General features: G+C 44.6%; 124 protein-coding genes, 1 pseudogene and 3 riboswitches (2 of these 128 running past the window's edge). Of the genes and pseudogenes, 40 read left to right on the top strand and 85 right to left on the bottom strand.

Annotated features, from left to right (window positions below; genetic code table 11):
- The 4 genes from QMA01_RS10095 to QMA01_RS10080 all read left to right on the top strand — a co-directional run.
- On the top strand, positions 1-573 hold the 3' end of the coding sequence (locus QMA01_RS10095) for a YfhO family protein (RefSeq protein ID WP_290214901.1). Its footprint begins 2,007 nt before the window's first position; only the last 573 of its 2,580 coding nucleotides appear in the window; its start codon lies off the left edge, out of view; it ends in the stop codon at positions 571-573.
- A 99-nt stretch (positions 574-672) separates the two neighbouring features.
- Positions 673-1,335 carry a superoxide dismutase family protein gene (locus tag QMA01_RS10090; RefSeq protein WP_290183891.1) on the top strand — a complete coding sequence of 221 codons (663 nt, stop codon included), beginning with the start codon at positions 673-675 and terminating at the stop codon, positions 1,333-1,335.
- 188 nt (positions 1,336-1,523) lie between these two features.
- The gene (locus QMA01_RS10085; RefSeq protein ID WP_191714975.1) at positions 1,524-2,399 is read left to right on the top strand and encodes an SDR family oxidoreductase; all 876 of its coding nucleotides are present in this window, start codon (positions 1,524-1,526) and stop codon (positions 2,397-2,399) included.
- Positions 2,400-2,521: 122 nt separating this feature from the next.
- A complete protein-coding gene (locus QMA01_RS10080) occupies positions 2,522-2,914 on the top strand; it encodes a DUF2512 family protein (protein WP_191714974.1) in 393 nt (130 codons plus the stop codon).
- Positions 2,915-2,998: 84 nt separating this feature from the next.
- On the opposite strand, the gene QMA01_RS10075 is transcribed toward QMA01_RS10080, so the two are convergent.
- The 5 genes from QMA01_RS10075 to ytvA form a co-directional block, all read right to left on the bottom strand.
- On the bottom strand, positions 2,999-3,691 hold the full coding sequence (locus QMA01_RS10075) for a YqjF family protein (RefSeq protein ID WP_290214900.1): 693 nt from the start codon (positions 3,689-3,691) through the stop codon (positions 2,999-3,001).
- Positions 3,692-3,783: 92 nt separating this feature from the next.
- Positions 3,784-4,602 carry a manganese catalase gene (locus tag QMA01_RS10070; protein ID WP_191714972.1) on the bottom strand — a complete coding sequence of 273 codons (819 nt, stop codon included), beginning with the start codon at positions 4,600-4,602 and terminating at the stop codon, positions 3,784-3,786.
- A gap of 22 nt (positions 4,603-4,624) precedes the next feature.
- Positions 4,625-4,909, bottom strand: a complete 285-nt coding sequence (locus QMA01_RS10065; protein WP_290183888.1) for a hypothetical protein — start codon at positions 4,907-4,909, stop codon at positions 4,625-4,627.
- 157 nt (positions 4,910-5,066) lie between these two features.
- Positions 5,067-5,486, bottom strand: a complete 420-nt coding sequence (locus tag QMA01_RS10060; protein WP_191714970.1) for an organic hydroperoxide resistance protein — start codon at positions 5,484-5,486, stop codon at positions 5,067-5,069.
- 67 nt (positions 5,487-5,553) lie between these two features.
- On the bottom strand, positions 5,554-6,396 hold the full coding sequence (ytvA, locus tag QMA01_RS10055) for a YtvA family blue-light photoreceptor (protein WP_290183887.1): 843 nt from the start codon (positions 6,394-6,396) through the stop codon (positions 5,554-5,556).
- A 104-nt stretch (positions 6,397-6,500) separates the two neighbouring features.
- On the opposite strand from ytvA, the gene QMA01_RS10050 reads away from it, so the two are divergent.
- Together QMA01_RS10050 and QMA01_RS10045 are read left to right on the top strand one after the other, a co-directional pair.
- Positions 6,501-7,205, top strand: coding sequence for a type 1 glutamine amidotransferase domain-containing protein (locus tag QMA01_RS10050; protein WP_191714968.1), 705 nt, complete (start codon positions 6,501-6,503; stop codon positions 7,203-7,205).
- A gap of 54 nt (positions 7,206-7,259) precedes the next feature.
- Positions 7,260-7,463: a hypothetical protein gene (locus QMA01_RS10045; RefSeq protein ID WP_191714967.1), complete on the top strand. Its 204-nt coding sequence runs from the start codon at positions 7,260-7,262 to the stop codon at positions 7,461-7,463.
- Between the two features lie 125 nt (positions 7,464-7,588).
- Here QMA01_RS10045 and QMA01_RS10040 read toward each other — a convergent pair whose 3' ends face one another.
- From QMA01_RS10040 to QMA01_RS10015, 6 genes are all read right to left on the bottom strand, one after another.
- Complete coding sequence (locus QMA01_RS10040) at positions 7,589-8,782, bottom strand: S1C family serine protease (protein WP_290214996.1); 1,194 nt, start codon at positions 8,780-8,782, stop codon at positions 7,589-7,591.
- Positions 8,783-8,794: 12 nt separating this feature from the next.
- Complete coding sequence (locus QMA01_RS10035; protein ID WP_290214899.1) at positions 8,795-9,661, bottom strand: peptidylprolyl isomerase; 867 nt, start codon at positions 9,659-9,661, stop codon at positions 8,795-8,797.
- Positions 9,662-9,787: 126 nt separating this feature from the next.
- Positions 9,788-11,191, bottom strand: a complete 1,404-nt coding sequence (locus QMA01_RS10030) for a sensor histidine kinase (protein ID WP_290214898.1) — start codon at positions 11,189-11,191, stop codon at positions 9,788-9,790.
- On the bottom strand, positions 11,172-11,852 hold the full coding sequence (locus QMA01_RS10025) for a response regulator transcription factor (protein ID WP_290183883.1): 681 nt from the start codon (positions 11,850-11,852) through the stop codon (positions 11,172-11,174). The genes QMA01_RS10030 and QMA01_RS10025 overlap by 20 nt, the downstream gene beginning before the upstream one ends.
- 105 nt (positions 11,853-11,957) lie before the next feature.
- Positions 11,958-12,971 carry a YcjF family protein gene (locus tag QMA01_RS10020; protein ID WP_191714963.1) on the bottom strand — a complete coding sequence of 338 codons (1,014 nt, stop codon included), beginning with the start codon at positions 12,969-12,971 and terminating at the stop codon, positions 11,958-11,960.
- Between the two features lie 65 nt (positions 12,972-13,036).
- Complete coding sequence (locus QMA01_RS10015; RefSeq protein ID WP_290214897.1) at positions 13,037-14,857, bottom strand: LTA synthase family protein; 1,821 nt, start codon at positions 14,855-14,857, stop codon at positions 13,037-13,039.
- A 111-nt stretch (positions 14,858-14,968) separates the two neighbouring features.
- Between QMA01_RS10015 and QMA01_RS10010 the strand changes: the two genes are divergently transcribed.
- Complete coding sequence (locus tag QMA01_RS10010; RefSeq protein WP_290214896.1) at positions 14,969-15,592, top strand: flavodoxin family protein; 624 nt, start codon at positions 14,969-14,971, stop codon at positions 15,590-15,592.
- Positions 15,593-15,643: 51 nt separating this feature from the next.
- On the opposite strand, the gene QMA01_RS10005 is transcribed toward QMA01_RS10010, so the two are convergent.
- The 6 genes and pseudogenes from QMA01_RS10005 to QMA01_RS09980 form a co-directional block, all read right to left on the bottom strand.
- Positions 15,644-16,174 carry a histidine phosphatase family protein gene (locus QMA01_RS10005; protein ID WP_290214895.1) on the bottom strand — a complete coding sequence of 177 codons (531 nt, stop codon included), beginning with the start codon at positions 16,172-16,174 and terminating at the stop codon, positions 15,644-15,646.
- Positions 16,175-16,253: 79 nt separating this feature from the next.
- Positions 16,254-16,808: a DUF421 domain-containing protein gene (locus tag QMA01_RS10000; protein WP_290214894.1), complete on the bottom strand. Its 555-nt coding sequence runs from the start codon at positions 16,806-16,808 to the stop codon at positions 16,254-16,256.
- Positions 16,809-16,994: 186 nt separating this feature from the next.
- Complete coding sequence (ribH, locus tag QMA01_RS09995) at positions 16,995-17,459, bottom strand: 6,7-dimethyl-8-ribityllumazine synthase (RefSeq protein ID WP_191714958.1); 465 nt, start codon at positions 17,457-17,459, stop codon at positions 16,995-16,997.
- Positions 17,460-17,498: 39 nt separating this feature from the next.
- A pseudogene (gene ribB, locus QMA01_RS09990) lies at positions 17,499-18,101 on the bottom strand (3,4-dihydroxy-2-butanone-4-phosphate synthase); the annotation flags it as partial.
- A 17-nt stretch (positions 18,102-18,118) separates the two neighbouring features.
- Positions 18,119-18,748, bottom strand: a complete 630-nt coding sequence (ribE, locus tag QMA01_RS09985; protein ID WP_290214893.1) for a riboflavin synthase — start codon at positions 18,746-18,748, stop codon at positions 18,119-18,121.
- The gene (locus QMA01_RS09980) at positions 18,749-19,021 is read right to left on the bottom strand and encodes a hypothetical protein (protein WP_290214892.1); all 273 of its coding nucleotides are present in this window, start codon (positions 19,019-19,021) and stop codon (positions 18,749-18,751) included. It abuts the gene before it with no gap.
- 62 nt (positions 19,022-19,083) lie between these two features.
- A riboswitch (FMN riboswitch) is annotated at positions 19,084-19,254 on the bottom strand.
- 211 nt (positions 19,255-19,465) lie between these two features.
- Here QMA01_RS09980 and QMA01_RS09975 point away from each other — a divergent pair.
- Positions 19,466-19,789, top strand: a complete 324-nt coding sequence (locus QMA01_RS09975; protein WP_191714955.1) for a CHY zinc finger protein — start codon at positions 19,466-19,468, stop codon at positions 19,787-19,789.
- Between the two features lie 58 nt (positions 19,790-19,847).
- On the opposite strand, the gene QMA01_RS09970 is transcribed toward QMA01_RS09975, so the two are convergent.
- From QMA01_RS09970 to msrA, 7 genes are all read right to left on the bottom strand, one after another.
- Positions 19,848-20,336: a GNAT family N-acetyltransferase gene (locus tag QMA01_RS09970; RefSeq protein WP_191714954.1), complete on the bottom strand. Its 489-nt coding sequence runs from the start codon at positions 20,334-20,336 to the stop codon at positions 19,848-19,850.
- An 89-nt stretch (positions 20,337-20,425) separates the two neighbouring features.
- The gene (locus QMA01_RS09965; protein ID WP_191714953.1) at positions 20,426-21,256 is read right to left on the bottom strand and encodes a metallophosphoesterase; all 831 of its coding nucleotides are present in this window, start codon (positions 21,254-21,256) and stop codon (positions 20,426-20,428) included.
- Between the two features lie 279 nt (positions 21,257-21,535).
- Positions 21,536-22,321 (bottom strand): ABC transporter permease subunit, encoded by a 786-nt coding sequence (locus tag QMA01_RS09960; protein ID WP_290214891.1) that lies wholly within the window; start codon positions 22,319-22,321, stop codon positions 21,536-21,538.
- Complete coding sequence (locus tag QMA01_RS09955; RefSeq protein WP_290214890.1) at positions 22,318-23,199, bottom strand: ABC transporter ATP-binding protein; 882 nt, start codon at positions 23,197-23,199, stop codon at positions 22,318-22,320. Before QMA01_RS09955 ends, QMA01_RS09960 begins: the two co-directional genes overlap by 4 nt.
- Positions 23,196-23,390 (bottom strand): PLDc N-terminal domain-containing protein, encoded by a 195-nt coding sequence (locus QMA01_RS09950; RefSeq protein WP_290214889.1) that lies wholly within the window; start codon positions 23,388-23,390, stop codon positions 23,196-23,198. Before QMA01_RS09950 ends, QMA01_RS09955 begins: the two co-directional genes overlap by 4 nt.
- 126 nt (positions 23,391-23,516) lie before the next feature.
- Positions 23,517-24,215: an MgtC/SapB family protein gene (locus tag QMA01_RS09945; protein WP_290214888.1), complete on the bottom strand. Its 699-nt coding sequence runs from the start codon at positions 24,213-24,215 to the stop codon at positions 23,517-23,519.
- Between the two features lie 50 nt (positions 24,216-24,265).
- Positions 24,266-24,931 carry a peptide-methionine (S)-S-oxide reductase MsrA gene (msrA, locus tag QMA01_RS09940; RefSeq protein ID WP_290214887.1) on the bottom strand — a complete coding sequence of 222 codons (666 nt, stop codon included), beginning with the start codon at positions 24,929-24,931 and terminating at the stop codon, positions 24,266-24,268.
- 173 nt (positions 24,932-25,104) lie between these two features.
- Here msrA and QMA01_RS09935 point away from each other — a divergent pair, with 173 nt between their 5' ends.
- A complete protein-coding gene (locus QMA01_RS09935) occupies positions 25,105-25,689 on the top strand; it encodes a protein-L-isoaspartate(D-aspartate) O-methyltransferase (RefSeq protein WP_290214886.1) in 585 nt (194 codons plus the stop codon).
- A gap of 69 nt (positions 25,690-25,758) precedes the next feature.
- On the opposite strand, the gene QMA01_RS09930 is transcribed toward QMA01_RS09935, so the two are convergent.
- A complete protein-coding gene (locus QMA01_RS09930) occupies positions 25,759-26,268 on the bottom strand; it encodes a DUF2243 domain-containing protein (protein ID WP_290214885.1) in 510 nt (169 codons plus the stop codon).
- Between the two features lie 303 nt (positions 26,269-26,571).
- Here QMA01_RS09930 and QMA01_RS09925 point away from each other — a divergent pair, with 303 nt between their 5' ends.
- On the top strand, positions 26,572-27,267 hold the full coding sequence (locus QMA01_RS09925; protein ID WP_290214884.1) for a Na-translocating system protein MpsC family protein: 696 nt from the start codon (positions 26,572-26,574) through the stop codon (positions 27,265-27,267).
- A gap of 128 nt (positions 27,268-27,395) precedes the next feature.
- Here QMA01_RS09925 and QMA01_RS09920 read toward each other — a convergent pair whose 3' ends face one another.
- The 3 genes from QMA01_RS09920 to QMA01_RS09910 all read right to left on the bottom strand — a co-directional run bounded on the left by QMA01_RS09920 (position 27,396) and on the right by QMA01_RS09910 (position 31,296).
- Positions 27,396-27,590: a hypothetical protein gene (locus tag QMA01_RS09920; RefSeq protein WP_290214883.1), complete on the bottom strand. Its 195-nt coding sequence runs from the start codon at positions 27,588-27,590 to the stop codon at positions 27,396-27,398.
- 275 nt (positions 27,591-27,865) lie between these two features.
- Positions 27,866-29,071, bottom strand: coding sequence for a MalY/PatB family protein (locus tag QMA01_RS09915; RefSeq protein ID WP_290214882.1), 1,206 nt, complete (start codon positions 29,069-29,071; stop codon positions 27,866-27,868).
- Between the two features lie 116 nt (positions 29,072-29,187).
- A complete protein-coding gene (locus QMA01_RS09910; protein WP_290183867.1) occupies positions 29,188-31,296 on the bottom strand; it encodes a type IA DNA topoisomerase in 2,109 nt (702 codons plus the stop codon).
- A gap of 137 nt (positions 31,297-31,433) precedes the next feature.
- Here QMA01_RS09910 and QMA01_RS09905 point away from each other — a divergent pair, with 137 nt between their 5' ends.
- On the top strand, positions 31,434-32,108 hold the full coding sequence (locus QMA01_RS09905) for an NAD(P)H-binding protein (RefSeq protein WP_290214881.1): 675 nt from the start codon (positions 31,434-31,436) through the stop codon (positions 32,106-32,108).
- A gap of 44 nt (positions 32,109-32,152) precedes the next feature.
- Here the strand turns inward: QMA01_RS09905 and QMA01_RS09900 are convergent, their stop codons facing one another.
- From QMA01_RS09900 to QMA01_RS09850, 11 genes are all read right to left on the bottom strand, one after another.
- The gene (locus QMA01_RS09900; protein ID WP_191714940.1) at positions 32,153-32,929 is read right to left on the bottom strand and encodes a sulfite exporter TauE/SafE family protein; all 777 of its coding nucleotides are present in this window, start codon (positions 32,927-32,929) and stop codon (positions 32,153-32,155) included.
- Positions 32,930-32,988: 59 nt separating this feature from the next.
- A complete protein-coding gene (locus QMA01_RS09895) occupies positions 32,989-33,216 on the bottom strand; it encodes a sulfurtransferase TusA family protein (protein WP_203338855.1) in 228 nt (75 codons plus the stop codon).
- 150 nt (positions 33,217-33,366) lie between these two features.
- A complete protein-coding gene (locus QMA01_RS09890; protein WP_290214880.1) occupies positions 33,367-34,494 on the bottom strand; it encodes an MBL fold metallo-hydrolase in 1,128 nt (375 codons plus the stop codon).
- Between the two features lie 41 nt (positions 34,495-34,535).
- On the bottom strand, positions 34,536-35,093 hold the full coding sequence (locus QMA01_RS09885; protein WP_290214879.1) for a sulfurtransferase TusA family protein: 558 nt from the start codon (positions 35,091-35,093) through the stop codon (positions 34,536-34,538).
- Between the two features lie 42 nt (positions 35,094-35,135).
- A complete protein-coding gene (locus tag QMA01_RS09880; protein WP_203338852.1) occupies positions 35,136-35,432 on the bottom strand; it encodes a rhodanese-like domain-containing protein in 297 nt (98 codons plus the stop codon).
- A 13-nt stretch (positions 35,433-35,445) separates the two neighbouring features.
- Positions 35,446-35,811, bottom strand: a complete 366-nt coding sequence (locus QMA01_RS09875; RefSeq protein ID WP_203338851.1) for a rhodanese-like domain-containing protein — start codon at positions 35,809-35,811, stop codon at positions 35,446-35,448.
- A 31-nt stretch (positions 35,812-35,842) separates the two neighbouring features.
- Entirely contained in the window at positions 35,843-36,325 is a 483-nt protein-coding gene (locus QMA01_RS09870; protein ID WP_290214878.1) for a DsrE/DsrF/DrsH-like family protein, read from the bottom strand.
- 141 nt (positions 36,326-36,466) lie between these two features.
- Positions 36,467-36,727 (bottom strand): metal-sensitive transcriptional regulator, encoded by a 261-nt coding sequence (locus QMA01_RS09865; RefSeq protein ID WP_191714934.1) that lies wholly within the window; start codon positions 36,725-36,727, stop codon positions 36,467-36,469.
- Between the two features lie 134 nt (positions 36,728-36,861).
- Positions 36,862-37,245 (bottom strand): DUF302 domain-containing protein, encoded by a 384-nt coding sequence (locus tag QMA01_RS09860; RefSeq protein ID WP_203338850.1) that lies wholly within the window; start codon positions 37,243-37,245, stop codon positions 36,862-36,864.
- Between the two features lie 128 nt (positions 37,246-37,373).
- Positions 37,374-37,823, bottom strand: coding sequence for an OsmC family protein (locus QMA01_RS09855; RefSeq protein ID WP_290183865.1), 450 nt, complete (start codon positions 37,821-37,823; stop codon positions 37,374-37,376).
- A complete protein-coding gene (locus tag QMA01_RS09850) occupies positions 37,820-38,779 on the bottom strand; it encodes a carbohydrate kinase family protein (protein WP_290183864.1) in 960 nt (319 codons plus the stop codon). The genes QMA01_RS09855 and QMA01_RS09850 overlap by 4 nt, the downstream gene beginning before the upstream one ends.
- Positions 38,780-38,856: 77 nt before the next feature.
- Between QMA01_RS09850 and QMA01_RS09845 the strand changes: the two genes are divergently transcribed.
- Positions 38,857-39,420: a GNAT family N-acetyltransferase gene (locus QMA01_RS09845; RefSeq protein WP_191714931.1), complete on the top strand. Its 564-nt coding sequence runs from the start codon at positions 38,857-38,859 to the stop codon at positions 39,418-39,420.
- Between the two features lie 65 nt (positions 39,421-39,485).
- On the opposite strand, the gene QMA01_RS09840 is transcribed toward QMA01_RS09845, so the two are convergent.
- The 4 genes from QMA01_RS09840 to QMA01_RS09825 all read right to left on the bottom strand — a co-directional run bounded on the left by QMA01_RS09840 (position 39,486) and on the right by QMA01_RS09825 (position 43,013).
- The gene (locus QMA01_RS09840; protein WP_203340061.1) at positions 39,486-40,316 is read right to left on the bottom strand and encodes a MetQ/NlpA family ABC transporter substrate-binding protein; all 831 of its coding nucleotides are present in this window, start codon (positions 40,314-40,316) and stop codon (positions 39,486-39,488) included.
- Positions 40,317-40,328: 12 nt separating this feature from the next.
- Positions 40,329-41,000 carry a methionine ABC transporter permease gene (locus tag QMA01_RS09835; protein WP_191714929.1) on the bottom strand — a complete coding sequence of 224 codons (672 nt, stop codon included), beginning with the start codon at positions 40,998-41,000 and terminating at the stop codon, positions 40,329-40,331.
- A complete protein-coding gene (locus QMA01_RS09830; protein WP_290183863.1) occupies positions 40,990-42,003 on the bottom strand; it encodes a methionine ABC transporter ATP-binding protein in 1,014 nt (337 codons plus the stop codon). The genes QMA01_RS09835 and QMA01_RS09830 overlap by 11 nt, the downstream gene beginning before the upstream one ends.
- A gap of 68 nt (positions 42,004-42,071) precedes the next feature.
- Positions 42,072-42,173: riboswitch (SAM riboswitch) on the bottom strand.
- 51 nt (positions 42,174-42,224) lie between these two features.
- Positions 42,225-43,013, bottom strand: coding sequence for a carbon-nitrogen family hydrolase (locus QMA01_RS09825; RefSeq protein WP_191714927.1), 789 nt, complete (start codon positions 43,011-43,013; stop codon positions 42,225-42,227).
- Positions 43,014-43,099: 86 nt separating this feature from the next.
- On the opposite strand from QMA01_RS09825, the gene QMA01_RS09820 reads away from it, so the two are divergent.
- Positions 43,100-44,263: a pyridoxal phosphate-dependent aminotransferase gene (locus QMA01_RS09820; protein WP_191714926.1), complete on the top strand. Its 1,164-nt coding sequence runs from the start codon at positions 43,100-43,102 to the stop codon at positions 44,261-44,263.
- Between the two features lie 73 nt (positions 44,264-44,336).
- On the opposite strand, the gene lepB is transcribed toward QMA01_RS09820, so the two are convergent.
- Entirely contained in the window at positions 44,337-44,870 is a 534-nt protein-coding gene (lepB, locus tag QMA01_RS09815) for a signal peptidase I (protein ID WP_191714925.1), read from the bottom strand.
- Positions 44,871-45,135: 265 nt separating this feature from the next.
- Between lepB and QMA01_RS09810 the strand changes: the two genes are divergently transcribed.
- Positions 45,136-46,155 carry an SEC-C domain-containing protein gene (locus QMA01_RS09810; RefSeq protein ID WP_191714924.1) on the top strand — a complete coding sequence of 340 codons (1,020 nt, stop codon included), beginning with the start codon at positions 45,136-45,138 and terminating at the stop codon, positions 46,153-46,155.
- A 65-nt stretch (positions 46,156-46,220) separates the two neighbouring features.
- On the opposite strand, the gene QMA01_RS09805 is transcribed toward QMA01_RS09810, so the two are convergent.
- Complete coding sequence (locus QMA01_RS09805) at positions 46,221-46,442, bottom strand: hypothetical protein (RefSeq protein WP_290183861.1); 222 nt, start codon at positions 46,440-46,442, stop codon at positions 46,221-46,223.
- A gap of 310 nt (positions 46,443-46,752) precedes the next feature.
- On the opposite strand from QMA01_RS09805, the gene QMA01_RS09800 reads away from it, so the two are divergent.
- Positions 46,753-47,268, top strand: coding sequence for a DUF421 domain-containing protein (locus QMA01_RS09800; RefSeq protein WP_290214877.1), 516 nt, complete (start codon positions 46,753-46,755; stop codon positions 47,266-47,268).
- A 36-nt stretch (positions 47,269-47,304) separates the two neighbouring features.
- Here the strand turns inward: QMA01_RS09800 and QMA01_RS09795 are convergent, their stop codons facing one another.
- Positions 47,305-47,781 carry an acyl-CoA thioesterase gene (locus tag QMA01_RS09795; protein ID WP_191714921.1) on the bottom strand — a complete coding sequence of 159 codons (477 nt, stop codon included), beginning with the start codon at positions 47,779-47,781 and terminating at the stop codon, positions 47,305-47,307.
- Between the two features lie 93 nt (positions 47,782-47,874).
- Here QMA01_RS09795 and QMA01_RS09790 point away from each other — a divergent pair, with 93 nt between their 5' ends.
- Positions 47,875-48,687, top strand: a complete 813-nt coding sequence (locus QMA01_RS09790; protein ID WP_191714920.1) for an AAC(3) family N-acetyltransferase — start codon at positions 47,875-47,877, stop codon at positions 48,685-48,687.
- A gap of 31 nt (positions 48,688-48,718) precedes the next feature.
- On the opposite strand, the gene QMA01_RS09785 is transcribed toward QMA01_RS09790, so the two are convergent.
- The 4 genes from QMA01_RS09785 to adh all read right to left on the bottom strand — a co-directional run bounded on the left by QMA01_RS09785 (position 48,719) and on the right by adh (position 51,574).
- The gene (locus QMA01_RS09785) at positions 48,719-49,309 is read right to left on the bottom strand and encodes a Fic/DOC family protein (protein WP_191714919.1); all 591 of its coding nucleotides are present in this window, start codon (positions 49,307-49,309) and stop codon (positions 48,719-48,721) included.
- Positions 49,302-49,490: a hypothetical protein gene (locus QMA01_RS09780; RefSeq protein WP_142826824.1), complete on the bottom strand. Its 189-nt coding sequence runs from the start codon at positions 49,488-49,490 to the stop codon at positions 49,302-49,304. The genes QMA01_RS09785 and QMA01_RS09780 overlap by 8 nt, the downstream gene beginning before the upstream one ends.
- A gap of 142 nt (positions 49,491-49,632) precedes the next feature.
- The gene (locus QMA01_RS09775) at positions 49,633-49,995 is read right to left on the bottom strand and encodes a DUF779 domain-containing protein (protein WP_191714918.1); all 363 of its coding nucleotides are present in this window, start codon (positions 49,993-49,995) and stop codon (positions 49,633-49,635) included.
- Between the two features lie 58 nt (positions 49,996-50,053).
- On the bottom strand, positions 50,054-51,574 hold the full coding sequence (gene adh, locus QMA01_RS09770; protein ID WP_290214876.1) for an aldehyde dehydrogenase: 1,521 nt from the start codon (positions 51,572-51,574) through the stop codon (positions 50,054-50,056).
- A gap of 205 nt (positions 51,575-51,779) precedes the next feature.
- Here adh and rluF point away from each other — a divergent pair, with 205 nt between their 5' ends.
- The gene (rluF, locus tag QMA01_RS09765) at positions 51,780-52,487 is read left to right on the top strand and encodes a 23S rRNA pseudouridine(2604) synthase RluF (protein ID WP_290183858.1); all 708 of its coding nucleotides are present in this window, start codon (positions 51,780-51,782) and stop codon (positions 52,485-52,487) included.
- A gap of 13 nt (positions 52,488-52,500) precedes the next feature.
- Positions 52,501-53,217, top strand: a complete 717-nt coding sequence (locus tag QMA01_RS09760; RefSeq protein WP_290183857.1) for a DUF6904 family protein — start codon at positions 52,501-52,503, stop codon at positions 53,215-53,217.
- Positions 53,218-53,404: 187 nt separating this feature from the next.
- Here the strand turns inward: QMA01_RS09760 and QMA01_RS09755 are convergent, their stop codons facing one another.
- Positions 53,405-53,704 carry a cupin domain-containing protein gene (locus QMA01_RS09755; protein WP_191714914.1) on the bottom strand — a complete coding sequence of 100 codons (300 nt, stop codon included), beginning with the start codon at positions 53,702-53,704 and terminating at the stop codon, positions 53,405-53,407.
- A 139-nt stretch (positions 53,705-53,843) separates the two neighbouring features.
- Between QMA01_RS09755 and QMA01_RS09750 the strand changes: the two genes are divergently transcribed.
- The gene (locus QMA01_RS09750; RefSeq protein WP_290214875.1) at positions 53,844-54,257 is read left to right on the top strand and encodes a hypothetical protein; all 414 of its coding nucleotides are present in this window, start codon (positions 53,844-53,846) and stop codon (positions 54,255-54,257) included.
- Positions 54,258-54,305: 48 nt separating this feature from the next.
- Here the strand turns inward: QMA01_RS09750 and QMA01_RS09745 are convergent, their stop codons facing one another.
- The 5 genes from QMA01_RS09745 to QMA01_RS09725 all read right to left on the bottom strand — a co-directional run bounded on the left by QMA01_RS09745 (position 54,306) and on the right by QMA01_RS09725 (position 58,061).
- Entirely contained in the window at positions 54,306-54,722 is a 417-nt protein-coding gene (locus QMA01_RS09745; protein WP_191714912.1) for a CBS domain-containing protein, read from the bottom strand.
- A gap of 150 nt (positions 54,723-54,872) precedes the next feature.
- The gene (locus QMA01_RS09740) at positions 54,873-55,595 is read right to left on the bottom strand and encodes an amino acid ABC transporter ATP-binding protein (protein WP_191714911.1); all 723 of its coding nucleotides are present in this window, start codon (positions 55,593-55,595) and stop codon (positions 54,873-54,875) included.
- A 12-nt stretch (positions 55,596-55,607) separates the two neighbouring features.
- Complete coding sequence (locus QMA01_RS09735) at positions 55,608-56,276, bottom strand: amino acid ABC transporter permease (RefSeq protein ID WP_191714910.1); 669 nt, start codon at positions 56,274-56,276, stop codon at positions 55,608-55,610.
- A 28-nt stretch (positions 56,277-56,304) separates the two neighbouring features.
- Positions 56,305-57,144: a transporter substrate-binding domain-containing protein gene (locus QMA01_RS09730; RefSeq protein WP_191714909.1), complete on the bottom strand. Its 840-nt coding sequence runs from the start codon at positions 57,142-57,144 to the stop codon at positions 56,305-56,307.
- A 74-nt stretch (positions 57,145-57,218) separates the two neighbouring features.
- The gene (locus QMA01_RS09725) at positions 57,219-58,061 is read right to left on the bottom strand and encodes a MurR/RpiR family transcriptional regulator (RefSeq protein ID WP_191714908.1); all 843 of its coding nucleotides are present in this window, start codon (positions 58,059-58,061) and stop codon (positions 57,219-57,221) included.
- Positions 58,062-58,496: 435 nt separating this feature from the next.
- Here QMA01_RS09725 and QMA01_RS09720 point away from each other — a divergent pair, with 435 nt between their 5' ends.
- Genes QMA01_RS09720 through QMA01_RS09705 form a run of 4 tightly spaced genes read left to right on the top strand, consistent with a single transcriptional unit; the run spans position 58,497 to position 62,510 of the window.
- Entirely contained in the window at positions 58,497-59,246 is a 750-nt protein-coding gene (locus tag QMA01_RS09720; protein ID WP_191714907.1) for a carotenoid biosynthesis protein, read from the top strand.
- Positions 59,243-59,917, top strand: coding sequence for a lysophospholipid acyltransferase family protein (locus QMA01_RS09715; protein WP_290183853.1), 675 nt, complete (start codon positions 59,243-59,245; stop codon positions 59,915-59,917). The genes QMA01_RS09720 and QMA01_RS09715 overlap by 4 nt, the downstream gene beginning before the upstream one ends.
- A gap of 2 nt (positions 59,918-59,919) precedes the next feature.
- Positions 59,920-61,020 carry a glycosyltransferase family 2 protein gene (locus QMA01_RS09710; protein WP_191714905.1) on the top strand — a complete coding sequence of 367 codons (1,101 nt, stop codon included), beginning with the start codon at positions 59,920-59,922 and terminating at the stop codon, positions 61,018-61,020.
- Complete coding sequence (locus tag QMA01_RS09705) at positions 61,017-62,510, top strand: phytoene desaturase family protein (protein WP_290214874.1); 1,494 nt, start codon at positions 61,017-61,019, stop codon at positions 62,508-62,510. The genes QMA01_RS09710 and QMA01_RS09705 overlap by 4 nt, the downstream gene beginning before the upstream one ends.
- A gap of 102 nt (positions 62,511-62,612) precedes the next feature.
- On the opposite strand, the gene QMA01_RS09700 is transcribed toward QMA01_RS09705, so the two are convergent.
- From QMA01_RS09700 to QMA01_RS09625, 16 genes are all read right to left on the bottom strand, one after another.
- Entirely contained in the window at positions 62,613-63,446 is an 834-nt protein-coding gene (locus QMA01_RS09700) for a phytoene/squalene synthase family protein (protein ID WP_191714903.1), read from the bottom strand.
- Positions 63,443-64,900 carry a phytoene desaturase family protein gene (locus QMA01_RS09695; protein ID WP_290214873.1) on the bottom strand — a complete coding sequence of 486 codons (1,458 nt, stop codon included), beginning with the start codon at positions 64,898-64,900 and terminating at the stop codon, positions 63,443-63,445. Before QMA01_RS09695 ends, QMA01_RS09700 begins: the two co-directional genes overlap by 4 nt.
- Complete coding sequence (locus tag QMA01_RS09690) at positions 64,897-66,423, bottom strand: phytoene desaturase family protein (RefSeq protein WP_191714901.1); 1,527 nt, start codon at positions 66,421-66,423, stop codon at positions 64,897-64,899. The genes QMA01_RS09695 and QMA01_RS09690 overlap by 4 nt, the downstream gene beginning before the upstream one ends.
- Positions 66,424-66,631: 208 nt before the next feature.
- A complete protein-coding gene (locus QMA01_RS09685; protein WP_191714900.1) occupies positions 66,632-67,198 on the bottom strand; it encodes a 3D domain-containing protein in 567 nt (188 codons plus the stop codon).
- A 249-nt stretch (positions 67,199-67,447) separates the two neighbouring features.
- Positions 67,448-68,893, bottom strand: a complete 1,446-nt coding sequence (locus QMA01_RS09680; protein ID WP_203340076.1) for a DEAD/DEAH box helicase — start codon at positions 68,891-68,893, stop codon at positions 67,448-67,450.
- Positions 68,894-69,038: 145 nt separating this feature from the next.
- Complete coding sequence (locus tag QMA01_RS09675) at positions 69,039-70,910, bottom strand: alpha-E domain-containing protein (protein ID WP_290183852.1); 1,872 nt, start codon at positions 70,908-70,910, stop codon at positions 69,039-69,041.
- On the bottom strand, positions 70,910-72,367 hold the full coding sequence (locus QMA01_RS09670; RefSeq protein ID WP_290214872.1) for a circularly permuted type 2 ATP-grasp protein: 1,458 nt from the start codon (positions 72,365-72,367) through the stop codon (positions 70,910-70,912). The genes QMA01_RS09675 and QMA01_RS09670 overlap by 1 nt, the downstream gene beginning before the upstream one ends.
- Positions 72,368-72,474: 107 nt before the next feature.
- Positions 72,475-73,125 carry a hypothetical protein gene (locus tag QMA01_RS09665; RefSeq protein WP_290214871.1) on the bottom strand — a complete coding sequence of 217 codons (651 nt, stop codon included), beginning with the start codon at positions 73,123-73,125 and terminating at the stop codon, positions 72,475-72,477.
- A gap of 125 nt (positions 73,126-73,250) precedes the next feature.
- Positions 73,251-74,159 (bottom strand): HD domain-containing phosphohydrolase, encoded by a 909-nt coding sequence (locus tag QMA01_RS09660; RefSeq protein WP_290214870.1) that lies wholly within the window; start codon positions 74,157-74,159, stop codon positions 73,251-73,253.
- A gap of 90 nt (positions 74,160-74,249) precedes the next feature.
- Positions 74,250-74,711: a hypothetical protein gene (locus QMA01_RS09655; protein WP_290214869.1), complete on the bottom strand. Its 462-nt coding sequence runs from the start codon at positions 74,709-74,711 to the stop codon at positions 74,250-74,252.
- A gap of 425 nt (positions 74,712-75,136) precedes the next feature.
- Positions 75,137-76,624, bottom strand: a complete 1,488-nt coding sequence (locus QMA01_RS09650) for a glutamate synthase subunit beta (protein ID WP_290214868.1) — start codon at positions 76,622-76,624, stop codon at positions 75,137-75,139.
- 201 nt (positions 76,625-76,825) lie between these two features.
- Entirely contained in the window at positions 76,826-81,412 is a 4,587-nt protein-coding gene (gltB, locus tag QMA01_RS09645; protein WP_290214867.1) for a glutamate synthase large subunit, read from the bottom strand.
- Between the two features lie 259 nt (positions 81,413-81,671).
- On the bottom strand, positions 81,672-83,444 hold the full coding sequence (gene recQ, locus QMA01_RS09640; RefSeq protein ID WP_191714891.1) for a DNA helicase RecQ: 1,773 nt from the start codon (positions 83,442-83,444) through the stop codon (positions 81,672-81,674).
- 131 nt (positions 83,445-83,575) lie between these two features.
- Positions 83,576-84,073 carry a DUF4334 domain-containing protein gene (locus QMA01_RS09635; protein WP_290214866.1) on the bottom strand — a complete coding sequence of 166 codons (498 nt, stop codon included), beginning with the start codon at positions 84,071-84,073 and terminating at the stop codon, positions 83,576-83,578.
- Positions 84,074-84,086: 13 nt separating this feature from the next.
- Positions 84,087-84,872 (bottom strand): SDR family oxidoreductase, encoded by a 786-nt coding sequence (locus QMA01_RS09630; RefSeq protein WP_290214865.1) that lies wholly within the window; start codon positions 84,870-84,872, stop codon positions 84,087-84,089.
- A gap of 180 nt (positions 84,873-85,052) precedes the next feature.
- A complete protein-coding gene (locus QMA01_RS09625; RefSeq protein WP_191714888.1) occupies positions 85,053-85,409 on the bottom strand; it encodes a helix-turn-helix domain-containing protein in 357 nt (118 codons plus the stop codon).
- 440 nt (positions 85,410-85,849) lie between these two features.
- Here QMA01_RS09625 and QMA01_RS09620 point away from each other — a divergent pair, with 440 nt between their 5' ends.
- The gene (locus QMA01_RS09620) at positions 85,850-87,346 is read left to right on the top strand and encodes a peptide MFS transporter (protein WP_203340086.1); all 1,497 of its coding nucleotides are present in this window, start codon (positions 85,850-85,852) and stop codon (positions 87,344-87,346) included.
- A 245-nt stretch (positions 87,347-87,591) separates the two neighbouring features.
- On the opposite strand, the gene QMA01_RS09615 is transcribed toward QMA01_RS09620, so the two are convergent.
- Positions 87,592-88,230: a pentapeptide repeat-containing protein gene (locus QMA01_RS09615; protein WP_290214864.1), complete on the bottom strand. Its 639-nt coding sequence runs from the start codon at positions 88,228-88,230 to the stop codon at positions 87,592-87,594.
- Between the two features lie 60 nt (positions 88,231-88,290).
- Positions 88,291-88,983 carry a universal stress protein gene (locus QMA01_RS09610; RefSeq protein WP_203340088.1) on the bottom strand — a complete coding sequence of 231 codons (693 nt, stop codon included), beginning with the start codon at positions 88,981-88,983 and terminating at the stop codon, positions 88,291-88,293.
- A 319-nt stretch (positions 88,984-89,302) separates the two neighbouring features.
- On the opposite strand from QMA01_RS09610, the gene QMA01_RS09605 reads away from it, so the two are divergent.
- The 10 genes from QMA01_RS09605 to QMA01_RS09560 all read left to right on the top strand — a co-directional run bounded on the left by QMA01_RS09605 (position 89,303) and on the right by QMA01_RS09560 (position 97,319).
- Positions 89,303-91,705 (top strand): Na+/H+ antiporter subunit A, encoded by a 2,403-nt coding sequence (locus QMA01_RS09605; protein WP_191714884.1) that lies wholly within the window; start codon positions 89,303-89,305, stop codon positions 91,703-91,705.
- On the top strand, positions 91,692-92,114 hold the full coding sequence (locus QMA01_RS09600) for a Na(+)/H(+) antiporter subunit B (RefSeq protein WP_290183847.1): 423 nt from the start codon (positions 91,692-91,694) through the stop codon (positions 92,112-92,114). The genes QMA01_RS09605 and QMA01_RS09600 overlap by 14 nt, the downstream gene beginning before the upstream one ends.
- 3 nt (positions 92,115-92,117) lie before the next feature.
- The gene (locus tag QMA01_RS09595; protein ID WP_191714882.1) at positions 92,118-92,456 is read left to right on the top strand and encodes a Na(+)/H(+) antiporter subunit C; all 339 of its coding nucleotides are present in this window, start codon (positions 92,118-92,120) and stop codon (positions 92,454-92,456) included.
- Positions 92,449-93,933: a Na+/H+ antiporter subunit D gene (locus QMA01_RS09590; RefSeq protein WP_290214995.1), complete on the top strand. Its 1,485-nt coding sequence runs from the start codon at positions 92,449-92,451 to the stop codon at positions 93,931-93,933. Before QMA01_RS09595 ends, QMA01_RS09590 begins: the two co-directional genes overlap by 8 nt.
- A gap of 30 nt (positions 93,934-93,963) precedes the next feature.
- Positions 93,964-94,449 (top strand): Na+/H+ antiporter subunit E, encoded by a 486-nt coding sequence (locus tag QMA01_RS09585; RefSeq protein ID WP_191714881.1) that lies wholly within the window; start codon positions 93,964-93,966, stop codon positions 94,447-94,449.
- Complete coding sequence (locus QMA01_RS09580; protein ID WP_191714880.1) at positions 94,446-94,730, top strand: Na(+)/H(+) antiporter subunit F1; 285 nt, start codon at positions 94,446-94,448, stop codon at positions 94,728-94,730. Before QMA01_RS09585 ends, QMA01_RS09580 begins: the two co-directional genes overlap by 4 nt.
- Positions 94,708-95,058 (top strand): Na+/H+ antiporter subunit G, encoded by a 351-nt coding sequence (locus tag QMA01_RS09575; RefSeq protein ID WP_191714879.1) that lies wholly within the window; start codon positions 94,708-94,710, stop codon positions 95,056-95,058. Before QMA01_RS09580 ends, QMA01_RS09575 begins: the two co-directional genes overlap by 23 nt.
- Positions 95,059-95,198: 140 nt before the next feature.
- Positions 95,199-95,894, top strand: coding sequence for a DUF1538 domain-containing protein (locus QMA01_RS09570; protein WP_191714878.1), 696 nt, complete (start codon positions 95,199-95,201; stop codon positions 95,892-95,894).
- Positions 95,891-96,628, top strand: a complete 738-nt coding sequence (locus tag QMA01_RS09565) for a DUF1538 domain-containing protein (RefSeq protein WP_191714877.1) — start codon at positions 95,891-95,893, stop codon at positions 96,626-96,628. The genes QMA01_RS09570 and QMA01_RS09565 overlap by 4 nt, the downstream gene beginning before the upstream one ends.
- Entirely contained in the window at positions 96,618-97,319 is a 702-nt protein-coding gene (locus QMA01_RS09560; RefSeq protein WP_191714876.1) for a P-II family nitrogen regulator, read from the top strand. The genes QMA01_RS09565 and QMA01_RS09560 overlap by 11 nt, the downstream gene beginning before the upstream one ends.
- A gap of 60 nt (positions 97,320-97,379) precedes the next feature.
- Here QMA01_RS09560 and QMA01_RS09555 read toward each other — a convergent pair whose 3' ends face one another.
- Complete coding sequence (locus QMA01_RS09555) at positions 97,380-99,002, bottom strand: catalase (RefSeq protein ID WP_225218427.1); 1,623 nt, start codon at positions 99,000-99,002, stop codon at positions 97,380-97,382.
- Between the two features lie 174 nt (positions 99,003-99,176).
- Here QMA01_RS09555 and QMA01_RS09550 point away from each other — a divergent pair, with 174 nt between their 5' ends.
- A complete protein-coding gene (locus QMA01_RS09550) occupies positions 99,177-100,364 on the top strand; it encodes a CDP-glycerol glycerophosphotransferase family protein (RefSeq protein WP_191714875.1) in 1,188 nt (395 codons plus the stop codon).
- Between the two features lie 69 nt (positions 100,365-100,433).
- Here QMA01_RS09550 and QMA01_RS09545 read toward each other — a convergent pair whose 3' ends face one another.
- Positions 100,434-101,189, bottom strand: a complete 756-nt coding sequence (locus tag QMA01_RS09545) for an exodeoxyribonuclease III (protein ID WP_191714874.1) — start codon at positions 101,187-101,189, stop codon at positions 100,434-100,436.
- Between the two features lie 433 nt (positions 101,190-101,622).
- Between QMA01_RS09545 and QMA01_RS09540 the strand changes: the two genes are divergently transcribed.
- Positions 101,623-102,900: an MFS transporter gene (locus QMA01_RS09540; RefSeq protein ID WP_290214863.1), complete on the top strand. Its 1,278-nt coding sequence runs from the start codon at positions 101,623-101,625 to the stop codon at positions 102,898-102,900.
- A 76-nt stretch (positions 102,901-102,976) separates the two neighbouring features.
- Here the strand turns inward: QMA01_RS09540 and QMA01_RS09535 are convergent, their stop codons facing one another.
- From QMA01_RS09535 to QMA01_RS09505, 7 genes are all read right to left on the bottom strand, one after another.
- The gene (locus tag QMA01_RS09535; RefSeq protein ID WP_191714872.1) at positions 102,977-103,804 is read right to left on the bottom strand and encodes a YkuS family protein; all 828 of its coding nucleotides are present in this window, start codon (positions 103,802-103,804) and stop codon (positions 102,977-102,979) included.
- A gap of 89 nt (positions 103,805-103,893) precedes the next feature.
- A complete protein-coding gene (gene thiW, locus QMA01_RS09530) occupies positions 103,894-104,379 on the bottom strand; it encodes an energy coupling factor transporter S component ThiW (RefSeq protein WP_290214862.1) in 486 nt (161 codons plus the stop codon).
- A complete protein-coding gene (thiE, locus tag QMA01_RS09525; RefSeq protein ID WP_290214861.1) occupies positions 104,376-105,029 on the bottom strand; it encodes a thiamine phosphate synthase in 654 nt (217 codons plus the stop codon). Before thiE ends, thiW begins: the two co-directional genes overlap by 4 nt.
- Positions 105,013-105,858, bottom strand: a complete 846-nt coding sequence (thiD, locus tag QMA01_RS09520) for a bifunctional hydroxymethylpyrimidine kinase/phosphomethylpyrimidine kinase (RefSeq protein ID WP_290214860.1) — start codon at positions 105,856-105,858, stop codon at positions 105,013-105,015. The genes thiE and thiD overlap by 17 nt, the downstream gene beginning before the upstream one ends.
- The gene (gene thiM / locus QMA01_RS09515; protein ID WP_290214859.1) at positions 105,855-106,640 is read right to left on the bottom strand and encodes a hydroxyethylthiazole kinase; all 786 of its coding nucleotides are present in this window, start codon (positions 106,638-106,640) and stop codon (positions 105,855-105,857) included. The genes thiD and thiM overlap by 4 nt, the downstream gene beginning before the upstream one ends.
- A 1-nt stretch (position 106,641) precedes the next feature.
- Entirely contained in the window at positions 106,642-107,325 is a 684-nt protein-coding gene (tenA, locus tag QMA01_RS09510) for a thiaminase II (RefSeq protein ID WP_290214858.1), read from the bottom strand.
- A gap of 120 nt (positions 107,326-107,445) precedes the next feature.
- Positions 107,446-107,549: riboswitch (TPP riboswitch) on the bottom strand.
- 21 nt (positions 107,550-107,570) lie between these two features.
- On the bottom strand, positions 107,571-108,695 hold the full coding sequence (locus tag QMA01_RS09505) for an ABC transporter ATP-binding protein (protein ID WP_191714866.1): 1,125 nt from the start codon (positions 108,693-108,695) through the stop codon (positions 107,571-107,573).
- 259 nt (positions 108,696-108,954) lie between these two features.
- Here QMA01_RS09505 and QMA01_RS09500 point away from each other — a divergent pair, with 259 nt between their 5' ends.
- Genes QMA01_RS09500 through QMA01_RS09490 form a run of 3 tightly spaced genes read left to right on the top strand, consistent with a single transcriptional unit; the run spans position 108,955 to position 112,126 of the window.
- A complete protein-coding gene (locus QMA01_RS09500) occupies positions 108,955-110,274 on the top strand; it encodes an ABC transporter substrate-binding protein (protein ID WP_290214857.1) in 1,320 nt (439 codons plus the stop codon).
- Between the two features lie 13 nt (positions 110,275-110,287).
- Positions 110,288-111,199 carry a carbohydrate ABC transporter permease gene (locus QMA01_RS09495; RefSeq protein WP_290214856.1) on the top strand — a complete coding sequence of 304 codons (912 nt, stop codon included), beginning with the start codon at positions 110,288-110,290 and terminating at the stop codon, positions 111,197-111,199.
- Positions 111,200-112,126, top strand: coding sequence for a carbohydrate ABC transporter permease (locus QMA01_RS09490; RefSeq protein ID WP_301610751.1), 927 nt, complete (start codon positions 111,200-111,202; stop codon positions 112,124-112,126).
- Between the two features lie 195 nt (positions 112,127-112,321).
- On the opposite strand, the gene rlmN is transcribed toward QMA01_RS09490, so the two are convergent.
- Complete coding sequence (gene rlmN / locus QMA01_RS09485; protein WP_290183835.1) at positions 112,322-113,395, bottom strand: dual-specificity RNA methyltransferase RlmN; 1,074 nt, start codon at positions 113,393-113,395, stop codon at positions 112,322-112,324.
- Positions 113,396-113,551: 156 nt separating this feature from the next.
- Here rlmN and QMA01_RS09480 point away from each other — a divergent pair, with 156 nt between their 5' ends.
- A complete protein-coding gene (locus QMA01_RS09480) occupies positions 113,552-114,022 on the top strand; it encodes a VOC family protein (RefSeq protein ID WP_203340104.1) in 471 nt (156 codons plus the stop codon).
- A 61-nt stretch (positions 114,023-114,083) separates the two neighbouring features.
- Here QMA01_RS09480 and QMA01_RS09475 read toward each other — a convergent pair whose 3' ends face one another.
- Positions 114,084-114,092, bottom strand: the 3' portion of a protein-coding gene (locus QMA01_RS09475) for an acetyl-CoA hydrolase/transferase family protein (protein WP_290214855.1). It continues 1,506 nt past the right edge of the window; 9 of the gene's 1,515 nt are visible here — the last part of the coding sequence; its start codon lies off the right edge, out of view — the gene reads right to left on this strand; its stop codon occupies positions 114,084-114,086.

Genomic DNA, 114,092 nt, shown 5'->3' with positions numbered 1-114,092 from the left:
GAAGCTCTTCCCGAATCCGTGAACGATTTGTTCGTCTCCTTCCACTTGGAAAACAAAGCTGCAGACAAAGGATTTCCGCTTGCTGTCAATGATTATCACACGACCAGAAAATCCAACCAGTCTGTCTACAAAACATTTGTGGATGACATCACAATCCGTATTCCTGCTGAACAACAAATCGAAATTCGCCTTCCGAAAGGCGATTATGAGTTAACCGGAATCCAGCTCTCTGCCGAAGACTATAAGACCTTGCGGCAACAAGCCGATCAGCCTGATTTAGCCAGCAACCTGATTATCGATGGCAGCAATGTCAGCCTGAATTACGCCAATCCAGAAAATGAGGGTTACTTGAAGTTGCCGATCCCTTATGAGCGGGGCTGGAAGGCTTCTGTAAATGGCCAAAAAGTGGAGGTGTTAAAGGCGGATTTTGCTTTTATCGCGGTACCTTTAGAATCAGGAGATAATCAAGTTTCGTTGAGCTACAGCCCACCTTTCTTCAAACCTGCACTCATCATCAGTGTTCTGTCTGCCTTGCTTGGACTGATGTTCGTATTCCGTAAAAGAAAAGAATAGCTCTTTTTCTCCTACAAAAGAATCCATTTCAGAAAATTGCGTTTATTCATCAGCCATTAAGTGTAATGTAGAATAACACGATTTCGAGGAGGAGTTCAGATGAAGCGATGGCTTATGCTTGTTTTGGTACTGGCTTTCTTATTATTTTTAACAGCCTGCGGCAATGAAAGCACAGAAGATCCACCTACAGAATCAGATGGTGCACCGGCTGAAAACACTGAAGATATTGAAGGAGAAGAAGAAAGTCCACCCGAAGGTGAAGAAGCGGATGAAGCGGAAACAGAGGAAGGCAGCAGTGAAGAAATTTTGATGCTTACTGTTGAAATGATGGACAGTGATGGAAATGCCATCGGCACCGCGGAATTATCTGAAGAAGATGCCGGAGTTAAGGTAGCACTTGAAGTTGAAGGCTTGGAAGAAGGCATGCACGGCATCCATTTCCATGAAACCGGAATGTGCGAAGGACCTGACTTCGAAACGGCTGGCGGCCATTTCAATCCGGCCGATGCCATGCATGGTATGGACAACCCCGACGGTCCTCACGCCGGTGATTTACCGAATATTGAAGCCAGCTCTGACGGCACCGCTTCACAGGAGTTCACAGCTGAAAATGTCACGCTCGCTATCGGTGAAGAAAACTCATTGCTCAAAGAAGGCGGTACAGCACTTGTTATACACGCCGCTGAAGATGATCAAACGACGGACCCTTCCGGTGACTCGGGCGATCGAATTGCCTGTGGTGTAGTCACAGGAGAATCTTAATCATGTTTTAAAACACCCATAACCCAAACGGAAACACCTCATTCAGACTGGTGTTTCCGTTTTTTATTTTATTCCTAAACCAAAACAATCACCTCCCCTACCGCCTTCCATATTATTGGAGATTGCGTTTAAGCAAGCCATCAACGGGAATAAGGAAAACATGCTACTTAATTAGAGGAGGATTCATTATGGCTAAAGATAAATTTGAAGAAATCGATGAACAGGTAGAACCGCAGGAGCAATCCAAACAGCCTGGTTCTGAAGAGCAAATGAGTCCGGAACCGATTTATGATGATAAAGACTACAAAGGTTCTGGAAAACTGGAAGGCAAAGTTGCGCTGGTGACAGGAGGCGACAGTGGAATCGGCCGTGCTGTGGCAGTAGCTTATGCGAAGGAAGGCGCCAACGTCGCAATTGCTTATTTAGATGAGCACGAAGATGCTGACGAAACGATAAAAGCAATTGAATCTTATGGAGCCAAAGGTGCAAAATTCGCTACAGATGTCAGCGATGTAGAAAAATGCAATCAACTGGTAGTGGACGTCATTTCCGAATTCGGCCAATTGAATATTTTGGTCAATAATGCAGGAAAACAATTCCCACAGGATGATTTTTTGGCTATCAGTCCAGATCAGTTGATGGAGACTTTTTCGACTAATATCTTCAGCATGTTCTATTTGACGCAAGCTGCATTGCCGCATCTCCAAAAAGGCGATAGCATCATCAATACATCTTCGGTCACGGCTTATCGCGGTTCTCCGGAGCTGATTGATTATTCATCTACAAAAGGCGCAATCACCAGCTTTACACGTTCCTTATCAGCCAATATCGCTGAACAAGGTATACGCGTCAACTCAGTGGCTCCAGGCCCTATTTGGACGCCATTGATTCCAGCGACCTTTGGAGCAGAAAAAGTGGGCGAACATGGTGGCGACACCCCAATGGAGCGACGTGGACAGCCTTCCGAATTAGCGCCTGCTTATGTTTACTTGGCTTCCAAAGACTCAACCTATGTGACAGGCCAGGCAATCCATGTAAATGGCGGCGATTTCATCAGTTCCTGACCCGTGGCAGCCCCGGCAAAAGCCGGGTCTTTTTTTGTCTTTTTTTTACAGGTTTTATGAATTGAATCGATTGAAACGGGTATACGAAAAGTAACAACAGCTTTTTCAAGAAGGTGGAAAGCATGAAGTATCTTGAGGCAATTTTGATTAAATTTGCTATGGTCTTCTCCGTATTGTTTGTCATACTTGGCATTGCTTATGGAGTGGAAGTCTTTGAAATTTTCATCCTCAGTCTGATCATCACCGCTGTCGGCTTTATTGGTGATTTAACTATTTATCCGAAAACCTCCAACAAAGTGGCAACCGGAGGTGACTTTGTGCTGGTATTTCTAATTGTCTGGCTGGGTGGGCTATGGCTGATTAATAATCCTGATTTTTCGCTTGTCATGCCTGCAATCTATTCAGCCTTGCTTATTGCTGTCGGCGAATGGTTTTTCCATATTTATTTAACAAAGCGTATCTGGGAACAAAAAGAGACTTCCCATACTTTAAAACAAGAACCCAACCGAAAATAATGCCATTCAATAAACACCGGGGCAGCTGCCTCGGTGTTTTTAGTTCCAAATATCCAATTTTATTTTACTGCACCCAGTCTCTTCCTACTCTTTCACTGGCGCATAAAAATATACTTTTTGCTTTCGCGAATAATGAGCCATTGGCTGCTGGCGATGCAAAGAAACCGGAAGATAGGATGCCATTGTATTTTGATTGATATGTCCTTTTAAATAATGCAAGGTCCAAGGCGAGTGCGCAATATCGACCCGGTAAAGCCGGTCTCCAGGTTTAGTCCATAAACAATAACGTTCCGTTAGCCATTGCTCTACGGGGCTGGAAGCAATGGCTGTAGAAGCAGGTTTATAGCTCATATCGAAAGATTCAGGAAACCGTCCGGCTTCGATTCGCCGACTGGAAAATCTCCATTTTCCGGCTTTTTTTGTCATGCTTATTTCGGCGTAGCGATAAGGCAAAAAACCTCTATAAGAAGCGGCTTTCACTGCAAGCAGGCTGTTGGCATCCAAGCTAAAGAAATACACACCTTTCCTGTCTCCATACTTCACATAAGTCCTGACATTCAGCTCCAAGAAAGAACGTGTTCCCGGAACCGGAGGCAGAAATCGTGGACGTGTCGCTTTCGCTTGAAAAAATACCACTCCGAGCCAAGCTTGATCGTCATATAAATCGATTTCCAGCTCATCGGGAACAAATCGGCGCAGCCATTCAGGTTTTACAGGCCAATGCAGAAAAACGACGTCTTTCCATTCCTGTTTCATGAGCCAAGGTCTTGCGGCCACTTCTTCCCCTCCTTCCCCAGCAAATGTTCTGGAAAAAAATAAAGGCTGCCCCTAAAAGCCAATAGTGGTGACTTCGGGACAGCCTGGGCTGATTATTTCAATTCATCTTCCGGCAATGAATTATGTGCTTCTGGAGGAGCTGGCTTCAACACCGGTTTTTCACTCAACGGTTCTGGTTTACCGAATGTAAATTCATGGCCATCCGGTGCTGGCTCGTTCATCCATTTCAGCTCTTTGCTGCTTTCTGAGTTCGTGTAAAGGATGTGGGAGAATTCTGTCGCTTCCCATTCTGGAGGAAGTGTTCCAGGCACAATCGGGCCTTCCTTCGCTTCCAATTCTTTTATAGCAGCTAGCCATTGGTTTTGGTGCATGGTATCACGTGCAAGCAAGAATGAGAACAGATCTTTTACGCCTCTGTCGTCTGTCATGCTGTAAAGGCGGGCTACTTGAAGACGGCCCTGTGATTCTGCATTGACGTTAGCGCGGAAATCCGCCAACAGGTTTCCGCTTGCTACGATATATCCCGCGTTCCAAGGCACACCATTGCTGTCTTTTGGAGAAGCGCCTAATCCATGGACAATGGCATGCTGCGGATTCATGCCACCCATGATTGCGCCTATAATCGGATCGCTTGCAGCTTTTTCCTGTTCATAAACAGGTGCCCCTTCAAGGAGTCTGGCCACCATTGTTGCGAGCATTTCAATATGCCCCAACTCCTGCGTTCCAGTATCCATCAGAAGATCTCTATATTTTTCGTTCCCTCTTGTGCTCCACCCTTGGAATAAGTATTGCATAGCAACTGACATTTCACCGAATTGCCCGCCGATCAGTTCCTGTACTTGTTTAGCGAAGACTGGATCTGGAGCATCCGGTTTTGCGTGGTATTGAAGTTCTCCTGTGTGAAAAAACATAAATAAAACCTCCTGTATAATTTTAGTTTTCGTCTTTAGAACCCACGTGTCCCTTACTTTCAGGCTCGACATCTCCTGGATGCCCACCGTCGTAATCAGAGTCGTTTCCACCTGAATTATAGGAAGTACCGGTTTTATATTCTTGCTGTTCTTTCTTTTGTTCTTCATTCAAGGCATCTCCTGGATGCCCACCATCATAATCAGAGTCATTACCACCTGCATTAAACTGATTCGCCGATTCATTTGAATCTTGGTCAGTAACTTTGCTGTCTTCTGAAGTCTGCTGCTTTCTCTGTTCTTTATCCATTCCCTCCATCCTCCTCTATTTTCGTTATGACTCTGCATTATCTTTCTACCCCGCTCTATTTTTTAAAAACCATATTCTGTATTTCCCACTGCAACTACTTCAGTTTTTCACCATAAAAAAAAGCCGGAAAGTGAAGCTTTCCGGCTTTTTCTAATTTTTATACGATTTTCAATTCTACGTCGACATTGCCTCTTGTTGCTTTGGAGTATGGGCAGAACGCATGTGCTTTTTCTACAAGGTCTTTCGCTGTTGCTTCATCCACACCTTCTAAATGAGCATTTAAAGTAACACCGATTTTAAAACCGTCATTTCCTTCATCTTTCAGGAAGTGAACATCCGCTTTAATGGAAGTGCTGGAGACATCTGCTTTTTCTCTTTTGATGATTAAGTTCAATGCTCCGTCAAAACAAGCGGAGTAACCTGCTGCAAATAATTGTTCAGGGTTTGTGCCTTCTCCTCCGGGACCGCCCAATTCTTTCGGCGAAACCAATTGAAGATCCAATACATTGTCTTCGGAAATGACTCTTCCTTCACGGCCACCAGTGGCTGTTACAGATGTTGTGAATAATGCTGACATTTTTCCAACCTCTTTCCTGATTTGTATTTGAGAACACTTAAAACTTACCTCTTATGGCAATCCTTAGTCAACTGAAATGGTTTTCTCCAGTGGTTTTTTGAGTAATGAAACTCAAAGCTCTTTCAATTGTGGAAAAAGTAATCAGCTGGCTGTTCCGATCTAAGTCGTCGGCAAATTGCTGTGCAGCGGCCGGAGAGATTCCGGTTACATAGAGATTGCTTCCCATAATCCGAAGCGCTTCGTAAATCTGCTGGAACCAATAAAGCGGTGATTTTTCATTCCAGGACAAGCCTGTAATATCAATGATGGCGTGCTCAATTCGATGTTCTTGCACATACTCGCAGATTTTTACCTTCAAGGTTTCAAAACGTTGAAGATTCATCGTACCGACCAGCGCGACAGTAGCTACATTCTCTTGTATGGATAGAATAGGAAGCATCAACTTTTCGATTTCATCTTCATTGGCCATAATCGCCTGTTGCTGGGAACGTTCCAGCGTGATATCTGTCTGCGTACCGATGAAATACAGTTTATCCTCTATTTGGACGGGTTCAATGGCCAAACGGTTCCAAAACGGCGAACCGTCTTTCCGGTAATTCCGCAACGTCAATGTAATTGCTTCCTCAGCAGCAATAGCTTTCCTCATTTTCTCTATATCTTCTTTATCGGTTTCTGGCCCCTGCAAAAATCGACAGTTCTTTCCGATTACTTCTTGTTGTGTATATCCTGTCATTTCAATAAACGTTCGATTGGTGTAGATGATCGGATTATCCTGTTGCGACGGATCCGTTACGATCGTCCCCACTTTACTGCCATCGAGCATGGCTTCCAGCAAGGTTACTTGCGTTTCTTGTGTGAGTTCTTTCAAGTGGTCCACCTCTTCTTTCAATTCATGCAATAATCGTAGCATAATTCCCCTGACCAAATCCACGAACTGCTCATTTGGCACGTTTCAGGATTCCTTTACAGGGTAAATGAAGAAACAAGGACTTTTTAAAGTAGGAGGAAGATACCATGGCAAAAGTATTGGCAGTGTTATCCAATGGTTATACAGATGAAGAGCATAATTATGTAACAGGTTGGTGGGCAGAAGAACTTTTCGCACCTGCATTGGAACTTGAAAAAGAAGGCCATACCGTAGGACTCGCTTCTATTGATGGCGGAAAACCCGTCGTCGATCCATTAAGCCTCAGCAAAGATTATGATCCAGATGGAATTTATAAAAAACAATATGAATCAGGTATGGCAGATAAAACAACTCCGATTGTGGACGTCAAAGCCAGTGACTACGATGCCATCATGATTGTTGGTGGACATGGAGCCATGTTCGATTTGGCGCATAATGAAGATTTGCATGCTGTCATTAATATTATGTATGAATTGGGTGGTATCGTTTCTGCAGTTTGCCACGGGCCGGCACCACTCATCTATACGAAAACCAGAGAAGGCCGCGGAATTCTTGAAGGGCTGAAAGTAACCGGCTATCCCAATGCAAATGAGCCTGAAGAAGTGGTGGATTTGCTGCCTTTCAGCTTAGAGGATGAATTGAGCAGAATCGCAGATTACCATGAAGAAAAAGAACAGGATGCCTATGTTGTTTGGGGCAGCAAACAAATCCTGACAGGTCGAGATCCGCAATCTTCACAGCTTTTTGGCCGTGAACTGGCACAAAAATTGACACAGCGCGAACTGAAAACAGAAGAAAAATTAGTGGATTGAACCCTTATTTTTAAGGGTAAAGACTATTAACGGTAAGTCCAAGGAGGCATTCAAATGAGCAATAATGAAAAAGACGATTACATGAAAGAAACCGAAGAAGAAGCGAAGCGCCGTCCGAACGAAGAAAAAGAAGGATTGCAAGAACCTAGAACCACAGGCTACAAGCCTTTGCAGCTGGGCATCATTATTTTTGTTGTGCTCGTTCTCATCCTTGTCGGTTTTGGAATCGCAACAGATTGGTTCGGAATTTTCAACTGATCCCTTTCTTACATGAGCCATTTAGAAATTCCCACACAAAAAGCTTCCCACGCAATTGGGAAGCTTTTATGCTGTTCAAAAACTCGCAGCCTTTATTTCAATGCCAAATCCTTTCTCTTTTCCACTTACATGCTTTCCGTCAATTCCAATTCGAAACTCATGAGTTCGCCGCCTCTATAAGCCTTCACTTCCAACGTATCCCCAACTTCCGTTTCGTTGTAAAGGTATTGGCGAAGCTCGAGAATTGATTTCACCGGCTTGCCGTCCAGTTCAACAATGACATCATATGCTTCCATTCCGGCTGTTGCCGCTCCGGATCCTTCGACCACGGATTGGACGACAATGCCGCCTTCCACTTCTGCGGGCAACCCTAATTGGCCAGTGCGATACTGTGCTGGCACTTCAGCTAAATCCAATATAGCGACACCCATCGAAGGGCGCTCAACTGCGCCTTCGGTCTCCAGATCTGCAATGATCGGGATAGCGGTATTGATTGGGATGGCCAAACCAATTCCTTCTACTGCTGCTTGCGCAATTTTCATGGAGTTGATGCCGATCAATTGACCCTTAGCATTGATCAGCGCGCCCCCACTATTGCCCGGGTTGATGGCAGCATCAGTTTGAAGAACTTCCGACTGCCAATCTTCTGTGCCGTCCTGGTTTACATCAATCGGAATCAAGCGCTCGGTTCCCGAAATGACCCCTGTGGTCACCGATCCCGAGAATTGAAGGCCTAACGGGTTACCAATTGCGATTACCGGTTCTCCGGCTTTCAAGACTGAAGAATCTCCAAATTCAGCAACTGTTTCAATACTTTTACTTGGAACTTTCAAAACAGCCAAATCAGTCCATACATCCGTCCCAAGCACTTCTGCATCCAATTCAGTTCCATCTGACAAGGTGACCATGACGTCTTCGGCACCTTCTACAACATGGTTATTGGTGACAATATAGGCAGTGTCTCCGTCTTTCTTGTAGATCACCCCAGATCCGGCACCAGCCTCCTGCGCTTCATTGTCTGTGGCAGTTGGGGCAGAAAATGGATTTTGCTGTGCCATCTGCAAATTTGAAACGCCAACGACCGCATCGTTGGTCTGTTCTACAATTTCCGTCACATCCGAAGTGACCACTGTGGAAGTTGTCTGCACGCCACTGACCGACTCGGTTGTTGTTGCTCCTACAGCCGTTTCCGGTTCTGCGTCTGTTACGCCAGGCAAAATGACTCCCACCAATAACGCCCCTGCAATCAATCCTGTAAAGCTCGAAGCGAAATAGCCTCGTTTGCCCGTTTTCTTGTCATTCGAATTATAATATCCCATCATGTGTCCTCCTTATTCTGCCAACGTATTAACGATGTCGTATGATTCCGTTTTTTCGGCCAGCCATTCTGCGTATTTCGTATTCAACGCTTCGTCAAATAAAGTTTCTTTGATTTGCTCTTTGCTGTCTTCCAAGTTCGCCTCGACTGCAGCGGTTTTTCCTGTCACCTGGATAATATGGAATCCATAATCTGTTTGGACAGGTTCACTGATTTCATCTACTTCCATACTGAATGCAGCTTCCTCGAATTCAGGGGCCATTTCACCGGCACCAAAAGCTCCCAATGCACCGCCATTTTCAGCATTGCTTGTATCTGTCGAATATTCCGCCGCCATTTCAGCGAAGTCGCCGCCGTCATCCAACTTGGCTTTGACTTCGTCGGCTTCTTCCTGAGTAGCTACCAATATATGGTTCGCTTCCACCTGTGTTGGCTTAGTGAATGCATCCTTATTTTCTTCGAAATAGGTTTTGATCTGTTCATCGCTTATCTTAATATCAGGCCCGACGATTTTCTCGACCTTCAAGTAGATCTCCATCTCCTCTTTCAAATCCGTTATCGCCATGCCGCTGGCAGCAAGAGCTTGTTCAAGCGCTTCTGTCCCGCCATAGCTTTCTTCGTAAACTGCCATTTCCGCATCCAGCTCTTCCTGCGTCACTTTGACTCCCGCTTTATCCGCTTCCTGATTGACCACTTCATTGGAAATCAAAACATCCAGTGCCGCAGGCCCCGAAGAAGCCAACATTTTTTCATATAGTGCATCTTTTGTAATTTTCGTGTCTCCTACTGAAGCCACTGTTTCATCTTCTGAAAATGCAACCAGCATAAAGATACCCGCTGCCGCTGCCGCACCAATGGCGATATAGTAAACTTTCTTCATCTCTGTTCCCTCTTTTCTTAAGCCGTTATACAAAGCTTATCAAGCAGTTATGAATAAACTATGACCAGAGTTTTAACAGAAAGAGAAAGTTCGGCACAAAAAATAACCCGAGGGAAAATCCCAGGGTTACTTTTTGTGGGGGAGGCGGATAATAAATTTCGTCCCTTTCCCTTTTTCGCTTTCAACGCGAACTTCTCCGTCATGCAGCGTCACCAATTGCTTGACGATTGACAAACCAAGCCCAAATTGCCCGCTGCCGCGTGACAAATCCGCTTTGTAGAAACGACGCCAAATCATATCGATTTCTTTGACATCGATTCCTGACCCGTCGTCTTCCACGGTGATCACCATGTCATCACCCTCTGAGAAAGTAGAAAGCGAAATCGTGCCGTTTTCGGTAAACTGGATCGCATTTTTAGTGATGTTCATCAGAATTTGAATCAGGCGGTCCATATCGCCATAGATGACATCACCTGGCTGGGTATTGACCACAATCAGATTCCCTTTCTGCTTTGCCTGCAGATACAACTGTTCCTGGATAATTTCCAGAAGTTCGTCCGCTTCGATTTCTTCTTTAGTCAGCTCCACCTGATTGGATCTGATTTTCTCATAATCCAGGTTTTCGTTGACCAGGCGCATCAGCCTCTTCGTTTCTTCACTTGCCAATCGAATGCCTTTTTCCCTTTGCCCTTCTTCAATCATATTGTTGCGCAGCCCTTCAATGATGCCGGCAATCGTCGTCAAAGGCGTCCGCATTTCATGCGAGACGTCCGCCATAAACTGGCGCCTCCGGTTTTCAAGGCGGTCGATTTCTTCATTGGATTGCTGAAGCTTGGCCGCCATCTTGTTGAAGTCATGGGCCAAATCGCCAAACTCATCGAAATTCGATTCCGGCAGATTGACGTCATAATGCCCTTCACTGATCATGGAAGTCGCTTTTCGCATCCGCTGTATCCGACTGACATGCATTTTCGACAGCCATAAGCTGAACAGCAGGGCAATTGCAAAAGCAATCAAAATCGTTGTAATCAAGGTTTTATTCAACTCGGCAATCATTTCACTGACGCCGCTGACGGGCGAAGCAAGCAGGACACCGCCTGCCAACTGATTATTTTCAAAGTAAGGCATAGCCACAAACGTCACTGTGAGTTCAAATCGTTCGACATCCCGATTGACAACCAGTGTTTCTCCCTGTTCGATGACACTCCATTCTTCCTGTGTCAGTTCTACGGGCGGGAACGAACCTGAGACTGGATACAAAATCCGACTCTGCTGATCAAAAACGATGAAACTGATGTTCTGCGCTTCCAGGATCGATACATAAGCCTGCAGATTAGTGCCTGGGCGTGCCCGTTCAAGTTCAGCGATGATCTGTTCCCCGTAATTCTCGAGTTCTTCCGCTTTTTCATCATAGGCAAAATCATCCACATAGCGGACGAATAAAATACTCAATATCAAAAATGCGATCAGCAAAATGCTCATATGGCTGGCAATCAGCTGATAGAAATACTTAATTCGCGTGTTCTTCAAATTTATAGCCAACTCCCCATACCGTATGGAACAGCTTGTCTCCGCCATCGATTTTCTTGCGCAACCGTTTGATGTGAACGTCTACTGTCCGCTCGTCGCCGTAAAACTGATAGCCCCATACCTGTTCCAATAATTGTTCACGGCTGAACACCTGCTTCGGATGCTGCAGGAAAAACAGCAATAAATCGAATTCCTTCGGGGTCAAGCTGTCTACCGCCTGCCCATCCTTCAGTACATCCCGCGTCTCTTTGTTGACGATGAAATGGACGGTTTGGATGGAGTCCGATACAGGCTCGACTTTCTGTGTTCGGCGTGTAACCGCTTTGATTCGCGCCATCAACGTTAGCGGACTGAATGGTTTCGTGACATAATCGTCTGCTCCCATTTCAAAACCGATGACCTGGTCGGATTCACTGTCTTTTGCCGTCAGCATGATGATCGGCACCGTGTTTCCTTCCTCCCGGATTTTGCGGCATAGTGCAATGCCATCCATCCCGGGAAGCATCCAGTCCAAGATCAGCAGGTCGTATATTCCGTCTTTGTATTTACGGTATCCTTCCAGTCCATCAGCTGCGAATTCACCTTGTATGCCTTCTTTTGAAAAGAACAGCTCCAGCATGGAACTGACGCTTGGGTTATCTTCCACCACCAATATCTTCATCCTGCACCTCCGTCGTTCTTTCTCCTAAAGGTAAATGACAAATCCAAATGACGCAAGCAACTTGAAAACCGCCCTTCAACGTTCGAAGAGCGGTTCAGCAAGCGATCAGGCTTTTTTTTCACGGTTTTTAAGCTTCTCAAAGATATCGCCGATCATGTCGTAATCAATGGCGATATTGTTTTCATACGCATATTTGACACCATAACCCAGTGCCAAGGTCATGGATGAAGCAACAGTCCCTCCAATAATGGATCCTGCTCCAGGAATGAATTTCAAGGCTTGGCGGTAAATTGTATGGCCGATGGTTTGAGTAGCCGTAATGACAATCATGTCTTTTGCCGCTTTTTTGGTTAATGGCTTATCGTAAAGGTTCGATAATTTGATGATCAACCCAACTTGCAAGGTAGTCAACGGCAACACGTCAGATCCTGGAATCGGCGATGCACCGATCACACCAGCTGAAACGCCAGCCCCAATGATCCAGCGTGTGGCAGCTGAAGACTTTTCTTTCATGCTTTTGGCGAAGAGCAGGTCTTTACCTTTCTTTTCGAGCAAAAAAAGGATTTCCTTCTTTAAGGTTTCCAGATTTTCTTCTGTTTTCGAAGAAATCGGAATGACTTTGTATTTATGGGCGGTATGCTCTTTGACGAACTGGACAATGGACGGAATATTCTCTGCTGCATCGATTTTATTCAAGACAATTAAAATATCTTTATTGTGTTTTTCAATTTCATTGAATTTCTCTTTTTCGCTTTCAGAGAATACCGTTCCTGCTGCATTCAGGAAGAACAGCACGACGTCGGATTTCTGGACGAACTCCAGTGTTTTCTTGGGATTTTCATCATTCGGATCGTTTAAGCCCGGTGTATCCATAAATTTGATATTTTCCAGGCCATGAATATTATAGGGATCCACACTGACGGTTTCCCCTGGCATCGGGTTGGTGCTGGCAATATCTTCACCGATGATTTTATTGACGGTGGATGATTTGCCCGCGTTCACTTCTCCGATTAAGGAAATCAGAAGATCTTGATCCAGTGCATCATTGACTTTTTTCATTTCATTTTCAAACATCTTGTCCATTGCCTGCATGACTTCTTTTTCAAATTCTTTTACCATAGACCGGTTTCCCCCTCATTTCATACTTACTGTCTATTATAACGGCTTCCCTATACCGGATGGAATTATTCCTCGATATAGTCTTTTAATAACGTATCCGCATAGTTCATCAAGGTTTCCGTATCCCGGATATGTTTTTTAGCTTCGCTGTTTTTACTGCGCTTTTCCATGCTCTTTAAATCGTACAGCACTTCAGGCAGTTTGGCTCCAGGCGCTTTATAGAATTGTTCCGACTGGATGTAGGACCCTCCAGGCATATAATAGCGCATGCCCAGCAGATTTTTTTTGTAATGGAATAGATTGTGCCCCATCATCGGCTCGTCGTGCTCCACCCCAAGCAGCGCCAATAATGTCGGCATAATGTCGGCCTGGCCGCCTAGACGCGTCATTTCAGCTTCTTCAAACAGATTTCCACCTGTAAAAATCAACGGAATGGTAAATTGATCTTTTAAAGAATACGTATGCCCCAAGAAGTTGCTTAATAGCTGCCGGTCTTCTTCCGTCACTAAAGTGCCGTGCATGCCGGAGTGGTCTCCAAAAATGGCAATTAAGGATTCTTCGTAAATCCCCCGATCCTTCAGTTCCTGTATAAATAAGCCGATTTGTTCGTCTGCATAGCGGATGGATTGCAGATAGTTCCCAATGTACATGCCTTCGTATTCTGCTGGGAGGTTAAGATACTCCATAGCACCCGGCATTTCAAATGGAGTATGGCTGGTGACTGTAACGATGTTGGCATAAATACGCTCGTAAGTGTCGAGCTGGCGCGGCAGTTCTCCTGCTACAAAATCAAACAGCACTTCATCTGCCGGACCGAAGCCGACAGTTTTGATATTTGGGAGGTCATCGATCGAGAAGACCTCTTCGTAACCAAGAACCGGATAAAGCACATCCCGGTTCCAAAATGTCACATCGTCCGCATGGTAGGTGGCAGATCCATAACCTTCGTCTTTTAATGTACGGGCCAGGGAAGGCACTTCTTTTCCGGTGAGGCTGTTGGCCGTCGGAATCATGCCTTGCGGATACAGTCCGGTATTGGCCATCCATTCTGCATCAGAAGTTGTCCCCGCGCCCACCTGTTGGAAGACATTGGAGAAGTAGGCACTTTCACTCAACAGCTTATTGAGGTTTGGTGTGATTTCCTGGCCGTGCAAGGTTCGGCCAATCACGAAATTCTGCAGTGATTCTACTTGGATGACGAATAAATGCCGCCCTTCCGCGATTCCAAAATTGTCGTGTTTACTGACTTCCACATACTTATTGCCTTTCAACTCTTCCAATTCTTTAGCTGACAGCTTGCTGGAAGAGGCATGTGCGGTTTCTGTGGAACGATTATACAATTGAGCCAGCTGAGACTGCAAAAATCCATTTTCTTTCGCAAAATAAGAAACATCAATGATCGGTTGTTGCAGCGCATACACAATGGTAATCGCACAAATCGCGGCCATAGTGACTGCCGTATATTTCATGGCAACAATTTTCACCGTTTTTTCGAAGCGGCGGGCAATGAACACCAGCAAAATCGCATCCAGGAAAAACAGGAAATCCCAGGGGTTTGCAAGCATCGAAATGGTATTGCTGACAGAACTCGACTGCGTCAGCTGCTGTAAATCGTAGTAAGAAGGGATGGTGGAATAATAGCGTATATACAACGTGACAGTAAAGAAAATGACGGAAGTCAGCAGATTAAAAATAAAAACAGCCAACCATATCCGTTTTTTTGCCAGCAGCAAAACAGCAGATAACAGAAGGGCCCACATTGGAAATTCAATCAAAACAATATGCAAAATCGATTTTGTATCAAAAATAAGCACACGAAAAGCACTCACTTTAATTAGCAACAAGAGGAAAATCAGTATATAGGGCAGGGCATCATTTTTTTTCATTTGAAACACCTCTTTTCTTCAGACGATTGCTCGAATCGATTGTTGCATATATTCCTGGTAAAAGGGAAAACAAGGACTAAACAGAAACGAAAATATAAAAGGAGCGATAAAATGCAATCCTTAAAAGCACTTTTCCTTAACACTTCGTTAAAAAATTCCAAAGAACCTTCTCATACAGAAGGGTTTATCAAGGATGTTCAATACCATTATAATCAATTGAGAGTAGAATCTGAAACCTTGCGTTTGGCTGATTACTCCATCGCCTATGGTGTCCAGGAAGACATGGGCGACGGTGATGAATGGCCCCAAATCCTTGAGAAAGTATTGGCTGCAGATATTGTCATTATCGGCACCCCCATTTGGCTAGGCGAAAAAAGTTCCTTGGCGACGCAAGCCATTGAACGCCTTTATGGAAGCAGCAGCGTCACCAACGACAAAGGGCAAGCCGTTTTCTACAATAAAGTTGGCGGCGTGGTTGTAACCGGCAACGAAGATGGAGCAAAACATTCAGCGGCTTCCATTCTATACGGGCTTTCCCATATCGGTTTTGTTATCCCGCCGAATGTTGATGCTTATTGGGTCGGTGAAGCAGGACCCGGCGATTCTTATATGGATGCCGGGCGCAACAATGAATTCACCAAATCCGCAATTCAGCGGCTTGCTTATAATACCTATCATTTAGCTGGACTGCTCAAGAATAATCCCATTCCAAATGAAGGAAATACGCTGGAATGACATTCCGCTAAACAGCCAACAGCCTCCTCAGCTGTTGGTCTTTTTAAATTGTCATTTCCATATCCGCGCCACTGAGGAATGGCCATTTTCCACTTCCACTTTATAGACATCCGGATTCGTCAGCTTTTGCCATTCTGAAAACCCATAGCCTGAATCGATTTTTTTCAAGAGCAGACCTAATAAGTTTCCATGTGTCACCGCTGCCGTCCCATCTTTCATTTCACTCATCACTTCCATTGCGCGGTCAGCCGCTTCTTTTCCCGATTCGCCTCCCGCAAGCTTCAGCTCTTCATCACCGAACGATTCCTCCAGTTTTTCCATCCAGTCCGGCAAGTCCTGCGTGCTCAACACGCGTTCAGCCAATCGGTCATCCACTTCAATCGGCAAACCTAATCGATCCGCCACCGGTTCAATGGATTGGATGGCCCGGGTAAATGGACTGGCGACAAGATGGGCCACTCTCTGATTTCCCAAAAAATCCGCCAATATATGCGCTTGCTGCCTGCCCGCTTCTGTCAACTCTGCATCCGGTGCCTGTCCAGTTGCTTGGCAATGCCTAATCAAGTAAATTGTTTTTTTCATACTCTCCACCCTAGTTCACTTTTTTGATGTTCTCTTTACTTTTATCGTATCCCTTAATGTAGAATCCATTTGTTTCCGATCACTCCGCATACAAAACTTCCTTGAGGTTTGGATAACCTTCCTCGGCAAGGGAGTCATACAGCCATTGTTTTGATTTCCCAACATATTCTAAAATCCCTTCATTTATTTTACCCTCGTCCACAAACAAAAAGTTTATCGATTCATTTTTTGCCTGCAGATTCAACATGTCCGGCGTTACCTCTTTATACTTGGCATATTTTTTTAAACTAATTGTTCCACCTGGTTCTAAAAACAGATCACAAACTTCGCTCAATGAAAAAACACCTTGTTGGCGAAGCATCACGCGAAGCTGTTCCATCTCCAGGTGATTCTTATTTAATTCGTCTATATTGAATTCGCCGTCTTGAATTAAAATGGAGGTCTCGCCTTTTAAAAGTTTCCTTATTTTATCATTCTTTTGAGTCGTTTTTTCGATAATATACAGCATGATTCCCCATACAGCCACCGCAAACCAGACATGCAAAGGGTTTACTTTATCATCATATATGCTTTCCTCCAAAATCCCGCCTAGCACAATGGAATAAATAAAGTCAAAGGGAGTTAACTGAGACATTTCTTTTTTTCCCCAAGATACGAGTAATCAACAATAATGCAATTAAGCCAAAAAATAGTTTTGAAGCTATTTCTATATACATCATCCTACTGATCCTCCAGTCCTAAGGTCGTTATACATCCCTTTCCCCTAAACTTCATCTTTTAATCAAAAAAACACCCGGACAAAAGCCCAGGTGCCAGTAGATTATAATTTTTTCATAAGATTGGCCATTTCAATGGCGCCTGCGGCAGATTCCCAGCCTTTGTTGCCGGCTTTTGTGCCAGCACGTTCAATGGCCTGTTCAATGGAATCCGTGGTCAAAACCCCGAAAATGACCGGGATATTGGCTTGGTCGCTGGCCCGTGAAACGCCTTTTGCCACTTCACTGCAGACATAGTCGAAATGAGGCGTCGCACCTCTGATGACTGTGCCAAGAGTAATGACGGCGTCATAGTTCCCGCTCATCGCCATCTTTTTGGCCACCAGGGGAATTTCAAAAGCTCCCGGTACCCAGGCGATCGAGACGTCATCTTCTCCAACGCCATGGCGTTTTAATGCGTCTTCTGCTCCGCTCAATAGTTTGCTGGTGATAAATTCATTAAAGCGTCCGACCACAATGCCGATCCGCAACCCTTCACCGTTTAAATATCCTTCAAAATGAACAGTCATTTTTCCATCTCCTCTATTGAATTAATACGCTGATGTATGCTGGTTTTTCTGCTGATACGCAACCAAATCCTTGATTGTCAACACCCCAAGGTTGAGCCGTTCTGCCACTTTCTCCAAATCATCCACACGTGCCATCCTGCCGTCTGGGTTCATGATTTCGCAGATGACCCCTGCCGGAGCAGATCCCGCAAGCTTCGCCAAATCGACAGCTGCTTCCGTATGGCCTGCCCGTTCAAGCACGCCGCCATCTTTCGCAATCAATGGAAAAATGTGGCCCGGACGTTTAAAGTCTGCAGCCTTCGCTTCTTGCTTGATCAGGCTGGTGATGGTGTGGGAACGCTCAAAAGCGCTGATACCCGTGGTTGTATCTCTATGGTCAATGCTGATGGTGAAGGCGGTGCCGAATTCATCTGTATTTTGATCAGTCATCAAGCCAAACTCCAATCGCTGGGCGATGGAACCGGCAATCGGGACACAAATTAATCCTCGCCCTTCCGTCGCCATCAAATTGACAATCTCAGGCGAAGCAAACTCTGCTAATGCGATAAAATCGCCTTCGTTTTCTCTGTCTTCATCATCGATTACAATAACTGCTTTTCCAGCCTTTAAATCTTCGACGGCTTTTTCTACAGTGTAGAACATCATTTCAGCATCTCCCTTTAAAATCCATTTTCCGCAAGCCAGCTTCTGCTGATTTTCGGTTCTGCGGTTTGAACTCGTTCGGTATACTTCGCCAAGAGATCACACTCAATATTGACCTTATCGCCAATCCCTTTTTCGCCTAATAACGAATCCTCCCGTGTGGTCGGGATGAGGGAAATGGCCACCGCATTGTGGCCAAGTTTAAAAATCGTCAATGAAGTCCCATCAACTGCTATCGAACCCTTCAGCATCATGTATTTCATCAGCTGAGGATCGAGTTCAATTGTTTTGGTGACAGCATTGGCTTCTTTCTTCACTGAACGGATCACGCCGACGCCATCGATATGGCCGCTGACGAAATGGCCGCCAAAGCGGCCGGTGGCTGGCATGGCACGCTCGAGATTTACGCGCGCTCCTGTTTTTAATTCCTTCATTGTTGAAGACTTGACCGTTTCTGGAATGACATCGACTGTGAACGTTTGAGCATCGAAGGAAGAAACAGTCAAACACACTCCGTTTATGGAAATACTGTCTCCACGCTTCATGTCCTCCAAAATCAGCACACAGGAAATCGTCAGTTCCATAGCCTGCGGTTTTGCGCGGACTTGCGCAACGCGGCCGACTTCTTCGACTATACCTGTAAACATTTAGGCACACTCCTCCATTCCGGTCGCCGGAGCAGATTTAATTCGTTTTCGTACAAGTAGTTGGGTGCTTTCCACCATGGGGCGTATGGGTGGTGAGGAAAGGATGGCGCTGAAGGTTGTTTGCATGTGCCTTGCTTCTTTAACAAGATGGCCGGTTTCCCAACAATTTTGGGTACCTTTAAAAAGCCCGGTTTCCACGGAGGAAAAGAGCAGCATTAAAGATCGGTGTGTTGCATTTCCAGAGACGGGTCCCTGTTCAGGTATTTTGGTCATACAAATTCCTCCTTTCAATTTCAAACGATTGAAAAGAAGAGGCACATAACGAAACCGATCTCTGAATTCTTCTCCCATCCAGACTGTAACTGTCGGTGCCGGAATTTCACCAGCTCCACCGCTTAAGCGCTTTAAACATAGTGGCCTATGCCTGCATTCGCTTAACCGGGTCACGGACTTGCAGTTCCCTGCTCACCGCCGGTAAGGAATTTCACCTTGCCCCGAAGAATTAGATTCGTAGTTTCGTCCCTTTCATAGTAGCATAGAAAGAAACTGAACTATAGAAGTTATAAGAAATTGGCCTTTGGGAGCAGGGCAGTTTGCTTTTCATATGCCATATTCCACCGGTACCAATCGGTAAATTGTTTCAAAAAACCCAAACTACCTATAGTTTTTTGAAATCTTATCACCAACAAATCATGCTGTAGAAAGGATGGTTTTAACATGGCCCACCACCAAATTGTCAAAGGCCTTAAAGTCGATGCGGAAACACGTTGTTTGCATTATCATTCTCCAATCGACCGGATTGCCATTAAGTTTTTTTGCTGCCAGGAATACTTTCCCTGCTTTGAATGCCATCAAGCGGAAGGTTGCGGCAAGCATGAGGTTTGGCCCAAAGACCGTTTCGATGAAAAGGCGGTGCTATGCGGAACGTGCGGACATGAACTGTCGGTCGAAGACTATCTAGCCTGCGCTTCAACCTGCCCTTCCTGTTCATCGCCATTCAATCCAGGCTGCAATTTGCATAAACACCTATACTTCGGATAAGGAGCTGAAAGGAGTGCATTTTCCAGTTGAAAATAAAAGAGCGAAAGCATTTCTGCTTTCACTCTTTTTCATTTAAATATAGGGACATTACATGCTGTTCGCCTTTGGTCCGCATAATCCGTCTGCCTGTATCTTTGAATCCGGCTTTTTGGTAAAGGCGTTGAGCCGGAAGATTACGGGCATTGACGCCTAGTACCACTTCATCAAAGCCCGGAAATTCCGTCTTCATAAATTCAGGAAGCGCATAAATGGAACCTGTAGCGATGCCTCTGCCTTGGAATTTAGGATTCACCGAAAATCCTCTCAGCAACAAGGCTTTCGGATTATCCGAATACTTTTTCCGATCTTCTGATTCATCCAGTTCAAAAAAACCCGCGTCTTCGCCTCGTGCCTTTATGATGATGAAATGTTTCGATCGGTCTTTTGCATCTTTTTCTACAATTTCCTTAGGCAGACGTGTAAATTCCAATTGATCTGATGGCAAATCGTAATCAATCGAAACTCCTGAAGAATAGCGGTGCAATGTAACTTCTCTTTTCTTAATCACGTGAAGCGGCCTCCTTATTTACATTCGCTGTCCATCCACTATTTTAAAAACAGACGAATAACGGGTTCGCTGAATCCTATATGCCGACTTTAGCTGTTTCCTTTTTCCAATGTCACGACAACAATTTCCGGCAAATTGAAAATGCGCACGGGAAACGTGCTATTGCCCAGCCCTCGGCTTACAACCATTTGTGACTGGTCCACTTCAAAGATACCTTCCGTCACTTTCGGAAACCAGCCTTGACCTGGTGCAATCAAGCCGCCAATCCCGGGTATACGGACCTGGCCGCCATGGGCATGTCCGGAAAAGACCAAATCCACACCGTAATCGGCATAAATCGGCAGGTATTCCGGTCGATGTGCCAGCAGAAGTGTGAAATCTTCTGTAAGCCGAGCAGTTGCAAGGCTTTGCTCTGTAACTTCTTCTTCATGAATGTCCGGCACCATCAATGGATCATCGATTCCTGCAATTTGGACCGACTCTCCGTCTTTCACCCATTCAACCGAATCATTTTCCAGGACTGTCACACCACGTTCCTGCAGGGCCCCTAAAATTTCATCGACTTTATTGGAGGCCACTTCATGGTTTCCGGTAACGTAATAAACTTCACTCATTTCTATCAGGGCATCCACTAACACTAGACTGGAATCCAAGTCGTAGCGGTTGCTGTCAACGAGGTCTCCAGTCAAAAAGATGGCATCCGGATTGGCCGCCTTTACCTTTTCAATCAAGGATGATTGGTTTTTTCCGAATGTGGCGTCGTGCAGATCCGACACCTGAACAATTCTCGATCCATCAAAGGCTTGCGGCAGTTCTTGGGAGGCTACTGTATACTCTGTTGTTTGCACCCAGTGGTTGCTGCCCCAAAATAAGCCCCATACTAATAATATGAGCAGTAAAAATACTGCGAGTTTCTTCATAAAACTTAACCTCTATTCGATTCTGTTTAAGTCGATTGTGTCTGCGCAGCCCACTAATCTGTTCTTTCTTCTCTGGCTTAATTAACGGCAGATCCTGATAATCCACGTTTCAGGCTTACTTATGCCGCCGTTTTTTTCCGGTTCGGCAACTTCAAATTTCCGAAGTTCAGCAACTTTTATAAGTATTGCATAGGAATGGAAATCCCCATAAAAGATACGCGCTCTCCATTGTCGCATTTTTTCAGTCCCGGCGTCCACTTGCGCGCGTGAAGCAGCTGATCAAACTTTGGTTTTCGCTTTATTTTTCCAAGCAGCCCAGCTGCCTAAAACAATCAATCCTATAATGGCCAGTAAAGCAAGTCCAATCGCTCCAACAAATTCGCTGAGACGGGGATTTCCGGTTAACCAAGCTGCTGCATATCCAGGCAGTTTCATTGGGGAAATCGTCCAATTTGCTCCCAGCAATCCATCCGCCAACTGAACGAGCAGGTATACCGCAAATGCTGCAGCCGCTGCCAGTCCACCATTTGGCAAAATAGCGCTGGCAGCCAGTGTAAGTGTAAGAATCAGCAAAATCCAGATGCTGTAGGATCCCACCATTTGAAGAAGAGCGCTAAATTCAAGCTCTTCAAAAAACAATAACGTATAGTAATACCCAGCTAAAAATCCAAGCCACAGACTGATTAGAGAGATGGCTGCTGCCATTGTCCATTTACTTAAAAAATAGGACAGAAAAGACAACGGACGGACGTACAGCAAAGTCGCTGTTCCGCTTTTCCGCTCCCCAGCGATTGTTCCCATATAAGCCAAAATCAGCACAACTATACCGATTGTTTGGAATTGTTCCATGACAGCCATTAAAATCTGAGCAGGAGATGGGGTGGGAAATTCAAATACCGCCCCTTCGGGTAAACCTCCGGATGCCTCTAAAATCTGAGGCATAAAGTAATTCACGACAGGCTCAGTGATACCCAGCAGAATAAAAACACAAGGGATCCAGAAAATTTTATAATTCCGCACATTTTCTCGCCATTCTTTTTGCAATAAAATACCGAACTGCTTCATTGGCCAGCAACCACCTTCAAAAAGATTTCTTCCAAAGAAGCTGTTTGAAATTCCACTCCTAAGATATCCTGTTTTTCTGAAGATAAGGTGTAGAGCACCTGTTGCATGCCGGGTCCTTCTTCATCGACAGAGAGATAAACAGAATCTGCTGAAACGTACGTTTTCCAAGGATGTTCCTCCGCAAACTTCATAGCCTCGGCAGGATTGTGGAACCGGATCCGGATGCGGAGATTGGCATGCCGGCTTTTGACTTCGTCCAATGATCCATGTTCGATTAAGCGTCCGTCTTTCATAAACAGCAGTTGATCTGTCATTTCTTCTGCATCGTTCAAAATGTGGGTAGAATACAAAATTGTCGTGTCTTGCTGCAGTGATTTCAGTAAATCCATGATTTCCCGGCGGCCGGTGGGATCAAGTGCTGAAATCGGTTCATCCAACAAAAGAAGTTTAGGGTCATGGACAATCGCTTGCGCCAAGCCCAATCGCTGTTTCATCCCACCGGAAAAAGCACCGATATTTTTGCGCATGGCTCCTTCAAGCCCGACAAATTCCAATGTACGCATTGCCTGCAGCCTTGCTTTCTTTGTATCGACTCCACTTAATCTGGCAGCCATCTCAGTGAATTCCAACGCTGTCAGCCACGGGAAAAATTGCGGATACTGTGGCAGAAAGCCGACTGTCAGACCATCGGCCAAACTGATTGTACCGCTCGAAGGAGATAATAAATCGGCCAACATGGACAGCGTTGTCGTCTTGCCTGCACCATTGGGTCCAATCAAAGCCGTCGCTGTACCTTTTTCCAACCCGAAAGAAAGATTTTCCACTGCAAGTTCCTGTCCATACTGCTTTGTTAGATTGTTGACTTCCATTAAGCTCAATAATTTCTCCTCCCGACAACAAAATATACAATTGGCCCAATAATATTAACGATGACAATAATGATGCCCCACATCCATTTTGGACCGTTTGGATTTGGGTTTTTGATTAAATCCACTAAAGCGAAAATCATCAAGCCGATTTGAATGACAAATATCGGCAGTAAAGCCAAAAGCATTGTTGTTTGGTCCATGTTTTTTCTCCTCATATTCGTATTGATAAAAACAACTTTTCATGATGAATTCCGTTTGCTGATGTTGGTTTTATTGAAAACACGAAAAAACCGAAGCTGGTAATCGTTCGGTCTTTTCCTTTTATTCTACATCATGATCTTGGTTACTCCATCAATTTCCTGCAATTTCTTGACTAAATTGATTTCATTGCTGATTTTGCTTTCGCTGACTGTGAAATTATAGGTAGAAAAGCTGTTACCGCCATATGATACGGCATTTTCAATCTGGAATTCATGGATGTCTATTTTTGATTCTTCAAAAACGGCAACCAACTCTGAAAACAGGTTTTCCCGATCTTCAGCTGTTACCGCAACATTCTTCTGCAGCCGATTTTTAAAAAACTTGTTTTCGATATGATACAGGACATACAAAGTCAGTAAGACAATAACCGTGGCCAGCACTGCTGAATAGTACATTCCTGCGCCAATGGTCAATCCAATGCCCGATGCCACCCAGACAGAAGCAGCAGTCGTCAGCCCTCTGACAGACCCCCGATGGACGATAATGGTGCCCGCTCCCAGGAAACCGATGCCACTGATGACATAGGAAGGAATCCGGGCAGGGTCAAAACGGATTGCACTGTTGTCGCTGTTGAGAAAGGAATCGAAGCCGGTTATCGACAAAATCATCATCAGACATGAACCAATCCCGACCAATAAATGTGTCCGAAGTCCCGCTGGCTGGTTTTTCGCTTCCCTTTCAATGCCAATCAAGCCACTAAAAAAAGCTGCAGCCAGCAAACGGGTCACAATCTCCATATAATCTGTCGGCAGCAAGTTCATCATATCCCTCCTGACTTGTCAGACAGAGCTGGGGCATGAACTCCCTTTTCGGCTTACCACTTCATCTTTGAAAAGAGATCGATTAAAAACAGCTTCTCGGCTCTTCCGATGTTCCATTTTTCCAGCTCTTCGATTACACCTTTTTTTGTTCCGTAACCTTTCACAAAACCGTTCAGCCGTGCGGCAAAAGTTGAATCTCTCAGCAGTTCTTGGTCCTGATACAGCCCTGACAATTGTTCCAAAGCCTTGGGATATCGTTTCAAATAATATTTTTGATGGCGTTCTTCAGCTGTGGTGAACTCAGTAAAAGGTGAAATTTCCGTCTCGACCGTCTCCCTCAACTGACCTTCCATTTCTTTTTTGGCTTCGGCAATTAGTCTGTGCTGCTGTTCTGTATGGTAATGAAGCAATGAAATATACTGTCTTCCTTTATAATTGTCCCTATTCGGGTAATGGTTTTGCCAAAATTCTTTAAGTACCTCCGTATAGCTGATGATGGAAGGATCAAATTCAATTTGGACGGTTTCTGTATGGTCACCTATTTCCCGGTATGTAGGCGAGGCTGTGTGGCCGCCTGCAAAACCGACACGGGTGCGTATAACTCCAGGCAAACTGCCGAATCGGGCTTCCGGCCCCCAGAAGCAACCCATTCCAAAAGTGGCCAGCTCCAACTGTCCCCCGTTTTGATAAAGGCCTTTTTCGATTGTTTCAATGTCCATTGGCTGAGCACCCACCCTTCTGGTTCTTCTGCCGCTGCACAAGAAAGCGCAGAGCAAATACTATACAGTCGTTAGTTACATCCTTTAAAATCAATGTAACAAGACCTATTCGAAAATGCATGGCATACGTACTCAAATAAGAGAACAATAGCAAAAGAAAGCGGGGATACGCGATGAAAAGCCAAAGAAAGGAAATCATTTCTTACTTTAAGCAAATGGACCGCAGCTTTTTCATGGACTCCAATAAAGACCTGGCCGTATTTGACCAAGCCCTGCCTATTGGATTTGAACAAACGATTTCACAGCCGTCTCTGGTTCTCGAAATGACGCTGGCGCTTGATCTTCATCCAGAACAGAAAGTTTTAGAGCTGGGCACAGGGTCAGGTTTTCAGACTGCTCTGCTTGCCGCTTTCTCAGAATCCGTCTATACCATCGAACGAATCGAAGAACTGCATGCTCGCGCAAAAGAACGGTTGGCCCAATTGAACTTCCAAAATATCCATTTTAAATTGGGGGATGGCAGTGAAGGTTGGAAAGAGTTCGCTCCCTATGACCGGATTATGGTGACAGCTGCCGCTGCAGAAGTGCCAAAAGAGCTCCTGGAACAATTGGAAATCGGCGGGAAAATGGTCATTCCTGTCGGAAGTTCTTTCAGCCAGGAATTGCGGTTGATTGAAAAAGATGACCAGGGCAAAACCCACACAACGCTACTGAACGAAGTGTTATTCGTTCCTTTAAAAGGCAAATATGAAAAATAAAAAATGCGTTTCACATCGAGTTCTTTCATGTGAAGCGCTTCTTTATCCTATCCATTCATTGCGTCGACTCTATTCTCTGCTGCCATTCGACTTTACTGGCGTATTGGGTGTTCTATAAAGCAAAAATATCCCTAAGGCCAGTATGACTACTGCTGTTATATTCCATACAAGGTCATAGGGCAACAACTCCACCCCATAGCGAATTTGATGGAGCTCCAATAATTTGTGGTGGACAATACCGTCATAAAGCTGAAAGGCTCCAGCACCGATCAGCATTCCCCCTAGCCAGCGCTTGGGCCACCAGGCTTTGCGGCGCTGAAGATCAGCAAGGAGAAATAAGGAAGCTACGGTCGCAAACCAGCTGAAGGCGTGAAAAAAACCATCTGATACCAATCCGGCATCGCTTGTAGACTTATCGTAAAAATGGTGCCAATGCAGTAATTGGTGAAAGACCGTTTCATCAATGAAAGCCACCAATCCGACTCCAAACAGGAAGCCTGACCAAACGTTTCTTTTGGCATGGACTCTCCGGTTTTTTTCCTTTGTGTAGTCAGTGGTTTTGACTGTAGTTGAAGGCATGGAATCCTCCTTTCTCATTAAATCGGCTTTTTGAGAACTCATAAGCATAGATTTCAGCTTTTTCCAAATAATACCCTTATTCTGTAGGCCTAAAACAATCACCGCAATAAGAAAACCAAAATCATGAGCCAATAAGACCAAAAAATCTACACTCTTTATATCAGCTTGTCACACAATCAAATTCAGCGTAATTCCGCTATTGCTATCCGATTTCTTTAATAAATCTGATGAATCCCGTATAATGAAACCAATTAACCGCCAGGGCCAACTCGGTCTTACCTACGATTAAAAGGAGAGCAGATTATGCCAAATGAAAAAACAATCCACACTGAAGTCGGCAGTTATATTTCCACTTTGCTGCGTGATCATTTTGGAAAAGGCCCAACATCAGTCTTCGTAACAGTCAAGCCTCCTTTTATTACCATACATCTTCGTGGATTTTTGGCTCCCACTGAAAAGATCCTAATGAAGCAGCAAGAGCACCGAAGAGTGTTGGAAACACGTGACCTTCTGATGAATCAACTGGTCTCCGATATCAAATTGGAATTATGGAAGATCGGCAAAATCGATATTGAAGATGTCTATGCAGACTGGAATTTAGATGATCAAACAGGCATGATTTTGGCGATTATGCCTGATAAGACGCCTGCAGCTGATTTTGAATGGGATTCGGACATTCAAGTGGAGAATATTCGTGAGGAAGTCATGGAAGCCAGCCGTAAAGCACAAAAAACACCTGAGTCCACTGAACTGTATTGGTTGAATAAGCGAACATTATTAATTGAGCGCTCGGGAATTTTTGTGGAAATCGAAAAAGAGCTGATCAAAGGCGGCTTTATTGAAGAATTGAAATTGGTTAAGCGGCCGTTGGAACGCCGATTGATTTTGCAGACCCAGATTGAAGCCATCTTAGGGCAACCCATTATGGAGGTATTCCTTGACTGGAATTTCATAACGGATAAAGGGTATATTGTGCTGTTGCTGGAAACGCCTAAATAAAAAAAGCCAGCTGTTCAGCCGGCTTTGCTGACTAGAGACAAACTCGAAGGGTTCGAGCTGTCTATAGTCTTTTTTTATAAGGAGCCTGACCAGCTGGCACAGCAACTTTGGCTCTCTAAAAATTATTTCTAGCTGCTGATGGTTTGAGCTGATTGGCAATAGGGGCAAAATTCATAAGAGTTTTTTTCTTCCAGCTGCTCAATATATTCGACCTCATCCGTAAATTCTCTTTTTTCCACAGGTGTTTCTAAGAAACCACAACGATCGCCGGCAAATTGCCGTTGGTGAATCTGCTTTTTCTTATGGTCAATGAAATAATACATACCATTCATTCCTTTCTTTTTCAGAAATAGAAAAAGCCGAAAAGAACCCCCTTTTTCAAAGGATTCTTTTCGGCTTTTATATCAGCTCTATTGTCTGAAATATTTAACCATCATATGAAATTACCAAATGTGTAAGTAAGCAATAGAATGGGCAGAGAAATTGTGTGCAAAGTCGGAAACACTATTTGTTTTCCAAGTGTTTTTATTATACTAGGCTTCTTATCCAAGGTAAAGTTATCAGCATATTCAATTGAGTGTAAATTCAGAAATCCGTTTTATTTGTTGCCTTTTCCGGATAGGTCTTCGAATTCTTTAGCGATTCTTTCCAATGCTTCTTGAATGAGCGGCCGCGGGGAAGGCGTACAGATTCGTTGATAGAATTCCCCTTCTTCACCAAACATACTGCCGTCTTCCAATAAAACATTGGCTTTATTGTAGATGCGGTCGTGAATTTCTTTCGCTGAAATGCCATAGCCGCTGAAATCCAGCCACATGATGTACGTGCCTTCCGGAATGGCCACTTTCACTTCAGGCATCTTTTCAGCTAAAAACTCCTTGATATATGCCATTGTCCCATCGACATAGTCTTTCAACTGCTCAAGCCAATCTTCACCTTCGTTGTAAACCGCAATCAAAGCGGAGATGGCGAATGGAGACGCTAATTGCATGCCCATTTCAGTAGCGAATTTAGTCCGCAGCTCTTCATCGGAAATAATGACGTTGGTGCAGTGCAGTCCCGCTACATTGAATGTTTTATTGATGGCGGTACAGGTGATGATATGGTCCGTATGGTCAGCTATTTTTGCCATCGGAATAAATTCCTTGCCACGGCGCAGCAAGTCTCCGTGGATTTCATCCGCTACAATCAATACATTATTTTCATGGCAGATGGCCGCCATTTTTTTCAACTCTTCTTCATTAAACAGTCTGCCTGTAGGATTATGTGGATTGCAGAGAATAAACATTGTCGTATGGTCATCATTTGCTTTGGCTTCAAAATCCTCGAAATCGATGGAATAATAGCCATCAGCTTCTTGTTTCAATGCGTTATTGACTACTTTCCGGCCGTTTCCTTCAATCACCGAAGTGAACGGAGGATAAACAGGACGTTGGATGATGATGCCGTCTTCCACATTTGTAAATGCCTTAACCGCAATATTCAACGCGTGCACAGTTCCCGGACTATAGACGATTTGTTCTTTTTCGACTTTCCAGCCATGCCGTTTCTTCAGCCAGGATTGGATGGCCTCAAAGTATTCATCCGGAAAGACAGAGTAACCGTAGATTCGATGATCTACTGTTTTATGCAATGCCTCCACCAATGGCTGGGGAACCGGCAAATCCATATCAGCGGTGAACAACGGAATGGTGTCTTCGTCATATCTTTCTGTAAGCCCGAATTGTTTGATCAGCTCTCCTCCATCCCACTTCATGGAATAAGTGCCTCTTCTGTTGACGATTTCATCAAAATTATACTTCATGCGAAACTCCCTTTCCTCTGGACATTGTGCTTTATCTTCACTTTCATTATCAAAGAAAGACTGGAACCATTGCAACCAATCAGGCTTTTGGCCCTTTCGCAAATCCGCTTGCCTGCTTAAAACTCCATTTTCAATTTACCGTCTTCCAACACCAGCTTGGCGTTGAACTTTTTGCCATTTTTTGAAACAAAACCTTTAATGACCGGCGTCTTGCCTTTCGTGCATAGATATTCAATCTGTTTAGCGGTCAATCGTTTCTTCAGGAAAATTGCTGGAAACGATTGCTTGCATCCATTGGCGTGTTCCGTGCAGTTGTAAGAGCCTCTTCTCGAGACGATCATGCCTGTTTTGCATCTTGGGCAAGGGGCAATTTCGTCTTTGGCGTTCGGCATCGCCAGCTGTGCCGGCAACCCGTTTTTCTGCATTTGCCCTGGCACTTCATCAAGCAATTTCTGGATAAATTTGCCGATGGTGGCCAGAAAAACTTCAGCTGACCCTTCGCCTCTGCCGATTTTCTTTAAATACGTCTCCCATTTCGCAGTCATCGACGGACTGGACAATAAATTTCCTTCAATAGACTGGCATAGGATTCGACCTTTTTCCGTAATTGAAACGATATTTTTAGAGACCGAAATATATTCATGCCGCTTGATCGTTTCAATGATTCCGCTTCTTGTCGCTTCCGTTCCCAACCCTTCAATTTCTTTAAGGATCTCCGTATCTTCGACATCCTCTACAAATTTTCCGCAAGTTTTCATCATGGCAATCAATTGGCCTTCTGTATAAGGCTTTGGCGGCATTGTCATGCCTTCTTTTATATCAACTTTGCTTTTCACCCGTTCCTGTTCCCTCAGTTCGGGCAAAGACGGTTCTGCCTTTGCTTCTTTGGCAGGAGGGAAAAGCTCTTTCCACCCTTTTTCGAGTTCGGTTTTGCCGGTTGTGAAAAATGCCAGCCCTTTAACATCCGTTGTCACTTTTGTTTCAGCATAGCGGTAATCTTTATGGAACATCGCTAACGTCGTCCGCAGAACTTCTTCATACAGATTGCGTTCGTCTTTCGCCAATCCTTCCAGTTTTCTGGCTGTCGGTATGGTTTTCGTTGGAATGATGGCATAATGCTCCTGGACTTTGGAGCTGTCCACAAAACGCTTTTTCGGTGCTTTGGAGGCGATCGGAAAAGGCATATCAATCAGCTTCTGATACTTTTCAACTTGCCCTGCCAAATAGCTGAACTCGCCCGGCGTAATATGCTGGGTATCGGTTCTTGGGTAACTGACAAGTTTTTTTTCGTATAGGCCCTGCATGACAGACAATACCTTCGCCGGACTGTATTTCCACTTCCGGTTGGCTGCTGCCTGCAACGTTGATAAAGAATGGAGCTGTGGCGGCGGTGTACGCTTTTCCGTGGTTTTCACCTGTGTGACAACGCCTTCTTCTTTTGCAGCAATCGTATGTTTAGCCAAAAGCTCTTCCGCTTCTTTCCGTTCTTTGGCCCGCAACTTCGCCTTGCCTTTGTAGCGGCCTTTTTCGGCATCGAATACACCTTCAATTTCATAGAAAGGCTCCGGCACAAATGCTTCAATTTCTTTTTCCCGCTGATAGATCAGAAATACAGTCGGCGTCTGGACACGCCCAATCGCAAATACTTCACGTATTCCTTTTTCCTGAAGCAATAAGGAATACAGGCGGGATCCGTTCATCCCCACCAGCCAATCACTGATCTGACGCGCTTTGGCTTCCTGGTACAATAGCAGGTCCTGCTGGTTATCGCGCAATTCCTGGAAACCTTTCCGTACTTCATCAGCTTCCAGCGAGTTGATCCACAATCGTTTAATCTTTTTATTTTTTGCACCCGTCTGGTAGTAGATGCTATAGAATATATTGGATCCTTCCCGGTCAACATCACAAGCGTTGATGACCGTATCGGTTTGAAAAATTAATTTTTTGATGATGCCAAATTGCTGGGCTTTGCCTCTTGCCACTTGAAACTGGTAGGTATCCGGCAAAATCGGCAACGCAGCCAGCGACCATCTGGCCCATTTCGGATCATAGGCCTTCGGTTCTTTCAGTTCCACAAGGTGTCCGATTCCCCAAGTGATATAGGCGCCTTCCGGAAAAATCGCATCGGGAGCGACTTCAATATAGCCATCGCGTTTCACGCTCTTGAACGCTTCGGCATAGGCTTTGGCCTGGCTTGGTTTTTCAGCGACTATCACTGGTTTCATGCACTTCTTCCTCCCCTTCGGTCTTATTCTTATTGTACTGCTTCAGCCAAAGAATAAAAGCAAAAAGACAATTCCATGCAAATTGGGGTATAGTAGGTTCTAACAGAAAGAACACATTGAAAAAGGAGTCGTTCACTATGACTAACAAAACTGCTTTACTGGCAGGTGCAAGCGGACTGGTCGGTAACGAATTGCTCCATATCCTTTTAGACAGCCCTCATTACAAAGAAGTGAAAATTCTGGTTCGCCGTCCACTGGACATAACCCATGAAAAATTAGAACAAGTGGCCACAGATTTTGATAGCCTGGACGACTATGCCCATCACTTTGATGTGGATGATGTCTATTGCTGCCTTGGCACCACCATTAAAAAAGCAGGTTCACAGGATGCATTCAAAAAAGTCGATTATGAGTATCCATTGAAGATGGCTGAATTGGCAAAGTCACAGCAGGTGAAGAACTTTCTGATCATTACGGCTTTAGGAGCGGATGCGGAGTCAAAAGTCTTCTACAGCCGCACCAAGGGACAACTTCAAGTGCGTTTGAAGAAAATCGGTTTGACTGCTCTTCATATTTTCCAGCCTTCTTTATTGCTCGGCGATCGCCAGGAATTCCGCTTAGGCGAAAAAGCCGCAACTGTCTTAAGCCCCGCCATCAGCAAATTGTTGATAGGGAAAATGAAGAAATACAAACCTGTCGAAGCAAGGGACGTCGCGCTCGCTATGTATGAAGTGGCTCAAATCGAACGGACCGGCAATTATACCTATCCATCGGACCGAATCGAGAAAATAAGTTCCAAAAGCATCGACTGATCGAAAAAGAGAGGACGCCTTTAAAGGGCGCCCTCTCTTTTGCATTACAGGATATCTGTCCAAATTTTAATGGCTGTGCCTAAAATCAGCAAGGCCAAAATCCACTGTAGATACTTGGTGTTCATTTTTTGTCCCAGCTTCGCTCCAAGGGGTGCTGCGAGTATGCTTGCAACAATCATGACAGCTGCCGGTCCATAAAGGATCTGATCCGTAACGATTTTGCCGACTGTCGAACCAATGGATGACAAAAACGTAATCGCAAGCGACGTCGCAATTGTCATTCGAGTTGGAATTTTTAAGACAACAAGCATGATAGGCACAAGGATGAAGGCCCCAGCCGCCCCCACAATTCCAGCGGCAATACCGACGATAAACGCCAATCCTGCTGCCAGCCATTTATTGAAAGACACTTGGTCAAGCGGGATGTCATCGACGCCTTTTTTCGGCATGAACATCATCACGACTGCAATGGTGGCCAATCCTGCATAGACAATATTGATGGCCTGCTCAGACAGCAAAGTCGAACCATAGCCGCCGATGAAACTGCCCACTAAAATGGCGCCCCCCATATAAGCGATTAAGGTTTTATTTAAATAACCGCTGCCACGGTAGGCCCAAACCCCCGCAATGGTCGCGAAAAAGACTTGGATGGCACTGATGCCCGAAACTTCGTGTGCGCTGAATGCAGTAAAGCCCAGCATCACCGGTATATAGAGCAGCATCGGATACTTGATGATCGAACCGCCGATTCCTACCATTCCGGAGATGAAGGAACCTACAAAACCAATGAGAAAAATGACAATCATAAAGTCCAGACTCATTTCTTTTCACCTCTCTAAAAGGGAAAAGGACATCATGGCGATGCCCTTTAATCCGGCTCTTAGCCTTTCTTGATCCAGAATGTAAAGACATCGCCATTTTCCTGCGAATCCAGCAGCTCATGTCCACCTGATTTTGCCCATGCAACCAGATCCGCCTTTGCGCCTTTGTCGGTTGCCAGGATTTCAAGAACCTGCCCACTTTCCATTTCCTTCATTTCTTTTCTTGTTTTTACGATCGGCATCGGGCATGCCAGCCCTTTTGCGTCTAATACTTTATCTGCGTTCATCAAAATCTCTCCTTTTGGGTTTTATTTAATGTTAAGTTTCTTTCTCTATAAGATTCGGTGCTTAGCTGCCACTTGAATATGAAGCAAAGCAACACAGGCCACCAGGCAAGCCAGCTGTTTTGCGGAATATCGATTGCCATAAATCGTTGCTTAACGAACTGCACAACGGTTTGGCCCGATTTCCATTTCACGCTGTACTTCTTCGTCAGGAGTAATCTTTCCCATATTCGTTTTGCGGATGTCCTGATAAGCATTTGGTTGCGGCGGCAAGTTCAAGGTAACCATATCTCGAAATTCTTGCTCATCTGCGATATTCAAGCCGTGGTTTTCCTTGAACAGATCGCCCAGTTTTTTAGCGACACTGCCATCTTCGTTCAATTCTTCGATGATCATGAAATGAGCAGGCAATACAATGAGCTCATCCGCCAATTTCTGATAACGTGTGTATAATGATTCCCTTAAATCTCCAACCCAGTCGTCAGCCAAGCCGGCAAGGTCCGGTCTGCCGATAGAGTCGATGAATAAAATATCACCTGTCATCAAATATTGTTGGTCTACGATGAATGATGTAGATCCAATCGTGTGCCCCGGTGAATACAACGCTTCAATTTCAATTTTCGAGCTTCCGATTGCCACTTCCAAGCCATTCTCCAAAGCTGTGTAGTCGAACACTACTTCTTCTGCATCTTTAGGCGGCAAATAATAGCTTGCCCCTGTTGCTGCTGCAATTGCACGGCCACCGGAAATATGATCCGCATGCAAATGTGTATCGAATACATGTTTGATCGTTGCGCCTTTTTCCTGCGCGAAGTCCAAGAAGATATCTGCCATGCGGGTTGCATCGATAACGGCTGCCTCGCCTTCAGAGATGGCCATATAAGACAGACATCCCTTGCCAAGACGAACAAATTGGTACAATTCTCCGCCACCCTGCAAGTCACCGACTTTCACTGGTTCCAGGTGCTCACTCCAGGCTTTCATTCCGCCTTCAAGATAGGCCACGTCGATGCCTTCCTCTGACAGCATTTCTGCTACCATGACGGAAGAGCCTTCTTTTGCACAGACTACCAGGATATCTCTATCTGTCGGCAATTCTGAAACCACTTCTTCGACGCCGTCCAATAGATCGAAATAAGGAGTATTCAAATACTGAACATTGCGGCCTTCAATTTTCCAATCTGCAAAGGCATCTCCATTTCTTACATCCAAAATAAAAAATGGCTCGTTATTCACTATCTTTTTTGCTGCTTCACTTGCTTTCATCGCTTTTACAGTCATATTAGAATTACCTCCAGGGGTATATATTTTTCTAAATTTTTTTACTCTGTCTTCCCTGTCCAGTTGCTCATACCAGGTACTACATTGTATAAAGTGCCAAAACCATTTTTGGCCATCATATCTCCTGCAATGCCGCTTCTTCTGCCTGAATGGCAAATGATATAAATTGCATCTTCTTTGGCTAATTCATCCATTCGTGCTTCAACTTCGCCTAGAGGGATATGGATTGCTCCCGGAATATGGGCTTCTTCAAATTCATCTTTTTCACGGACATCCAAAATTGTCATGTGCTCATCAGCTTCCACCTTTTGAGTGAAATCAGCCAGTGAAATTTCTGGAATAGTGATGGTTTCTTCCGGAGCTCCTGCTCCATCCTTGCGAAGGAAATGATGTAAGACATCCCCTTCGGTTTCAGTGCCGATATATTGATGGCCTGAACTCTTTGCCCATGCTTGCAGATCAGCTGTTGAACCTTTATCTGTTGCAAGGATTTCCAATACTTTTCCTGAATCCATCGTCTTCATCATCTTTTTTGTTTTCACGATCGGCATCGGGCATGCCAGCCCTTTTGCATCTAATATTAAATCAGTTTGTACCATTTATATTCCTCCTTGGAAATTTGCCTGTTCTTCAGCAGGCGTTTAGTTTGTTTCGCCATTCCAATCCAGCATTCCGCCATCCATATTGGTCACTTTATAACCATGGTTTTCAAGGAAATTGGTGGCTTGTCCGCTGCGTCCGCCTGAGCGGCAAACCATGATGTATTCTTTCGATTTATCGAGCTCATTCATCCGAAATTCCAGTAAGCCCAAAGGAATATTGATAGCGCCTGGAATCTTCCCGGCTGCAACTTCATTGGTTTCCCGAACATCAATCAAATTGATTGTTTGTTTGCTTTCCACTAATTCCCGAACTTGCTGAGTTGTCATTGTTTTCATTATAATTTCTCCTTTATGCGCGGTAGCTACTCATACCGCCTCTAATATTTGTGATGGTGGTGAATCCGTTCTTCTTCAATAATTGGCTGGCTTTGCTGCTGCGCATACCGCTTTGGCAAATGACCAGTACTTCTTTTTCTTTTGACAGTTCATTCATCCGTTTTGGCAACTCATTTAATGGGATGTTCTTAAAACCCTTAATGTGGTTCCCTTTGAACTCTCCCGGTGTCCGAACATCGATATACTGCTTATCTTTCTTGCCAAGCTGCGTTTTCATTTCTTCTGTAGATATCGACTGAATTCCTTTAGCCGGTGAAGTAAATCGGTAAGCTATCCAAAGAGCTGCCGCTCCAATTAGAACCCATAGTATCCATTCCATGCTGCACCTTTCCCTTCTGCTGTTAATGCGATTAGATGAATAGGTTGACGTTGCCGTCTTCGGCATCTCCAAGATAAGCAGCGACTCCTGCATACTCGACTCCATCCAATAGTTCTTCTTTCTGCAAACCAAGAAGGTCCATCGTCATCGTACAAGCGATCATTTTTACGTCCTGTTCTTCTGCCATTTCAATTAATTGGGGCAAGGTCAGTGCATTGTGCTTTTTCATGACTTGCTTGATCATTTTAGGTCCCATTCCGCCGAACTGCATATTCGATAAACCAAGTTTATCTGCACCTCTTGGCATCATTTTCGCAAACATCGTTTCCAGACGCCCTTTTTTCAACGCTGGCGGATTTTCTTTCCGTAATGCATTCAATCCCCAAAATGTATGGAAGATTGTCACTTCGTGATCGTATGCAGCAGCACCGTTGGCGATAATGTAAGCTGCCATTGCCTTATCGTAATCCCCGCTGAATAATACGATTGTCGTCTTCTTTTGTTCTTGTACCATTTTATTGCCTCCATTTTCAATTACCCGTGGGGGTATATTTTATTTCGAAAAAAAATGACGTTTTATAGTGGCGCCGCACTTTTTTCATACCCTATAGGGTATATTAAAGCATGTCTTTCTGAAAGTCAAACAAAAATTTCTTTATCTGCTTTTCACTAGCAAGTCGACAGCTTCTTTTACCATGCCTTCAGTGCTTTCGCCTTTTTCGATGCTTTCGCGTACACATGTCTCCAGGTTATCGCTGACAATAACACCAATGGCGCGATCAACTGCGCTTCTTACCGCGGACAGTTGCATGACTACGTCTCTGCATTCTCCATCATTTTCAACCATTTTGATGACACCGCGAAGTTGGCCTTCTATTCTTTTCAATCGATTCTCAACAAGTTTGTCGTATTTCATGTTTTTATGCCTCCTCTAAATAATATAAGGATACTTTTCTTACCCTTATATTATACCCCTTGGGGTATGAAGTCAACACTTTAGTTCACGATAAAAAAATCCCTGAAATACGTTGCTGTACTGCATCTCTCACCTTATGCGGATTGATCGATACACTTAATCAGACGTTCTTCAATATCTTCAGCAATCGATTTGATGTTCTCGTCTTCCACCATGCTGATTAGGGCAGTAGGCTTCGGCATTCCGATTTTCACTCCATCGCTTTCTTTATAGACAACGATTTTGCATGGCAGGAAATAGCCGATCATCAAGTTTTCGGATAACACACGGTTCGCTTCTTTCGGGTTGCAGACCTCCAGAATAGTGTAGGGGGTATCAAAATCTTCTCCTTTTTCCTGGAGCTTGGCAGTTAAATCAAAGTTCCAGAGAATCCCGAATTTCTCTGCTTTTAAATTCTCTTCTAAAGCTTCAACCGCCTCATTGACTGTCTTTGATGTATCCACTGTGTAATTGAACATAATCCTATTCCTCCTTTTTAGTATCACTCTCTAAGTACCCTACCCGGTATATATTCTTATAAACATGGGAGCAAAAGGCAGCCAAAACAAAATCCTTCATCTATAAAGGATGAAGGATTTCTCGAAATTCAGTTGCCTGTTGTAATCTGAGCCTGCAATTCAATTTCTACATTGCCTTTGATGGCCCGTGTAATCATGCAGGAGCTTTCAGCTTTTTCGGCCAGTTTCTGTGCCAAAGCCAAATCTTTTTCGGAAGCATCGGCTTTTAGGACCACAAGTGGTTTATGGATGATGCGTTTGTACGTGATGACGCCTTTCTCCACCTCAACAATCCCTTCCGATTCCATCGTCAGAGACTGCTTTTCCAATTTGCTGCGTTCCATCATTGCGGCAAGTGTAATAATGTAACAAGTGGCGGCAGCGCCCAACAGCATTTCATCTGGATTTGTACCAATTCCCGGTCCATCCATTTCAGGCGGAATGGATATTTGGGTTTTTAGCCCCCCGACTTCAATGTCTCCCACATCATTGCGGAGACCTGGCCAATCTGCTTTTAAATGAAAGCTATGCAATGTCATAACGCTCCACTCCCTTGATTAGTGATTTTTGCTATTTCTTCAATGCGCGGCATCGCCGTCAACGCACCGGCCTTTGTCGCACAAAGCGCTCCCAATTTGTTGCCGAAATCAGCACAGGCAATGACCTCCTGCTCCGTACCAGGCAAGCCTTGCAAATGGACGTGGCGGATGACACCTGCCATAAAAGCATCTCCTGCTCCCGTAGTGTCCACTGGCTGTACCGGAACAACCGGCACATGATGAACTTTATTCTGGAAAACAGCATGCGTCCCATTTTCACCATCCGTTACAAAAACCAAAGGAATAGCAAAACCGGACAACCGTTCAAGCCCTTCCTCCATAGACTCAGTTTCCATTAAGAAATCCAATTCTGCTGTCGTCAGTTTGACGATATCTGCTGATGGCAGAAATTCGAGAACTGTTTCACGGCAAAGCTCTTCACTTTCCCAGCGCAATGGACGAATATTGACATCATATGAACATAGGACACCATGTTCTTTTGACAGTTCCAGAGCTTTCCGGGTCGTCTCCCTCGCTTCGGGATGGAATAGGGTTCCCGAACAAAAATGAAAAATGCTGGCCTTTTCAAAAGCCTTTTTCTCCAGTTCGTGTCCTCCAACTTGAAGATCGGGCGTTTCATTGACATAATCTGCAAACACACGGTCAAATTCAGGTGTCAGGTGGATATAAACACCGCTTACCCGCTTTTCAGGCACCTGAATAGCGTGCGATAAATCCACGCCTTCTTTCAATAGTTCGTTGCGTACAAAAGCCGATGTCTCATCATCCCCTGTTATGGTGATAAACCTCGAGGACAGGCCTAACCGGCTGATGCCTGCAGCCACGTTCACTGTCGCTCCACCCAAATGGCGGTTGAACGAAGAATTATCAGTATCCGCTGCGATATAATCCACAAATGCATCTCCGTATGTCAGGACGTGCTTTGTTTTTACCATCTGTTGACCTCCTTCATGTTAAATGGCTTCTTCCTTGCTATAATTTAATTGTTGAGTAAGAAAAGGAGGAATACCGTATGAATGTCATTATACGACAAGCACGGCCAGAAGACGCAGAAAACGTAGCGCCGCTCATTATTAATGCCATCGGTGAAATCGCCGATCATATGACGGCACAAAAAGAGCCAGGGGCCGTATTGGAAAAAGTTGCGGAGATGGTACGCGGGGAACATACACGCCATAGCTATCACTATACCTACACCGCTTTAGTCAATGGCACTATTGCGGGCGCCTTGGTGCTCTATCACGGCAATCAAGCTGAAGCCCTGGACCGCTATTTAATTGATCAACTGAAAAAGCAAGGCCATGATCGTTCCATTGAACCGGAAGCCCATCTTGACGAATGGTATATCGATACTGTCTCAGTCGATCCAGCCTACCAGGGGCAAGGAATCGGCTCGAAGCTATTTGAATTCGCAGAAGAACGCGTGTTGGCTGAAGGAGGCGGCAAACTCTCGTTGAATGTGGATATTGGTAAAGAAGGAGCGATCCGCCTCTACAAACGCCTGGGCTATTCCATAACGGAGCCTTGGACCATTATCGGTGAGCCTTTCCATCATATGGTCAAGACCATTTCCTGACATTGTTCAACATAAAAAAGCCGCTCCAGATTTTTTCGCTGGAGCGGCTTTCTGTATCGAAATTTTTATTCAGCCATCCATTCCGGCTTGCCGAATCCTTCAAATTCTTCATCAATGACTGCTTCAAATTCAGCCGATTCCACAATTTCCACTAAATCCTTTGCTAATTCGCTGTCTTCATTTTCTGCATTGACCGCCACTACATTGCGATATTGATCCGGCATGTTTTCAAGTGCCAATGCATCCAATAGATCCATTTCAGCAGCTATTGCAAAGTTTCCGGGTACAGCCGCCAAGTCAGAACCATCAACTGCCCGCGGCAATTGGCCTGCTTCGATCGGCTGAAATTCCAAGTTTTTCTCATTTGTAATAACATCTCTTTCGGACGCCTGCAGCACTTCAGCTTCCGGATCCAACTCGACTAAGCCTTCATCCTGCAGCATCAGCAAAGCACGTGCACCGTTGACCGGATCGTTCGGAATCGCAATGGTTGCTCCATCCTCAATTGCTTCCAAAGAATCGTATTGGTTCGAGTAGAGGCCCATAGGCGCTGTTGGCACCGTAATCAGTGCGGATAGGTCCATGCCATTCTCTTTTTCGAAGTTTTCCAGGTAAATCGTGTGCTGGAACAGGTTGGCATCAATATCGCCACCATCGAGTGCTACGTTCGGCTGAATGTAATCGCTGAACTCCACCAATTCCACTGTGTAACCCTTTTCTTCAAGTCCAGGCACAATCGCCTTGCTCAGCATGTCGCTGTATGGACCTGCAGTAGCCCCTAGTTTAATGTCCTTCGAAGCTTCTCCTCCAGTTCCTTCAGAGCCGCTTTCTTCTCCACTGCCGCATGCTGCCAAAGCCAATGCGCTTGCTGCTAAAATAAATCCTAATTTTTTCATGTCATTCTCCCCTTATCGTTTATCGATGGCTTTCGCCGTATAGTCGCCAGCTTGTTGAATCAATTGGACCAACACAATCAAAATGACAACAGTAACAATCATGATCGTATTATCGTAGCGGTAATAGCCGAAGCGGATGGCCAAATCTCCAATGCCTCCGCCGCCTACTACGCCTGCCATCGCAGAATAGGCGACCAGGCTGATGATGGTCAATGTCACCCCCTGGATAATGCTTGCTTTCGCTTCCGGCAGCAGAACGTCTTTGATGATCATCCATGGTGTCGCACCCACGGCAATCGCTGCCTCAATGACGCCTTTATCGATTTCACGCAGTGAGTTTTCCACAATACGTGCGAAAAACGGAATCGCCGCAACCGATAGGGACACACTCGCCGCAATCGGGCCAATGGTTGTTCCTGTAATAAGTTTCGTCAGTGGAATAAGTGCCACCAACAAAATGATAAACGGAATAGAGCGTACAATATTGACGATAAAACCAATCACAGCATTGACCGGCCGGTTTTCAAGAAATAAGCCGCGGTCTGTAATGAACAGCAAGATTCCCAAAGGCAGGCCGACAATCAAAGCCACTGCCAAGGAAATCCCGATCATTGTCAGTGTCTGAAAAAAAGCAGTCTGTATTTCGGGCCATAATTCAATAATTCGTCCCCATTCAACGCCCATTCGGAATCACCTCCACAATTGCCGATCTGCTTTCCATATACTTCAATGCATCCATGACGTCAGAAGAAGTCCCTTTCAACTCCATGATAAAAACGCCAAGCGGCCTTTCCTGAATGTACTCAATTGCTCCATGCAAAAAGTTTCCTTTGACCGGATAATTCTGCAGCATATCGGAAATTACGCCTTCTCCGGCCACTCCCCCTTTGAACAACACTTTCACTACTGTACCCGTAAATTCGCTCAACAGATGTTCCGGAACATTGAAAGAGACGACGCTGGAGATGAATTCCTTAGTCAATTCCTTTTGAGGATCTGCAAAAATGTCGTAGACCTGACCTTCTTCAATGACACGGCCACCTTGCATGACGGCCATGCGGTCACAGATTTCCTTGACGACATTCATTTCATGCGTAATCAGTACAATTGTGATGTTCAATTTAAGATTGATGTCTTTCAATAAACGCAAAATGGACAATGTGGTATTCGGATCCAGTGCCGATGTTGCTTCATCACATAACAAAACGGCCGGATTGTTGGCTAATGCCCGTGCGATGCCGACACGCTGTTTCTGTCCACCGCTCAATTGAGCTGGATAAACATCGCGTTTATCTGATAAACCGACCATTTCCAACAATTCCTCCACGCGGCCTTTCAGATTTTTAGATGGAGTGCCTGCAGCCCGAAGCGCAAAAGCGATATTTTCGTACACCGTCTTTTGGCTGATCAGGTAGAAATGCTGAAAAATCATGCCGATTTTCAAACGGGCTTTTCTCAATTTTTCACTGTGTAGTTTGGTCAAATCATTGCCATCTACTGTGACGCTGCCGGAAGTCGGCCGTTCAAGCAAGTTGATGCAACGGATCAGCGAACTTTTGCCGGCACCTGAATAGCCGACGATGCCGAAAATTTCACCTTTTCCGATTTCCAATGAAACATTATCCACTCCAGTGACGGTGCCATGCTTAGTTGTGTAAGTTTTCGTCAATTTCTCAATCTGTATCATAGCTTCCTCCCGCCAATAAAAAGATGCCTCTTTCATCAAGAAAGAAGCATCGAAAAATTTAGTTTCTCGACTTATCTTTCGGAACATTGGGTTCCGTTGGATTTGGCACCTTCCCAATCGGGGGTTGCCGGACGTCACAGGGCCTGTCCCTCAGTCTCTCTTGATAAGTTTAAGTTATTTAATTGAATTTTATGTTACAGGCATCCCCAGCGAGTGTCAATCTACTTTTTGAATTTTTCGTACAATTGCTCACGGCGATCGGCGAATACCGGAATGCGCTTCCGGACTTCCTCTACTTCATCCAAATCGATTTCTGCATAACCAATGCCTTCCTCTTTCTTCATATCCAAACGAACTTCTCCCCAGGGAGCGATCACCATCGTGCTGCCGCCGAATTCATTGTTTGGATCACTGCCGATACGGTTCGAGGCGACAATAAAAATTTGGTTTTCGATGGCGCGTGCCTGCAACAAGATGCGCCAATGATCAATCCGCGCTTCGGGCCATTCCGCTGATACAAATACAAGTTTTGCACCGTTCAGCGCCTGGGCACGGATCCATTCAGGAAAACGGATATCGTAACAAATGACGCCTCCGTATGTCTGATTATCCAATTCGAATGTGCCAAGTGTATCGCCTTCTTCAAGATGGATATGTTCATCCATTAAACAAAAACGGTGAGCTTTATCGTATTCCGAAACCAGCCCGCCGTCTTTGTCGACAACGTACATCGTATTATAGAATCCTCCGTTTTTTTCAGTCGAAACAGAGCCACCCACAATATTGACTTTATGCTCTTTCGCAAAACTTTTGAGCAATTCCACTGTCCGGTTTGTGCTGTCTGCCAATGTATCCAGTTCGGTCAATGCATATCCTGTATTCCACATTTCAGGCAAGACGATCGTCTCCGCTCCATTGCTTGCCGCTTCCGTTAAATAATCCAGGACCTTCCGATAATTCAATTCCGGCTGACCAAAAGCGATATCCATTTGAACGCATGCAATTTTCATTCGTTTCTCCTCCACTAGACAAGTTACCTTCAACTCTATAAGATTTGAAGTAGAAGTGCAATTATTTCGAAAATAAGGAGAATCACATGGACTTTTCAAAACGGCTCCAAAACTTGCCCACGCAGTTTTTCGCTTCACTGGTGGCCAAAACAAGCAAAGCAATCGCTGAAGGACGCGATGTCATCAATCTTGGCCAAGGCAATCCCGACCAGCCGACGCCCGATCATATTATCAAAGCCCTGCAAACCGCTGCAGCCGATCCAAAAACGCATAAATATTCACCTTTTCGCGGCATAGCGGAACTGCGTCAAGCCGCTGTGAATTTTTACAAACGCGAGTATGGTGTGGATATCGATCCTGACCTCGAAGTGGCAATCTTGGCAGGAACGAAAATCGGACTTGTTGAGCTGCCCTTGGCTTTGTTGGATCCAGATGATCTATTACTTCTGCCGAATCCCGGTTATCCGGATTACCTGTCGGGAGCCCCGCTTGCAGATATCGGGTATGAGCTGATGAGGCTGAATCCGGAAAATGGCTATTTGCCGGATTATGCCGAGTTGACTGGAAGCATCCGTTCACGTGCCAAACTGATGTATTTGAACTACCCGAACAATCCAACCGGTGCAGTAGCGACTAAAGAATTCTTCGATGAGACAGTCAAATTCGCCAAGGACAACAGCATTGCGGTTGTCCATGATTTCGCTTATGGAGCTGTCGGGTTTGACGGAAAAAAACCGGTCAGTTTCCTTCAATCTGAAGGGGCTAAAGAAGTTGGCATCGAAATGTACACTTTATCGAAGACTTACAACATGGCAGGTTGGCGCATCGGATTTGCTGTCGGCAATTCCAAAATGATTGAAGCCTTGAACTTGATCCAGGACCATTTTTTCGCCGGTTTGTTCCCTGCCGTCCAATTGGCTGCGGCAGAGGCGTTGAATGCCGACCAGCAATGCGTAGATGAATTGGTCGGCCTTTATGAAAAACGCCGCAACGTCCTGGTGGCTGAATGCGCGCGGATCGGTTGGAACATCAAAGCACCACAAGGCTCTTTCTTTGCCTGGCTGCCGGTTCCAGAAGGTTTCACCAGCGTGGAATTTGCCGACTTCCTTCTTGAGAAAGCAGATATTTCAGTTGCGGCAGGCAGTGGTTTCGGCGATGTTGGAGAAGGTTTTGTCCGTGTCGGATTACTGGTTGATGAAACCCGCATCATTGAAGCGGTCAATCGCATCGAAGCTTTGAAATTATTTTAGAGTGCATAAAGGACAGCGTCCCAATACGGGGCTGCTGTCCTTTTAAAAATTGAGAAGATTGTCCACATCTGATTCATTTCACAAAACCGATATGCTCGAAAGGCGACAACCTGATTTTCACTTCACCAAGGACTGAGTCTTTAGAAATAAAACCCAAAACCCTGGAATCCATGCTATTTAAGCGGTTATCCCCTAATACATAATAAGATTCGGCAGGTACGACAAATTCCTGGAAATCTTCAGTCAGCTGCATCAATCCTTCTTGCTCCGCCGCTTTCCGGTTCTTATCCAAATAAGGTTCCGCTTGGGGAGTGCCGTTCACATACAGCTGATCGTCTTTCATTGAAATGCGGTCTCCTGGAACACCGATTACCCGTTTGATGAAATTGACGCCATTGGGTGCTTTGAAGACGATCATGTCAAAATTTTCTATCGTATGAATCTTAAAAAGCATGACTTTGTCATTTTCTTCGAACGTGGGCATCATGGATTCTCCATGGACAGCTACCGGTTCAAACAGAAAATACCGTGATCCCAAGACGATAAGCACAGTCAAAAAGATGACCCGCATCCAGGAAATAAACTCTTTTACCGGATCTTCAAACACATCGTCCCCTCCTGCTCCTGCTTATTCTTTCTTAATTATAATACGCATGCCAATTTGTGCATACTTTCGATTCTCTAATACCTAATGAATCCCAAAAGTGTTTAAGATTTTTCCAGTCCGAATTGTCTGTTGCCCAACTCCTTATTCGGTACAGCATCAGCAGCCTTACACCCTTTTTCATACGGCCGATTCCCGTCTGAATCGTCAGACTTTTGAGCGTATCGCAATTTTATGTTACACTCAATAAAAAATGTAGGTGATTAGAATGGTAGGAAGAAATGATCCATGCCCATGTGGCAGCGGCAAAAAATACAAAAAATGTCACGGAAAACAGCAAACTGTATCCATCAATGATTTGGTGAATGATGAACTGTTCAAAGTACGCCAACAGTTCTTCTCGGAAAATCCAAACCAGGAACAACTTGCAGAATTCCGTGAACTTCAGCAAGAATGGCAGCCACGCTTGATGCAATCAATGGCTGAAAACGATGCACAGGCTTTCGTAATCGAAAACTTCCTGTTCATGAAAAAACCTGAACTATGGGAAGAATTCTTAGCGAAACAAATCGAACTTGCCCAGCGTCCTTCGACCAAAGAAGTGCTGGAAGACTGGAAAGACGTGAAAGTGTTCCTTGGCCAATATGTTAAGGGCGATGCGGAAAAAGCACAGTTCACCGATGTCTTTACAAACGAAACACTTGAAATGGCCGATCAGCCTCCAACAGATATGGAAAACGGGCAAGGCTTATTGGCCATCCTGCTTCCGGACTCTCGCGTGGGAGAAAAAGGTGTACTATTCCTCAACGGTTATTTGACGGTTGTCGGTGAATTCGCACCGTTCTTCGAGCAGTTGAAAGCTCAAATCGCTTCTGAAAATGCTTCGCAGGATGAAAGCTACCTGCGTGACAACTACTTAGCAGTTGTCGAACAAATCGTTAAGTATTCAACTGGAAGTGTAGAAGAAAGCATTCAGCTTTCTCCTGAACACGATTCTGTTATGGCAGAACTGGATAAGCATATTGAGCAGGCGGATTTTGATGAAGAGACCGTCAGCAATGTTACAAGCATCTTGAACAGCTATCTTGTCAGCCAGCAGCCGACTGTCCAAAAACCGGAAGCTCTTGTAGCCGGATATTGGAGATTCCTGCAGGACCATGAGCTGATCAAAGGCCCTATGCTATCTGCAAAAGATTTAAGCGAAAAATTCGGCGTGTCTTCAAGCACAATCTTGAAGCGTTCAAAAGAATTCGGAGCTTATTTCGAAGAATTGCTAGCAAAAAAATAAGCTTTAACCAGCTTGAGGGATTTTTCCTTCATGACTGCTAAAGCAGCAAAAAGGAGTAGCTTCGGCTACTCCTTTTTTTCATCGTCTTTTCTTCGGAATGTAATGAGGATGTACAACAGAATACCGGAAACCGCCAAAAATAAATAAAAGCGTATGAAGTAGATACGCAGCCATAAACCGTCGGTAAAGCCGAAAACAAAATTGGCCAGCGTCAGCAAAGACAGACCGAGTCCTGCAGCAAAAATCACCAGACCCAAAAGGCGAAGTACATTCAAAACCGATGCCATCCTCAATCACTCCCAACTGAAATTCAAGTGATGTATGTCTTCCCTTCCAAAATAGGAAGGAGTTCAGCAATTTAGGTTTTTGGCGTTTGTTGATAACTTACAGGGAATCATAACGAGTAACAGCAGAATTGTCCACAATCCTGCATTTTTGCATAAAAAACTCCATATTTTTATGCTTATACACAATAAACCAACAAAAAATGTGTGCTATGTGGATAAGATGATTGAATTTTGTTGATATTTAAGAATAAATAAAACTTATCAACATGTGGATAAAATTATCAAAACCCTTTTCAGAAGAAGGGATAAAATGTTCGAAATTACTCTCGACAGCTTTATTCGGATCGTCACAGTCGGATTCCTTGCTTATATCGGCTTAATCATTTTTCTCCGCATTTCCGGTAAACGCACGCTGACTAAATTGAACGCTTTTGATTTAGTCGTAGCGGTGGCTTTAGGCTCAACATTGGCCACTATTCTACTGGACAGCAGCATCAGCCTGCTTGAAGGGCTGACCGCATTCGCTTTACTGATTCTATTGCAGTATGTCATCACTTTTCTTTCGGTCCATTCCAACTGGTTCAACAACGTCATTAAGTCGGAGCCACGCCTATTGTTTCTGAACGGCCAATTTTTAAGAAGCGCTATGAAAAAAGAACGCATCAAAGAAATTGAAATTTTGCAGGCTATCCGAAATTCCGGCTCAGGTTCTACTGAAAAAGTGGCAGCTGTCGTTTTGGAAACAGACGGCAGCCTGTCTGTCATAAGCAACGAACCGGGCAATGCGCTGGAAAACGTCAATTCCAAGGAATCAGTCGGAAGATAGAAAAGGTGCATGGACAAACATCCAGGCACCTTTTTATCATCTTGGTGTTTTCACTCGATTTTTCCGGTGTTCACGTCTTGCGGGCGCTGTTTCAAAAAACAGCTTTTCCCCTTCGGATTCCGGCACAACAGCCGGCACAGGAGTTGGTTTCCCGTCGTCCCCCATTGCTACCATCGTCAAGAATGATTCCGTTGTCAGTTTTTCTTCCCCCGTTTGCAGGTTTTGTGATTTTACCCGAACATATACTTCCATAGATGTCCGGCCCGTTGAAGTGACGTTCGCCTCAAGCTCCAATACATCTCCGACCCGTGCCGAAGATAAAAAATCCACCGAGTCGATTGATGCTGTCACCACTACCTTGCGGCGTGCATGCTTCATCGCTGTAATTCCTGCGATCTCATCGATATAAGCCAATACTTTTCCGCCGAATATGGAGTCCATGTGGTTGGTGTCCGGAGGGAGCACCAATTTCGTTTGAATTGTTCTGGATTCTTTCATAAATCTTGCTTCCATTGCCTTCATTCCTTTCTCATTTGCCCTGTCGACAGAGGTTTCCCAAAACAACAGGCTTTCCTTTATAATATAGTGAAATCGGAGGGATACTTTATGTCAGAGTTATTGAATATTTTAAACACACCTGAATTCCAATCGAAAGAAACATTAAAACGCCAGCTTCATCAGCTTGGCATCACTTCTGGAGACGCATTGATGGTCCACTCTTCACTAAAGTCCATGGGATGGGTCGCTGGAGGCGCTCAAGCCGTCGTGGAAGCTTTAATGGAGACTGTCACTGATGCGGGCACATTAATTATGCCCGCACAGTCTGCAGACAACTCAGACCCTGTTTACTGGATGGAGCCTCCGGTCCCTGAAAATTGGCATCAGCCGATCCGTGATGAACTTCCTGCGTTCGATCCTTTTTTAAGTGGAATGCGCGGAATGGGAAAAATCGCGGAATGTTTCCATCGTCATCCGTTGACCATCCGAAGCCCGCATCCATCCCACTCCTTTATCGCATGGGGCAGACAGGCAGCCGATTGGATGAGTGAACAGCCGATTGACGATTCCTTCGGCAAACGCTCCCCACTCGCAAAAATGATGCAGGCACATGTAAAAATTCTGTTGATCGGCGTCGGTTTCGATTCATGCACCGCTCTCCATTATGCTGAATTTGTTCAAGAACACCGCGTCACTTCTCCACAAGGCGCCGCTATTTTGCTCGACGGAAAAAGGGTCTGGCAGACCTACGACTGCGTAGAAATGGATTCGGATCGTTTTCCGGAAATTGCGAAAGCCTTTCCTGGCAACATTGTCGAAGGATCGCTCGGACAAGCCCAAATCCGTCTTGCGGAAATGAAACCTCTGGTCGAATTTGGAATTGACTGGCTTCGCACTCAGCCGGCACCAGAAAGCACGTAAAATGCCAGCGCTCTTTGAGCAGCTGGCATTTTTACCGCGTAATGATTTCATCCAACAGCCTTTCCAGACGGTTGTTGTCTTTATTGAATGAATCGACAAAAGCATTGATGATCTCTGCAGGTTCCAGTACTTTTTCCCAATCCAGCCGATATCCTGCATTCAAGAGCAACTGACGCGCAAATTCACGGATGCTGCGACCATTGCCTTCCCGAAAAGGATGAAGGGCATTCAACTCAGACAGAAAATAGGCAAGCTGGGAAACCAGCCCATTTCGCGGCAAGTCTTTTAAGTAATTTTCTGCTTTCAGTTCTTCAAAAATTTTCATGAGATGCGTCTCAATGTGTTTCGGATGCGCAAAAGATGAAGAACCTTTTGAAATCATCTCTTGCCGCAACTCTCCAGCAAATGGATAGACATCCTGGAGCAAGTATCGATGAATGGCTAAAAATGCCTTCGCATCCACAGGATCTGCCGGTTTCTGCAACTGGAGTTCCGAAAGGCGGAACAGTGTATAGACTTTCTCCAGCTCCTTCAGTTTTTCTTCGTCCTGTACATCAAACAAATTGATCAATACATCAGTTCCAGGATAGCAATACATTGAAGTATGCTGATACTTAGACATCGAACTTCCTTTTGATGGCCTGATGGAATTGTGCCTCCGTCCGTTCACCAGTCAATACCGACCGAACGAAATTCTCATCCTCATTTGTTACATCAAACCCCTCCGTAACAAGAGAATGTGAAGCGCAGGAAATCGCGTGATTGGCTTGTTCATGGGAAACTCGGTTCACTAATTTCGTCAACTGTATGACCACCTTTCATGCTGCAATTATACCATTTTCCCAGCATGAATTCTATCTTCACCCCTTGATTCATCTAGGTTTTCTATACCTTTTCAATAGGTATCGGCATTAAAAAACCGGATGCATCAGCATCCGGTTTCCTTTAAACCTGTTCCTGTAGTTCCTTGGCCTCTTCAGGAGTGAAAGCACGTGACCTTGTCAGGAATCGCTTGCCTTCGACTCCTTCCAAAGAGAACATTCCGCCTCGCCCTGGCACGACATCAATGATCAATTGCGTGTGGCTCCAGTAGTCGAATTGGTTCTTGTGCATATAGAATTTGCTGTCCCCGATGACGCCCATCAGAATGTCCTGATCTCCGATAAACAAGTCGCCTTCAGGATAACACATCGGGGAACTGCCATCACAGCAGCCCCCTGATTGGTGAAACATGACCGGACCGTGCTTTTCCTTGAGCAATTGAATCAATTCAATAGCAGCATCTGTCGCAATTACGCGTTCGACCATTGCTATCCCTACTTTCCGGTAATCTTCGAAATTCCTGTGGGTTGGTTATTCCTTGGGATCAGAAGAATCCTTGCTTGTCTTCGCTGTAGCTGACCAGCATGTTTTTCGTCTGCTGGTAATGATTGAGCATCATGAGATGGTTTTCACGGCCGAATCCGGACATTTTGTAACCGCCGAATGCTGCGTGGGCCGGGTACTGGTGGTAACAGTTCGTCCATACGCGTCCTGCCTGGATGCCCCGGCCGAAACGGTAAGCCGTGTTGGTGTCGCGTGTCCAAATCCCTGCCCCTAACCCGTAGAGTGTATCGTTGGCCAGCTCAAGCGCCTCTTCTTTTGTTTTAAACGTTGTGACAGATACGACCGGTCCAAAAATCTCTTCCTGGAAAATGCGCATCTTGTTGTGGCCTTCAAAGACCGTCGGCTGGATATAGAAACCTTCGGACAGTTCGCCGTCCAAGTGATTACGGTCGCCGCCTGCAAGCACTTTGGCGCCTTCTTGTTTGCCGATGTCCAAATAGGACTGGATTTTTTCCATCTGTTCCGTGGAAGCCTGCGCACCCATCATCGTTTCCGGATCAAGCGGGTTCCCGGTTTTGATGGCCGCTACGCGTTTTAGTGCACGTTCCATGAATTCGTCATAAATGTCCTCCTGAATCAGTACACGGGACGGGCAGGTACAGACTTCCCCTTGGTTCAAGGCGAACATGACAAATCCTTCAATGGCTTTATCCAGAAACGCATCGTCCTGGTCCATGATGTCTTTGAAGAAAATGTTCGGTGATTTGCCTCCCAGTTCCAACGTGACCGGAATCAGGTTCTGGGAAGCGTATTGCATGATCATACGCCCAGTCGTCGTCTCACCGGTAAATGCGACTTTGCTGATGCGTGGACTCGAAGCAAGCGGCTTGCCGGTTTCAAGGCCAAAACCGTTGACGATGTTCAGTACGCCCGGCGGCAGAATATCGCCGATCAATTCAGCCAGCACCAAAATGCTTGCCGGTGTCTGTTCTGCGGGTTTCAATACCACACAGTTGCCGGCAGCTAAAGCCGGGGCCAATTTCCAGACCGCCATCAAGATCGGGAAGTTCCACGGGATGATCTGTCCGACCACACCAAGCGGCTCGTGGAAATGATACGCGACGGTATCGTTATCGATTTGGCTCAGTGACCCTTCCTGCGCACGGATCGCGCCGGCGAAATAACGGAAATGGTCAATGGCCAATGGCAGATCGGCATTCAAGGTTTCGCGCACGGCTTTGCCGTTATCCCACGTTTCCGCAACGGCCAGCATTTCCAGGTTCTGTTCCATCCGGTCCGCAATCTTCAACAGGGCATTGGCCCGTTGCGTGACCGACGTTTTCCCCCAGGCATCTTTGGCTGCATGCGCTGCGTCCAACGCCAACTCCACGTCTTCAGCAGTCGAACGGGCGATTTCCGTAAACTTTTTGCCCGTGACCGGTGACACGTTTTCAAAGTATTGGCCTTTTACCGGCGCTTTCCATTCCCCATTTATAAAGTTTTCGTACTTATCTTTAAACGTAACTTTCGAACCTTCCGTGTTTGGCATTGCATAGACCATTCTCATCTCTCCCTTTTTCTTTTTACCATTATGTACGCGCTTACATTTAATCAATACCCCTTGGCGCATCAATAACAGCTTCCCTTCTATATTGTCAAACTAATCTAAAAATTGCAACTGTAGAACACCGAAATTTTTTATTCATCCTATAGTTCATGTATAATGAGAACGAGAACAGGAAATACGGAATTGAAAGGAATTTATTATGCGAATCAATAAGTTTTTAAGCGAAACAGGCATCACTTCCCGTCGCGGAGCCGATAAGTTCATCGAAGCGGGACGTGTGGCCATCAATGGAAAGCCTGCCGAACTCGGCAGTAAAGTCGAAGCTGGAGATACAGTCCAGGTAGATGGAAAAGTTATTGAACAGCCGAAACAGCAATATGTTTATTTGGCTTTGAATAAGCCAGTTGGCATCACTAGTACGACCGAACGCCATATCGAAGGAAATATTGTCGACTTCGTCAACCACTCCGAACGCATTTTTCATATCGGCCGCCTCGATAAAGATTCAGAAGGCCTGATCTTATTAACCAACGACGGCGACATCGTCAACGAAATTCTTCGTGCTGAAAATGAGCATGAAAAAGAATATATCGTCAAAGTCGATATGCCGATCACTGAATCGTTTTTGGCAAAAATGGAGGAAGGGGTGGAAATTCTCGATACAAAGACCCTTCCGGCGAAAGCCGAAAAGCTCTCCACTTATACCTTTAAACTGACGATACGGCAGGGATTGAACCGGCAGATTCGCCGCATGTGCACAGCACTCGGCTATGAAGTCCGAGCTTTACAACGGGTCCGCATCATGAACATACTGCTCGGAGATCTTGCTGTGGGTGAATGGCGCGATTTAACCGATGCTGAACGCACCGAGTTGTTTGCTGAACTCGATTACACACCAAAACGCTGAGGAGGACATTGCCATGTTGACCATGAAAAGCACGCCAAACCATACAGGTGTTAAAATCAGCGGTGACTATTTCGATTTGGATGAACTGAACCAGGCGATCTACAGAGTCATCGGGCAAGAAGACCAGTATTACGGTTATGAGGGATCCCGGATGCGGATTCTAGGCATTTCCTATGAAATCCGCCATGCAGCTCAAGGCGACCGCAATGTTGACTTCGTTTTCAATGGTCTTCACGATCATACGATGAAACAGCATGGCTTTATCGCTCCTGATAAGAATATTTACTTTTCAACCGAAATTCTTTGGCCGGAATTAATATATGCGGTTATTGCCTTGAAGGATTTTGTTAAGTTCTACCAGGAAGAAAAACAATTTCCGCTGTGGGACATCCATTTACCGGTCATTTCCCGCTTCCAGTCTTTGGTACTCGACTGCCTGCAAGGGCACGTTCCTCAAGAGGAGTTCGCTATGATCCTGAAATCCTTTAACCAGCCGGTTACTGTAAATGACTACGCCATCCAATACGTAGACTTTTTAAACCTGAAATACATCGGCATGACCAAACAGCAGCGGGAACAAAGCCTGTCTGCCATTGCCATGAAAATTGCAGTGCAGGACCAGGACTATACTGCCTTCCGCAACCAGGTTCTAGCTGCCGCTGCCCCCCATAAAAAGTCGATACATGAAATCACTGTCCAAGCGGAGTATCCAGAAGACTTTGAATGGTGACAAGAAAAGCGAAAGCAGCCGTTTAGCTCCGACAAGCGTTGGAAGCTTTACCGGTAATGGCGTTGTTTGCCATTTTCGGTAAAACTGAAGCGACTCGAGGGACTGGCTGCTGGAGCTGGACAACAAGAAAAGCGTAAGCAGCTCAACCCCATGAAAAAAGCTCACGCTTTCTCAGCGTGAGCTTTTTTCATGAAGTAATTTGAAGAACCAACAAATCACTTGGCTCAATTGCAGTCAGGCTGTGTTTTTCTTTCGGATTCAGATGCAGAATGGTATCAGGTGTAACTTCCACCGTTTGTCCTTCCACATTAAATGAGACTTTTCCGCTCCGTACAATAATGACCACATCAGCTGCAGAATCGTGCTCAGCAATCTTTTCGCCTGTCTGCAATTGCATGTTCACGACTTTGGTTTTGCCGAAACTTAATGCTTTTTGAATATGTTTGTTTTTCTCTTCCAGCAGATTGGGTGTTTCAATCAATTCCATCTCTTCATCTCACCCCTTTTCCACACCATACACTGAACACGGGGAAATGAAAAGAAAACCGCAACTTCGCCGGCCGTGTTAGGAAGCATTCGGTAAAGGGTAAAGTCAATTAACCGTATTTATTAAGGAGTGTGAGTTTATGTACAAAGTTCTAATTCCAGTGAGTCTGGTCTTTTTATTAACTGCTTGCGGAGGGACAGCACCCGATGTTACAGAAGAAACCCAGACAGAAGTGACTGCTCCAAAAGGAGAGTTGGATCCTACGGCCCCAGCAGAAGCTGAGAATGCAGAATTTGTAAGCTTTGATGAACTGTCTTCCGGAAACGTTGAAGAAGGCGCAGGCGTATCGATTCAAGGAACAGTTGAAGAACTGGCAGATGACATCGCTTTTCCTTCCTTCATTGTAGGAGATGGCGAAAGCCAGGTTTATGTTCGGAATATGGCGGAAACTCCCGTTGAAGTCGGAGACCGCATTACAGCAGATGGCATTTTTGAAGGCAAGGCCGAAGAAATGCCTATGATTTCTGCTTCTCTTATCGAAAAAGCTGAATAAACTCCCTCAAAAAGCCGATTCACTGCGAATCGGCTTTTTTGATTATTATTATTCCACTTCCGAGATTTCAATAATGGTATTCTCTGCATAATGGTTTGCTGAAACGTCCCTTATTGCCAAGTCCCCCAATGAAACAATGCCGATTACTTGTTCTCCTGTCACGATAGGCAATCTGCGGATCTTATGCGTGGCCATCATCTCAGCCGCTTCTTCAACAGTCAAGTCTACAGTTCCCGTAACGACTTCCGCTGACAGAATTTCCGAAATAGGCGCCTCACTAGGGATTTGTTCAGCCAAGCCGCGGACAACAATATCTCGGTCAGTAACAATTCCAACCAAACGACCATCCTCACAAATCGGAATAGACCCCACGTTGATTTCCCGCATCTTTAAGGCAACTTCCTGGAGCGTTGATTCGGGCATACACGTTTCGACATCGGTCGTCATGATCTCTTTGATTTTCATCCCTTCTGCCTCCTCAAGTTTTCCCATTACTATATAACTTAACCAAATTCCTCCTCAGCAAACGTTAAATACCACAAGAAAGAAGGAATCAGTTCCTTTGAACCGATTCCTTCCTTTTCACCTAGTATTTTCATCCCGCATGGCGACTGATTATTCGACCAGCTGAATAAATTGCTTGGTTCGCTCATTTTGCGGATTTTCAAAGAAATTCTTCGGATCTGCCGATTCAATGATCTTGCCTTCATCAATCATAATGATGCGATCCGCCACTTCTTTGGCGAACTTCATTTCATGGGTGACGACGACCATGGTCATTCCTTCTTCAGCCAACTGCTTCATAACCTGCAGCACTTCTCCGACAAGTTCGGGATCGAGTGCAGAAGTCGGTTCATCAAACAGCATAACTTTTGGCTGCATGGCAAGCGAACGTGCTATCGCAACGCGCTGCTTTTGCCCACCAGAAAGTTTGCTCGGGTAGACATTGGCTTTATCACCCAGGCCTACTTTTTCCAGCAATTCTGTTCCCAGCTTCTTAGCCGCTTCTTTCTTCATCTTTTTGACGGTGATTGGAGCTTCTATGACGTTCTCCAGTACCGTTTTATGAGGAAACAAGTTGAAATGCTGGAATACCATGCCGACTTCGGCACGTATTTTCGTTAAATTATCCTTTTTCGGATTGACCGTATGGCCATCAATCGTAATTTTTCCGTCATTGATCATTTCCAGGAAATTAAAGCATCTGAGAAGCGTACTTTTTCCGGAGCCGCTGACTCCGACAAGTACAACCACTTCCTGGGGTTTGACATGAAGGTCTACACCTTTCAGTACCTCGAGGTCACCAAAGGATTTATGAATGTTTTCACCAATAATCATGTTAGTCCCTCCTTAGGCTCTGTCGACATCGAGTTTGTTTTCATACAAACGCAATAGGAATGTGAAAATCATTACGAGCACCAGGTAGTAGAGCGCAACAACCAAAAACGATTCAAATGGCTGGTAAGATTGTGCGGCTTCACGGTTTCCAAGTGAGAAGATTTCCGCTACCCCGATGATGTAAACAAGTGATGAATCTTTCAATGTAATGATGAACTGGTTGCCAAGCGGCGGAATCGAACGGCGTAAAGCCTGTGGAAAAACGATTCGGCTCATTGTCTGGCGGCGGTCCATACCCAGCGACATACTGGCTTCCCGCTGTCCCGGATCAATACCCTGGATTGAGCCCCGGAAAATTTCCGCGATATAAGCACCGTTATGGACACCGAGCGCTATAGCGCCGGCCCAGAAATTCGACATTGTATAAAGTTCAACAATCCCGAAGTATAGGAACATAATCTGTACGATCAGCGGAGTACCGCGAATAATTGTGATGTAAATGTTGGCAATGGCCTGTAAAATTTTAGAGCCTGAGATTTTCATCAGCGCGAAAACAAGTCCGATAACCGTTCCCAAAATGACACCAATAGCTGTCAATTGCAAAGTAACGACGGTCGCTTCTAAAAATCCAGGATACGTGCGCATAAATACGTCGTAAACTGTTGTAATTATCTCTGGCATACCTTCCACTCCTCTTTATCTCAAAAAATTATTCGAGAACTTCAACGCCTTCAAGATCTATGTCGAGGAGATTGCGGCCGAACCATTTTTGTGAAATCTCATCATAAGTTCCATTTTCGATGATAGTATCCAAGGCTTTATTAATTTCCTCAAGCAATGCCTCATCATCTTTGCGAACAGCGATTGATGGTTGTTCGACCCATAGCGGATCGCCGATCATTTCGACTGCCAGTCCTTCATTTTGCGCTTCAAACCCTACCACGTCTGCTGTAATAACAGCATCTAAGCGGCCTTCAATTGCTAAATCCTGCAGAGCAACAACGTCACTTGAATAGTATTGGATGTCTTCTGTGTATTCTTGAGCAACCGTATCATATGTAGTCTGACCAACTACACCGATTTTCTTATCCGTCAAATCTTCTACAGATTGGATATCTGTAGTTCCTTCACGCACGAAAATGGCTCCACCTGAATAATAGTATGGATCAGAAAAGCTGACTTGTTCCGCACGTTCAGCGGTTTTAGACATTGATCCGATAATTGCATCAAAGCGGTTTGTATTCAACCCTTGAATGATGGTTTCGAATGGTGTAGTGACCGGATTTGGCTCAAGCCCCATTTCTTCTGCAATTGCATTGCCGATATCGATATCAAATCCATCCAGATTTCCGCCTTCTTCAAAACTGAACGGTTTGTATAAACCACTTGATGCAGTCGTGAATTTACCTTCTTCAAGCAAATTCAGATCGCTGCCTCCGCCCTCAGTACTTGATCCTTCTTCCGAACTGGATGAGTCATCCCCTCCACAAGCTGCCAATAACATTCCCGCGGAAAAAACTACACTTAAAAATGATAATTTCTTTTTCATCTTTTTCTCCCCTTTTCGTTTTTATTTGACCAAATCGCCGAGGCGTTTCGGAATTTCCCAATACATTGGCTTGCTTAAATAAAAAGATTCCGCTCTTTGTATACTTCTTCTGCTTTTGCCCAATTGCCATTTACTTTTTCTTGATCTTTGACATAAATGAATCGCATGATCGATGTCAAAAGTGCATGGACGGAGGTGTAGGAATCAATATTCAAACTTGAATTCACGGACACTGCAAGAGCACAATCCGCATAGGCAAGAGCTGGAGATTCTGTTGAATCAGTCAAAACAACCACATCCGCACCTTGTGCTTTGGCACTTTTTAATGCATCGATGATTAGGTTTGTGTAACGGGGAAATACGAAAGCAATGACTAAATCCCCTTTGCCCATTTTGGAGAGCTGTGTGTAATATTCTCCAGTTGAAGGGTAAAGCATTTCTGAGTGATCAAGCGCAAGATTCAGCCAGTTGGAAAACCAATGGGCGATTCCGTAATCGAAGAAATTGCCGGTAACGAAAATCCGGTTAGCCTGACTGATTTTATCGACAACCTGCAGAAGTTCCTTTTCGTTGATCGATTCTTTCAGTTTTTCAATCGTTGAAATATCGGCATCCAGCAAATTCATCAAAAAAGATTGTTGGGCAGCAGGCTCAACTATTTTCTGTTCTGCTTTTTCCAGTCGTTCTTCCGCCAGTTTCCGCTGTACGACATGCTGAAATTCAGCATATCCTTTATAACCCAGCTTTTGTGTCCAGCGTATGACTGTCGATTCACTGACGTTGACGCGTCTGCCGACTTCAAGTGCAGAAGAGAAAGCTAAGAAAATAGGTTCTTTGAAAAACAAATCTCCGACTTTTTTCTGGCCTGAACTAAATTCCGGATATGAATCTGACACACTGCGCAGTAAATCCTGCATATTAACGCCTCCACTTGAAGAACACACTTAAATACTCTTCCTAAAGTATACAAGCATGCAGGAAACCCTGCAATAGTTTACCGAAAATTCAATATTAACCGGATTCTTTGAATACTTAAAAAACCATTCAAAAGCCTTCTAACAAAGGGTTTAAGAAAAAATAAAGCTGGAGATAAATTTAACATTTTTTTAAAATTTACTCTAAGTAACTAGCCTATTCGCCTGAAACTATTGGTTTTATTATTAATTATTTTCTACTATGCAGACTTATGGACATAAGAATTTATCCCCTTATTTTGTAAATTCGAAACTTTACATTTCTTTATAGTTGCCTGCAGCTGACTATCTTTGTGAAGCTGCGTCTCATGTTTTCATATTTCGACGCAACTCCTGTATAATCTTTGTATAAGAAAATTATCTAAGGGGCTGTTTTTTGTGTGGGAAAATCGGATATTCAAACTTTTCATCTTTTGGTATGTTTGCGGAATTATCCTAGTCGGCTTTGACCTTCTGCCTTCCTGGCTGGAGTGGGCAAACGCATTCTTCCTTATACTCGCCGGAACGCTCGGCTTTCTATACTTCCTGAAACGTTTCGGTGCAATTCCCGGGGCGTCAATCGGTGTCCTTATCTTCTTCTCAACATTCATTGTCGAGTGGGCAGGAGCAGACAGCGGCTTTCTGTTCGGCTCGTATGACTACACAGACCGTTTTGCGCCAAACGTATTTGGGGTTCCTATTGCCATCGGTTTCGCTTGGCTTATGGTCATGGCCACCACCCATGTGGTGGCACGTTGGATTGTTCCAGGCGGTGGCTTACTTTACGCTATCGTGGGGGGGATAGGTGCAGTGATCATTGATCTGATCATCGATCCGGTCGCCTATCAAGTAAAACAGTATTGGATTTGGGAAGATACCGGACTTTACTATAATATTCCCTGGACTAATTTTTTCGGTTGGTTCGTTGTGGCATTTGTCCTGCATTTGGTGATTGACCTAACGATGAAGAAAAAATCGTTGACGATTACTTCAAACCTCCCAGAAAAGCGGATGCTTCTTTTATACGTATTGATGATCGCTATGTTTATCATGCTGGGAGCAATCGGCGGATTATGGCTGGCTGTGCTATTGACGACTGCTTTAACTGTCTTGATTGTCGCTCTGGCCTGGAAGAGGCAACCTGTATGATCGATGCGAAAAAATCCAGTTTATTCGAATTCGGCTTTAATCTATACTTAACGCCGCTCATCCGTTCTTCTTTTTCCCGAATACTTGGCCAGGGAGTAAAAATCATTCCAGAGAAACCGGTGCTGTTTATCGCAAACCACAGCTCTTGGTGGGACGGCCTTGTGTTTTTCTATTTGAACCGCACGGTCTGGCGGCACGATATACACATGATGATGCATGAAGAGGGACTGAAAAAACATTCCTATTTTCGTTACCTTGGCGCATTTTCCATCAACCGAAAAAAACCAAAAGAAATTCTGACTTCACTTCAGTACGCTGAAGCTTTATTGAAACAAGGAAAGTCCGTGGTTCTGTTTCCCCAAGGGGATGAATTCCACCTTGAAACGCGCCCTCTCGATTTCCAGACGGGAGTGGCTTACTTGATGGAACATTGTCCGGAAGTGCCTGTGGTGCCTCTTAGTTTCTATTATTCATTTGGCCATCAGCAAAAACCTGAACTGTGGATTCAGCAACATCCACAGGTAGCGACAAAAACACTGGAACATCTGAACCGTAAAGAAAAGACCCTCTACCTGCAAGAGCTTTGTACGGAACAGCTAGATTCATTGAAGAGTACCGTAATCAGCGAAAACAGTGAAGCGTTTCAATCGCTCGGAAAAAGGGGGAAATAATTATGGCCCTTTATATCGCAATTCATCTGGCTTTTTTAGGCTGGATCATCATCAATCGCCTGTTTCTTCCGGCATTGCCGAAGCAACCGGAGCTTTCTGGAAGACCCCTGGTATCCGTTCTCGTGCCGATGCGGAATGAAGAGCGAAATGTCGAAGTCCTGATAAAATCCTTAAAGAATTCATCCTATGACCAGATGGAATTTATCCTTTTAAATGACCAATCGACAGATGGCACACAAAAAGAGCTGGAGCGCACAATCGAAGGGGATTCCCGGTTCACAATCCTGCAGGGCAAAGAACTTCCCGAAGGATGGGTCGGTAAAGTCCATGCCTGCCATCAGCTTCAGCAAGCCGCTTCCGGCGATTATTTATTGTTTGTCGATGCTGACGTCCGCTTCCGGCCGAAAGCGATTGAACAGTCCTTGGCATTAATGGAGCGAAAAAAAGCACACTTATTGACTGGTTTCCCCGCTTTTGATGTGGCTCCTTTTCTCAGCAAACTGCTCGTGCCGATGCTCCATTTTGTTATTTTATTTCATTTGCCGATCGCTTTGGCCAACTATACGAAATTTAAAGCCGCGACAGCCGCCAATGGCATGTGGATGATGTTTGAAAGAAACAGCTATCAAAAAATCGGCGGCCACGCGGCCGTCTATAACTCACTGGTCGAGGACGTCCATATTGCCCGGGAAATAAAAGCACATGGCTATAAGGTCGTATTGGCGAATATCACCATGTCAGTAAAATGCCGGATGTACGACACCAACACTGAAGTATGGGAAGGGTTTTTGAAGAACAGTTACGCCGGCATCGGACGGTCACCTTTTCTTGCAGGTGTGCTCATCCTTTTTTATTCAACCTTTTACATCCTTCCTCCTTTTTTGGCCCTTTACGGAGTATTTAATGGTTTATACTCATGGATGATCCCTTACGTGCTGACAGTAATACAACGCTGGTATGTGGATATGGTGACCAACCAACGCTGGTACTTGTCGTTCCTGATTCCTCTCCAGGCAGCAGCGATGCTCGGAGTTTTGGTTGAATCGATGCGGAAATCCTTTAAAAAACAGCCTTATTCATGGAAAGGAAGGCATTATTCATGAAAAAAATTGTCATAGTCGGTGGCGGGTTAGGCGGACTTGCCTCCGCGGTCACGCTTGCCCACGCAGGGTTTGAAGTAGAGCTTTTTGAAAAGAATGATCATCTCGGCGGCAAACTGATGCCTGTGGAACTTGGGAGCTATACTTTTGATTTCGGTCCGAACACGATTACGATGCCGGCTGTCTTTGAAAAAGTCATTGCCCAAACCGGTGAAAACCCACAGGATTATTTGGACTTTATGCCTTTGGAAGTTCATACCCGAAATCATTTTCCGAATGGCAGTTCATTCGATTTCACCGTCGACCAGAAAAAAATGATTCAGCAGCTTCACGTTTTCGATACCCATGCTGCCAATAAATACCCCGCATTCATCAAGGAAATCAGCCGCCTTTATAATTTCTCTGAACGTTATTTTTTCCCAGTAACCTTTCAATCCTGGCGCGATTATTTGTCTCCTTCTCTCGGCTTTGCTCTGCTGCAGGTGCGTCCCGCAGAATCGATGCACCATTTTTTCAAGCGGTATTTCAAGAACCCTTTGCTGGTCCAGGCATTTGACCGGTACGCCACATACATCGGCTCTTCCCCTTACCGGGCACCTGCCACTTTTTCCATGATCGCTTACCTGGAATTGGTGGAAGGCGTCTATTACAAAAAAGGAGGAAATACAGGTATTGCCCAAGCTTTCTCAGCTGTTGCCAGAAATTCCGGTGCTGTTCTGCAAACCGGAAAAGAAGTGACAAGAATACTTACTGATGACGGTCAGGCAAAAGGCATCGAGCTTAAAGATGGTACACGGGTCGACGCTGACCTGGTCATTTTAAACGGCGATTTGCTGTCGGCCTTTCCCGCTTTGGTCGAAGAAAAACATCGGCCATCGTTGTCTGATGCCAAAGTGGCAGCCTTTGAACCATCTATTTCGGCCTTTGTCATTACGGTCGGATTAACAGAACGTCTTGATGCCCTGAAGCATCATAACGTCTTTTTCTCTTCAGACTACCAGAAGGAATTCAGCGATTTATTCGATGCTTCCGCATACAGCGATGAGCCCACCGTCTATATCAGCAACTCTTCCTATACAGATCCAAGCGTATCACCTGATGGCGACAACCTGTTTATTCTGGTCAATGCACCTGCACTGACTAAAGAAGGACAGCTGCAGATTGATCCAGAAACATATAAAGAACGCATTTATGACTTTCTTCTAAGTTACGGAATCGATGTACGCAGTTATATCGCTGAAGAGAAAATCTTCACTCCAGCTTTTATTGGGGATAAGTTCGGCGCTTTCCGGGGAGCTTTATATGGCCCTTCTTCCAACCGCCCGAAAGATGCCTTTCTTCGTCCGCCCAATGCCAGCCGCGATATTCAAAATCTTTATTTCGTCGGCGGCAGCAGCCACCCCGGCGGCGGTTCACCAATGGTAGTCTTGAGCGGTTTGAATGTAGCAAATAAGATAATCGCTAAATACAAAAAGACAGCTTCATCGAAATGATGAAGCTGTCTTTTTGTATTTAGAGAAGACAATAGGCGATGACGCTTTTCTCTATTGTCCAGCTCCAGCGCCCAGGTCCGACGGGCACTTCCGCTTTTTTCTTTACAAACAAGCCAATATGGCTTGTTTCGACTCTTCGGGCACATAATGTTTTTCGCGGAAGACATTGTATTGCTTCGAACGGATTGTGAAAAGAATTTCACGGTAGACAAGTGCGGCTCCTTTAACAGGGACTCTTGAAGACAAAGGATAATCCTGAATCGTTTCAAATGCTTTTTTGTAATGGAATTCGGCTTTTTCCGCCAATTCTTCCCAAACCGCAATGAATTGAGGACTGACAATTCCGGAACGGAGCTCATCTTCACACAATTCATACTTGCCCATAATCTCTTCAGGCAAATAGATGCGGCCTAATTCCAGATCTTCGCCGATATCACGCAGAATATTTGTGATCTGCATGGCATATCCAAGTGAAATAGCGCCTTCTTTCAGGATACCTGTTTTACCGGGAGCCAATATCGGCAACAGCATGAGGCCAACTGTACTGGCCACATGATAGCTGTAGTTCAGCAACTCTTCCATTGTCCGATAGCGATGGATGGTCAAATCCATTTCTTGCCCTCTAATCAACCCGAAAAACGCATCCACGTCCATCTCGTAATTTTCAAAGACATGTCCCAGTGCTACCCACATTGGGTTATCATTGTCGTAGGCTCCTGTTAAAAATTCTTCGAAATCCACTTTGAATTGTTCAAGTTCTTCTTCTGAATTCAATCCTTCATCCACAATATCGTCTACAGTCCGGCAAAATGTGTAAACAGCCCAAACAGCTTTTCGTTTTTCCTTAGGGAGCAAGGAGAATGCTTTATAGAAACTTTTAGAATGCATAGCAATGACTTGTTCACAGGAAGCATAAGCATCTTTTAAATTCATCATACACTGCCCCTTTCCTTTGCAAAATCGCCTTGGATTTGCTCTGCCAGTAGCTTTGCCCCTTGCATGACGATTGGAATGCCTCCGCCAGGATGGACAGATGCACCTACTGCATACAAGCGATCGGTTTTGAACGGCTTGACTTGAGGACGGAAAACACCGGATTGGAACAATGTAGGGCCAATTCCGAAACTTCCTCCTTTGAACAGACCGAATGCTTCTGCCTCTGTAGGTGTCCGGACTTCCATCCATTCCACCGCTTCCCGGAAATTAGGAAAAGCTAAATCTTCCATACGATCGATGATTTTTTCGATCCAGGCTGAATCATTTGCCCAATCGATATCCGTTCCTGAAGGAACCGGAACCAATACATAAAGGACACCCTTTCCTTCAGGAGCCAATGAATCATCTATCTTTGATGGATGAAAAGTATAAATTGCCGGATTTTCAGTTTTCCGTTTTTTCACAAACACATCATCCATATGGTCTTCGTAACTGTCACCGATGAAAAACTGATGGACATTTCCTTCTTCGTACACTTTGTTCAAGCCAAAATACAGCAATACACATCCTGAAGAGGCGGTATAACTTTTCTTTTTCTGCTCAGGCAATACTTTTTCAATACCTGGAAAATCGCCATTATAGACAATGCCATCAAACGCTTCATAGCCTTCTGCCGTTTCAATCCCTTTAGCTTTACCTTCTTCTGTAACAATTTGTTGAACTGCCGTATTTGTTTTGATGGTCAGATTATTACGTAACCGAAGTGCTTTTTCCAACGTTGGAATCAGGCTTCCATAACCGCCTTTCAAATAATATACCCCATGTTCGTGTTCACTGAAAGGGACAAGCGAGTACATAGCCGGCGCACGAAACGGGTCCCCACCGATATACAAAGATTGCAGCGAATAAGCCAACTGCAGCCGTTCGTCCCGAAAATAATTGGATGTCAGTTTTTTGACAGATTGCTGAGGTTTGAGCTTCAACAATTTCTTGACGTTTCCAGCGGTAAAGAAATCGGCTTTATTGACGAATGAATGCTCTAAGAATGAAGATTTGCCGATCTCAAACCGCTTGCGGCCTTCTGAAATATACCGAAGAAACCCTTCTTTTTCAGCCGGAAAAACGTTTTCAATTTCTTCCAACTGGCGATTGATATCAGGATACTTAGTATAAACAGTGCCATCCGAAAAGCGAATGGAATAAAGCGGATCACATAATAATAATTCGATATCTTCAGCAGGAATCCCTGCTTGCTGAAGCAGATCCTGAAACATCTCAGGCAATAATACAATGGTGGGCCCCTGATCTACTTTAAAGCCATCTCGCTCAACAAACGTTAAACGGCCTCCAAGCTTTTCCTCTTTTTCAAAAATCGTGACATCAAAGCCCATATTCGTTAAATACAAAGCGCCCATCATTCCGCCGACGCCTCCGCCAATCATTGCAATCTTCATGCAAAGCCCTCCAATGCAGGAAGCGGCAACACTGGGATCCCTTTTTTGCCATGCTGTTCAAGAATGCCATTGGCTGTGATGCGTGCCGATTCCAAAATGGTTGGCAAGCCGCTTCCTGGATGCGTGCCTCCACCAACCAACCAGCAGTTTTTCAGTTCTTCAAATTTATTGTGGGGACGGAAGACCATCATTTGAGATAATTGATGGCCCAGATTGAACGTCGCTCCTTGATAGACTGAGTAATCTTCCTGCCAGCCCATCGGCGTCAACATTTTTTCAACTTCGATATGGTCGCGCAAATTCTTGAACTCTGTCTTTTCCTCAATAATATCCAACACCAGTTCACGGAAAGCATGTTGCTCGTTTTCCCAACCGATGTCACTGAAGTTATTCGGCACCGGGGCTAAAATGTACAAGGCTGATTTCCCTTCAGGCGCTAGCGTAGGGTCGGTAACGCTGGCATTTTGGACATAAATGGATGGATCTGCAGAAAGAATTTGCGTTTTTGTCATTTCTTCCACATTTTTCTTATAATCTTTTGAAAAGACAATCGTATGGTGGGAAAGATCGTATTTTTTATCAAGCCCTAAATAAAGCATAAACGTGGAACAGGAATATTTTTTCTTCGCCAATTTTTCAGGAGTGTACTTTTTCAAAATCCCTGGCTCGACCAAATGGTTCATGGCATGAGCGAAGTCACCGTTAATAATTACTTCATCCGCTTCTTTGCGTTGTCCATTTTCAAGGTCTACGCCTTTCACTTCACGATTTTCAATCCACAGCTTTTTGACTCCTGTGCTGGTGTGGATTCGGCCGCCCAGTTCTTCCACTACTTTTGCCATAGCCTGCGACAATTGATTTACCCCGCCGATCGGGTGATAAATGCCATACGCATGTTCCATGTAAGAAAGAATGGAAAAAGCTCCAGGGCATTCCCATGGCGACATACCGAGGTATTTGGATTGGAAAGCAAAGGCCATTTTCAGCCGTTCATCTTTAAAATACCGGGACAATACATCGTATAATGTTTTATTCACTTCGAGTTCAGGCAAAGCCTTCAATACTTTCGGCTGGACCATTCTGAAATAACTATCCATCTTGGTTTGCAGAATGGGAGACAGAGCTTCCAATTTCTTGCCGGTATCTTTCATGAACCGCTCGTATCCTTCGCCATCGCCTTTGAAGTTTTCATTGATTTGTTTTTTCATTTCTTGGTTATTTCGGGTCATAACCAAATTTTGATCTTCAAAAATCAATTCGTACATGGGATCCAATTCAACGGCATCCATATAGTCTTTTAAGTTTCTGCCTGTTGCTTCAAACAACTCTTCCACTAAATGCAGCATGCTCAAAAAGGTAGGACCTGTGTCAAAAGTAAAATCGCCAAGACGCAGTTCTGCATTTCGCCCTCCTACCCATGGCTGTTTTTCGTAGACATCCACTTGGTATCCTTTGCTGGCCAACAACATAGCTGCAGCTAATCCACCAGGCCCTGCCCCTATCACAATCATTCTCTCTGACATAAAGATGCCTCCATTTCAAATTGCCTTATATATTCTACATTAATTATACAAATATTATACCGCCTAACCTTAAAAAAGACTATTCATTTGAATTTACCCTATTTCCAATTTTTTTAAATCTTTCTGTGAAGTTACTTACCCGCAATTCCCCAGTAGTCAATTGCTGAACGCAATAAAATCCGGCTCATTTTCATGAGCCGGATTTCACTTATTTCAATACTTTTAATTTAACATTTTTGCGTCCCCACTTAAGCGCTTTGCTTTGGGTCGGAATAAAGACATCGATTTTTTTCCCTTTGATAGCACCGCCGGTATCACCTGCAACAGCGTATCCATAGCCTTCCACATGAACTTTCGTTCCTAAAGGTATAACTTTAGGATCCACTGCAATGACTTTCAGCCCTGGATTCTTTTTCAAGTTAATCCCTGTGCGTGTAATGCCTGAACATCCTTTACACGAAGCTGTATATGCAGTGGCGCTCACTGTGAATTCCTTTGCGACTGTTCCGCTTGTTGAACGTGAAGGAGTCGTTTTTTTCGAAACTGTTTTAGCAGCCGGTTTTTTCAATTTGAGTTTCTGTTTTGGATGAATCGTATTGGACTTTAAATTGTTCCAGATTTTCAAATTGCTGACTGATACTTTTTGAGATTTTGAAATTTTATATAATGTGTCCCCGCTTTTTACTGTATATACATTTGATGCCGCTGAACTTTGAATCGAAGTTGCTAGGAATAAAATCAGTGCAAAACTTAAGACTGCCAATAGTTTTTTCAATCTGCTATCCCCTTTGCTTTTTCTAAGTACAATTAAAATAGCACGGGAATATTACAGGCATGTAACAATAAAGGGCATGTTTCATTACAATACCGCTTCATTTTGTGACATATGAATTATGACGTCCTTATTTTAAACCTAAATTATGTAAAAAAACAATACTCTTTATACCATTCCATATGGTACATTGTTTTTTTATTTCTTTGGAAATTAGAAAACTGCGAGCCTTTTTTGGCTCGCAGTCCCAGCTTATTTGTTGGCTTTATGCACTTTTAGTGTTTTGCCTTTAACGGTTTTATCTTTCATCGCCTTCAAGACCATCGGGCCCTTGCCATTCAGAATATCAATGTATGTCACCGTATCCTGTATTTTAATAATCCCGATATCTTCAGCTGTCACTCCTGGAATGCTTGTTAATGTACCCACAAAGTCAAAAGCACGAAGTTTCTTTTTCTTGCCGCCATTGAAATACAACTTGAGGATATCTTTATTGACTTGCTCATTTTTGTTTTTCTTCAGCTTTGGACGGCTTTCAAGTTTCTCTGTGAAGTCCAGCATAGCTCCGTCCACTTCAGTCGGTGAAGGTGCCGTTCTGCGCGGAATTTCAAAGCCGATGTACTCTTCTATCTCAGCCAGGAATTTGTCTTCATGTGGTGTCACAAACGAAATTGCTTTCCCTGTTTTTCCGGCACGTCCTGTGCGGCCTGCGCGGTGTACATAGCTTTCTTTTTCCATCGGCAAGTCATAGTTGATGACGTGCGTAATGCTGTCGATATCAATCCCACGGGCAGCAACATCAGTCGCCACCAAATAACGGAATTCACCTCGTTTAAAATCATTCATAACAGCAGTGCGGTCTTCCTGCATCATGCCCCCGTGCAATTTATCACACGTGTAATAATGTTTTTCCAACTGTTCCATGACAAAATCGACATTGTCTTTGGTCCGGCAGAAAATGATGCAGCTGTCCGGATTCTCAACAATGGTCACATCCCGCAACAATGAAAATTTCTTTTGTTCCGCTACAACAAACAAGGAGTGATCGATTCGAGCGGTTAAAGTTTCCGTTGAAGCAATTTCAATATGCTTCGGATCAATCATGTATTTTTTTTGCAGATTTTCTACATTTTCAGGCAATGTTGCTGAAAACAGCATAGTCATGCGCTGTTTCGGCAATTTGTTGATGATTGCTTCCACTTGTTCCACAAAGCCCATATTCAACATTTCGTCCGCTTCATCAAGAACCAGGTACTCGATGCGTTCCAAGTTCAACGTACCACGTTCAATATGATCCAGCACACGACCCGGCGTCCCAACAACCACATGGCATTTCTGCTTGAGTTCAGCCTGTTGGTAAGCAAAAGGCTGTTTGCCATAAACCGCCGCTGCTTTGATGCGTTTGAATCGGCCGATGTTCGTTATATCCTCTTTCACTTGATCCGCCAATTCCCGTGTCGGTGTCAAAATTAAGGCCTGGGGTTTGTTTTCTTCCCAATCGACCAATTCGCAGATCGGAATTCCGAATGCAGCTGTCTTCCCGCTTCCTGTTTGAGACTTCACCGTTATATCAGTTTTTGAAAATGCGACAGGAAGGACTTTTCTTTGTACTTCTGTCGGTTCGGTATATCCAAGCCCCTCAAGGGCCTTCACGATCGGTTCACTTATGCCGTATTCTTTAAATTGCTTCGTATTCATGTTTGCTCTCCATCTCCGTTCAAAAATTTCAGGTTCTCCTATTATCGCACGGATTAGAAAATTCTGCTGTTAAACGATTATTAAGTTTTATCCCGCTCTAAAAATCGATGGTGCTGAAGAAAATTCCTATGTCTACGGTTTCCAGTTATTGATCCATCAGGCTCACTGAAACTTTAACATCCAAGGACTGGCTGCCGCCGCGATAAACCCCTTGCACCGGGCTGACATCATTATAATCCCGCCCTACGCCAACACGAATATGATTTTCCAGAGCTTCTACATTATTCGTTGGATCCAAACCTACCCAACCAATGCCAGGGACCATCACTTCCACCCATGCATGGCTCGCAGCATCCCCGACAAGTGCCGAATTTTCCCCCACATACAAATAGCCGCTGACATAACGGGCCGGTATGTACTTGCTGCGAAGAATGCCGAGCATGACATGCGTGATGTCCTGGCAAACCCCTTTTCTTAATTCAAAAGATTCTTCCGCTTTTGTATTGACCGTCGTTGATTCACCGTCATAAGTGAAATGCTGGTGAATATACTCCATCACGTCGATCGCATATTGCACTGGATTTTTCATAATGCCCAGCTCACGGTCGATTTGGCTCATTTGCTCCATTGATAAATACGTATACGCTGTATTACTCAAAAAGGCCAGGTAATGTTCTCCGAATAATTGCGAATGAAAAATGGCACTCATTTCTGGCGAATAATCAATCCGATGAATAAAGGGACTTTTTTGGATGCTGACGATGGATGTCGTCTTCACTTCTAAATGCTGGTGATGCTCAGCAATAAAAAAGGTCTCTACATGGTTTCCCCAAATGTCGATATGCTCCTTAGTCAAGGAAGCCGGTGTAATTTCCGCCCGGTAGGACAATAAGCGTTGGCATTCATCCGTTCTCGGCTTTAGCCGGATCGAGTTCATGCTTTGGTCTACAATTGTTTCGTATTGAAAGATATTGGTATGCTCAACTTTATATTTCATAGATGTTATTCCTTTCGCGCCCATGCTCTGTGATTGGCTGGACTCCATCGGTTTGGTCTCGGAATCGCTTAAGTAATAGGTTTTCGAAAAAATCTGGCCAACTTCATTGCAGCCATTCTGAAAATCATTCAGAAAATCCATAATTTCGTCTGAGTTCAGTTCATCAATATTGATGGCTTCAAATTCTTCCTGGAGTTGGTCCAGTTTCGCATAAAGCTGCCATGAATAATGAGAAATTTTCCCGCCTTCCAACTCATCGATTGCTCTGCGGACATGCGTAAGGCAATAGCGGATCGAACGCGGAAAGTTCGTATCGGCAATCAGGAAAGTCAATACTTTCTTCGGGTTCATCTGTGGGGGATTCACTTTTAAATACGCATTGTAGCCATTGGTCATCCGTAATGCAGCCAGCCAATAATAATAATCCTCCGATTGCGCTTCCAAAACCCGCTCTCTCGTACGTTCACAAACGACGTTTAAAATTCGGGCTGTCTTTTCTGCGCGTTCCAGCCATTTGGCGATTTTGATAATCTGGTAAGCGACTCCCCTCGACATGGAGGATTCCACGATTCCTTGTGTAGTCAGCGAGGTCAGCTTGACATGTTGAAGAAATTCACGCATTTCTTTGACAGTGCAGCTTTGCTGATCCATTTCCTGCAAAATCAAGTAACAGCCATTCCAGGCTTCCCAATAATCATCCGGAATGTGGTCCCGGCTGATTCTGGCGTTTTCACGGACGACTCTCACACAACTCGCTACGGAATTAAAATTGGCTTCTTCCATAGCCAAGTAGTGGACAAGCTGATCTTCCTGATAGCTTGGCAGGGACTTAATCTTTTCCATCGTTGCTGTCGAAGCGCATATTTCGTAAATCAATTTCCAATCGCTATCTCGAATCAACTCTTCGTCTGCCGCTTCAATCATCTGAAGCAATTGCACATCCAAAATACGGGCGTTGTTCTCTGCCCTCTCTACGTTTCTCGACATCCAATACAAAGAATTTGCCACGCGGCTCAGCATTAAGCGTCCCCCTCTTCTTCTCTTTTCTTAAACACCCATGTGTCTTTCCCGCCTCCGCCCTGCGAAGAATTCACAACCAAGGACCCTTCTTTTAAAGCAACACGTGAAAGTCCGCCCGGCATAACATGTGTGTCCACTCCCCGAACGACAAAAACCCTTAAGTCGACATGGCAAGGATAAAATTCTTCTCCTTGATACGCAGGGGCCCTGGACAGTTTAATGGTCGGCTGGGCAATGTACTGGTGAGGGGCTTCAATGATTTTTTCACGAAACTGTTCAATCAGTTCTTCTGATGCATGCGGTCCGACCAACATATCGTAGCCACCCGAAGCACCGACATTTTTTACCACCAATTCATGCAAGTGATCGAGCACCCACTCCCGCTCTTCCGGTTTATCCAATAGATAGGTTTTGACATTATCGATGATCGGTTCTTCATTCAAGTAATACCGGATCATCTCCGGCACATAGGCATAGATGGCTTTGTCGTCTGCCACTCCATTTCCAATGCCATTTAAAATCGCTACATTGCCTTTTCTGTAAGCCAGCAGCAACCCGGGAACACCCAGTGCAGATTCAGCGAGAAACGCTTCCGGGTCCAGATAATCGTCGTCTATCCGGCGGTAGATGATATCGACTCGTTTCAACCCCCGGATTGACTTCATGTAAACGATGTTCTTTTTAACAATCAGGTCTCGGCCTTCCACCAAATCGATGCCCATCTGCTGCGCTAGAAAGACATGATCATAATATGCGGAATTGTACATCCCAGGAGTCAGCAGAACAGCAAAGGCCTTGTCTTTTCTGGATTCCGGCGCATGGTCCAATATCGCCTGATGGAGATGGGAAAGCTGATGCTCGAGGGTATGAACCGATTGGCTGGCGAAAAACTCGGGGTAAACCTGACGCATGACGTACCGGTTTTGATACACATAAGACAATCCTGATGGATTACGCAAATTATCTTCAAGCACATGATATTTCCCGTTCTCATCACGGATCAAATCAATACCGGCTAGAAAAATATGATTTTTCAGCGGAATATCGATATCTTTTACCTGTTCGTCGTAATAATATGGATTCGCTTCAACTAAATGTCTCGGAACAATCCCATCCTCCAAGATGCGCTTATCGTGATAGACATCCTCCAAAAACTGATTGAGCGCTTCCGCGCGCTGGACCATTCCTTTTTCCACCACTTCCCACTCTTCAGATGGAATGATGATGGGCACAAAGTCAAAAGGCATGGTTCTTTCCGTTCCGACATTGTTGTTATAAACAGTGAAAGTGATGCCTTGCCTCAGAAAAGATAGTTGAGCTGTTTCATGTTTTTCACGCAGCTCGTCTTTCGAAAATTTCTGAAGTACATCAAAAAATTTTTGGTAATGTGACTTCGGCTTTCCATTTGGTGTAAACATTTCATCAAAAAATGCCCCTGTCGAATACGTTTTAAACAAAGAGACAACCCCCTAATACGTAGAATATTCAGACAAAAATGAATGAAGAAAAAGCTATGCCGCTTCTGGAAACGCGCATAGCTTAACTTTGTTCCATTATACCTAATTTACTTCCCGAATGTGGAATCATTTGAAGAAGAATCGTCTTTTTTCTTCGACTGGTTCGATAAGTCTTTTTTCAAAGAATCCGCATACTCCGTGCTTCCGCCATATGGTTTATTGGCTTCAGAAGAAGTATTGCCGGTAGATCCAGTGCTGCCGAATGTAGAACTGTCCGTACTCGACGAATCATCAACATCTTTTTTCAAGGATTCTGTATACTCCGTGCTTCCTCCATAAACGCCGCCTGTCGGCTTATTGGTGTTAGGGGAAACATTGCCGGTAGAGCTCGTCTTTGACTGATCAGTTGATGAACTGCTCGATTTGTCGACATTGCCGCCAACATCATCCTGTAATGTTTTATTCGCTTTATCCAAAGCATCTTTTTCTTTGTTCATCATATCCTGCTGTGCATCAATTGCCGTTTTCACTTTTTCCACCGCTTTATTGACTGTCGGCTTCACTTTGTCCACCATACCGCCTGATTGCTCATTTAAACGATCAAGCCCTTTTTTAATGTTCGCTTTCATATCTGCTTTGCTGGTTTGAGAGGTTTCGCTTGTTTGCGTTTTCTGCTGAGTCATTGCTGCACCGATTACAGCACCAAGGCCGATCAATACAAGTTTTCCAAACATACCGCCTGATGAATTTCTGGCCATTTGAATCTCTCCTCTTCGTTTTTGTATAATCACTGTGTATAAAGTATTGACTAAATCACTGACTTTTAAACATTTTAGGGAAAATAAAAGACACCTCGAAAAGTCTGGGTGTCTGGTCTCAGCATCTATGAACTTAGCTTTCCTTCTTCTTTCAAAACCTGTTCGAAAGCCTTGACGACTGTTTCATCATATTGAACCCCAACCAGATTGTTGATTTCTGCCATCGCGTATTCTGGAGAAAATGCAGTTCGGTAAGCTCTGTCTTCGGTCATTGCATCGAACGTATCGCACACGCCGATAATTTTAGCTTCCACTAAAATCTCATCGCCTTTCAAGCCAAAAGGATAGCCTCTTCCGTTCACGCGCTCGTGATGCTGTTCGACGATATCTGCGATGTCTGCATAAGGAGTGTCCCGGATCATGGCCGCGCCATCGCCTGGATGCTTTTTCACCAACTCAAACTCTTCGTTCGTCAATTTGCTTGGCTTTTTCAATACTTCTTCAGGAATGTTGATTTTGCCGATGTCGTGCAGGATGGAAGCTAACAATAAATTTTCCATCTGTTCTTTTCTCAATTTCATTTTAGAAGCAGTCTTAACCGCATAGTTAGCGACACGAGAGCTGTGATTAAATGTATAACGATCTTTTTTCTCAACAGCTTCTCCAATACTCTTTAACTTACTTACTATACTGCTTAAATAATGGAATACAGGAACAGTAGAAACTGACAGAAAAGTTAAATCAGTCAAAGTTTTAAATTGCACTGTACCTTCTAAGTTCTTAGCAGAGAGAAAGGTATCTGGTCCCAACCTTTTAACTTCACCGTCTATATCAGCTTCAATTTCACCAGACAGTATATAAAAAAACTCTTGCGAATCCTCATCTTGGCTGGGAAAAAGAATAAATATACTATCTGATAAAACTGTCTGCTTCATTAATTCAATACCGTTTCCACGTCCCAAAAGACTCAGTGTCGTGGCACCATTATTCACTTTTTCAAGATAACCGTCTGTTAATATGTCTAAGCCTTTCACAGACACACATCCTCTGCAGAAAAATACGAGAGTATAGAAAACTCTCTATACTCTAATATTACTTCATGTATTGTTATATGAACAAGATAATTACCAACCAACTACTAGAATAGGATCAATCAACTCTGGACCCTTAGGAAATGAAACCTCTACCAATTCTATCTCAACGACCAATCCGGCTTTCTCAGCCTTTTCAATTCCTTTAAGCGTCATTTTTTCAGCCTTTGCTTTTAAATCAGCAATGAGTTTTTCGTACTTCTTATCGTAGTCTGCTTTCAACTTAGCTTGTTTAGTTGGATCAGTTTGTTTTGCTTGCTGTTCAAGAAATTTAGTATGCATCTTTTCAGATTTAGCTACTGCTTTATCAATCTCTGCATAAATTTTATCATTTATTTTATTGACTTCCGATAATGCCGAGGCAATTTCCGGAGTCATTTCTGTTGCAGCGTCGACTTTGACCACTTCACCATTATCCGCTGCAAACACACTAGTACCTAATACCATTGCCATAATGAATGAAAATAATACAGCGATTAAGCTCTTTTTAAACATCCGTATTCCTCCTATTTCCAATTTGTAAGCAGGCAGTGAGATTTTAAAATTTTATAAGCAAAAGCCAATTATCTTTCTACTTTAAATTAACTTAAAATACCATCCCTGACCTAATATAGTATATCCTTCATAGGTCTTTTGCACAATCAAATATTGTATTATTTAGATAAAAGACTTATAGGTTACAGTGATAAAGTATTACTGTAATGAAGGATTATCAAATAGCTGTTACAAGGCTGCTATGGTCCATAAATTATACCTCATTTTTCTACTTTAAACGAAAATAGCGACGGTCATTCATCGACGACCCTCCCCTTCAAATTTCTCTTCGTTCGCGTCCATCCTTTCCACAGAAAAAGCTGCAGTTGAACTCGAAGATGAGTTTAACTGCAGCTTTTCTTCAACTCTATTATTACGCTTCTTTATCACGGCAATACAGTCGTCCCCATAAGGAAACGATCGCATTCACGCGCTGCTTCACGACCCTCATTGATGGCCCAAACAATCAGGCTTTGGCCACGGCGGACATCCCCCGCTGCAAAAACACCTTCTACGTTTGTAGTGTATTTTCCATATTCCGCTTTTACTCTTGAATTCACTTCTGTTTCTAACTCCAGCTGCTGGATCAAGTCTTGTTCTGGTCCACTGAAGCCAATGGCGATCAGCACTAAATCTGCTTTCCATACTTTTTCGGTGCCTGGAATTTCCTCGCGGATCCGATTGCCGTTTTCGTCTATCTTCAATTTCACATTGACCGTATGGACTTCTTTGACTTGGCCGTTTTCATTACCGGCAAACTTCTTGGTCATAACTGCGTAAGCTCTTGGATCTTCACCAAAAGTGGCCGCTGCTTCTTTATGGCCATATTCCACGCGGTGCACTTTCGGATATTGTGGCCATGGATTGCCTTTTTCGTCGCGGATTGCCCCTTTTTTGTCATAAACGTCAAATTGAACAAGGCTTTCACAGCCATGGCGAACTGATGTCGCTAAGCAATCCGTTCCTGTATCTCCACCACCGATGACAATGACATTTTTGCCTTCGGCCGAAATATAATTGCCGTCTTCAAAATTTGAATCCAGAAGGCTTTTTGTACTGGCGTGAAGGAAATCCATAGCGAAATGGACACCCTCCAACTCCCGGCCTTCCACATCAATATCACGATGAACTGTTGAACCCGTACACATGACTACTGCATCGAAATCATCTTTCAGTTTCGCAGAAGGGTAATTTTTTCCGACTTCTACGTTTGTGATGAAAGTAATTCCTTCCTGCTCAAGAATATTCACACGTCTGGTTACCATATCATAGGACAACTTCATTTCTGGAATTCCGTACGTCAGCAAGCCGCCTACACGGTCGCTTTTTTCAAATACCGTCACCATATGCCCCGCTTTGTTCAACTGGGCTGCAGCGGCAAGTCCGGCCGGCCCCGAACCGATTACGGCTACTTTTTTGCCGGTACGTGTTTTGGGTGGCTCAGGCACAACCCAACCCTCCGCAAATCCACGCTCAATGATCGACCGTTCTACTGTACGAATCGCTACTGGCGGTTCATTGATGCCGAGTACACAAGCTCCTTCACAAGGTGCCGGACAAGCCGTTCCTGTAAACTCAGGGAAGTTGTTTTTCAAGTGTTCACGGTGCAAGGCTTCTTTCCACTGGCCACGATAAACAAGATCATTCCATTCTGGGATGAGATGGTTTACAGGGCAACCGGTCGTTACATTATCCAATTCCATTCCGGTATGGCATGTCGGCACTCCACAGTCCATACAACGCGCGCCTTGTTTTGCCACTTCTTCATTCGACAAAGGAATTGTGTAATCATTCCAGTCCTTTGTCCGTTCAGCCGGTTGGCGCTCTTTGACTGTTTGTCTGCCATATTCCATAAATCCTGTTGGTTTCCCCATTGTTTCCCCTCCTACTCACGATTTCTCATGTTGTAATCACAGCACTTTTGAACATGAACGGCTGCTTCCGCTTTTCTTATTGTCTAGACTTCAGCACCTAGCTCTTCGGGATGCAAGCCATTCTGGCTGTGCGGCTGAAAAGATGCCGCTTCGCCAGAACGTCTTGTCCCTGTCAGAGCTGAACAGGCGCTTCCGCTTTTCTTATTTCCCGGCACCGGCCATTTTGCTTTCTTCGAAAGCGGCCATTTCCGCTTCGGACTTGGCCATGCCGCTGCTCTGTAATTTATTGATTCGTTCATTGATCTGAAGGTAAGCTTTAGGAATAACCCGGACGAATTTTGCGGAATAAATATCCCAGTGAGCCAACAAGCGCGTGCCGTTTGCACTGCTTGTGTAATGAACGTGCTTTTGAATCATTTCGCGCAATTCTTCGATTTCTGCAGGGTCGGCAAGCGGCTGCAAATGGACCATTTCGGCATTACAGCGCTCACTGAACGTACCTTCTTCATCGAGAACATAAGCTACGCCTCCTGACATACCAGCTGCAAAGTTTTTGCCGGTCTGCCCAAGAATCGCTACCCGTCCTCCCGTCATATATTCACAACCATGGTCGCCTACACCTTCGACAACGATTTTCGCTCCACTGTTTCTGACAGCAAAGCGTTCGCCAGCCACTCCATAGATATATGCTTCGCCAGCAGAGGCGCCATAGAATGATACATTTCCGATAATGATGTTTTTCTCAGGAAGGAAAGTTGAATCGAGTGCCGGATAAACCGTAATCTTACCTCCCGATAACCCTTTTCCGACAAAGTCATTGGCATCGCCGATCAGGTTCATCGACATCCCTTTTGGAATGAATGCACCGAAACTTTGTCCGGCCGATCCTTGGAAATTCAAATTAACAGTGTCCTCAGGCAAGCCTTCTGCACCGTAACGTTTTGAAATGGCACTCCCAACAATCGTTCCTGTCGCACGGTGAATGTTACGGATTGCCGTTGCCACTTCAACCCGCTCGCCATTTTCAATCGCCTTACGGCAACGCGGCAACAGTTCCTGGTAATCCAATGTCTGTTCCAATTCATGGTTTTGTTTAACCGTCGCATAACGGCCTACTTTTTCAGGCAGGTCCGGCTGATACAATAAGGCGCTCAAATCAATGCCGCCGGCTTTCCAGTGATCGACAGCTTGATTGGCTTCAAGAACGTCTGTCCGTCCAATCATTTCATTGATGGTACGGAAGCCCAGTTCAGCCATCAGTTCACGTGTTTCTCTTGCGATAAAGCGCATAAAATTCGCTACATGCTCCGGATCGCCGCCGTATTTTTCACGCAGTTCGGGATTTTGAGTTGCAATGCCGACAGGGCACGTATCCAAATGGCAGACGCGCATCATGACACAGCCAAGTACAACAAGCGGTGCAGTGGAAAATCCGAATTCTTCAGCGCCAAGCAGAGCCGCTGTCACTACATCGCGGCCGGTCATCATTTTGCCGTCTGTTTCTACGACAATCCGATCACGCAGACCGTTCAACAGCAAGGTTTGATGCGTTTCAGCCAAGCCGATTTCCCATGGAAGCCCTGTATGTTTCAGGCTTGTTTTAGGAGCCGCTCCTGTACCGCCATCATAGCCGCTGATCAAGACAACGTCCGCCCGGCCTTTAGCAACACCTGCAGCAATCGTCCCGACACCAACAGCGGATACCAATTTAACGCTGATTCGCGCATCTGGATTTGCATTCTTTAAGTTAAAAATCAATTCAGCTAAATCTTCGATTGAGTAGATGTCATGGTGCGGCGGCGGTGAAATCAATTCAACGCCGGTTGTAGAGCCGCGCACTTCAGCAATCCAAGGATAAACTTTCTTGCCAGGCAAGTGTCCGCCTTCTCCCGGTTTCGCTCCCTGGGCCACTTTGATTTGGATTTCATCGGCATTCACTAGGTAATGGCTCGTTACGCCAAAGCGGCCGGATGCCACTTGTTTAATGGAGCTGCGGCGATTGTCGCCATTTTCGTCCGGAATAAAACGGGAAACTTCTTCTCCACCTTCACCAGAATTGCTCTTTCCGCCGATGCGGTTCATTGCCACCGCTAATGCTTCGTGTGCTTCTTTGCTGATGGAACCGTACGACATGGCGCCTGTTTTGAAGCGCGCACAGATTTCTTCTATTGTTTCCACTTCTTCGATCGGCACAGGCGTCCGTTTCTTAAAGGACATCAAACCGCGCAGCGATTGAAGATTGGCCTTTTCATCCGTCAACAAGTTCGTATACTTCTTGAAGACATCGTAGTTATTAGTCCGGCATGCATGCTGGAGTGTGTGGATTGTCTTTGGATTGTACTGATGGTTTTCTCCATTTTCACGGTATTGGAATTCATCGCCGGATTCCAGGGCCTGGTCGTCTCCTTGAGCAACCGGATAAGCTGCCGCATGTCTCATAAGAACTTCTTTAGCAATGATATCTAGACCAATTCCGCCTAATCGTGAAGAAGTTCGTGTAAAGTATTTATCGATTACGTCCATATGAATACCGACAGCTTCAAAAATCTGTGCACCACGGTAACTTTGAATGGTTGAAATTCCCATTTTGGATAGAACTTTAATAATGCCGTCTGTAACAGCTTTAACGTAAGTCTGTTCCGCTTCCTCAAAATTCATATTCGGAATATCTTCTATTTCAATCAAATTTTTGATTGTATCGAAAGCCAAATATGGATTTATGCCTTCCGCTCCGTAACCGAGCAACGCCGCAAAATGATGGACCTCGCGCGGTTCTGCAGATTCCAGCAAAATGCTCATTTGGATTCGGGTGCCTTCACGGATCAAATGATGATGCAAACCTGAAACAGCCAATAGCGCAGGAATCGCTGCAAACTCCTCATTCACTCCCCGATCGGATAAAATGAGCAATTTCGCCCCTTCTCGTATCGCCTGATCGGCTTCCGCAAAAACAGCTTCCAACCTCTGTTCCATTGCTTGCTCCCCATCATTTTTCGGAAACAGTATAGAGATGGTTGCGGTCTTGAAATCAGGAACATGTTGCTGACGCAATTTTTCAAGTTCCATATCTGTCAAAATCGGCGTTTCCAGGCGGATATGGCGGGCACTTTCAGGAGTCGGTTGAACCAGATTCGCTTCTGCACCAATGGTTGTACGGGCTGCTGTAATAATATGTTCACGAATCGCGTCAATTGGCGGATTCGTAACTTGAGCGAACAATTGCTTGAAATAATTGTAGAGAAGCTGAGGTTTTTTAGACAAGACTGCTAAAGGCGAATCATATCCCATCGAACCAACAGGATCTTTCCCATCTGTTGCTAGCGGCTTGATAATTTTTTGAACTTCTTCCATTGTATAGCCGAAAGCGAGCTGGCGTTTAATCAAAGGTTGCGCATCGTCAGAGTTTGTAGGTTTGACCGGCTCCGGCAAATCTTCCAAATCAAACATATTTTTCTCGATGAAATCTTTGTATGGCAACTCTCCTGCAATCTGCAGCTTGATTTCTTCATCGGGAATAATTTTGCCCTCTTCTAAATCCACCAGCAGCATTTTCCCTGGACGAAGACGGTCTTTATAAATGATGTCATCTGCAAATATATCAAGTGCGCCTACTTCTGAGCCCATGACGATCATGCCGCTCTTCGTCACATAATAACGTGCAGGCCGCAGGCCGTTTCGGTCAAGGCAAGCCGCAATCTGTTTGCCATCTGTAAAGACCAATGCAGCCGGTCCGTCCCACGGTTCCATAAGCGTACTATGGTATTCATAGAAATCTCTTTTTTCCTGTTTGATGGTTGGATCATTGACCCAAGGTTCCGGCACCATCATCATGGCTGTATGGGCAAGCGATCTTCCAGACAAATGCAGGAATTCAAAGCAATTATCGAACATTGAAGAATCACTGCCGGTTTCGTCTATGACAGGCAGTACTTTTTGAAGGTCCTCTTCATTGAAAGCGGGAGATGTGCAAAGCATCTGACGAGCACGCATCCAATTGACATTTCCTCTAAGGGTATTGAATTCACCGTTGTGGATTGAGTAGCGGTTAGGGTGTGAACGTTGCCAGCTTGGGAAGGTGTTCGTACTAAAGCGAGAGTGGACGAGAGCCAATGCTGATTTGAATTCGGGATGGTTGAGGTCTATATAAAACGAATCGAGTTGTTCCGGGATAAGCATGCCTTTGTAAACAATCGTACCTGCTGAAAGGCTGCTGAAATACACATCTTTAAATTCTTCTTTGCCGACCATTTCCTGTTCAATCCGTTTGCGGATGACATATAAACGGCGCTCAAGGTCAATACGGTTTTCCAATCCATGTGCAGCACCGATAAATACCTGGCGAATCACAGGCTTGGTTTTTGAAGCGACTTTACCGACAAACGAATCGTTGACCGGAACCGGACGCCATCCAAGACAGACTTGGCCTTCTTCTTGGATAATTTGGTGGATCAATTCTTTGGTTTTCATACGCAAATCATAATCTTTTGGCATAAAGAGCATACCAATGCCGTACTTTCCTTCTTCAGGCAAAGTAATGCCTTCTTTTTCACATTGCTTCAGGAAAAAACGATGGGGAATTTGCGTCAGAATCCCTGCACCATCTCCTGTGCTCGTGTCAGATGATTGGCCGCCTCGGTGCTCCAGGTTGCACAATATGTTGATCGCATTTTGAACGATTGCATGTGATTTTTCTCCGTTAATATTGGCGATCATCCCGATTCCACACGCCTCGTGTTCCTGATCTGGATGATATAGTCCCTGTGGGATTGGATACTCTTTCTTGCTCATCAAACCGCCTCCTTCATTACACTCATGTGTCATAATGTTTTGATAGTATATCATAAGTCTGAATATATATACAATTCCCCCAAGTAAAAAAATATCAAAAATAAAAGCCGAAATCTTATATCCACATTGCAAGCGCTTCCATTTTTATTGCAAGAAAAACAAACGTTTACTCCGGAATATAATGTATAAATATACAGTCTAATTAATTCACCAAATAAAAAAACCCCGTTTTATACGGGGTTTTCCAACTTATATTTATTCAGTTATTTATGGCATCAAAAGAATGAATCGCTTGTAAAAAGGCTTGTCCATACTTTTCAAGTTTGTTGGCACCTACACCGTTGACCTCCAAAAATTCCACTTCATTTTTAGGGCGTCTCGCCACCATATCCTGTAATGCTTTATCGGAGAAAATAACAAAAGGCGGCACTCCCGCTTCATCAGCCAGCTTTTTCCGAACCACTCTGAGTTCTTCAAATAACGGATCATTAGAGGAAATTTTCTTAGTGACAACCGCGCCTTTTCTCAAAACCTGGCGTTTGCCAAGCAATACATCTCTGCCACCATCAGGAACATAGATGGTCGGAAACGAACCTTGTTCAACCGCCAACAACTCCTGCGAAATCATGAATTCAATTAAATTCGACACTTCTTTGGCATTTTGGTGCTTAAGAATTCCATAGGTCGACAATTTATCGAAACCAAAATCCAGCACTTTTTTATTGCGGGAACCGGTCAATACCTGCGCTGTCATAGCCTTGCCGAATTTCTGCCCCATCCGAATGACGCAGGACAAAACCATTTGAACATCTTTCGTAACATCCATGCTTTCACGGTCATCCAAGCAGCTTCCACAATGGCCGCATGGTTCAGCTGCCGTGTCGCCGAAATAATGAATGATAAACTGCTGCAGGCAATTTTCAGTATGGCAATAATCAACCATCCCTTGCAACTTCACCAATTCCCCCGGAATTCGGCTTGGATCCTGGGCCTGATCAATTAAGAAACGCTGTGTTTGGACATCCTGGGAAGCATACAATACGATACACTCACTCGGCAGCCCATCACGGCCTGCACGGCCTGCTTCCTGATAATAGCTTTCCATGTTCTTAGGCAATTGATAATGGATAACAAATCGGATATTGGATTTATCGATTCCCATGCCGAAGGCGTTTGTCGCCACCATGACAGTCACTTCATCATTAAGAAACCGTTCTTGGCCGATCTTTCTTTCATTGTCAGGCATGCCGGCATGGTATTTTGCAGCCTTAATGCCTTTTTTAATGAGCATTTCGTATACCGAGTCCACTGTCTTTCGAGTGGCGGCGTAGATAATCCCCGCTTCTTTTTCGTTTTTTTCCACGTATTCTTTTACAAAACGTTCCCGGTCCTGACCGCGAATGACGGAAAATGTTAGATTTGCCCGTTCAAAACCAGTCATAATGGTGTGTTCTTCTTCGATATTCAAAATCCGGCAAATGTCTTCACGCACTTGGGGCGTTGCAGTAGCAGTCAACGCCAATACAGTCGGATTATTCGGGAACAGCTCCGTCATCCGGCTGATCAAACGGTAACTTGGGCGGAAATCGTGGCCCCATTGCGAAATACAATGTGCTTCGTCAACAGCAATCAGCGGAACATGGACTCCCTGAAGTTCATTCAGGAACATTTCTGAGTCTAGACGCTCTGGCGCAATATAAAGCAGCTTAATGGCACCGCGTTGCACATCCATAAGCGTTTCCCGCACTTCATCAAAATCGAGGGAGCTATTTATATAAGCAGCTGGAATCCCAGCTGCCAAAAGTGCATCTACTTGGTCTTTCATCAATGAGATCAGAGGCGACACGACAATGGTGGTCCCTTCCATGACCAGTGCCGGAATTTGATAGCACATGGACTTGCCTCCGCCGGTCGGCATGACGCAAATTGAATTATGCCCTTCAAATACCTGGGTAATGGCTTGTTCCTGGCCGATCCGGAAGGATTCATAGCCAAAATGGGACTTCAATAATTTTTTCGCGCTTTCCAACAAAATAGAACACTCCTAATACTCGTATCGTATGAGTTAGCTTACCACATTTTTGCGCCTTTTTCTTTGACGAAATACCGAGAAAAACTATGAAGATCGAGACAAATAAAAAAACTGTCCTCAAGCATACGCTCTCAGGACAGTTTTTCATCTTGCACTTTTTCAAGCAGGAAGAAAAAGGGCTGCTGTTCTCCCTTCAGGTCCATCATGCCAAGCAGTTTCCCTTCTGCCACTTTCCGAAAGTGGTCAAGGATCGGCAAATGGTCATAGATCATCGCCGCACTCACTTTCCCGCGATACTCCACCATCCGCATACGGGCTTCACCGCCAACCGCTTTTGTTAATTTCTGTTTTCTCATAAAAGGAACTGGGTCGACTGCGATCACTTTTCCTTTTTTCACTTCAAACAGCAACGGATCCACATTTTCTGTATCATGGAATGCTTTCCCATACCAATTCAGTTTCTTTAAGACACCGTCTAATGGATGGCCAGTAAGAAATTCTTTTCCTCTCCAAGTTCCAAGAAGCGATTCCAGATCAACCGTTTCCAATGAATCAAATAATTGGCAAGCAGCATGAAGATCCGCTTCTCCTTTTTCCAGCATGGCAACCAACTCTGCTTGGCGCTCCATCTTCGCCCCTCCTTCAAATCTCCATTCTCCACCGTTTCGCCTCTTCTTCTTTCATTTGCTTTTCTGTTTCTTCAGGAAAAGCTGTACGGAATTTATGGTGATCAAGAGGTATAACTTCAACCATCTTCGCAATCATTTCAGCGGGATCATAGTGACTCTCTAATGCACGATCAGCTTCTTCCATATCTTCTTTCCGCGTAAAATGAATTTCTTCATCGAACCACTTCCATTTAGCCTCTGCACTGCGATCGTTAAAACCTGTCGCAAAAGCTCCTGGATTAATGGTTGCCACTTGAACTCCGTGGCTTTCCAACTCTTTTTGCATCGTTGTGGCAATGGCTTCGATCGCATGCTTAGTTGCAGTATAAGGACCGACATAAGGAGTCGACATAATCCCTGCCATAGAAGACATGAAAATAATCTTGCCCTTTCCTTTATCCACAAATTTCCGCGCAGCAATTTGAGCTGTTTCTAAAGTACTGAAAACATTGACCTCAAATAATTCCCTGAAGTTCGCCATCGGCACTTCTGCTAGGGCACCGCCTTCATTTATAGCAGCATTGGCTACAAAAATATCAAAATCATATTCAAGCATTTGCGCCAAGTCCTGCGGATTTTTGATATCCATTTTAAATATATCCAAATCAAGTCCTTTTGCTTGGGCTTCTTCCTTTAAAGCCGTTACTTGAGGAGCTGTTTCCACTGGCGCAATCACTTTATGCCCTTGCTCTGCAAGCCCGAATGCTGTTCCTTTCGCCAACCCGCTTCCTGCTCCTGTAATAAAGATTGTTTTGCTCATAGTCTCATCCTCCATAATCCATTTTACTTTATGTCTTCCCGGAAGCATTTGGAATAAACAAGAAAACAGGGAATATCGCTTTAGGCAGTTCCTCTTGCTGGCTTAGTCGTTTCTGAAAAATCAAAACGCCTATTCCCCTTTAAGGAATAGGCGTTTTGGTTATATTGGGCCTTCAGGCAATCAGTTAGTTGCGGTTCCATAACTGCCCATACGGCGTTTAACTTGAATGAAAGATGCAGCTTCCGCAATTTCATGCTGATTAAGCGGCTGGTCATCCAACATTAGATTGTAATCGTTTAAAAAACTTGTATTTTGAAGATCCACATTGATTGTCCGTTCGCTGCGATCCAACAAACTGTCGACTGATATCTCAAAATAATCTGCAAGTCTCTCGAGATGCACTACAGACACTTGTTTCTTTCCACTTTCATAAGCCCAAACCGTGCTTTTTGCAAAGCCGATTTCTTCTGCCAATTCTTCAGTAGATAGACCCTTTGCTTCTCTTAAGTCCTTGATTCGTTTGCTTAACTGTTTCATTTACACTCCTGCTCCCTAAATAATATTCTAACTATTTTAAATATACTGCACCTTGCGCTTTTTCACAATCTTTTTTGGATAATTCTTTAAAAAAGTGTGAATAATTAGTGAACACTAACTAAACATTACTAATTATGGAAATTTAATAGGATATTTTATTTACTTAATTTACCACATTATTAATTATTTGAAATTGCAGGTAAATAGGCACGTCAAACTTGGAAAACCGCTCTAGTGCCACTTCACCTATGTCCATTCGCGAAATATCATTCTAATCAGAATTAAATAATTATTCCAATAAAACATATTTCCATTTTTTCGCGTTGATAATCCTGGATTCAGTTATCGAAAAAGGTCTATTTTACTAGATAATAAATTTATTTTGATTTTTTTAACTAAAAAAAGTATTATGTTAGAATAAACAAATGGAGGTTAGTGTAATGTCAGAAAAATATTCTCGACAAGAGATTGTCGATAGCGTTCCTCAAAAAGGCTTCTTTGGTCAACCTAAAGGACTTTTTACGCTATTCTTTACTGAGTTCTGGGAACGGTTCTCCTATTATGGGATGAGAGCCATTCTGGTTTTCTATATGTACTACGAAATTTCCGATGGCGGACTCGGCCTTGATCAAACAACCGCTTTATCTATCATGTCTATTTACGGTTCTCTTGTTTACATGTCCGGAATTATCGGCGGCTGGCTGGCAGACCGGATATTCGGAACCTCGAAAGCTGTATTTTATGGCGGTATCCTGATCATGCTTGGGCATATCGCTCTTGCAATTCCAGGTAATCTCGCTTTGTTCTTTGTTTCCATGGTCTTGATTGTCCTTGGTACCGGGTTATTGAAACCGAACGTTTCGAGTGTTGTCGGTGAAATCTATGCAGACAATGATGACCGCCGTGATGCCGGCTTCAGCATTTTCTATATGGGTATTAATATGGGTGGCTTCCTGGCGCCTTTAATCGTCGGTACTGTCGGTATGGATATCAACTTCCATCTGGGATTCAGTATTGCAGCAGTCGGTATGTTCCTTGGTTTAGTGATTTTTATCGCCACAAAGAAGAAAAATCTTGGATTGGCAGGAACAGTTGTACCGAACCCATTATTGCCTTCAGAACGCAAAACAACAATTCTGATCTTCACTATTGCTGCTGTGATTATTGCAGCGGCAGTCGCTATCGGAATTCCAACAGGTCTATTGACTTTTAACAGCTTCGTTGCACTTGTCGGTATCTTTGGTATTTTGATTCCAATCGCTTATTTCACGGTTATGTACCGCAGCAAAAAAACAACAGAAGTGGAACGCTCACACCTGTTGGCTTATATTCCATTATTCATCGCCTCCGTTATGTTCTGGGCAATACAGGAACAGGGATCAACTATTCTTGCCGCCTACGCTGATACGCGTACGGACCTTGAATTCGCAGGAATCACTATTTCCCCTGCCTGGTTCCAATCCCTGAATCCTTTATTCATCATTACACTGGCTCCGGTTTTCGCTTGGCTTTGGGTTAAACTGGGAAGCAGACAACCGTCTATTCCACAGAAATTTTCACTCGGCCTGCTGTTTGCCGGCTTATCGTTCCTGGTTATCCTATTACCGGCCTACTTTGGCGGACCAGCAGCATTGGTTAATCCCCTTTGGCTTGTCTTGAGTTATTTCATTGTTGTACTGGGTGAACTTTGCCTATCTCCGGTGGGACTATCAGCAACTACCAAATTGGCGCCTGCTGCTTTCTCAGCTCAGACAATGAGTTTGTGGTTCCTATCCAACGCTGCCGCTCAGGCAATCAACGCACAATTGGTTAAATTCTATACAGTGGAAAACGAAATGATGTACTTTGGAATCATCGGAGGAGCTTCTATCGCCCTCAGTATCCTATTGTTCATCTTCGCTCCACGTATTCAGCAATTCATGAAAGGTGTCCGTTAACAAGAAAAGCGCAAGCTGCCATGTAGATTCGACGGGCATAAGACGCACTGGCGTAGCGGCGTTTCTTCAGCCGCATAGCCAGAGTGGCTTATGACCCTAGAATCTGGCAGCTGGAACTGGACAATAAGAAAAGCGCAAACAAGCTCGACATCAATTAACGAACATCAATACACCAATAAAAGCTTCAAAAAAAATGCCCGGCAGCTTAAAACTGCCGGGCATTTTTTCATGTTTCTTCTATAATATTAGTTTTCTATGATCATTCCCATTTGCCGTGCAAAAGCGATCGCCTGATTTGGAGACACTTTGCACCCTTGAAGTTTTTCAATCGAAACCTGAATGCTTTCGAAGGAATTCGTGCTAAGGTCGATGCCCTTAAGACTGGTTTCCGTGAAATTGACATCATTCAATTCACACATTTGGAATTCGCTGTTTTTCAGTCCCATTTGATAAAAGTCTGCAAAACGCAGCGAGGAGGAAACGAAAGAAACGGTGTTGCATAAAGTAAAGCCGAAGGTCGCGTAATTCATCAGGCATTCTTCGAAAAGAGTGTGGCGGATTCCTGCTTCCGCAAAATTAACGCCAAGCAATTTGGAGTTTCGGAACTCAGTCCGATGGAAAACTGCACGGCTCAAATCCGCATTTGACAGATCACAGTTCAGAAACACGACATCGACAAATTCCGAGCGCGGCCAGCTTGTCTCCAGAAAATTGACATTCTCAAATACCACCTTGTCGATATGAAGTGCTTCTTCAGTGGCGAAGTCGATCGTTTCCTGAGAGACCCGGCAATTGCTTATGTAATTATCATCTAGGGCTGTTGAGAAAGTACGGGTTTCCAATTCCTTTGGGATAAGCGGCGTCAATCTTTTAGATTTCTTCATCAATATTCTCCTTTTAAGCAAAGAAAAGGCTGCCTCGATGGCGAAGCAGCCTTGTTTAAGCTATTTGTTTTTCACTAATTCTTTGTCCAGGCAAGCATCAATAATTTCAGGCAAATCGATACGGTCGTCTGTCACTTCCGCTTGATATAATTTATTGTCATGCATGAATTTAAAGATCCCGTTATCAAAATCAGTACCGATTTCTTTAAAGAAAATCCCTTCAATCTGACAGTTTTTCGATTGCGTAAAGTTGATTTTGTAGCTGTCCCCATCTTTCACCAGGTAGCAGCGTACGCCTTTCTCGAATTCGTCCCCTTCAACGCCTTTGACTGTGCGAGCCACTGAGACAACATGCAGATCAACAAATGGAATTTCGCGAAGCAGCATATTGAGGAATGATCCTTTTGTGATTTCTTCCCATCTGCTTCTGGCAGTTTGCCCAATGATAATTTGCGTGATGTTGAATTCATGAGCCACTTCTGCAATCACTTTTGCAGAGGGGCGTTTTTCATTGTCACGAACAATAAACTCTTCAGCTTCGTATTCTTCCGCAAGCTCTTTCCATCGTTCAATATAAGAAGCCTTTTCAGCGTCAAATTCGTTAATAGATGTCGGATCCACCGTTAAAATGTACAACGGGCAATCAAGCATGCTGGCAAGTCGATGGCCACGGCTGATTAATCGTTCGCCATTAGGACCATAAAACACACATACCAGGATACTTTCATCCATTCGTCCTCTGATTTTTTTCATTTATGTTCACCCCCCTGAAAATATAATGTCTATCCTGAAATTCAAAACCATGAAATTATACTTCTTCTATTTTAAAAAATCAAGGGCTTTTGTGCACATTCAAATTACAGTTCTCAAAAAGAATTCTCTTCTTTCCACTTTGGCGCTAGCTGAGAAATGAAAAATCCCCGGATTTCCTGTATAATTTACATTGACTGCTTTGGGAGCCCTTATCATATCATATTGCAGGAAAAGCGAAACCTTTTTCCCTTATTATATACCCGCTCATTGATTTTTCCATTCATTAATGATTTTTTAACTCATTTCAGGAGGTTCTGCCGTGTATTTATTGATTATCGCCATTTTAATTCCTTTCATTGCTACCGCTTTGATTCCACTTATACATAATCGCATAGGCAGTTTGCATATCGGCTGGCTCGTTCTGCTGGTACCTACTGCATTGTTCATCATTTTCGCCTTGCAAATTCCTGCTATTTCAGTTGGCGAAGTCCTTAACCAGACAGCTAATTGGATTCCCTCATTAGGCATCAACTTTACCGTTTATCTTGATGGACTCAGTTTGATTTTGGCTTTACTGATAACCGGTATGGGGAGCCTAGTCGTTCTTTACTCCATCTACTACCTTTCACCATCCGACTCCTTCCCGCATTTCTATGCTTACCTGTTGTTATTCATGGGGGCTATGCTCGGTGTCGTTCTATCTGATAACCTCCTTGTGCTCTATGTCTTCTGGGAATTGACCAGCATCTCTTCTTTCCTGCTGATTGCTTTCTGGTACCATCGTAAAAATTCGCGCTACGGCGCACAAAAATCTCTGCTGATCACTGTATTTGGCGGATTGGGGATGCTTGCTGGATTCATGATGCTGCATTCCATGACCGGCACCTTCAGCATCCGGGAAATTATCGCTGTCATCGGCCAGTACACAGACCATGCGCTGTTTTATCCGGCGATGTTCTTAGTGCTTCTTGGCGCGTTCACTAAATCAGCACAATTCCCATTCCATATCTGGCTGCCGGATGCGATGGAAGCACCGACACCGGTCAGTGCCTATCTGCATTCTGCCACGATGGTAAAGGCGGGGCTTTATCTAGTTGCCCGTTTCACACCGATTTTTGCCGGCAACGCTTCCTGGTTCTGGACCATCACTATTGTCGGGCTTATCACCTTATTCTGGGGGGCATTCTGTGCCGTCCGGCAGACGGACTTAAAGGCCCTGCTCGCTTATTCAACGATCAGCCAACTGGGTCTGATCATGAGCTTGTTAGGACTTGGCTCAGCAGCTATGTATTTCGGCGACGGTGAACAAGGGGCTTTATACGGTTTAGCCATTTTTGCAGCCTTGTTCCACCTCGTCAACCATTCCACATTTAAAGGTGCACTTTTCATGGCAGTCGGTATCATCGATCACCAGGTCGGCACACGTGATATACGGCGTCTGGGCGGCTTGATGGCCTTCTTGCCGATCACGTTCACATTTGCTGTCATCGGCAGCTTTTCAATGGCGGGGCTGCCGTTTTTCAACGGTTTCCTAAGTAAGGAAATGTTTTTCACAGCTACGGTCAATGCGGCCGGACTCCCAGCTTTCGGCGTTTCTGCATGGGGCGTGCTCATTCCTGTTATTGCCTGGATCGCTTCGGTCTTCACTTTCGTTTATTGCATGATTTTGGTATTCCGCACGTTCTTCGGTTCATCTCAGCTGAAAAAGCTGGACAAACAGCCTGTAGAACCCTCAATCGGTATGCTCATTTCACCTGCCATCCTTTGTATATTGATCATCGGTTTGTTTTTCGCCCCTAATCTATTGGGGGACTATCTGCTTCGGCCGGCATTGAACGGTGTAATCCCTGGAATTTCAGGTGCAGCACCTCAGATTTCGGCATGGCATGGTTTTAACACTGAATTGTTTATGACGTTGGGAATCGTAATTGTAGGGACGCTTCTTTTCCTTACTTTCCGCAGCTGGTTTAAAATCTACCGCCTGCAGCCTGCAGATTGGACGTTCACCGTGCTTTATAATTCTTTCTTGAAGGATTTGAAAAGAGTTGCCAATTGGATCACAACCCATTATATGACTGGCCACTTGCCAGCTTACTTTGCCTATATCTTCATTTTCTTTATTGCCACAGCCGGCGGCGCACTTCTCATCACTGGTGCGTTATCCGTGGATTTGATGGCCGATTCACCCATCAGCATTTATGAGGGCATGCTTGTAGCCGTAATGGCAGTTGCAGCAGTCAGCATCTTATTTGCCAAGTCCCGCTTGACAGCTATTTTACTGAATGGTGTGCTTGGCTTCTCCATCGCCATTTTCTTTGTGTTGTTCCGCGCACCGGATCTGGCATTGACGCAATTGGTCATCGAAACGGTGACCACCACATTATTCCTGCTGTGCTTTAACTTTTTGCCTGAATGGAAAAAAGAAGATTCTCCAAAACGGACAAAAATTCGGAACGCACTTATTGCCATCGGCGGCGGAGTGACCGTTACATTGATCGGCTTGACCGTCAACAGCGGGGAATTATTCGAAAGCATCTCCGGGTACTTCGAAGATTCCTATGAACTTGCAGGAGGAGAGAATATCGTCAATGCCATTTTGGGCGATTTCCGCGCTTTTGATACTATGCTGGAATCACTTGTTCTGTTCATTGCCGGACTTGGCGTCTATACATTGATCCGCTTAAAAGTTGGAAAGGGGTCGGGAAAAGATGAACATCAATGATGTGATTTTAAAAACCGTATCGAAAGCCGTTGTTTTGATTATTTTAACTTTCGGCATTTACTTGTTCTTTTCCGGCCACAATGAACCGGGAGGAGGATTTATCGGCGGATTGGTAATTGCTTCGGCATTTGTGCTGATGTTCCTATCCTACGATTCGGAAACTGTCAGCGGAGCATTGCCCATCGATTTCAAGAAGCTCTCTGCACTTGGTGTATTGTTGGCAATGATCAGCGGAATAGCCCCGATGTTTTTCGGCGGGGCTTTCTTAAGCCAAAGCTTCGGCTATTTCGACTTGCCGATATTCGGCAAAACCGAACTTGCCACCGTCACCGTATTTGAAGCCGGCATCGCGTTGACTGTAGTCGGCGTTGTCGTGAATATTATTCTTAGCATAAGTGAGGATGAGTAGCCTGTGGAATCATTGATCATTATTTTGGTCGGCGTCCTTACCACGGTCGCCATCTATCTTGTATTATCCAAAAATATTGTACGTGTCATATTGGGGACAGCGATTCTGTCCCACGCAGTCCATCTGTTGATCTTGTCGATGGGCGGCCTTAAATTAGGAGCGGTGCCGTTGCTTGGCGAAGAAGCCGAAACCTATGTCGATGCATTGCCGCAGGCATTAATCTTAACTGCCATTGTCATCAGTTTTGCGGTGACGGCGTTTATCCTGGTGCTTGCCTACCGTGCCCATCAGGAACTGGGAACGGACAATCTAAGCGCAATGAGAGGTTCTGATGATGAATAATCTCTTAGTGCTTCCTATGCTGCTTCCGATTGTTGTGGGTGTATTGCTGATTTTCCTTCGTACGTACGGCCGAGTCCAAGCGTGGATCAGCATTGCCAGCATGCTGGTTACATCAGGCATTTCAGTTTACCTTTTGCATAAAGTCCAGACCGACGGGATTTTCCGTTTGGATTTCGGCGGTTGGGAGCCACCTTTCGGCATTCTGTTCGTTGCCGATTCCTTTTCTGTTCTGCTAGTGCTGACTTCCAGCATTGTAACGGCGATTTGCCTGAGCTATGCCTTAATCTCCACTAGCAAAGAATTGCAGACGATGTATTTTTATCCTTCCGTGCTGTTTCTTATAGCCGGTGTCAACGGTTCTTTTTTGACAGGCGATCTGTTCAATTTGTTTGTCTGCTTTGAAGTCATGCTGCTGTCTTCCTATGTACTTCTGACTTTGGGTAATTCCAAACGCCAACTGCGGGAAGCCATCAAGTATGTATCAATCAATATCGTTTCGTCCTGGTTCTTCCTGGTCGCACTGGCTTTCCTTTATGGAGCGGTCGGTACTTTGAATATGGCGCATGTGGCTGAACGGGTTGCTGAAGTAGGACAAACCCCTCTTCTGACCACTATCAGCATCGTCTTTTTGATCGTTTTCAGCTTAAAAGCCGGATTGCTTCTGTACTTCTGGCTACCGGGATCCTATAGCTCACCGCCTATTGTGACGTCCGCTCTTTTCGGCGCGTTATTGACGAAGGTTGGCATTTATGCCCTCTTCCGTACATTCTCATTGATTTTTTATCATCAGCCGGAAACTACGCATCTGCTGATTGGCATCATGGCTGCACTTACTTTAATCGGCGGCAGCCTCGGGGCCATTGCCTTTAACGACATCCGCACGATTGCGGCTTATAACGTGGTTATTGCGGTCGGTTTCATATTGGTTGGGTTGGCGATTTCCACTCCAGCATCCATTGAAGGATCCATCTACTACCTGATCCATGATATGGTCGCCAAAGCTTTGCTGTTTCTGCTTGTCGGTACCATGATCACACTAAGCGGAACTTCTAAAATGGCGGGCATGAGTGGACTCATGAAGAACTATCCATTATTGGGATGGTCTTTCTTCGTTACCATGCTGTCACTTGCAGGAATCCCGCCACTCAGCGGTTTTATCGGGAAAGTGCTGATTTCAGGCGCAGCCATCAATAGCGGTTCTTACGTATTGCTGGCACTGGCTCTCCTTTCCAGCATCTTCGTTCTTTACTCGTTGCTTCGCGTCTTCAAAAATTGCTTCTGGGGTGAAACCATCGTCAGTAAAGAAGAACAACCGCCATTGCGAAAAGGCGTTTTATGGCCGTGCCTGGCTCTCGTCCTTTTGACAATCGGCATTGGTCTGGGTACCGAAGGCATGGCGCCCTATGTCACAGATGCAGCTGAAACATTACTGAATCCTGGGATTTACATTGATGCGGTTCTAGGGCTGATTCAGTAATCTATTAATCATTGAAAGGAGTGAATCAAAGTGCCGGCTCAGTTCCTCTTAAATATCACCATTGCTTTTCTATGGACCTTGCTGATGGATGAAGACGCTTTTTATCCGACGACTTTTCTGACCGGTTATTTGATCGGTATTGGAATCCTTTTTCTGATGCACCGATTTTTCGGGACCAAGTTCTATTTACTGCGCGTCTTCTCCGCGCTTAAGTTATTGCTGATTTTCATTTCGGAACTTTCACAATCCAGCTTGCTGATCATGAAACAGATCCTCAGCCCAAAACTCAATATAAAACCCGGCATCTTTACTTATGAACATAGTATGGAAGGCGATTACGAATTGACTACGCTAGCCCTTCTGCTGACATTGACACCCGGTTCCGTGGTGATGGAAGTATCGCCGGACGGAAAAGTTTTCTATATCCATGCAATGGATGTGGAAAGTTCCCGGGATTCCGTACTGAAATCCATCAAGGTATTTGAAAAAGCGATTATGGAGGTGACGAGAAATTGATTAATACGATACTGACCATCGCCTTGTCCCTTTTCATATTGGCAATCATCCTGGCCCTCTATCGGATTATCCGCGGCCCTTCCATGCCCGACCGCGTTGTGGCCCTGGACATGATCGGCGTTAACCTGATTTCAGGAGTCGCTGTATTTTCTGTTGTCCTCAACACGCATGCATTTCTCGAAGTCATCCTGATTGTGGGAATTCTGGCATTCATCAGCACACTGGCTTTAGCGCGTTTTGTTGAAAGGGGCGATATCGTTGAACATAAACACGATCGTTGAGTACTTCGGCGTTTTTCTTATTTTGATCGGAAGCATCATGGCGGTGATCAGCGCAATCGGTATCCTTCGGTTGCCGGATGTTTATACCCGTTCACACGCAGCTACTAAAAGTTCTACTTTAGCCGTGCTATTGTCGCTGTCGGGAACATTCATCTATTTCTGGGCATCCGAAAACTTTATCAGCGTTCGGCTTATTCTGGGCATTATTTTTGTCTTTTTGACTGCACCGGTTGCGGGACATCTGATCACAAGGGCCGCTTACCGTTCAAACGTCAAATTGGCTGACTCTTCTACAGAAGACGCATTGGAAGAACTGTTTAAGAAATAACGAGAATTATGTTAGTGCTAAAAGAGCATGGCCACTCCAGAAAAGTGGGCATCGCTCTTTTTTTGTTAATAAAGCAAAAGTTTACGCCTGCTTATGGGGGGGAATAAGAGTAAAAAAACAGAAATGGGGACAGACTCTCGATGGAAAACGTAAGAGATACGTTTAAAGAAGTCGCTGCCGCCATCCTCCCGGTTACTATTGTTGTTATTCTTCTGCAGGTTGTTTTCATCAAAATGCCTTTCGAGGCAGTGATTCAATTTCTTGTCGGTGTTCTTTTTGTCAGTATCGGTTTTTTCCTGTTTTTGATCGGTGTCAACGCCGGCCTTCTGCCTATCGGTGAAATGATTGGACGAAGGCTGCCCAGCACAAAAAAAGCAGGTTTCATTATTGCAACCGGTTTCTTACTGGGCATCGCCGTTACAGTCGCGGAACCCGATGTCCGGGTATTGGCGAAGCAAATTGATGAAGTCTCTGAAGGCACTGTAAGTGCAGCAATTCTGATTCTATCCGTCTCCCTCGGACTGGCTATCTTTGTGGCGTTGGCCATGGTCCGCACCATCTTTAAAATTCCCCTCCATTATTTACTCATCGGCGGTTACGCTTTAGTCTTTCTGCTATCTTTATTTGTCCCCGAGGCCTTCATTTCCATTTCCTTCGATTCCGGAGGAGTTACAACCGGACCGATGGCAGTTCCATTTATTCTGGCACTTGGCATTGGTGTTGCTTCTGTATTGCGCTCAGAAGATGATAGTTCTGGCGAGAAATTTGGCTTGATTGGCTTGGCATCCATTGGACCGATTCTGGCTGTTATGGTGCTGGGGGTGTTGTTCAGGTGAACATTCATGTTTTCGAAGGTTTTCCAACCGTGATGCTGGAAGTCAGTTTGGCACTTCTCCCTCTTTTGTTATTTTTCGCAGCCTTCCAGGTGTTTATGCTTAAATTGCCGATGCAGCGCGTACTTCAGGTAGGAATTGGTTTTATTTTAGCTTTCTTCGGCCTTTCTTTTTTCCTTCAAGGTGTACATGTTGGATTTATGCCTGTAGGGACAATGATGGGTGAAACGCTTGGCAGTTGGTATAACAAATGGCTGCTGATTCCGATTGGTTTTGTTCTTGGATTCGCTGCCACATTTGCCGAACCGGCCGTCAGTATTATGACAGATGAAGTCGACCAAGAGACCGGCGGATACATTTCCCGTAAAATGATGCTTTATACATTATCGACAGGCGTCGGCGTATCCATCGCTTTGTCCATGCTGAGAATTCTAACGGGCTGGTCGTTATGGTACTTCATTATCCCGGGTTATTTATTGGCATTCATTCTTGTTTTTTTTTCAACGCAGACTTTTATCGGTATCGCTTTTGATTCGGGAGGCGTGGCAACCGGACCAATGACCGTCACTTTTGTCGTTGCTGTGGCAGTAGGCATTTCGACTGCCATAGAAGGCAGCGATCCTTTAACCGATGGATTTGGAATGATCGCACTTGTAGCCCTGACACCTATCATTGCAGTATTGATACTTGGTCTGATTTTCACTAAGAAAGGCGGAGGGAAAGCGAATGATTCTTAACCATAGGTTGATGATTGCCATTGTCAAAAGAGGCCATTCACGCGATGTCATTGCGGCAGCTAAAAAAGCAGGTGTCGATGGCGCAACGATTGTCTATGGCGAAGGAATAGGAAGAAATGAAAAACCTACATTTCTTGGCCTCCCGGCTACCCATGAAAAAGATGTGATTTTTTTCGCATTGGATGGAGACAATGAAAGAGCGGTTGCAGAAGCGGTCAATGAAGCAGGAAAACTCGGGAAACCAGGATATGGACTAGGTTTTACCGTTCATTTAAGCAAATTACTGGGCGTTCCGCATTTATCTCAACGCCAGGATGACCGCAAAAGAAAGAGAGGTGCTTCAGAATTGGAATCAGAACTGAAGGATTTTCAATTAATTGTTACCATTGTCAATTCAGGAGATTCTTCAAAAGTGGTTAAAGCCGCTTCAAAAGCAGGGGCGGAAGGCGGAACAATAATAAACGGACGCGGTACAGGAGTCAATGAACAGCAAAAGTTTATGAATTTCACAATTGATCCAGAGAAAGACGTTGTCTTAACACTTGTTCCAAGCAGTTATGCAGAACAAGTCGTCGAAAGCATCGAGCAGGCTGTCGATCTCAATGCTCCCGGGAAAGGCATTGCTTTTCTGATAGATGTCGAAAAAGTGTTTGGGGTCAACCACTCCTCTTTGAGGAACAAGAATCAGTGAAGAATAGTTCCATTTAAAAAACCGGTAAGCCACTGAGGGCTACCGGTTTTTTGATGAATTTTAATATGGTTTTGCTTCGTGGCCTTTTGCAGCTGCACCTTGTGCCACCTTATTGGCAGCAGGCTGACCATATACTTTCGGTCCTGATTTTTTCATTTCTTCATTCGCTTTCATCTTCTCTTCCATATTCTCACGTACACGGCGGCCATAGTCTTCATCCGCCTGTGTGAAATGATGGATCATCTCTTCCTGGATGCGAGGATCACAGACCGATAATGCATCACCCAAATTGTTGATCAGTTCATCGCGCTCCCAATCCTCAAAGCTGCGGTATGTTTCACCCGCTTGCCCGTAATTGTTGGTACGATCAATTGGCGCTGATACTACTTTTGCGTTATATGCTGGTTCGTGAGCAGGCGTTTCGCTCGAATCCGCTTCTTTGTATCCACCAAGAACAGATGGTTCATAGTTAATAGATGGATTTGAAGGGTTTTCATAAGGATTTTTCACATCCATCGCCCCTCGCTGCTGATTGGTTGCGACACGCTTCTTAGGAGCATTAACCGGAAGTTTCAAGTAGTTGGCTCCAACCCGATAACGCTGTGTATCGGAATAAGAGAAAGTCCGACCTTGCAGCATTTTATCGTCAGAGAAATCTAAACCGTCTACAAGAACTCCTGTACCGAACGCTGCTTGTTCAATTTCAGCATGGTAATCGACCGGATTGCGGTCCAGCACCATTTTCCCGACTGGAAGGAACGGGAATTTATCCTGCGGCCATAATTTTGTATCATCCAACGGATCAAAATCCAATTCCGGATGCTCATCGTCGCTCATAATTTGAACGAACAACTCCCATTCCGGATAATCTCCGTTTTCAATGGCTTCATAAAGGTCTTGCGTTGCATGTCCGACGTTTTCCGCCTGGATTTCAGAAGCTTCTTTCTGAGTCAAGTTGCGGATGCCTTGTTTTGGCTCCCAATGGTATTTAACCAATACAGCTTCACCTTTGTCGTTGACCCATTTGTACGTGTTTACTCCAGATCCCTGCATATGGCGGTACGTTGCCGGGATGCCCCACGGTGAAAACAGAAACGTAATCATATGCGTTGCTTCCGGAGAACGGGCAACAAAATCGAACATTCGCTGCGGATCAGCAATATTCGATGCCGGGTCAGTTTTAAAGGCATGAATCATATCCGGGAATTTCATTGCATCACGGATAAAGAATATTTTAAGGTTATTTCCGACCAAATCCCAGTTGCCATCTTCCGTATACATTTTAACGGCGAATCCACGAGGGTCGCGGTCGGTTTCCGGAGAATGTCTTGATCCAGCCACCGTTGAGAAACGCACCATTAACGGCGTCTGTTTTCCCGCACCTGAAAATACTTTAGCGCGTGTATATTTTTCTACCGGCTCATCGCCGACTTTACCATAAGTTTCAAAATAACCAAATGCACCAGCGCCACGCGCATGGACAATTCGCTCCGGAATCTCTTCACGGTCGAAATGCGAGATTTTTTCAATGAAATGATAATTTTCAAGTGTAGCAGGGCCACGGTTACCGACAGTTCGCATGTTCTGATTATCTCTAATCGGATGGCCTTGACGGTCTGTCAATGACTCTTCACTTTCGCCTGTACCCATTTTCTTCTTTAACTCTTCATTATTTTCCTTCATGAATATCCTCCTCTGCAATGTGCTATCACCTAATACTCTTCCCATTTTCCTTCAAAAATAAACACCTTATTTATAAAGTAAATTAAAATATTAGTTTATTAACTGGAGATAGACAAAACCAGCGTTGTATGAAAAACTAAAGTAATGACAACTAGTAGAAAGCAGGGCTTTTAGATGAGTGTAGAATTAAAAGAAAAAGGGCGATGGGATCCCTTGAAAGTATTTTTAAAAGTCTCAGCCGCATACCTCCTCTCTTTTTTCACAAAGAAAAAAAGCGGAAAGAAAATTGCCCTTGTCGGAGGAAACCTCGGTGAAAAATATGAAGACAATGCTGCGGTTTATCATAAGTACTTATTGAATAACCACAAAGAACAGGTAACCGCCTATTGGATGTATGATTCAAAAACCTCTTATGCAAAAGACCAAAAAATTGAAAACGCCGTTCCACTGGGCAGCTTTAAAAACTATTTGCTCTTTTTCCAGGCTGATTATACGTTTCATGGCCACTCTCTTCTTTATGACATCGTTCCTTCAGCTGACAAGTTTCTGTTTCTCAACCGAAAAACAATCATTACTCATGTCAGTCACGGAATTGAAGGGTTCAAGAAAATCCTGATCCAAAAAGAAGATGTGCCATTGTTGAAACGCACGGATTACTTCAACTGCGCTTCTCAGTATGAATATGAACTGAAACTCAACAAATGGAAGATTCCCGAAAAGAAACTGATCCTCACCGGCTTTCCGCGATTCGATCGGTATCCGCCAAATCAACCATCTAAAGAAGTTAAGAATATCCTGATGATGATGACGTGGCGTGAGTGGCTATTTGATCTGACAAAAGAAGAATTTATCGAAAGTCCTTACTTTAAGAACACCACAGGTTTATTGAAGCATCAAGGCATCCAGCAATTGCTTACCGACCATAATCTCCACTTGAATATCGCCTTGCATCCTTTTATGAAAAAGTTCGAAAGTTATTTTACTGGCCTGACAGACAATGAACACGGCATCAAATTTTTGGATTTCAATCAGGAAACCATTGAGTATTCAATCGATCATAATGATATGCTTTTGACGGATATCACCAGTGTTTCCTGGGATTTTCTCTACCTCAATAAACCAATTATCTTCTACATGTTCGACCAGCAGGAATACCTCGAAAAAAGAGGAACTTACTTGAATCTGGACAGTGATTTGTACGGTTACAAAGCGGATTCAATCGATCATGTTTATGAATACCTGAAGAAAATTATTGAAGAAAAAATAACCTACAATGAATGGTACCCTAAAGCGAGCGACTATATCGATTATTTTGACCAAGACAATTGCAAACGCCTCACAGAGCGCGTTATGGGACTTTAATAGTTTCACGTGAAACTATTCCAAATGATTTTAATTTTAAAAACACACTCGAAAACCGAGTGTGTTTTTTTATAGTTCCATCATCAATTCAACGGGACAATGATCCGATCCCCAAACATCTGCGTGGATTTTTGCACTGCATAAATTCGGCAGCAATTTTTGGGAGGCGATAAAATAATCGATTCTCCATCCGATATTTTTTTCACGGCAATTGGATCTGTAGGACCACCAAGAGTAAAAACCCGATTCTTCCGGATGGAAGTGACGGAAAGTATCTACAAATCCACTTGCTAAAAACCGTGTCATTTTCCCACGTTCTTCAGGTGTAAATCCTGAATTTTTCTTATTGGCTTTCGGATTTTTCAAATCGATTTCTTCATGGGCCACATTCAAATCCCCACATAATATAACGGGTTTGTGAGTATCCAGGGTTTTCACAAATGACAAAATGGCATCTTCCCACAACAGACGATAATCCAATCGCAACAGACCATGCTGAGAATTCGGTGTATAGACATTCACCACATAATAGCCTTCGAATTCCAACGCAATCATTCGGCCTTCCGTATCATGTTCTTCAGACCCAAGGCCATATTGGACCGATAACGGCTTTTGTTTTGTAAAAATTGCGGTTCCGGAATAGCCTTTTTTATGTGCATAATTCCAATATGTATAATATCCCGGCAAATCCATTTCAATCTGGCCTTCCTGCAGTTTAATTTCCTGCAGGCAAAAAACATCGGCATCTGATTCAGCGAAAAAATCCATAAAGCCTTTTTTCATGACTGCACGAAGGCCGTTGACGTTCCACGAAATTAACTTCAAAACATATCCCTCTTTCTTCTTCTCTATAAGTTTAATGCAAGCTTAAGTAGGACTCAACAAATGCGATAGGGTTTCTGTTTTCAAAACAATCCGTTCGAAATGTAAAATTTCTGTATTTTCTTAAATATTCTGCATCATTTTTTATTGTCTTCTTGTACAATAAAGAGAAACTTCAATCAGTGGGGGGTCTTAATCCCCTACTGATAAAAAGCAGAACATAGGCTAAACGCGCCGCGTCCTGCGGCAGCGCCTATGTAACCGACATCCTGTCGGCCCGATCCAATTGGACTTTTACGGTCAGTGGAGCTCCTGCTTTTAGAGGCGGGAGGAGTCTTACTGCCCGTTAAAGCGGGATAAAGTTATCTGACAGAGGAAAGTGGAGTTCATGGTTTTAGACTATTGATTGCCAAAGCGGGACAAAGGGGATAGGGCGATGAAAAAATTCTCAAAAGAAGAGAAAAGTTGGGCTTTATACGATTGGGGAAGTTCTGCTTATTCCATCATCATCACGACAGCAGTTTTTCCGATTTACTACAAAGCATCAGCCACTGAAGCCGGTGTTAGTTTATCTGATTCAACGGCTTATTTAGGATACACCATTGCGATTTTTACGTTTATTTTGGCGATGATCGGACCCATACTCGGAACTATCGCCGATTACCAGGGCATGAAGAAAAAGTTTTTCACTGCCTTTTTCCTGTTGGGCACTATTTCCACCGCCTTGTTAGCGTTCGTACCAAGCGACAATTGGCTGTTGATGCTGATCTGTTACGTTTTTGCAGCTCTTGGTGCCACTGGCGCTAATTTGTTCTACGATGCTTTCATTGTTGATGTAACGACAGAAAAACGGATGAACAGTGTTTCAGCATTTGGCTATGGACTCGGTTACATTGGATCCACCATTCCATTTATCCTGTCGATCGCCATCATTTTACTGGCTCAAAACGGAGTGCTGCCAATTTCGGCCACTGCCGCGAGCCGTATCGCCTTTCTCATTACAGCAATCTGGTGGGTTTGTTTTTCACTGCCGATGTTCCGCCATGTCAAACAGCTTCACTATATCGAACGCGAACCCAATCCTGTTCATCAGAGCTTTAAACGGCTTGGAAAAACCATAAAGGAAATCCGTCAGTACCGGGCGTTGTTCCTGTTTCTGATCGCCTACTTCTTTTACATCGATGGCGTTGGGACGATCATTTCCCTGTCAACGGCTTACGGCACTGACTTGGGGCTAAGTGCAACAAGCCTCTTGATTGTCTTGTTTGTCACTCAGGTAGTAGCCGCTCCCTTCGCTATTCTCTATGGCCGTTTGGCAAATCGATTTACCGGCAAAAAAATGCTGTACGTAGGAATCTGCGTGTATATCGTGGTCTGCATTTACGCCTTCTTCTTGGAAACCATTACGGATTTCTGGATTTTGGCAATGCTTGTGGCCACCAGCCAAGGCGGCATCCAGGCACTCAGCCGTTCATATTTCGGAAAACTGGTACCTAAAGAGAACTCCAATGAATTCTTCGGTTTCTATAATATCTTTGGAAAGTTTGCTGCAATCACTGGCCCCTTGCTTGTAGCGGTCACTTCACAAGTAACCGGCAACTCGAGCATGGGTGTCTTCAGCCTGGTCATTTTGTTTGTGATCGGCCTTGTCGTCCTTTCCCGCGTACCGGAACCAACGCCTCATGAACCAATAGACAAAGTTACACCGGAATAAAGAAAAGCGCAAGCACACGATAAATCCGTTAAACAAAAAATGTCCGCCAAGTGGCGGACATTTTTTGTGTTCATTATTATTTTTTGTTTTTATCTTCAGCTTTTACAGTCACGCTGCCAGTGCTGTCTTTTTCGACAGATGCATCGCCTAATTCAACGACTTCGATGCCGCTTTTTTCTTTGTCGGCTTCCTTGTCAGCTTTTTTGATTTCTTTTTCTACAGCTTTTTCAGCTTTTTCATGTTCTTTTTGAGCTTTTTCCTGTTCTTTCACTTCTTTTTCAATCACTTTTTCTTGTTTCTTCAATTCTTTTTCTTCTTGCTTTTCTACACGTTTCGCTTTCAGCTCATCGGCTTTACCTTTAGCTTTTTCTGTAATTCCAGATGTTGTTTCTTTTGCTTTATCGGTAAGGCCACTTGTTTTATCTTTCAATTGGTTGGCCTTTTCTTTCACTTGATCTAATTTACCGCCTGAACTTTCAGCGTTCGGATCTTTCGAGCTGGCTGTTTTTTCTTTAACGATTTCTTGAAGCTCTTTCCCGCTCTTCGGTGCGAACAATAGCCCAGCTGCCGCTCCGATAACTGCGCCTGTTGCTGCGCCGGCTAAGAAACCACCGCCTCCGCCGCTTTCCTTGCGTTCAGCTTCAGTAGGCTGTGGAGATTGGATTTTGCCGCCACGTACGAGGCGCTCTTCCACCTCTTCCACGATTTCATATAAGGTCCGTCCTTTAGCTTCAACAAGTGATACACTCATATGATAATCAGCTAAATCTTCCTGATCTCTCACAACAATGACGTCATAGTCGGTCGAATCTGATTTGTCTTCAAGCATTTCTGCCTGATATCCTTTTTTCTCCAATGCTTCACGTACTGATGTAAATGGATGTTCAACTGCAATTTTCACCATAATCTGTCCACTCCCTTTTAAAAGTCTATATTGCACTGTTTCCCCTCAATTGAGAATTTATAAACACCTGCAAGAAAATTCCGAGATTTTCACCATGCTTTTAAAGGATCAGTTTTCGCAAGGCGCATTGCCAATATGCCTCCTAAAATGGCACCGGTCAAACTGGAAATGAAAAAGGGCGGCACAAAAAACAAAGCGCCAAATTCAGTACCCAGCAAAATCCGCGCATAGGGCACCGCAACCAAAGATGCGATGATTCCAGTACCCACTACTTCCCCAAAGCCTGCTAACCAGATTTTCCCGAACTTCGCATACATCATCCCCGCCAACAACGCTCCAATCATCCCGCCTGGAAAAGCCAGCAACGATCCGGTACCGGTCAAGATTCGGACGACACCTGTCAAAAAAGCGATCAGGATCGCTGGACCCGGACCAAAAAGAACTGCAGCGATGACATTGATGGCATGCTGAATGGGATATGCACGGGCAATTCCAGCGGGAAAATAAACAAAAGCGGAACCAGCCACTCCAATAGCGACAAACATCGCCATCAGAACCAGTTTTCTAGTTTTCATTTTCGAATACCTTCTTTGCTGGAAGCTTGTAAGGCAGCAACCTGACCGGCAATGTCCTTCGATTCAGTTATCGCCGAGATGACCGCAATTCCTGAAACCCCTGCTGCCCATACAAGACTTGCATTTCCAGGAGTAATGCCCCCGATGCCCACTACCGGCAATTCAGGAAATTCCTTTTTGACCGTCAGAATTCCTTCAACACCTGCCGGCTTTTTTGCATCAGCTTTCGAAGTCGTCCCAAAGACCGGCCCCATCCCGACATAATCAGCACCATCCTTTACAGCTTTTCTCGCTTCTTCTGAAGAATGGACTGAGACACCCAAGATTTTCTCCTTGCCGATTAGTTTGCGTGCCTGGGAGGCACTTAGATCTTCCTGTCCGATGTGTACACCGTCTGCCCCAATTTGGCAGGCCAGTTCGACTGAATCATTAATAATGAAAGGGACCTTGTAATGGTTGCATAATAGTTGGCAACGCAAAGCAAACGCCAGCAATTCAGTGCCCGATAATGCACCCTCACCTTTTTCGCGCAGCTGAAAATGTGTGATTCCACCTTCCAACGCCGCTTTCAATACCTCAAAAGGATTGCGGTCTCCTGAATTCCTGGATCCCATAATAAAATAAATGGAGGGCTTATCGGAAAATTTCAATGTTCGCAGCCTCCTTGCTTTCGGCTAACACCGTTTTATACGCAGCATGGTTAGTCGGCCCATGGCCTGAGCCGATATTCAAGGGCTCGCTGAGTGCAGCGTGAATAAATTGCTTGGCTGTATGGATTGCATCCTGCAATTCTTGCCCTCTAGCCAGCTGCGCGGTCACTGCCGCCGCAAATGTACAGCCGGTGCCATGTGTCTGTCCAGTCGCAATCCGCGCTGAGCGGTACAGCAGCGATTCCCCATTTGCCTGCAGCAAGTAATCTTCAGCATACTGCGGATCTGTTCCGTGTCCGCCTTTAATGACAACTGACTTGGCTCCCATTGCCAGAATCTCTTCAGCAGCCAGGCGGCGGCTCGAGACATCTGTAATGGGGATGCCTGTCAGCACTTCTGCTTCCGGGATGTTTGGCGTGACCAGTAAAGCCACAGGCAGCAAATGGCGGTTTAATGCTTCCACTGCTTCCTGCTGCAGTAAATTGGCTCCTCCTTTGGCGATCATCACCGGGTCCACAACCACATTCCTCCAGTTGAATCGCTGGATCGCGGCAGCAGTTTCTTTGATGATTTCCGGATTGAACAGCATGCCGGTTTTTAAAGCGGTTATTTTAAAATCGCTGCCGACAGCTTCTAATTGCGTTTGCACGGCTTGGGCAGACATGGGATAAATGGCGGTGACTCCTGTCGTATTTTGGGCAGTCACGGCGGTGACCACAGACGTTCCGTAAACTCCCAGTTCCTGAAACGTTTTCAAATCTGCCTGGATGCCCGCACCTCCTCCGGAATCCGATCCGGCAATTGTTAAAGTCTGCGGAATTCTGCTCATCGTAATCCCTCCTGTAAATAGATCTGTTCTTCCACACCGCTATCCGTCAGGCTGGCCAAACGATTAATGAAAGCCGCTTGAAAATCTCCCGGAAGACTCGTTGATTTCGCAGCCAGCTGACCGGCGATTGCATAAAAACGCAATGCGTTGCTGACAGTCTTTACAGGGTCTTCTGGCCGGACTGCCATCGCAGCAGCCACAATGCTGCTAAGCAAACAACCCGTACCGGTAATCGAAGCCATGATCGGATCTCCAAAAGGAATTTCAATCACTTGTTTTCCATCAGTGACAATATCCGTTTTTCCAGTGACCGCTACCACAAAGTTAAATCTTTTTGCAGTGGTGACGGCAAGCTCCCGGACTTCCAGGAGCCCTTCTCCTGCATCCACACCTTTCGACTGCCATTGTTTCCCGGCTACCGCTGCGAGCTCTCCTGCATTGCACCGAAGGACGCTAACGTCAACCAGGTCCAAAATTTCTTTTACAGCCTTCTTCCGGAAATTGCTTGCTCCTGCCCCGACAGGATCCAGTACGACAGGAATACCCAGCCGGTTGGCCGCCTCTCCGGCTGTCAGCATGCTTTTCAGCGATTCTGCATGCAAGGTTCCGATATTCAATGACAAGGCCTGCGCCAAACGGGCAAGTTCAGCTGCTTCTTCAGGCGCTTCTCCCATGATCGGAGAAGCGCCGATCGCCAATAGGCCATTGGCTTGAAAATTCGAAACTACATGATTGGTGATGCAATGGATCAGCGGATTTTCACGTTTTATTTGGCTGAACATGTTACACACCTACTTCTTTAATAGACTCTAATGCCCAGGATTCTTTTTTCCATGCCTGTTCCCAGAAATTCCATTCATAGTAGCTGCTTTTCCGGAAATGATTTTTCAGTTCCTGCCTCCGTATTTCCGGCAGTCCTTCCGCCAGCTTGTCCATGCGCGAAATCTGTTCGTTGACAAGTGAAGCAAACTCATCGGAACCGTATGTTTCAATCCACCGATTATAAATAGGGTGGTCCGGTTTGGCATGTTTCAAACGTTCACCGATTTCAAAGTAAAGCCAGTAGCAAGGCAAAATAGAGGCCAACACATCGGCCAGATCGCCTTCTGACGAACGATACATATGCGAAACATAGGCATATGCAGTTGGAGACGGTTCAAAAGCAGCCCACTCTTCTTTAGTGACTTCCAAAATTTCCATGAACGATTCATGCAATGCCAGCTCAGCACTGCAAGTATGTGCAGAATGGAATGCAAAACGTTGTGTCGTTTCCAGATCCTTGGCCTTTGATGCACCAAGCGCCTGCACTTTCGCAAAGTGCGATAAATAATAGGCATCCTGCATAACATAGAAACGGAATCTGTCGATCGGCAAGGTTCCATCTGCTATGCCTTTCACAAACGGATGATCGAAACTTGCCTGCCACAGGCTGTCGCATTCTTTTCTTACTTCTTTGCAAAATGTCATTTCTCCATCTCCCTTTTTCTATATCCAGTTGCAAGTGGCTAAGCACTGCAACTTTTTTCACAAAATAAAAACGCCGCTTCCCGGCAAAGGGAAGCGGCGTTTGCGATTGTAAAAGAAAATAGCAGACGGTCGCCACTTCCCTCCGCTGGTATGATCCAGATCAGGTTCGAAGGGTCCAGGCTTATGCCTGTCTCAGCCGATATCCGGCTCCCCTAGTGGTGTTTTTATTTGTGTTTTCGAAATCACTATAGCATAGATTCAGAAAATTCTACAGCTTTTATCCGATTTCCCGTTTCATCATCAAAGAAGTGGACGTGAGCCATATCGAATGCAAGCGTTGCCGTATGGCCCGGCTCGATAGTCGTGGTAGCTTCTACGCGAGCAATGAATTCCTGTTCGGCATAAACCGCATGAAGAATCGTTTCTGCTCCTGTCAGTTCAGAAACCGTGATGACTGCTTCAAACTCACTGGTTGGAATATTCGACAGATCTTCATTGTTCACATGAATATGTTCCGGCCGGATTCCCAGCGTAACTGATTTTCCTTCATAGCCTTCATTTTTCAGCATTTCCATCATCTGTGGTGGGATGTCCAGCATTTTGTCCCCCATCACGTAACGTCCCTTATCAATTCTTCCTTCAAAAAAATTCATGGCAGGAGAACCGATAAAACTGCCCACAAACCGGTTTTCAGGAAAATTGTAGACTTCTTTTGGAGAGCCGACCTGCTGAATCAGCCCATCCTTCATAATCACGATTCGAGAAGCCATCGTCATGGCCTCTGTCTGGTCATGGGTTACATATATAGTTGTGGTTTTCAACCGTCTGTGCAACTTAACGATTTCGGCACGCATCTGAACGCGCAGTTTGGCATCTAAGTTGGATAAAGGTTCATCCATCAGGAAGACCTTGGCGTCACGGACAATCGCACGCCCAAGAGCTACACGCTGCCGCTGTCCGCCTGACAATGCTTTCGGTTTTCTGTCTAAATAATCTTCCAATCCCAGAATAGCGGCGGCTTCATTGACACGCCGCTTGATTTCCGCTTTCTTGAACTTTCGCAGCTGCAATCCAAAAGCTATATTTTCATACACGGTCATATGCGGATAAAGGGCATAATTCTGGAAAACCATCGCAATGTCACGTTCTTTCGGCTGGACTTCATTCATGAGTTTGCCGTCTATAAAAAACTCACCTTCTGTTATTTCTTCCAGGCCTGCAATCATCCGGAGAGTCGTGGATTTCCCGCATCCTGACGGGCCGACAAAGACGATAAACTCTTCATCCTGGATATTCAGGTTAAAATCTGATACAGCAAGAGCACCATTATCGTATCTTTTCCCGAGCTTTTCGATTTTGATCTCTGCCATTCCGCATTCTCCTTTTGAATGTTTTTCTTAAGTATAGTTAATTGTCCGTCAATTACAAATTTTTATTATCATGTAAACGCACTCACATTGCGAGTTCTTGCTGCAAAAGCTTGTTTAGAGGGATTTTTAATCCTTTAGAAAGGGGAACGAATCTAAAAGAGCTATTGGGGCATTCCATTTAAATCTTCGGAAGTCGAAGTTAATGCATTCTATAGATACCCCAGCTTGTGCCCATCAAAACAGAAAAGGAGAGGAAGAAATGAAGAAAAAACGCTTGTTTTTAATTGGTTTAATGGGATCGGCTTTGACATTAAGCGGGTGTGCAGGCTTTCAGACCAGCAATAATGATGACAATGCGGTCAACGAAGATGGAAAAACCGTCATCGACTTTTGGACATTCTGGGGTTCTGAAATTCGCCGTCCGGTAATCGAGCAGATTATTGCCGATTTCAATGAATCGCAGGATGAGATTGAAGTAAAGCACACGTATCTTCCTTTTGGAGATATTTGGACAAAAGAGCTAGCTGCCATAGCTGCTGGGGATCCGCCTGATGTGGTAATAAACGATATCAACTCAACAGCACTTCGTGGCCAGGAAAACCAGGCAATGAATCTTTCAGAGTTTCTTGAAGAAGACGATATCTCAGACCGTTTCTATCCGGAACTGTGGAACGCTACACTTCACGAAGGAGATTCTTACGGCATCCCTTTCAATACCGACACGCGTGTCCTTTTCTATAACAAGGATGCTTTTGAAGAAGTCGGTCTAGATCCGGAGAAGCCGCCCACTACTTGGGCTGAACTCGAAGAATATGCAGAAAAGCTCGATGTTAAAAACGGCAATGATTACGAACGGATCGGTTTTTATCCGAGATGGGGCATCGATTTCGACGTTTGGATGCTGAATTCCGATGGCCAAAATTATTTTGATGAAAATAACAATGTACAAATCGATACAGCAGCCAATCTGGAAACCCTCGAATGGCTGAAAACCTGGCAGACAAGATACGGGGATAATGTCATCAACGCCTATAAAGCGCAGATCGACAGCCAACAAGGAAATCCGTTCTTCAATGGCAGTTTGGCGATGTATGCCATCACTCCTACTTTCTATACACAAATCCGTGATTACGCGGAAGACCTGAATTTCGGCGTAGCGCCGCTCCCTGAATTTGAATCCGGCAGCGGGCATACTAGCTGGGGCGGCGGTTTTGTAGCTGAAATTCCGGAAGGTGCAGCAAATCCAGAAGCTTCTTTTGAATTCATTAAATACCTGACAGATGTGGACGCACAGGAATATTGGGCTGTCCAGAATTTCGATAACGTGGCCAATATTGAAGCAGCGGAAAAAGCTGCAGAAACCGATGAATTTACAGATGACGGTTCAATGGTCTATCAAATGGCTGTCGACAATATGGAATATACGCTCTTGACTCCGGTTCCTGTTGTGGCACCTGATTTCACAAGTTACATTAATCCAAATATCGAGGAGTTTTTCCTGGGCTCGATGACAGCCAAAGAAGCATTGGCTAAATCACAGGCCGAGGTGGAAAGTCTGGTAGAAAAGAATAGTCAGTAAGGGGGGGAATCCTTTGGGGAAAAAAAGATTGACGATGCGCCGTAAGGAAAGCATTTACGGTTACCTGTTCGTTTTGCCATGGATTATCGGTTTTCTGGCCTTTACTGCCGGACCACTGGTATTTTCATTCATGGCAAGTTTCACGAATTACAACATCACCTCCCGAATGGACTTTATCGGTGTTGAGAATTATCAGGGACTTTTTACAGCAGACAATCTTTTCTGGACTTCTTTATGGAACACCTTGTATTTTGTAGCTTTTTCGGTTCCTTTAACCACCATCGGCGCAATTTTGCTGTCCGCTTTGTTAAATCAGGACATTCCTGGCATCCGCTTTTTCCGTACGCTGTATTATTTGCCGGCTGTACTTTCTGGCGTAGGCGTCTATTTGCTATGGATGCAATTACTGGATCCGGGAACCGGTATGGTCAATCTAATTCTGGGCTGGTTTAATATCGATGGACCCAATTGGCTTTTTGATCCGGAATGGACAAAACCGTCACTCATCTTAATGAAGATGTGGAGTGTTGACGGCTCGATGCTGCTCTACTTAGCCAGTATGCAAGGGGTTTCCAAGTCCTTATATGAGGCAGCGGAAATCGATGGAGCGAATACCTGGAAACAATTCCGGCATATCACTCTTCCGATGATTACACCGGTCATTTTTTTCGATGTGGTTACAAGCCTGATCGGCGGCTTCCAGATTTTCCAGGAAGCATATGTCATGTCCAGCAACGGTGAAGGGGGACCTGCCAACTCGCTGTTGTTCTACAACCTTTATATGTGGCGCCAGGCATTCGAAAACTTCAACATGGGTTATGCCATGGCGATGTCCTGGATTTTATTCGTCATCGTATTCGTACTGACCTTAATCAACTTAAAACTTGCTCCGCGCTGGGTGCATTATGAAGGGGAGGAAAAATAAATGGCCAAAACCACGGATGACGCGTCTTATGTCGAAGAAGCAGAAAGCCTGAAAACCCTCTCCGGCAGAAATGAAAACCCTGGGTACTTTGAACATCGCGGAAATCGAAAAAATATGCTGAAGCTCATCAATTTCGTTTTGTTGGCAGCAGGAAGTCTGCTGATCTTATCCCCTCTTTGGTGGATGATCTCAACTTCTCTGAAAACCATGGCCGAAGTCATGTCCTTTCCGCCGACCTTCTTCCCGGAGTCCTGGAATTGGGCAAACTATATCCGTACATGGGAAGCCGCACCATTTACGCAGTACACGATCAATACATTGACCATTACGACATTGGTCGTCATCGGCAATGTGCTGTCCAATTCGTTTATCGCTTATGGATTCGCGAAGATCCCTTTCCGCGGAAAAAATGTGCTGTTCGCCATTGTCCTGGCCACTATGATGATTCCAGGGTTTGTGACCTTGATACCGCAGTATGTCCTGTTCGCAAAATTAAATTGGGTCAATACCTATTTCCCATTGGTCGTACCCGCATTTTTCGGAAGTGCATTCAATATCTTCCTGTTGCGGCAGTTTTACATGACCATTCCAAACGAGCTGATCGAAGCTGCCAAAATGGAAGGCGCCAATCACTTTTATATCTGGTGGAAAATTGGATTGCCTCTGACAAAACCAGCGATTGCAACAGTGGCGATTTTTTCGTTCAATGGTGCCTGGAACGACTTCCTCGGACCGCTCTTGTATCTGAACGATGAAAATCTCTATACCCTGCAGATCGGGTTGCAGGTTTTCAAAGGTCAGATGAACACACAATGGAATTATTTGATGGCAGGCTCTCTGCTTGTCCTGTTGCCGGTAATTCTGCTGTTCTTCTTTTTCCAGAAATATTTCATTCAAGGAATCAACCTGCAATCCGGCGGAAAATAAGAAAAGCGTAAGCAGCCGTTCAGTCTCGACAAGCGCTGGAAGCTTTACCGGTAATGGCGCTCTTTGCCATTCCTGGTAAAGCTGAAGCGACTCGAGAGGCTGGCTGCTGAAGCTGGACAATAAGAAAAGCGCAAGCTGCCAATCACAGAAAAAAAGCGTTCCTGAAATTTATCAGGAACGCTTTTCTGTCTTGCCTTATGCAGTTACTTCTTTTTTCTCTTTTTTGATTTGTTTGCTTCGCAATTGCCCACAAGCTGCATCGATGTCGGCGCCTTGCTCATGGCGTACGCCACAATTGATGCCTTTTTTCTTCAATGCATCATAGAAAGCAGAAATGGCTTCCGGTGTGCTCTGCTGATATTGGTCATGCTCATCAACTGAGTTATACGGAATCAAGTTGACGTATGATAGATGGCGTTTGTCTTCCAGCAGTTTCGCCAGTTGGTTCGCCTCTTCCACATGGTCATTGACATCACGCAGTAAAATATACTCGAACGTGATGCGGCGGTTGGATTTCTCCAAGTAGTAATCGATTGCCGCCATCAATTTCTCGATCGGGTACGCTTTGTTGATCTTCATGATGCGTGTACGCAATTCGTTGGTTGGCGCATGGATAGAGATCGCCAGGTTGACCTGCAAACCTTCGTCTGCATAATCGTAGATTTTTGGTACGATACCGCTTGTTGATACGGTAATATGGCGAGCACCGATAGCCAAGCCTTTTTGCGAGTTGACGATGTTCAGGAAGCCCATCAAGTTCGTGTAGTTATCGAATGGTTCTCCGATACCCATTACCACAATATGACTGACGCGCTCATCTTTTTGCTGTGCATCAAAATGCGCTTGTACTTGCATGATCTGCTCTACGATTTCGCCCGCGTTTAAGTCGCGGCTCTTTTTCAAAAGTCCGCTGGCACAGAAACTGCAGCCGATGTTACAGCCGACCTGCGTCGTTACGCAAACGGAATTTCCGTATTTGAAGCGCATCAATACCGTTTCAATCAAGTTGCCGTCCTGCATCTGGAAAAGAAACTTGATTGTACCATCCGCAGATTCCTGTTTGACTGTCTCTTTCAATGTACGGATTGTAAAATTATCTTCAAGCAATTGAATACAATCCTTCGAAAGGTTGTTCATTTCGGCAAATTCAGTGACACGTTTAATATACAACCAGTCCCATACCTGTTCAGCACGGTATTTTTTCTGGCCGTTTTCTAAAAACCATTCTTTTAACTGTTCTATCGTTAATCCATAGATGGAATTTTTCATTTCAGAACCCTCATTTCAAATTTCACAATTGCTTATTATAATACTAAAAATAACGCTTGACAACAACTATTTTTATTTAGACAGAAAACTCTGTTTTAAATAACTGCTTACTTTCCCTTTTCTCTGGGTACAGAAAGATAGAAAGGAGTGGGGTTCATGAGTGCGATTACCCATGTAGGGCTGGCGGTTCCAGATTTGGATCAGGCCATCGACTGGTACAGGAAAGTATTTGATTTTTATATATTGGCAGGTCCCTTCAACTTTAATGCTGCAGATGAAAACCCGAGTGCTATGACATTGGATTTGCAGGGGGAGGAATTGAAAAAGATGCGAAATGTCCACTTGATGTCTTCTGGTGGCGTTGGCATTGAGCTGTTTGAATTTCAGGATCCTACATACTACAACGAATCTTATTCACCTCATGCCGGATTTTTTCATATTTGCCTGGTTGTGGATGATCTGGTTGGGACCATTGAAAAAGCTGTCCAGTATGGCGGCAAGCAACGCAGCAAAATATGGAATGTCAATAAAGGCAAACCTCATTACCTGGTTTACGCTGAAGACCCTTTTGGCCACATCATTGAATTATACACGCGCAGCACTTCTGAAATTTATGGAAATCAATAATAAAAACCAGGCGCTTTTAAGCGTCCTGGTTTTTTGATTGATGTGGCAGCTTTCGCTTTTCTTACACCAA

It is taken from the genome of Planococcus notacanthi (genome assembly GCF_030407825.1).
Lineage (GTDB): Bacteria > Bacillota > Bacilli > Bacillales_A > Planococcaceae > Planococcus > Planococcus notacanthi.
This window is presented reverse-complemented; position numbering and strand designations above follow the sequence as displayed.

Bases quoted from the DNA above. Each gene is read 5' to 3' on its own strand.
- QMA01_RS10090 (WP_290183891.1), top strand. From the start codon at position 673: ATGAAGCGATGGCTTATGCTTGTTTTGGTACTGGCTTTCTTATTATTT.
- QMA01_RS10085 (WP_191714975.1), top strand. From the start codon at position 1,524: ATGGCTAAAGATAAATTTGAAGAAATCGATGAACAGGTAGAACCGCAG.
- QMA01_RS10080 (WP_191714974.1), top strand. From the start codon at position 2,522: ATGAAGTATCTTGAGGCAATTTTGATTAAATTTGCTATGGTCTTCTCC.
- QMA01_RS10070 (WP_191714972.1), bottom strand. From the start codon at position 4,602: ATGTTTTTTCACACAGGAGAACTTCAATACCACGCAAAACCGGATGCT.
- QMA01_RS10065 (WP_290183888.1), bottom strand. From the start codon at position 4,909: ATGGATAAAGAACAGAGAAAGCAGCAGACTTCAGAAGACAGCAAAGTT.
- QMA01_RS10060 (WP_191714970.1), bottom strand. From the start codon at position 5,486: ATGTCAGCATTATTCACAACATCTGTAACAGCCACTGGTGGCCGTGAA.
- ytvA (WP_290183887.1), bottom strand. From the start codon at position 6,396: ATGCTACGATTATTGCATGAATTGAAAGAAGAGGTGGACCACTTGAAA.
- QMA01_RS10050 (WP_191714968.1), top strand. From the start codon at position 6,501: ATGGCAAAAGTATTGGCAGTGTTATCCAATGGTTATACAGATGAAGAG.
- QMA01_RS10045 (WP_191714967.1), top strand. From the start codon at position 7,260: ATGAGCAATAATGAAAAAGACGATTACATGAAAGAAACCGAAGAAGAA.
- QMA01_RS10040 (WP_290214996.1), bottom strand. From the start codon at position 8,782: ATGGGATATTATAATTCGAATGACAAGAAAACGGGCAAACGAGGCTAT.
- QMA01_RS10035 (WP_290214899.1), bottom strand. From the start codon at position 9,661: ATGAAGAAAGTTTACTATATCGCCATTGGTGCGGCAGCGGCAGCGGGT.
- QMA01_RS10025 (WP_290183883.1), bottom strand. From the start codon at position 11,852: ATGAAGATATTGGTGGTGGAAGATAACCCAAGCGTCAGTTCCATGCTG.
- QMA01_RS10020 (WP_191714963.1), bottom strand. From the start codon at position 12,971: ATGGTAAAAGAATTTGAAAAAGAAGTCATGCAGGCAATGGACAAGATG.
- QMA01_RS10015 (WP_290214897.1), bottom strand. From the start codon at position 14,857: ATGAAAAAAAATGATGCCCTGCCCTATATACTGATTTTCCTCTTGTTG.
- QMA01_RS10010 (WP_290214896.1), top strand. From the start codon at position 14,969: ATGCAATCCTTAAAAGCACTTTTCCTTAACACTTCGTTAAAAAATTCC.
- QMA01_RS10005 (WP_290214895.1), bottom strand. From the start codon at position 16,174: ATGAAAAAAACAATTTACTTGATTAGGCATTGCCAAGCAACTGGACAG.
- QMA01_RS10000 (WP_290214894.1), bottom strand. From the start codon at position 16,808: ATGTCTCAGTTAACTCCCTTTGACTTTATTTATTCCATTGTGCTAGGC.
- ribH (WP_191714958.1), bottom strand. From the start codon at position 17,459: ATGACTGTTCATTTTGAAGGATATTTAAACGGTGAAGGGTTGCGGATC.
- ribE (WP_290214893.1), bottom strand. From the start codon at position 18,748: ATGTTTACAGGTATAGTCGAAGAAGTCGGCCGCGTTGCGCAAGTCCGC.
- QMA01_RS09980 (WP_290214892.1), bottom strand. From the start codon at position 19,021: ATGACCAAAATACCTGAACAGGGACCCGTCTCTGGAAATGCAACACAC.
- QMA01_RS09975 (WP_191714955.1), top strand. From the start codon at position 19,466: ATGGCCCACCACCAAATTGTCAAAGGCCTTAAAGTCGATGCGGAAACA.
- QMA01_RS09965 (WP_191714953.1), bottom strand. From the start codon at position 21,256: ATGAAGAAACTCGCAGTATTTTTACTGCTCATATTATTAGTATGGGGC.
- QMA01_RS09960 (WP_290214891.1), bottom strand. From the start codon at position 22,321: ATGAAGCAGTTCGGTATTTTATTGCAAAAAGAATGGCGAGAAAATGTG.
- QMA01_RS09950 (WP_290214889.1), bottom strand. From the start codon at position 23,390: ATGGACCAAACAACAATGCTTTTGGCTTTACTGCCGATATTTGTCATT.
- QMA01_RS09945 (WP_290214888.1), bottom strand. From the start codon at position 24,215: ATGATGAACTTGCTGCCGACAGATTATATGGAGATTGTGACCCGTTTG.
- msrA (WP_290214887.1), bottom strand. From the start codon at position 24,931: ATGGACATTGAAACAATCGAAAAAGGCCTTTATCAAAACGGGGGACAG.
- QMA01_RS09935 (WP_290214886.1), top strand. From the start codon at position 25,105: ATGAAAAGCCAAAGAAAGGAAATCATTTCTTACTTTAAGCAAATGGAC.
- QMA01_RS09930 (WP_290214885.1), bottom strand. From the start codon at position 26,268: ATGCCTTCAACTACAGTCAAAACCACTGACTACACAAAGGAAAAAAAC.
- QMA01_RS09925 (WP_290214884.1), top strand. From the start codon at position 26,572: ATGCCAAATGAAAAAACAATCCACACTGAAGTCGGCAGTTATATTTCC.
- QMA01_RS09920 (WP_290214883.1), bottom strand. From the start codon at position 27,590: ATGTATTATTTCATTGACCATAAGAAAAAGCAGATTCACCAACGGCAA.
- QMA01_RS09915 (WP_290214882.1), bottom strand. From the start codon at position 29,071: ATGAAGTATAATTTTGATGAAATCGTCAACAGAAGAGGCACTTATTCC.
- QMA01_RS09910 (WP_290183867.1), bottom strand. From the start codon at position 31,296: ATGAAACCAGTGATAGTCGCTGAAAAACCAAGCCAGGCCAAAGCCTAT.
- QMA01_RS09905 (WP_290214881.1), top strand. From the start codon at position 31,434: ATGACTAACAAAACTGCTTTACTGGCAGGTGCAAGCGGACTGGTCGGT.
- QMA01_RS09900 (WP_191714940.1), bottom strand. From the start codon at position 32,929: ATGAGTCTGGACTTTATGATTGTCATTTTTCTCATTGGTTTTGTAGGT.
- QMA01_RS09895 (WP_203338855.1), bottom strand. From the start codon at position 33,216: ATGAACGCAGATAAAGTATTAGACGCAAAAGGGCTGGCATGCCCGATG.
- QMA01_RS09890 (WP_290214880.1), bottom strand. From the start codon at position 34,494: ATGACTGTAAAAGCGATGAAAGCAAGTGAAGCAGCAAAAAAGATAGTG.
- QMA01_RS09885 (WP_290214879.1), bottom strand. From the start codon at position 35,093: ATGGTACAAACTGATTTAATATTAGATGCAAAAGGGCTGGCATGCCCG.
- QMA01_RS09880 (WP_203338852.1), bottom strand. From the start codon at position 35,432: ATGAAAACAATGACAACTCAGCAAGTTCGGGAATTAGTGGAAAGCAAA.
- QMA01_RS09875 (WP_203338851.1), bottom strand. From the start codon at position 35,811: ATGGAATGGATACTATGGGTTCTAATTGGAGCGGCAGCTCTTTGGATA.
- QMA01_RS09870 (WP_290214878.1), bottom strand. From the start codon at position 36,325: ATGGTACAAGAACAAAAGAAGACGACAATCGTATTATTCAGCGGGGAT.
- QMA01_RS09865 (WP_191714934.1), bottom strand. From the start codon at position 36,727: ATGAAATACGACAAACTTGTTGAGAATCGATTGAAAAGAATAGAAGGC.
- QMA01_RS09860 (WP_203338850.1), bottom strand. From the start codon at position 37,245: ATGTTCAATTACACAGTGGATACATCAAAGACAGTCAATGAGGCGGTT.
- QMA01_RS09855 (WP_290183865.1), bottom strand. From the start codon at position 37,823: ATGACATTGCATAGCTTTCATTTAAAAGCAGATTGGCCAGGTCTCCGC.
- QMA01_RS09850 (WP_290183864.1), bottom strand. From the start codon at position 38,779: ATGGTAAAAACAAAGCACGTCCTGACATACGGAGATGCATTTGTGGAT.
- QMA01_RS09845 (WP_191714931.1), top strand. From the start codon at position 38,857: ATGAATGTCATTATACGACAAGCACGGCCAGAAGACGCAGAAAACGTA.
- QMA01_RS09840 (WP_203340061.1), bottom strand. From the start codon at position 40,316: ATGAAAAAATTAGGATTTATTTTAGCAGCAAGCGCATTGGCTTTGGCA.
- QMA01_RS09835 (WP_191714929.1), bottom strand. From the start codon at position 41,000: ATGGGCGTTGAATGGGGACGAATTATTGAATTATGGCCCGAAATACAG.
- QMA01_RS09830 (WP_290183863.1), bottom strand. From the start codon at position 42,003: ATGATACAGATTGAGAAATTGACGAAAACTTACACAACTAAGCATGGC.
- QMA01_RS09825 (WP_191714927.1), bottom strand. From the start codon at position 43,013: ATGAAAATTGCATGCGTTCAAATGGATATCGCTTTTGGTCAGCCGGAA.
- QMA01_RS09820 (WP_191714926.1), top strand. From the start codon at position 43,100: ATGGACTTTTCAAAACGGCTCCAAAACTTGCCCACGCAGTTTTTCGCT.
- QMA01_RS09810 (WP_191714924.1), top strand. From the start codon at position 45,136: ATGGTAGGAAGAAATGATCCATGCCCATGTGGCAGCGGCAAAAAATAC.
- QMA01_RS09805 (WP_290183861.1), bottom strand. From the start codon at position 46,442: ATGGCATCGGTTTTGAATGTACTTCGCCTTTTGGGTCTGGTGATTTTT.
- QMA01_RS09800 (WP_290214877.1), top strand. From the start codon at position 46,753: ATGTTCGAAATTACTCTCGACAGCTTTATTCGGATCGTCACAGTCGGA.
- QMA01_RS09795 (WP_191714921.1), bottom strand. From the start codon at position 47,781: ATGGAAGCAAGATTTATGAAAGAATCCAGAACAATTCAAACGAAATTG.
- QMA01_RS09790 (WP_191714920.1), top strand. From the start codon at position 47,875: ATGTCAGAGTTATTGAATATTTTAAACACACCTGAATTCCAATCGAAA.
- QMA01_RS09785 (WP_191714919.1), bottom strand. From the start codon at position 49,309: ATGTCTAAGTATCAGCATACTTCAATGTATTGCTATCCTGGAACTGAT.
- QMA01_RS09775 (WP_191714918.1), bottom strand. From the start codon at position 49,995: ATGGTCGAACGCGTAATTGCGACAGATGCTGCTATTGAATTGATTCAA.
- adh (WP_290214876.1), bottom strand. From the start codon at position 51,574: ATGGTCTATGCAATGCCAAACACGGAAGGTTCGAAAGTTACGTTTAAA.
- rluF (WP_290183858.1), top strand. From the start codon at position 51,780: ATGCGAATCAATAAGTTTTTAAGCGAAACAGGCATCACTTCCCGTCGC.
- QMA01_RS09760 (WP_290183857.1), top strand. From the start codon at position 52,501: ATGTTGACCATGAAAAGCACGCCAAACCATACAGGTGTTAAAATCAGC.
- QMA01_RS09755 (WP_191714914.1), bottom strand. From the start codon at position 53,704: ATGGAATTGATTGAAACACCCAATCTGCTGGAAGAGAAAAACAAACAT.
- QMA01_RS09750 (WP_290214875.1), top strand. From the start codon at position 53,844: ATGTACAAAGTTCTAATTCCAGTGAGTCTGGTCTTTTTATTAACTGCT.
- QMA01_RS09745 (WP_191714912.1), bottom strand. From the start codon at position 54,722: ATGAAAATCAAAGAGATCATGACGACCGATGTCGAAACGTGTATGCCC.
- QMA01_RS09740 (WP_191714911.1), bottom strand. From the start codon at position 55,595: ATGATTATTGGTGAAAACATTCATAAATCCTTTGGTGACCTCGAGGTA.
- QMA01_RS09735 (WP_191714910.1), bottom strand. From the start codon at position 56,276: ATGCCAGAGATAATTACAACAGTTTACGACGTATTTATGCGCACGTAT.
- QMA01_RS09730 (WP_191714909.1), bottom strand. From the start codon at position 57,144: ATGAAAAAGAAATTATCATTTTTAAGTGTAGTTTTTTCCGCGGGAATG.
- QMA01_RS09725 (WP_191714908.1), bottom strand. From the start codon at position 58,061: ATGCAGGATTTACTGCGCAGTGTGTCAGATTCATATCCGGAATTTAGT.
- QMA01_RS09715 (WP_290183853.1), top strand. From the start codon at position 59,243: ATGATCGATGCGAAAAAATCCAGTTTATTCGAATTCGGCTTTAATCTA.
- QMA01_RS09710 (WP_191714905.1), top strand. From the start codon at position 59,920: ATGGCCCTTTATATCGCAATTCATCTGGCTTTTTTAGGCTGGATCATC.
- QMA01_RS09705 (WP_290214874.1), top strand. From the start codon at position 61,017: ATGAAAAAAATTGTCATAGTCGGTGGCGGGTTAGGCGGACTTGCCTCC.
- QMA01_RS09700 (WP_191714903.1), bottom strand. From the start codon at position 63,446: ATGATGAATTTAAAAGATGCTTATGCTTCCTGTGAACAAGTCATTGCT.
- QMA01_RS09695 (WP_290214873.1), bottom strand. From the start codon at position 64,900: ATGAAGATTGCAATGATTGGCGGAGGCGTCGGCGGAATGATGGGCGCT.
- QMA01_RS09690 (WP_191714901.1), bottom strand. From the start codon at position 66,423: ATGTCAGAGAGAATGATTGTGATAGGGGCAGGGCCTGGTGGATTAGCT.
- QMA01_RS09680 (WP_203340076.1), bottom strand. From the start codon at position 68,893: ATGAATACGAAGCAATTTAAAGAATACGGCATAAGTGAACCGATCGTG.
- QMA01_RS09675 (WP_290183852.1), bottom strand. From the start codon at position 70,910: ATGCTGAGCCGCGTGGCAAATTCTTTGTATTGGATGTCGAGAAACGTA.
- QMA01_RS09665 (WP_290214871.1), bottom strand. From the start codon at position 73,125: ATGGCCAGAAATTCATCAGGCGGTATGTTTGGAAAACTTGTATTGATC.
- QMA01_RS09655 (WP_290214869.1), bottom strand. From the start codon at position 74,711: ATGTTTAAAAAGAGCTTAATCGCTGTATTATTTTCATTCATTATGGCA.
- QMA01_RS09650 (WP_290214868.1), bottom strand. From the start codon at position 76,624: ATGGGGAAACCAACAGGATTTATGGAATATGGCAGACAAACAGTCAAA.
- gltB (WP_290214867.1), bottom strand. From the start codon at position 81,412: ATGAGCAAGAAAGAGTATCCAATCCCACAGGGACTATATCATCCAGAT.
- QMA01_RS09635 (WP_290214866.1), bottom strand. From the start codon at position 84,073: ATGGAGCGCCAAGCAGAGTTGGTTGCCATGCTGGAAAAAGGAGAAGCG.
- QMA01_RS09630 (WP_290214865.1), bottom strand. From the start codon at position 84,872: ATGAGCAAAACAATCTTTATTACAGGAGCAGGAAGCGGGTTGGCGAAA.
- QMA01_RS09625 (WP_191714888.1), bottom strand. From the start codon at position 85,409: ATGAAACAGTTAAGCAAACGAATCAAGGACTTAAGAGAAGCAAAGGGT.
- QMA01_RS09620 (WP_203340086.1), top strand. From the start codon at position 85,850: ATGTCAGAAAAATATTCTCGACAAGAGATTGTCGATAGCGTTCCTCAA.
- QMA01_RS09615 (WP_290214864.1), bottom strand. From the start codon at position 88,230: ATGAAGAAATCTAAAAGATTGACGCCGCTTATCCCAAAGGAATTGGAA.
- QMA01_RS09610 (WP_203340088.1), bottom strand. From the start codon at position 88,983: ATGAAAAAAATCAGAGGACGAATGGATGAAAGTATCCTGGTATGTGTG.
- QMA01_RS09600 (WP_290183847.1), top strand. From the start codon at position 91,692: ATGAACATCAATGATGTGATTTTAAAAACCGTATCGAAAGCCGTTGTT.
- QMA01_RS09590 (WP_290214995.1), top strand. From the start codon at position 92,449: ATGAATAATCTCTTAGTGCTTCCTATGCTGCTTCCGATTGTTGTGGGT.
- QMA01_RS09570 (WP_191714878.1), top strand. From the start codon at position 95,199: ATGGAAAACGTAAGAGATACGTTTAAAGAAGTCGCTGCCGCCATCCTC.
- QMA01_RS09560 (WP_191714876.1), top strand. From the start codon at position 96,618: ATGATTCTTAACCATAGGTTGATGATTGCCATTGTCAAAAGAGGCCAT.
- QMA01_RS09555 (WP_225218427.1), bottom strand. From the start codon at position 99,002: ATGAAGGAAAATAATGAAGAGTTAAAGAAGAAAATGGGTACAGGCGAA.
- QMA01_RS09550 (WP_191714875.1), top strand. From the start codon at position 99,177: ATGAGTGTAGAATTAAAAGAAAAAGGGCGATGGGATCCCTTGAAAGTA.
- QMA01_RS09540 (WP_290214863.1), top strand. From the start codon at position 101,623: ATGAAAAAATTCTCAAAAGAAGAGAAAAGTTGGGCTTTATACGATTGG.
- QMA01_RS09535 (WP_191714872.1), bottom strand. From the start codon at position 103,804: ATGGTGAAAATTGCAGTTGAACATCCATTTACATCAGTACGTGAAGCA.
- thiW (WP_290214862.1), bottom strand. From the start codon at position 104,379: ATGAAAACTAGAAAACTGGTTCTGATGGCGATGTTTGTCGCTATTGGA.
- thiD (WP_290214860.1), bottom strand. From the start codon at position 105,858: ATGAGCAGAATTCCGCAGACTTTAACAATTGCCGGATCGGATTCCGGA.
- thiM (WP_290214859.1), bottom strand. From the start codon at position 106,640: ATGTTCAGCCAAATAAAACGTGAAAATCCGCTGATCCATTGCATCACC.
- tenA (WP_290214858.1), bottom strand. From the start codon at position 107,325: ATGACATTTTGCAAAGAAGTAAGAAAAGAATGCGACAGCCTGTGGCAG.
- QMA01_RS09505 (WP_191714866.1), bottom strand. From the start codon at position 108,695: ATGGCAGAGATCAAAATCGAAAAGCTCGGGAAAAGATACGATAATGGT.
- QMA01_RS09500 (WP_290214857.1), top strand. From the start codon at position 108,955: ATGAAGAAAAAACGCTTGTTTTTAATTGGTTTAATGGGATCGGCTTTG.
- QMA01_RS09490 (WP_301610751.1), top strand. From the start codon at position 111,200: ATGGCCAAAACCACGGATGACGCGTCTTATGTCGAAGAAGCAGAAAGC.
- rlmN (WP_290183835.1), bottom strand. From the start codon at position 113,395: ATGAAAAATTCCATCTATGGATTAACGATAGAACAGTTAAAAGAATGG.
- QMA01_RS09480 (WP_203340104.1), top strand. From the start codon at position 113,552: ATGAGTGCGATTACCCATGTAGGGCTGGCGGTTCCAGATTTGGATCAG.